Source organism: Flavobacterium taihuense, assembly GCF_019351435.1.
Taxonomy (GTDB): domain Bacteria; phylum Bacteroidota; class Bacteroidia; order Flavobacteriales; family Flavobacteriaceae; genus Flavobacterium; species Flavobacterium taihuense.
Genome location: NZ_JAHWYN010000006.1, coordinates 173,015 through 276,268, shown reverse-complemented (window position 1 = coordinate 276,268; position 103,254 = coordinate 173,015). Strand labels below are relative to the sequence as shown.

General features: G+C 32.6%; 113 protein-coding genes and 2 pseudogenes (1 of these 115 running past the window's edge). 40 read left to right on the top strand and 75 right to left on the bottom strand.

The features are described from left to right. Positions 1-87 precede the first annotated feature (87 nt). Genes KZH69_RS09345 through KZH69_RS09330 form a run of 4 tightly spaced genes read right to left on the bottom strand, consistent with a single transcriptional unit; the run spans position 88 to position 2,406 of the window. Positions 88-498 carry a PRTRC system protein E gene (locus KZH69_RS09345; protein WP_219317164.1) on the bottom strand — a complete coding sequence of 137 codons (411 nt, stop codon included), beginning with the start codon at positions 496-498 and terminating at the stop codon, positions 88-90. Beyond that, positions 485-859 (bottom strand): hypothetical protein, encoded by a 375-nt coding sequence (locus tag KZH69_RS09340; protein ID WP_219317163.1) that lies wholly within the window; start codon positions 857-859, stop codon positions 485-487. Before KZH69_RS09340 ends, KZH69_RS09345 begins: the two co-directional genes overlap by 14 nt. 52 nt (positions 860-911) lie before the next feature. Further along, positions 912-1,985: a DUF932 domain-containing protein gene (locus KZH69_RS09335; protein ID WP_219317162.1), complete on the bottom strand. Its 1,074-nt coding sequence runs from the start codon at positions 1,983-1,985 to the stop codon at positions 912-914. Positions 1,986-2,028: 43 nt separating this feature from the next. Beyond that, entirely contained in the window at positions 2,029-2,406 is a 378-nt protein-coding gene (locus KZH69_RS09330) for a single-stranded DNA-binding protein (protein WP_219317161.1), read from the bottom strand. A gap of 570 nt (positions 2,407-2,976) precedes the next feature. Between KZH69_RS09330 and KZH69_RS09325 the strand changes: the two genes are divergently transcribed. Then, a complete protein-coding gene (locus tag KZH69_RS09325; RefSeq protein WP_219317160.1) occupies positions 2,977-4,479 on the top strand; it encodes a family 43 glycosylhydrolase in 1,503 nt (500 codons plus the stop codon). A gap of 82 nt (positions 4,480-4,561) precedes the next feature. Here the strand turns inward: KZH69_RS09325 and KZH69_RS09320 are convergent, their stop codons facing one another. After that, the gene (locus tag KZH69_RS09320; protein WP_219317159.1) at positions 4,562-5,458 is read right to left on the bottom strand and encodes a helix-turn-helix domain-containing protein; all 897 of its coding nucleotides are present in this window, start codon (positions 5,456-5,458) and stop codon (positions 4,562-4,564) included. Between the two features lie 172 nt (positions 5,459-5,630). Here KZH69_RS09320 and KZH69_RS09315 point away from each other — a divergent pair, with 172 nt between their 5' ends. The 11 genes from KZH69_RS09315 to KZH69_RS09265 all read left to right on the top strand — a co-directional run bounded on the left by KZH69_RS09315 (position 5,631) and on the right by KZH69_RS09265 (position 15,488). Further along, positions 5,631-6,482: an aldo/keto reductase gene (locus KZH69_RS09315; RefSeq protein ID WP_219317158.1), complete on the top strand. Its 852-nt coding sequence runs from the start codon at positions 5,631-5,633 to the stop codon at positions 6,480-6,482. Between the two features lie 34 nt (positions 6,483-6,516). Then, on the top strand, positions 6,517-7,665 hold the full coding sequence (locus KZH69_RS09310) for an aldo/keto reductase (RefSeq protein ID WP_219317157.1): 1,149 nt from the start codon (positions 6,517-6,519) through the stop codon (positions 7,663-7,665). A 63-nt stretch (positions 7,666-7,728) separates the two neighbouring features. Further along, positions 7,729-8,193, top strand: coding sequence for a nuclear transport factor 2 family protein (locus KZH69_RS09305; protein WP_219317156.1), 465 nt, complete (start codon positions 7,729-7,731; stop codon positions 8,191-8,193). Positions 8,194-8,216: 23 nt separating this feature from the next. Beyond that, the gene (locus tag KZH69_RS09300) at positions 8,217-8,669 is read left to right on the top strand and encodes a nuclear transport factor 2 family protein (protein ID WP_219317155.1); all 453 of its coding nucleotides are present in this window, start codon (positions 8,217-8,219) and stop codon (positions 8,667-8,669) included. 115 nt (positions 8,670-8,784) lie between these two features. Beyond that, complete coding sequence (locus KZH69_RS09295; protein ID WP_219317154.1) at positions 8,785-9,768, top strand: aldo/keto reductase; 984 nt, start codon at positions 8,785-8,787, stop codon at positions 9,766-9,768. A 59-nt stretch (positions 9,769-9,827) separates the two neighbouring features. Next, entirely contained in the window at positions 9,828-11,414 is a 1,587-nt protein-coding gene (locus KZH69_RS09290; protein WP_219317153.1) for a carboxylesterase/lipase family protein, read from the top strand. 29 nt (positions 11,415-11,443) lie between these two features. Then, a complete protein-coding gene (locus KZH69_RS09285) occupies positions 11,444-12,523 on the top strand; it encodes an alpha/beta hydrolase (protein WP_219317152.1) in 1,080 nt (359 codons plus the stop codon). Between the two features lie 13 nt (positions 12,524-12,536). Then, a complete protein-coding gene (locus KZH69_RS09280; protein ID WP_219317151.1) occupies positions 12,537-13,166 on the top strand; it encodes a flavodoxin in 630 nt (209 codons plus the stop codon). A 34-nt stretch (positions 13,167-13,200) separates the two neighbouring features. Further along, the gene (locus KZH69_RS09275; RefSeq protein WP_255557758.1) at positions 13,201-13,899 is read left to right on the top strand and encodes a carboxymuconolactone decarboxylase family protein; all 699 of its coding nucleotides are present in this window, start codon (positions 13,201-13,203) and stop codon (positions 13,897-13,899) included. 17 nt (positions 13,900-13,916) lie between these two features. Continuing rightward, complete coding sequence (locus KZH69_RS09270; RefSeq protein ID WP_219317149.1) at positions 13,917-14,969, top strand: alpha/beta hydrolase; 1,053 nt, start codon at positions 13,917-13,919, stop codon at positions 14,967-14,969. 9 nt (positions 14,970-14,978) lie between these two features. After that, positions 14,979-15,488 carry a cupin domain-containing protein gene (locus KZH69_RS09265; RefSeq protein WP_219317148.1) on the top strand — a complete coding sequence of 170 codons (510 nt, stop codon included), beginning with the start codon at positions 14,979-14,981 and terminating at the stop codon, positions 15,486-15,488. Between the two features lie 594 nt (positions 15,489-16,082). On the opposite strand, the gene KZH69_RS09260 is transcribed toward KZH69_RS09265, so the two are convergent. The 5 genes from KZH69_RS09260 to KZH69_RS09240 all read right to left on the bottom strand — a co-directional run bounded on the left by KZH69_RS09260 (position 16,083) and on the right by KZH69_RS09240 (position 21,689). Beyond that, on the bottom strand, positions 16,083-17,225 hold the full coding sequence (locus tag KZH69_RS09260) for a tyrosine-type recombinase/integrase (protein WP_219317147.1): 1,143 nt from the start codon (positions 17,223-17,225) through the stop codon (positions 16,083-16,085). A 2-nt stretch (positions 17,226-17,227) separates the two neighbouring features. Beyond that, positions 17,228-17,785: a helix-turn-helix domain-containing protein gene (locus tag KZH69_RS09255; protein ID WP_219317146.1), complete on the bottom strand. Its 558-nt coding sequence runs from the start codon at positions 17,783-17,785 to the stop codon at positions 17,228-17,230. Between the two features lie 309 nt (positions 17,786-18,094). After that, positions 18,095-20,779, bottom strand: coding sequence for a DUF4365 domain-containing protein (locus tag KZH69_RS09250; RefSeq protein WP_219317145.1), 2,685 nt, complete (start codon positions 20,777-20,779; stop codon positions 18,095-18,097). A gap of 297 nt (positions 20,780-21,076) precedes the next feature. Then, positions 21,077-21,376 (bottom strand): hypothetical protein, encoded by a 300-nt coding sequence (locus KZH69_RS09245; protein WP_219317144.1) that lies wholly within the window; start codon positions 21,374-21,376, stop codon positions 21,077-21,079. 4 nt (positions 21,377-21,380) lie between these two features. Further along, positions 21,381-21,689 carry a hypothetical protein gene (locus KZH69_RS09240; protein WP_219317143.1) on the bottom strand — a complete coding sequence of 103 codons (309 nt, stop codon included), beginning with the start codon at positions 21,687-21,689 and terminating at the stop codon, positions 21,381-21,383. A 125-nt stretch (positions 21,690-21,814) separates the two neighbouring features. Between KZH69_RS09240 and KZH69_RS09235 the strand changes: the two genes are divergently transcribed. Next, on the top strand, positions 21,815-22,063 hold the full coding sequence (locus KZH69_RS09235; protein WP_255557756.1) for a helix-turn-helix domain-containing protein: 249 nt from the start codon (positions 21,815-21,817) through the stop codon (positions 22,061-22,063). Positions 22,064-22,124: 61 nt separating this feature from the next. Here the strand turns inward: KZH69_RS09235 and KZH69_RS09230 are convergent, their stop codons facing one another. From KZH69_RS09230 to KZH69_RS09220, 3 genes are all read right to left on the bottom strand, one after another. Further along, the gene (locus tag KZH69_RS09230; protein WP_219317142.1) at positions 22,125-22,400 is read right to left on the bottom strand and encodes a helix-turn-helix domain-containing protein; all 276 of its coding nucleotides are present in this window, start codon (positions 22,398-22,400) and stop codon (positions 22,125-22,127) included. A 120-nt stretch (positions 22,401-22,520) separates the two neighbouring features. Next, entirely contained in the window at positions 22,521-23,660 is a 1,140-nt protein-coding gene (locus KZH69_RS09225; protein WP_219317141.1) for a tyrosine-type recombinase/integrase, read from the bottom strand. A gap of 334 nt (positions 23,661-23,994) precedes the next feature. Beyond that, a complete protein-coding gene (locus tag KZH69_RS09220; RefSeq protein ID WP_219317140.1) occupies positions 23,995-24,648 on the bottom strand; it encodes a helix-turn-helix domain-containing protein in 654 nt (217 codons plus the stop codon). A gap of 519 nt (positions 24,649-25,167) precedes the next feature. Between KZH69_RS09220 and KZH69_RS09215 the strand changes: the two genes are divergently transcribed. Beyond that, positions 25,168-25,650, top strand: a complete 483-nt coding sequence (locus KZH69_RS09215) for a hypothetical protein (RefSeq protein WP_219317139.1) — start codon at positions 25,168-25,170, stop codon at positions 25,648-25,650. On the opposite strand, the gene KZH69_RS09210 is transcribed toward KZH69_RS09215, so the two are convergent. Further along, positions 25,647-25,979: a helix-turn-helix domain-containing protein gene (locus KZH69_RS09210; RefSeq protein WP_219317138.1), complete on the bottom strand. Its 333-nt coding sequence runs from the start codon at positions 25,977-25,979 to the stop codon at positions 25,647-25,649. The genes KZH69_RS09215 and KZH69_RS09210 overlap by 4 nt on opposite strands. A 533-nt stretch (positions 25,980-26,512) precedes the next feature. Further along, positions 26,513-26,836 carry a helix-turn-helix domain-containing protein gene (locus KZH69_RS09205; RefSeq protein ID WP_219317137.1) on the bottom strand — a complete coding sequence of 108 codons (324 nt, stop codon included), beginning with the start codon at positions 26,834-26,836 and terminating at the stop codon, positions 26,513-26,515. 262 nt (positions 26,837-27,098) lie between these two features. Between KZH69_RS09205 and KZH69_RS09200 the strand changes: the two genes are divergently transcribed. The 11 genes from KZH69_RS09200 to KZH69_RS09150 all read left to right on the top strand — a co-directional run bounded on the left by KZH69_RS09200 (position 27,099) and on the right by KZH69_RS09150 (position 35,205). Further along, positions 27,099-27,776, top strand: coding sequence for a Crp/Fnr family transcriptional regulator (locus tag KZH69_RS09200; protein WP_219317136.1), 678 nt, complete (start codon positions 27,099-27,101; stop codon positions 27,774-27,776). Between the two features lie 87 nt (positions 27,777-27,863). Beyond that, positions 27,864-28,280 (top strand): DM13 domain-containing protein, encoded by a 417-nt coding sequence (locus KZH69_RS09195; RefSeq protein WP_219317135.1) that lies wholly within the window; start codon positions 27,864-27,866, stop codon positions 28,278-28,280. Position 28,281: 1 nt separating this feature from the next. Next, complete coding sequence (locus KZH69_RS09190; RefSeq protein WP_219317134.1) at positions 28,282-29,181, top strand: hypothetical protein; 900 nt, start codon at positions 28,282-28,284, stop codon at positions 29,179-29,181. 415 nt (positions 29,182-29,596) lie between these two features. Then, entirely contained in the window at positions 29,597-30,442 is an 846-nt protein-coding gene (locus KZH69_RS09185; protein WP_219317133.1) for a class I SAM-dependent methyltransferase, read from the top strand. A 433-nt stretch (positions 30,443-30,875) separates the two neighbouring features. After that, complete coding sequence (locus KZH69_RS09180) at positions 30,876-31,355, top strand: YHS domain-containing (seleno)protein (protein WP_219317132.1); 480 nt, start codon at positions 30,876-30,878, stop codon at positions 31,353-31,355. 60 nt (positions 31,356-31,415) lie between these two features. After that, the gene (locus KZH69_RS09175; protein WP_219317131.1) at positions 31,416-31,877 is read left to right on the top strand and encodes a YHS domain-containing (seleno)protein; all 462 of its coding nucleotides are present in this window, start codon (positions 31,416-31,418) and stop codon (positions 31,875-31,877) included. Between the two features lie 6 nt (positions 31,878-31,883). Continuing rightward, positions 31,884-32,273 carry a DoxX family protein gene (locus tag KZH69_RS09170; protein WP_219317130.1) on the top strand — a complete coding sequence of 130 codons (390 nt, stop codon included), beginning with the start codon at positions 31,884-31,886 and terminating at the stop codon, positions 32,271-32,273. A gap of 65 nt (positions 32,274-32,338) precedes the next feature. Further along, positions 32,339-32,827, top strand: a complete 489-nt coding sequence (locus KZH69_RS09165) for a DinB family protein (RefSeq protein WP_219317129.1) — start codon at positions 32,339-32,341, stop codon at positions 32,825-32,827. Beyond that, positions 32,815-33,525, top strand: coding sequence for an NRDE family protein (locus KZH69_RS09160; RefSeq protein ID WP_219317128.1), 711 nt, complete (start codon positions 32,815-32,817; stop codon positions 33,523-33,525). Before KZH69_RS09165 ends, KZH69_RS09160 begins: the two co-directional genes overlap by 13 nt. Before the next feature lie 10 nt (positions 33,526-33,535). Further along, on the top strand, positions 33,536-34,570 hold the full coding sequence (locus KZH69_RS09155) for an ATP-grasp domain-containing protein (RefSeq protein WP_219317127.1): 1,035 nt from the start codon (positions 33,536-33,538) through the stop codon (positions 34,568-34,570). Further along, complete coding sequence (locus tag KZH69_RS09150) at positions 34,570-35,205, top strand: hypothetical protein (protein ID WP_219317126.1); 636 nt, start codon at positions 34,570-34,572, stop codon at positions 35,203-35,205. The genes KZH69_RS09155 and KZH69_RS09150 overlap by 1 nt, the downstream gene beginning before the upstream one ends. Before the next feature lie 265 nt (positions 35,206-35,470). Here KZH69_RS09150 and KZH69_RS09145 read toward each other — a convergent pair whose 3' ends face one another. From KZH69_RS09145 to KZH69_RS09085, 13 genes are all read right to left on the bottom strand, one after another. Further along, entirely contained in the window at positions 35,471-35,722 is a 252-nt protein-coding gene (locus KZH69_RS09145; protein ID WP_219317125.1) for a hypothetical protein, read from the bottom strand. 290 nt (positions 35,723-36,012) lie between these two features. Further along, entirely contained in the window at positions 36,013-36,441 is a 429-nt protein-coding gene (locus KZH69_RS09140) for a MarR family winged helix-turn-helix transcriptional regulator (RefSeq protein WP_219317124.1), read from the bottom strand. Between the two features lie 90 nt (positions 36,442-36,531). Then, entirely contained in the window at positions 36,532-37,167 is a 636-nt protein-coding gene (locus KZH69_RS09135) for an FMN-dependent NADH-azoreductase (protein ID WP_219317123.1), read from the bottom strand. A gap of 19 nt (positions 37,168-37,186) precedes the next feature. Continuing rightward, on the bottom strand, positions 37,187-37,654 hold the full coding sequence (locus KZH69_RS09130; RefSeq protein ID WP_219317122.1) for a DUF1440 domain-containing protein: 468 nt from the start codon (positions 37,652-37,654) through the stop codon (positions 37,187-37,189). A 96-nt stretch (positions 37,655-37,750) separates the two neighbouring features. Further along, the gene (locus KZH69_RS09125) at positions 37,751-38,347 is read right to left on the bottom strand and encodes a porin family protein (RefSeq protein WP_219317121.1); all 597 of its coding nucleotides are present in this window, start codon (positions 38,345-38,347) and stop codon (positions 37,751-37,753) included. Positions 38,348-38,371: 24 nt separating this feature from the next. After that, positions 38,372-38,824 carry a DMT family transporter gene (locus KZH69_RS09120; protein ID WP_219317120.1) on the bottom strand — a complete coding sequence of 151 codons (453 nt, stop codon included), beginning with the start codon at positions 38,822-38,824 and terminating at the stop codon, positions 38,372-38,374. A gap of 5 nt (positions 38,825-38,829) precedes the next feature. Then, positions 38,830-39,801: an alpha/beta fold hydrolase gene (locus tag KZH69_RS09115; protein WP_219317119.1), complete on the bottom strand. Its 972-nt coding sequence runs from the start codon at positions 39,799-39,801 to the stop codon at positions 38,830-38,832. 8 nt (positions 39,802-39,809) lie between these two features. Further along, complete coding sequence (locus KZH69_RS09110; RefSeq protein WP_219317118.1) at positions 39,810-40,679, bottom strand: alpha/beta fold hydrolase; 870 nt, start codon at positions 40,677-40,679, stop codon at positions 39,810-39,812. Between the two features lie 81 nt (positions 40,680-40,760). Then, positions 40,761-41,729, bottom strand: a complete 969-nt coding sequence (locus tag KZH69_RS09105; protein WP_219317117.1) for an alpha/beta fold hydrolase — start codon at positions 41,727-41,729, stop codon at positions 40,761-40,763. A 160-nt stretch (positions 41,730-41,889) separates the two neighbouring features. Next, positions 41,890-42,690 carry a haloacid dehalogenase type II gene (locus KZH69_RS09100; RefSeq protein WP_219317116.1) on the bottom strand — a complete coding sequence of 267 codons (801 nt, stop codon included), beginning with the start codon at positions 42,688-42,690 and terminating at the stop codon, positions 41,890-41,892. A gap of 20 nt (positions 42,691-42,710) precedes the next feature. Then, positions 42,711-43,292 carry a TetR/AcrR family transcriptional regulator gene (locus tag KZH69_RS09095; protein ID WP_219317115.1) on the bottom strand — a complete coding sequence of 194 codons (582 nt, stop codon included), beginning with the start codon at positions 43,290-43,292 and terminating at the stop codon, positions 42,711-42,713. A 126-nt stretch (positions 43,293-43,418) separates the two neighbouring features. Further along, entirely contained in the window at positions 43,419-44,000 is a 582-nt protein-coding gene (locus KZH69_RS09090) for a TetR/AcrR family transcriptional regulator (RefSeq protein WP_219317114.1), read from the bottom strand. Positions 44,001-44,078: 78 nt separating this feature from the next. Next, positions 44,079-44,996, bottom strand: coding sequence for a quinone oxidoreductase family protein (locus KZH69_RS09085; RefSeq protein WP_439649436.1), 918 nt, complete (start codon positions 44,994-44,996; stop codon positions 44,079-44,081). A gap of 323 nt (positions 44,997-45,319) precedes the next feature. Here KZH69_RS09085 and KZH69_RS09080 point away from each other — a divergent pair, with 323 nt between their 5' ends. The 3 genes from KZH69_RS09080 to KZH69_RS09070 all read left to right on the top strand — a co-directional run bounded on the left by KZH69_RS09080 (position 45,320) and on the right by KZH69_RS09070 (position 48,115). Further along, positions 45,320-45,763, top strand: a complete 444-nt coding sequence (locus KZH69_RS09080) for a YHS domain-containing (seleno)protein (protein ID WP_219317112.1) — start codon at positions 45,320-45,322, stop codon at positions 45,761-45,763. 216 nt (positions 45,764-45,979) lie between these two features. Continuing rightward, the gene (locus KZH69_RS09075) at positions 45,980-46,924 is read left to right on the top strand and encodes a ketopantoate reductase family protein (RefSeq protein ID WP_219317111.1); all 945 of its coding nucleotides are present in this window, start codon (positions 45,980-45,982) and stop codon (positions 46,922-46,924) included. A gap of 33 nt (positions 46,925-46,957) precedes the next feature. Then, positions 46,958-48,115 (top strand): MFS transporter, encoded by a 1,158-nt coding sequence (locus KZH69_RS09070; RefSeq protein ID WP_219317110.1) that lies wholly within the window; start codon positions 46,958-46,960, stop codon positions 48,113-48,115. 568 nt (positions 48,116-48,683) lie between these two features. Here KZH69_RS09070 and KZH69_RS09065 read toward each other — a convergent pair. The 12 genes and pseudogenes from KZH69_RS09065 to KZH69_RS09015 all read right to left on the bottom strand — a co-directional run bounded on the left by KZH69_RS09065 (position 48,684) and on the right by KZH69_RS09015 (position 58,098). Beyond that, positions 48,684-49,355, bottom strand: a complete 672-nt coding sequence (locus KZH69_RS09065; protein WP_219317109.1) for a peroxiredoxin-like family protein — start codon at positions 49,353-49,355, stop codon at positions 48,684-48,686. Between the two features lie 105 nt (positions 49,356-49,460). After that, positions 49,461-50,042: a Crp/Fnr family transcriptional regulator gene (locus tag KZH69_RS09060; RefSeq protein ID WP_219317108.1), complete on the bottom strand. Its 582-nt coding sequence runs from the start codon at positions 50,040-50,042 to the stop codon at positions 49,461-49,463. Between the two features lie 24 nt (positions 50,043-50,066). After that, positions 50,067-50,951 (bottom strand): helix-turn-helix domain-containing protein, encoded by an 885-nt coding sequence (locus KZH69_RS09055; protein ID WP_219317107.1) that lies wholly within the window; start codon positions 50,949-50,951, stop codon positions 50,067-50,069. Between the two features lie 88 nt (positions 50,952-51,039). Continuing rightward, entirely contained in the window at positions 51,040-52,296 is a 1,257-nt protein-coding gene (gene fabF, locus KZH69_RS09050) for a beta-ketoacyl-ACP synthase II (RefSeq protein ID WP_219317106.1), read from the bottom strand. A 419-nt stretch (positions 52,297-52,715) separates the two neighbouring features. Next, positions 52,716-52,958, bottom strand: coding sequence for a hypothetical protein (locus tag KZH69_RS09045; protein WP_219317105.1), 243 nt, complete (start codon positions 52,956-52,958; stop codon positions 52,716-52,718). A gap of 131 nt (positions 52,959-53,089) precedes the next feature. Then, entirely contained in the window at positions 53,090-54,073 is a 984-nt protein-coding gene (locus KZH69_RS09040) for a type I glyceraldehyde-3-phosphate dehydrogenase (RefSeq protein WP_219317104.1), read from the bottom strand. Positions 54,074-54,169: 96 nt separating this feature from the next. Further along, positions 54,170-54,796, bottom strand: a complete 627-nt coding sequence (locus KZH69_RS09035) for a pyridoxamine 5'-phosphate oxidase family protein (RefSeq protein WP_219317103.1) — start codon at positions 54,794-54,796, stop codon at positions 54,170-54,172. A 75-nt stretch (positions 54,797-54,871) separates the two neighbouring features. After that, the gene (locus KZH69_RS20495) at positions 54,872-55,204 is read right to left on the bottom strand and encodes a PhzF family phenazine biosynthesis protein (protein ID WP_255557773.1); all 333 of its coding nucleotides are present in this window, start codon (positions 55,202-55,204) and stop codon (positions 54,872-54,874) included. Between the two features lie 59 nt (positions 55,205-55,263). Then, positions 55,264-55,677 (bottom strand): PhzF family phenazine biosynthesis protein, encoded by a 414-nt coding sequence (locus tag KZH69_RS20490; protein WP_255557738.1) that lies wholly within the window; start codon positions 55,675-55,677, stop codon positions 55,264-55,266. 34 nt (positions 55,678-55,711) lie between these two features. Continuing rightward, on the bottom strand, positions 55,712-56,125 hold the full coding sequence (locus tag KZH69_RS09025; RefSeq protein WP_219317102.1) for a nuclear transport factor 2 family protein: 414 nt from the start codon (positions 56,123-56,125) through the stop codon (positions 55,712-55,714). 53 nt (positions 56,126-56,178) lie between these two features. Beyond that, positions 56,179-56,802 (bottom strand): thioredoxin family protein, encoded by a 624-nt coding sequence (locus KZH69_RS09020; protein ID WP_219317101.1) that lies wholly within the window; start codon positions 56,800-56,802, stop codon positions 56,179-56,181. Between the two features lie 406 nt (positions 56,803-57,208). Beyond that, a pseudogene (locus tag KZH69_RS09015) lies at positions 57,209-58,098 on the bottom strand (IS982 family transposase). A gap of 200 nt (positions 58,099-58,298) precedes the next feature. On the opposite strand from KZH69_RS09015, the gene KZH69_RS09010 reads away from it, so the two are divergent. The 3 genes from KZH69_RS09010 (at position 58,299) to KZH69_RS09000 (ending at position 60,056) form a co-directional block, all read left to right on the top strand. Next, positions 58,299-58,883: a Crp/Fnr family transcriptional regulator gene (locus KZH69_RS09010; protein WP_219317100.1), complete on the top strand. Its 585-nt coding sequence runs from the start codon at positions 58,299-58,301 to the stop codon at positions 58,881-58,883. 103 nt (positions 58,884-58,986) lie between these two features. Beyond that, a complete protein-coding gene (locus tag KZH69_RS09005; protein WP_219317099.1) occupies positions 58,987-59,535 on the top strand; it encodes a carboxymuconolactone decarboxylase family protein in 549 nt (182 codons plus the stop codon). Positions 59,536-59,621: 86 nt separating this feature from the next. Next, positions 59,622-60,056 carry a DUF417 family protein gene (locus KZH69_RS09000; RefSeq protein WP_219317098.1) on the top strand — a complete coding sequence of 145 codons (435 nt, stop codon included), beginning with the start codon at positions 59,622-59,624 and terminating at the stop codon, positions 60,054-60,056. Positions 60,057-60,068: 12 nt separating this feature from the next. Here the strand turns inward: KZH69_RS09000 and KZH69_RS08995 are convergent, their stop codons facing one another. Next, entirely contained in the window at positions 60,069-60,254 is a 186-nt protein-coding gene (locus tag KZH69_RS08995; RefSeq protein WP_219317097.1) for an Arm DNA-binding domain-containing protein, read from the bottom strand. 806 nt (positions 60,255-61,060) lie between these two features. Here KZH69_RS08995 and KZH69_RS08990 point away from each other — a divergent pair. The 7 genes from KZH69_RS08990 to KZH69_RS08960 all read left to right on the top strand — a co-directional run bounded on the left by KZH69_RS08990 (position 61,061) and on the right by KZH69_RS08960 (position 65,299). Then, a complete protein-coding gene (locus KZH69_RS08990) occupies positions 61,061-61,642 on the top strand; it encodes a Crp/Fnr family transcriptional regulator (protein WP_219317096.1) in 582 nt (193 codons plus the stop codon). Positions 61,643-61,717: 75 nt separating this feature from the next. Continuing rightward, entirely contained in the window at positions 61,718-62,275 is a 558-nt protein-coding gene (locus KZH69_RS08985) for a flavodoxin family protein (protein WP_219317095.1), read from the top strand. A gap of 8 nt (positions 62,276-62,283) precedes the next feature. Continuing rightward, positions 62,284-62,724 (top strand): DoxX family protein, encoded by a 441-nt coding sequence (locus KZH69_RS08980; RefSeq protein WP_219317094.1) that lies wholly within the window; start codon positions 62,284-62,286, stop codon positions 62,722-62,724. A gap of 517 nt (positions 62,725-63,241) precedes the next feature. Beyond that, a complete protein-coding gene (locus tag KZH69_RS08975; protein WP_219317093.1) occupies positions 63,242-64,093 on the top strand; it encodes an alpha/beta fold hydrolase in 852 nt (283 codons plus the stop codon). Between the two features lie 5 nt (positions 64,094-64,098). Further along, a complete protein-coding gene (locus tag KZH69_RS08970; protein WP_219317092.1) occupies positions 64,099-64,245 on the top strand; it encodes a glycine zipper domain-containing protein in 147 nt (48 codons plus the stop codon). Between the two features lie 3 nt (positions 64,246-64,248). Continuing rightward, positions 64,249-64,719 carry an RNA polymerase sigma factor gene (locus KZH69_RS08965; RefSeq protein ID WP_219317174.1) on the top strand — a complete coding sequence of 157 codons (471 nt, stop codon included), beginning with the start codon at positions 64,249-64,251 and terminating at the stop codon, positions 64,717-64,719. A 79-nt stretch (positions 64,720-64,798) separates the two neighbouring features. Then, positions 64,799-65,299 (top strand): hypothetical protein, encoded by a 501-nt coding sequence (locus KZH69_RS08960; protein WP_255557725.1) that lies wholly within the window; start codon positions 64,799-64,801, stop codon positions 65,297-65,299. A 255-nt stretch (positions 65,300-65,554) separates the two neighbouring features. Here the strand turns inward: KZH69_RS08960 and KZH69_RS08955 are convergent, their stop codons facing one another. The 25 genes and pseudogenes from KZH69_RS08955 to KZH69_RS08840 all read right to left on the bottom strand — a co-directional run bounded on the left by KZH69_RS08955 (position 65,555) and on the right by KZH69_RS08840 (position 83,979). Beyond that, positions 65,555-66,088, bottom strand: a complete 534-nt coding sequence (locus KZH69_RS08955; RefSeq protein ID WP_219317090.1) for a carboxymuconolactone decarboxylase family protein — start codon at positions 66,086-66,088, stop codon at positions 65,555-65,557. A gap of 335 nt (positions 66,089-66,423) precedes the next feature. Beyond that, the gene (locus KZH69_RS08950) at positions 66,424-66,960 is read right to left on the bottom strand and encodes an NADPH-dependent FMN reductase (RefSeq protein WP_219317089.1); all 537 of its coding nucleotides are present in this window, start codon (positions 66,958-66,960) and stop codon (positions 66,424-66,426) included. A gap of 251 nt (positions 66,961-67,211) precedes the next feature. Further along, complete coding sequence (locus KZH69_RS08945; RefSeq protein WP_219317088.1) at positions 67,212-67,706, bottom strand: DUF1440 domain-containing protein; 495 nt, start codon at positions 67,704-67,706, stop codon at positions 67,212-67,214. A 291-nt stretch (positions 67,707-67,997) separates the two neighbouring features. Continuing rightward, the gene (locus tag KZH69_RS08940; protein WP_255557724.1) at positions 67,998-68,942 is read right to left on the bottom strand and encodes an alpha/beta fold hydrolase; all 945 of its coding nucleotides are present in this window, start codon (positions 68,940-68,942) and stop codon (positions 67,998-68,000) included. A 156-nt stretch (positions 68,943-69,098) separates the two neighbouring features. Continuing rightward, entirely contained in the window at positions 69,099-69,314 is a 216-nt protein-coding gene (locus tag KZH69_RS20485) for a hypothetical protein (protein ID WP_255557723.1), read from the bottom strand. Between the two features lie 33 nt (positions 69,315-69,347). Continuing rightward, positions 69,348-69,617 (bottom strand): NADPH-dependent FMN reductase, encoded by a 270-nt coding sequence (locus tag KZH69_RS20480; RefSeq protein WP_369410652.1) that lies wholly within the window; start codon positions 69,615-69,617, stop codon positions 69,348-69,350. 90 nt (positions 69,618-69,707) lie between these two features. After that, on the bottom strand, positions 69,708-70,109 hold the full coding sequence (locus tag KZH69_RS08930) for a zinc-binding dehydrogenase (protein WP_369410651.1): 402 nt from the start codon (positions 70,107-70,109) through the stop codon (positions 69,708-69,710). A gap of 321 nt (positions 70,110-70,430) precedes the next feature. Continuing rightward, positions 70,431-70,937, bottom strand: a complete 507-nt coding sequence (locus KZH69_RS08925; RefSeq protein ID WP_219317087.1) for a Cif family virulence factor — start codon at positions 70,935-70,937, stop codon at positions 70,431-70,433. 42 nt (positions 70,938-70,979) lie between these two features. Beyond that, the gene (locus tag KZH69_RS08920; protein WP_219317086.1) at positions 70,980-71,579 is read right to left on the bottom strand and encodes a peroxiredoxin-like family protein; all 600 of its coding nucleotides are present in this window, start codon (positions 71,577-71,579) and stop codon (positions 70,980-70,982) included. A gap of 616 nt (positions 71,580-72,195) precedes the next feature. After that, on the bottom strand, positions 72,196-73,080 hold the full coding sequence (locus tag KZH69_RS08915) for an alpha/beta hydrolase (protein ID WP_219317085.1): 885 nt from the start codon (positions 73,078-73,080) through the stop codon (positions 72,196-72,198). A gap of 67 nt (positions 73,081-73,147) precedes the next feature. Continuing rightward, positions 73,148-73,471 (bottom strand): EthD family reductase, encoded by a 324-nt coding sequence (locus KZH69_RS08910; RefSeq protein ID WP_219317084.1) that lies wholly within the window; start codon positions 73,469-73,471, stop codon positions 73,148-73,150. A gap of 166 nt (positions 73,472-73,637) precedes the next feature. Beyond that, complete coding sequence (locus KZH69_RS08905; RefSeq protein ID WP_219317083.1) at positions 73,638-74,351, bottom strand: thioredoxin domain-containing protein; 714 nt, start codon at positions 74,349-74,351, stop codon at positions 73,638-73,640. A gap of 12 nt (positions 74,352-74,363) precedes the next feature. Beyond that, a complete protein-coding gene (locus tag KZH69_RS08900) occupies positions 74,364-75,062 on the bottom strand; it encodes a phosphopantothenoylcysteine decarboxylase domain-containing protein (protein WP_219317082.1) in 699 nt (232 codons plus the stop codon). A 4-nt stretch (positions 75,063-75,066) separates the two neighbouring features. Beyond that, positions 75,067-75,684 carry a peptide-methionine (S)-S-oxide reductase MsrA gene (gene msrA, locus KZH69_RS08895; protein ID WP_219317081.1) on the bottom strand — a complete coding sequence of 206 codons (618 nt, stop codon included), beginning with the start codon at positions 75,682-75,684 and terminating at the stop codon, positions 75,067-75,069. 4 nt (positions 75,685-75,688) lie between these two features. Continuing rightward, positions 75,689-76,465, bottom strand: a complete 777-nt coding sequence (locus KZH69_RS08890; RefSeq protein ID WP_219317080.1) for a DUF1223 domain-containing protein — start codon at positions 76,463-76,465, stop codon at positions 75,689-75,691. A 4-nt stretch (positions 76,466-76,469) separates the two neighbouring features. Further along, positions 76,470-76,952: a peptide-methionine (R)-S-oxide reductase MsrB gene (gene msrB / locus KZH69_RS08885; RefSeq protein WP_255557770.1), complete on the bottom strand. Its 483-nt coding sequence runs from the start codon at positions 76,950-76,952 to the stop codon at positions 76,470-76,472. A 403-nt stretch (positions 76,953-77,355) separates the two neighbouring features. Next, entirely contained in the window at positions 77,356-78,036 is a 681-nt protein-coding gene (locus tag KZH69_RS08880) for an aspartate/glutamate racemase family protein (RefSeq protein WP_219317079.1), read from the bottom strand. Between the two features lie 118 nt (positions 78,037-78,154). Continuing rightward, complete coding sequence (locus KZH69_RS08875) at positions 78,155-78,757, bottom strand: hypothetical protein (protein WP_219317078.1); 603 nt, start codon at positions 78,755-78,757, stop codon at positions 78,155-78,157. Positions 78,758-78,934: 177 nt separating this feature from the next. Further along, positions 78,935-79,651, bottom strand: a complete 717-nt coding sequence (locus KZH69_RS08870; RefSeq protein ID WP_219317077.1) for a phosphopantothenoylcysteine decarboxylase domain-containing protein — start codon at positions 79,649-79,651, stop codon at positions 78,935-78,937. A 21-nt stretch (positions 79,652-79,672) separates the two neighbouring features. Then, a pseudogene (locus KZH69_RS08865) lies at positions 79,673-80,311 on the bottom strand (DUF1223 domain-containing protein); the annotation flags it as partial. 307 nt (positions 80,312-80,618) lie between these two features. Next, entirely contained in the window at positions 80,619-81,164 is a 546-nt protein-coding gene (locus KZH69_RS08860; protein WP_219317076.1) for a YceI family protein, read from the bottom strand. An 8-nt stretch (positions 81,165-81,172) separates the two neighbouring features. Continuing rightward, on the bottom strand, positions 81,173-81,523 hold the full coding sequence (locus tag KZH69_RS08855) for a hypothetical protein (protein ID WP_219317075.1): 351 nt from the start codon (positions 81,521-81,523) through the stop codon (positions 81,173-81,175). Between the two features lie 11 nt (positions 81,524-81,534). Further along, positions 81,535-82,404 (bottom strand): DUF5777 family beta-barrel protein, encoded by an 870-nt coding sequence (locus tag KZH69_RS08850; RefSeq protein ID WP_255557716.1) that lies wholly within the window; start codon positions 82,402-82,404, stop codon positions 81,535-81,537. Next, entirely contained in the window at positions 82,401-82,805 is a 405-nt protein-coding gene (locus tag KZH69_RS08845) for an OB-fold protein (protein WP_219317074.1), read from the bottom strand. The genes KZH69_RS08850 and KZH69_RS08845 overlap by 4 nt, the downstream gene beginning before the upstream one ends. A 238-nt stretch (positions 82,806-83,043) precedes the next feature. Continuing rightward, a complete protein-coding gene (locus KZH69_RS08840) occupies positions 83,044-83,979 on the bottom strand; it encodes a hypothetical protein (RefSeq protein ID WP_219317073.1) in 936 nt (311 codons plus the stop codon). Between the two features lie 259 nt (positions 83,980-84,238). On the opposite strand from KZH69_RS08840, the gene KZH69_RS08835 reads away from it, so the two are divergent. Beyond that, positions 84,239-84,559 (top strand): IS6 family transposase, encoded by a 321-nt coding sequence (locus tag KZH69_RS08835; RefSeq protein ID WP_219317072.1) that lies wholly within the window; start codon positions 84,239-84,241, stop codon positions 84,557-84,559. A gap of 144 nt (positions 84,560-84,703) precedes the next feature. Here the strand turns inward: KZH69_RS08835 and KZH69_RS08830 are convergent, their stop codons facing one another. The 7 genes from KZH69_RS08830 to KZH69_RS08800 all read right to left on the bottom strand — a co-directional run bounded on the left by KZH69_RS08830 (position 84,704) and on the right by KZH69_RS08800 (position 97,732). Then, positions 84,704-85,270 carry a helix-turn-helix domain-containing protein gene (locus KZH69_RS08830; RefSeq protein ID WP_219317071.1) on the bottom strand — a complete coding sequence of 189 codons (567 nt, stop codon included), beginning with the start codon at positions 85,268-85,270 and terminating at the stop codon, positions 84,704-84,706. Positions 85,271-86,002: 732 nt separating this feature from the next. Further along, positions 86,003-86,176 (bottom strand): hypothetical protein, encoded by a 174-nt coding sequence (locus tag KZH69_RS08825; RefSeq protein ID WP_219317070.1) that lies wholly within the window; start codon positions 86,174-86,176, stop codon positions 86,003-86,005. Positions 86,177-86,398: 222 nt separating this feature from the next. Next, positions 86,399-87,721, bottom strand: a complete 1,323-nt coding sequence (locus KZH69_RS08820; protein ID WP_219317069.1) for a hypothetical protein — start codon at positions 87,719-87,721, stop codon at positions 86,399-86,401. Positions 87,722-87,739: 18 nt separating this feature from the next. Then, entirely contained in the window at positions 87,740-93,073 is a 5,334-nt protein-coding gene (locus KZH69_RS08815) for a hypothetical protein (protein WP_219317068.1), read from the bottom strand. A gap of 136 nt (positions 93,074-93,209) precedes the next feature. Further along, complete coding sequence (locus KZH69_RS08810) at positions 93,210-93,911, bottom strand: hypothetical protein (protein ID WP_219317067.1); 702 nt, start codon at positions 93,909-93,911, stop codon at positions 93,210-93,212. A 60-nt stretch (positions 93,912-93,971) separates the two neighbouring features. After that, entirely contained in the window at positions 93,972-95,672 is a 1,701-nt protein-coding gene (locus KZH69_RS08805) for a UvrD-helicase domain-containing protein (RefSeq protein ID WP_219317066.1), read from the bottom strand. Continuing rightward, positions 95,660-97,732, bottom strand: a complete 2,073-nt coding sequence (locus KZH69_RS08800) for an ATP-dependent nuclease (protein ID WP_219317065.1) — start codon at positions 97,730-97,732, stop codon at positions 95,660-95,662. Before KZH69_RS08800 ends, KZH69_RS08805 begins: the two co-directional genes overlap by 13 nt. Positions 97,733-98,223: 491 nt before the next feature. Between KZH69_RS08800 and KZH69_RS08795 the strand changes: the two genes are divergently transcribed. Further along, on the top strand, positions 98,224-99,891 hold the full coding sequence (locus tag KZH69_RS08795) for a hypothetical protein (protein ID WP_219317064.1): 1,668 nt from the start codon (positions 98,224-98,226) through the stop codon (positions 99,889-99,891). Positions 99,892-100,116: 225 nt separating this feature from the next. On the opposite strand, the gene KZH69_RS08790 is transcribed toward KZH69_RS08795, so the two are convergent. Further along, positions 100,117-101,070: a hypothetical protein gene (locus KZH69_RS08790; protein WP_219317063.1), complete on the bottom strand. Its 954-nt coding sequence runs from the start codon at positions 101,068-101,070 to the stop codon at positions 100,117-100,119. Beyond that, a protein-coding gene (locus KZH69_RS08785; RefSeq protein WP_219317062.1) for a hypothetical protein crosses the window boundary here: on the bottom strand, positions 101,060-103,254 show its 3' portion. Its footprint extends 1,114 nt past the window's final position; 2,195 of the gene's 3,309 nt are visible here — the last part of the coding sequence; its start codon lies beyond the right edge, outside the window; its stop codon occupies positions 101,060-101,062. Before KZH69_RS08785 ends, KZH69_RS08790 begins: the two co-directional genes overlap by 11 nt.

The following is a 103,254-nucleotide window of genomic DNA, read 5'->3' as shown; positions in this document are numbered from 1 at the left end:
GTTTTTAATAATCAATTTACCCCGAAATTAGGTGGTCAATTTGAACTGGAAAGTGGTGGTCAGTTTGCTCCGGAACTGGTGGTCAATTTACACTGGAAAGTGGTGGTCAATTTGACCGGTTTTTCCAGCCATACCATCATTAAACTTCTTATCTTTGGATTCCTGTTCTTTCTTCTCTTTTTCGGTTTTTTCTTTCTCCATTGCCGATTGCTTTTTAGCTTCTTCCAATTGTTTCATAAAGGCTTCCATATTTACCATTAAACCTGAAGCCGTTTGCAAAGGAGTTGTTATCTGCTGAAAAAATCCCTCGTCCAATTCTTCTGCCGTTCCCCTAAGATTAAGTGGTGGTATCAGCTGTTTTGCGCTATCTCCGCATTGTTCGTTTTTGAGTATAACCGACACAATAAGGTTGTTTTCTGCTCCCTTTGCTATGGTTAGGTGTAAATCTCCTTGTATGTCCATTTGTGCTATCTGATTGAAAAAATTAGTCGTTTCCATAATTTAGTTTGATTTTATAGTCTAACATTTGTTTAATTGTAGCTTCGTCATGTCCAATGGCACGTAAGCGTTCTTCATATTTTTCCATTCTCTCCCTGTAATCCTGCTCGGCTTCTTTTCCACGCAGTATCAATAGGTGTGTGTTCCAGCCTGTCATAGCTTCCCTAATTATAATATCAAGTTTAAATACGTATAATCTTTTTTCAGAGTGTTCCTCCTCAGACAGCTCAATCTCTGCATATTGGTTTAAAACGTTCCAATAATTCAACGACCAATCTTGTTTGTCTCTGCGTTCTGCTTCTACAAATTGGTTAAAAAGGTAGTCTGCAAATTCGTTTTTGTCCTTATTTTCCTTTGTCATGATTGCGATTTTTAAATAGGCGACCACCTGTGCAGGCAGTCGCCTGTAATTATTAATTGAGATTTAAGATTTCCGCACCGTCTATTGAAAAGGCAGTACATAATTCAAATGCTTTCTGTGATTTGAGTTGAGCCGTTCCACCCATTACAATACTTTGCAACTTGGCTTCATCATCCTTGTAACTGCGTACATTTTGGTAGTAGCCTGTCACAGCATTATACGCCCCAAACAATGTGCCTTTGGTTGTATCCATTTGTTGGGTATCGCTTGTCATAGCGTATGCAAAGGCATCTTGCACCACATTTTTAAACACGGTGGAAACTTCATCTTCCGCACCCTTTTTGAGCAAATCCAATGTTTCCTTGTTAGGGCAAAGTGCTAATTGGATTAGCTTTTTTACTTCTCTGTCTGTAACTCTTACCTTAGTCCATTCATTAAATATTCCCTCTAACTGTGTGCTTAAGGTATCCGCCAAGCCCATAAGTTTGTGGGCATTTTCCAAATGCTGTTTTGCTCCCGAAGTATGTTTGATGCGTACCACGTTGCTCATATTACGAAGCGAGGCGTTAAGGGTATTTTGGCAAACAATGCGGATAGGGGTGAAGGCTGCTGTTATGCTTCCACTGCCATCGTGCGAAGTGGTTAGGAAAATGTACTTTTCCGTAACATCATCGCCATTGCCTACTCGGATATAATCGGGCAGTTTGGCTGTGATAAATATGCGTTCGCCCTGTCCTAATGCTCCTGCGGTTTCGTAGAGAATACCCTCGTCACCTCCTACAATAGCATCAAAGAAATTGAACGCCTCACGGTTTTGGACGATGTGGTAATCTTTGCCTACCACACCCAATACGGCATTGTTATCGGTGCGGATATTGGCAAAGTAGTTGGGAACGTGCAGTTCGTTACTGCCTATTTCTATACCGTTTGCCGTTTCAATAATGCCCGAACCTTTTGTATATATCGGTGTTTTGATGACTTCATAGTCTAAGCCTGCGTGTTTTATGGCTTCTTCACTTGTTGGGTATTGCTCTACAATCTGCCCTAAACCGTGCCACGCTTTTTGGTTTACGCTAAAGAATGAATAGTTTCCTGTTTTCTCGTTGAAATTGATATTATGTGCCATGATAAAATGATTTAAAAGCTTAAAAAATTGTTGATGCTAGTTGTTAAAATGGGAGGTCGTTCTCTGGCTTGTCAGTGTTTGTTCCTGTGGCAGTCTGTACCATTTCCGATTTTTTACCGCCACCATGCGTTTTGATTAGCGAGGTGTTGAAGTTCAGACCTGCGTGTGTTTCTCCGTTATTCCCTGTCCACGCTCTTGCACTTACTCTGCCTGTGAGTTCTACAAGAGTGCCTTTAGTGAGTATTGTCGCTACTTTTGCGCTAATCCAGTAGGCGCAGTCAAAGTAGGTTGTCTGCTCTATACGCTCGCCCGCTTTATTTCGGTAGCTGTCGTTGGCTGCGACTGAAAAGTTTACTACCTGTTTGCTGTTAGACAATGTGCGTACCTCCGCATCTTTTGTCACTCTTCCGATAATGTTCATGATTTCTCTTTTTTTAGTGAATTAATTTTTTTTAAATTTTATTTATTTGGCAATGAGAGGAGGTGCTGTTTTGTTTCATCATTACCATTTCTACTATTTTATTTTTCATTGCTGACATTTTTTTTATTCGTCTAAAGAGCCGGAGTATGCTATGTTTTGTTTCATGAGCATAAAAAGGTTAGTGTTTAGCAATGGCAAGGCTTTGACAAAAAATACAACCCGGATGGGTGGAGATTTTTTGGCAAATCCGCAGGGCCCGGCCTTGCTATTGCGTTAAGAACACGGAATTACCTTTGCTCCTGAAATAAGACAAAAGCATACAGGTTCTTTGAATACAAAAAGGAGGGGGAAGCAGCGAAGAGATTAGAAAATAGTGCTAATAGATCAGAAAATTTCATCAATTATGACAAGATCTATAAATCGATGTTTAAGATTTTTTCTTAAACTGCTGCTGATGGAGTTATTGATTGATAATATTAGATGTAGTTACAGTATGAATTCTTATGGTTTAAAAGACTATAAGTTACCTGCAAATTGTATATTTGTGTTTCTATCTATATACTTTAACCAATGAAAAAAAAGTTATTATTTTTGATGATCATATTGTTTTGTGCAATTAAAATCTCAGCACAAAACCAGCCGCAATCAACCAATAAGTCAACATATCAAAATCCTATCTTCGGAGGGGATTACCCAGATCCTAGTTTACTGAGAGAAGGCAAGGATTATTACATAGTACATTCATCTTTTGATTACTATCCAGGACTTACAATATGGCATTCACAGGATTTAATCAATTGGACACCTGTTGTTAGTGCACTGCAAAAATATGTTGGGGATGTATGGGCGCCTGATCTGGTAAAATACAATAGCAAATATTACATTTATTTCCCAGCCAATAAAACCAACTTTGTAGTTACTGCTGATAATATTGCAGGCCCTTGGAGCGATCCCATAGACCTTAAAATTGGCAATATTGACCCTGGTCATGTTACAGATGACAAAGGTGACCGCTTTTTGTATTTCAGCAATGGTGATTATATTGGTTTATCCAAAAATGGTCTGGCAACAACCGGAGCAGTAAAACATGCTTATGATGGCTGGGCAATTCCAAGAGAATGGTCTATTGAATGTTTTTGTATGGAAGGCCCAAAACTCTTTAAAAGAGGCGACTATTATTACCTAACTGTCGCCGAGGGCGGCACCGCAGGACCTTCAACAAGTCATTTGGTTATTTCAGCACGTTCTAAAACCCCATTCGGTCCATGGGAAAATTCTCCGTACAATCCGGTAGTGAGGACTCAAAGCAGCGATGAGCGCTGGTGGTCGAAAGGACACAGTACCGTATTTGAAGATTATAACGGCAAATGGTGGATGGTGCTACATGCCTATGAAAAAGGGTTTTATAATTTAGGGCGCCAAACTCTTTTACAGCCAGTGGAGTGGACTAAAGATGGATGGTATAAAGTACCTGATACTATCCAGACTGATAAGCCCATTACAAAACCTAAAGGAACCGAAGTGGCTCGTTTTTCGCAAAGCGATGACTTTTCCGGTAGTACTCTTAAGCCACAATGGAAATTTTTTCAAGGGGTAGAAAATTCTCGTTTTAAATTAGCTAATAACAGTCTTACAATTAATGGTAAAGGAAACGGAGTAGGTGACAGCTCACCTTTAGTTTTTGTACCCTCAGGTCATTCCTATACTGCTGACGTAGAGATGGAAATTGAAGGTAATGCAGTAGGTGGACTGGTACTCTTCTATAACGGAAGCTACTACTCGGGAATTTTGGCTGATCAGGAAAACATATTGTCAAATCTTAGGGGATGGCAATTTGAAACAGAAAAAAAAGTGCATAAAAGACATGTGTACCTTCTACTTAAAAATATAAACAATAATGTGGATATGTTCTACAGTCTTGATGGCAAGCAGTGGCTTAAAACAGAGAATTCAGCTGAAGTTTCTTCTTATAACCATAATGCGCTGAGTGGCTTTTTAGGCCTTAGAATTGCTCTTTGTTCAATTGGCAAGGGAAGTGTAACTTTTAAAAATTTTAATTATACCCCTTTATAATTGTTTAATACTACTATAGCAGCAGAAGGCAGTTTTTAATTTGAAACTGCCTTCTTTTTGTAAAATAGTATAAGTGCTTTAATCAATTCAAGCTCCTATACTCATTAGGTGTATTACCAACATGCTGTTTAAAGAAACGAGTAAAGTGCTGCGGATATTTAAATCCCAGTTCATAAGCGACTTCATTAATTGTTTTGGAGGAGTCAAATATTTTATTTTTCGCCACGTCAATGATTTTATTTTGGATGTACTCCTGAGCGGATTTTCCGGTTTCTTTCTTAATCAGGTCGCCAAAATAGTTGGCAGATAGATTAAGCTCTGCTGCGTAATAAGCAACAGAAGGCAATCCCAAAATATTAGGTTTATCAGAAGAAAAGTAACCATTTAACAATTCTTCGAATTTTTCAAGAATTCCTTTGTTGGTAGTATCTCTGGTGATAAATTGACGGTCATAGAATCTTTCACAATAATTCAAAAACAGCTCAATATTGGAAGCAATAAGTTTTTTGCTGTGCTTATCAATAGATTGTTTTAATTCAGCTTCGATTTTTGCGAAGCAGTCAAAGACAAGCTGTTTTTCTTTTTCGGATAAATGAAGAGCTTCACTGGTGTTATAGCTGAAAAAATTGTAATCATTAATACTTTTTGCAAGCGATGTGCCACGAATTAAATCTGGATGAAAAACCAATGCATGCCCTATGGGCTGATAATAATCTACTTTGTTTTCTACATCAATTGTCTGGCCTGGCGAAATAAACACTAAGGTTCCTTCCTGATAATCGTAATAATTACGGCCATATTTTAGGTCTCCACAGTTCACTTGTTTCAAAACTATGCAAAAAAGCCCAAAGTTCATTTTGGAACCAGTTCTTGGATTTGCTTTAGAAAAATCAATCACACTTACTAAAGGATGTAATGTCTCATGATTGTTAAAAACGTTGTAGTCGTTAATGGTCTCAAAGTTAAATACTTGTTCCATGTCTTTTGTTGTTTATTACACAAATTTAGGTATTTAAGATTAGTTTAAATAGCTGTTTGTTTATAATCAGTAATCTTGGTAGGAGATTCAGTAATCCGTATACCATTGCCCTCGTATTTAGTTCTGAAATTTGCTGTAAAAGAATAATTTAAAACTTTAAAGTGATTGTAATATGTTCAATATTAAATTAAATAATGGTGTTGAAATGCCAATTTTAGGTTTCGGCGTTTTTCAAATACCAGATGCAGCGGAATGTGAGCAAGCTGTACTGGATGCTATTGAAAGTGGGTATCGTTTAATAGATACAGCTGCATCATACCAAAATGAAACTGCTGTTGGAAATGCAATAAAAAAATGTGGCATTGCCCGGGAAGAGTTATTTATCACAACCAAGCTCTGGGTACAGGATGCGGGATATGAGCAAACAAAGGCTGCTTTTCAAAAATCTTTAGACAAGTTGCAGCTGGATTATCTGGATTTGTATCTGATTCATCAACCGTATGGCGATGTATTTGGTTCATGGAAGGCCATGCAAGAATTACATGAACAAGGAAAGATCAGAGCCATTGGTGTAGCCAATTTTCATCCCGATAGATTAATAGATCTTATTGTAAATAGTGGTTTCACACCTGCGATTAACCAGATCGAAACGCATCCGTTTCATCAACAGCTCGCATCTCAAAATTTTTTAGAACAGAACCATGTGCAAATTCAATCCTGGGGCCCTTTTGCTGAAGGGAAAAATAACATTTTTGACAATAATTTATTGATGGGTATTGCCAATAAACATGATAAAAGTGTTGCACAAATTATTCTTCGTTGGTTGATTCAAAGAAATATTGTTGCTATTCCAAAATCAGTTCGTAAAGAAAGAATGCTTGAGAATCTCAATGTTTTTGATTTTATGCTTTCGGCACAGGATATGAAGAAAATTCAGACTCTGGACAAAAAAGCAAGTTTGTTTTTTGACCACCGGGATCCAAATATGGCAAAATGGTTGAGTGAAAGAAAACTGGACTTATAATTATTAAAACTTTTATCTAATTAAAAATAGAATTATGAATCGTCGAAAACTATTAAAAACTGCAGGACTTGCAATTGCAGGAGGTGCATTAGTACCTTTATCTTCTTTTGCTTTATCCTCAAACTCGGAAATTAAACCTTTTCATAATGACAACTTATTACAGCCCGTTCCTGGCAAGCGCAAACTTGGTACCTCGCTTGAAGTTTCCAGTATAGGGCTGGGTGTTCAGAACATGAGCCGAACTTACCAGACTACAGTTCCCTTTCGCCCGGAAATGCTCAATATCATTCGGACGGCATTTGATAAAGGAGTTACACTATTTGATGCTGCCGAGGCTTACGGTCCTTTTGAAGTGGAAAAAATTCTTGGAGAAGGTGTAGCCCCTTTTCGAAATAAAATAGTAATCGAAACAAAGTTTGGCTGGAATATTGAACAGGAAACAGGCAAGCGATTACCTGGATTAAACAGTCGTCCGGAGCACATCAAATTGGTAGTGGAAGGAATGCTTAAAAGACTTCGAACCGACAGAATTGATTTATTGTATCAACATCGAGTAGATCCTAATGTTCCTATTGAAGATGTAGTTGGGGCTATTCAGGATTTGATAAAGGAAGGTAAAGTATTGCATTACGGATTATCTGAGCCGGGATCTCAAACCGTAAGAAGGGCACATAAAATTTATCCCATTGCGGCCATTCAAAATGAATATTCAATGTTATGGCGTGGGCCAGAAAAAGAAATCATACCACTTTGCCAAGAATTAGGTATAGGATTCGTTCCTTGGAGTCCGTTGGGAGTTGGTTTTTTAACAGGAGCAATTGATGCAGGCACACGTTTCGCTCAAGGTGATATTCGAGCGAATGAGTCTCGTTTCTCGGCAGAGAATCTGCCACACAATTTGGCACTCGTAGATTTATTAAAAAACTGGGGAGCACAAAAACAAGCCACTCCAGCCCAAATTTCGCTGGCTTGGCTACTGGCACAAAAGCCTTGGATTGTACCAATTCCAGGAACGACGCAGATGGCACATATGATCGAAAATATTGGAGCTGAAAATGTAAAATTTACTGCCTCTGAATTAATGGAATTCAATAAACAGTTGGATGCTATTCCAATTTTGGGAGAGCGGTTACCTTCATTTGTCCAAGCTTTTTCTGACGTGGAAGCCCCATTCAAAAAATAACACGGAAATTAAAAATCGTAATTACAATTTAACTTTAAATTAAATCAGATGAAAAAATTAATTATGGTTCTCATAGCTGCAGTAAGTTTCCAGTATTCTTTTGGAGAAGAAAATACAACAAGTACTGTTACTAAGAGTTATTCAGTAGCTGAACAAGAAGTTATTCAACTCTCTAAAGAAAAATGGCAATGGATGGCCGATAAAAATGTCGACAAACTTGCAGCACTCTTTGATGACAAATCAAAATTTGTTCATATGAGTGGTACCTGGAAAAAGGATGAAGAACTTGACATTATTAAAACGGGTAAAATTTGGTATAAGAATACCAAAGTTCATGATGTAGCAATAGAAATTTTCGAAAATACAGCAATCGTCTGGAACCGAATTACACTTGAGGCCAATGTACGGGGGAACGATGTCTCCACTGAATTTACTGTAACAGAAGTCTATCAAAAACAAGGGAAAAACTGGAAACTTTTAGCCTTAACATTCAGCAGTGTACGAGATAACCATCAGATTCAAAAATAATAAACTATCTAAAAAATAATAATATGAAAAAGTTACTATTTGGATTACTTATACTCACTGTATTTGTAAGCAAGTCCTTTGCACAGAATGCTACTGAAGAACAAGAAGTTATTCAGCTCTCTAAAGACAAATGGCAATGGATGGCTGATAAAAATGTCAATAAACTTACACCTTTGTTTGATGATAAATCTGTTTTTGTCCACATGGGAGGAAGTTGGGGAAAAACCCAAGAAATCAATGTCATTAAAAGTGGAGGAATTCATTATAAGAAAGCAGATATTCATGAAGTGTCAGTAAATATAATTGGGAATACGGCTATACTTCTAAACAGAATTACATTACTGGCTGTCGTTGGAGGTAATGAAGTTATCAATCCATTTATTGTGACTGAAGTATATATAAAAGAGAAAAATAAATGGATCTTAGGATCATTATCATTTACCAAAGTACTTACTCCTAATGACGCACCACATTAAATGTTTATCCGAATGAAAATTAGGTAATAAACAAATCTAACAGGAGAAATTTACAGTACTACTGGATTCACGTTCGGTGAAAGAAGTAATTCTAAATGTTTAAAAAATTAAGAAAATGGAAAAGAGAATTTTAGGAAATAACGGACTTGAAGTATCCGCATTAGGATTAGGCTGTATGGGGTTAAGCTTTGGATATGGCAAGCCGACTGAAAAGAAAGAAGCCATTGCGCTAATCAGGGAGGCATTTGAAAAAGGCATCACTTTTTTTGATACAGCAGAATGCTACGGTCCCTTTACAAACGAAGAAATAGTAGGAGAGGCATTGGAACCATTTCGCAGAGAAGCAGTCATTGCCACCAAATTTGGCTTTCAGGACGGGGATTCTACCAAAGGTTTAGACAGTAGCCCGGCTAGGATAAAAGCAGTGGTTGAAGCTTCGCTAAAAAGATTGAAAACAGACTGTATCGATTTGCTTTATCAGCATAGGGTTGACCCAAATGTGCCTATCGAAGAAGTTGCCGGAACAGTTAAGGAACTGATCCAAGCGGGAAAGGTAAAGCATTTTGGCCTTTCGGAAGCTGGTGTAGAAACCATTCGCAGAGCCCATAAAGTTCAGCCAGTAGCAGCATTGCAAAGCGAATATTCATTATTCTATAGGGAACCGGAAAATGAAATCATTCCAACTTTAGAAGAGCTGGGTATAGGTTTTGTGCCTTTTAGTCCGCTTGGTAAAGGTTTTTTGACAGGAGCCATAAATGAAGAAACAAAATTTGAAGCTTCGGATTTTCGAAATATTGTACCAAGATTTTCAGAAGAAAATAGAAAAGCCAATCAGACATTAGTAGATTTAGTAAAATCAATTGCAGTCGAAAAAATTGCCACGCCATCTCAAATTGCTTTAGCATGGTTGCTGGCCCAAAAACCTTGGATTGTACCAATTCCTGGTACAACTAAATTATATCGCTTAGAGGAAAACATTGGAGGAGTAGAAATTTATTTAAGTAAAGAAGAATTGGACAATATCGACTCAGCACTTAAAAATATAGAAATTATTGGTGCTCGTTACCCTCAGCAATTACAGGATAGAGTAGGCAGATGAGCAGATTATCAGTAAGGGCTAAAAGTTAATCTTGTCATTCCATAATTAAATTATAAAATATGAAAAAACTATTTGCTAGCATTATTTTGCTCTGTATGACTTTATACTTAAATGCACAACAAAAGACTATCGATCCTACAGAGGTCCATACAGCCTCAGGAACCGTTCGCGGAATAATTGAAAATGGTGTTTCTGTTTTCAAGGGTATCCCATATGCAGCGCCACCTGTTGGTGTAAATCGCTGGCGTCCACCGCAGCCCGTAATACCATGGAAAGAAGTACGAGATGCTAGTAAATTTTGTGCAGACTGCCCACAGGCTGGCTGGCCCAGAGGTTCTGGTATGTCTAAAAGTTCCTCTGAAGATTGCTTGTTTCTGAATATATGGAAGCCAGCCACAGCAACAAAAAAATCAAAATTACCTGTTATGGTATGGATTCATGGCGGGGCATTTGTGTTTGGGAGCGGTGCAGGTCTTTCAGGAACTGCATTTGCAAAACAAGAGGTAATACTTGTTTCCATCAATTATCGTTTGGGTCGTTTAGGTTTTTTTGCATTTCCTGCTTTAAGCAAAGAGAATCCAAATGAATTTAAAGGAAGCTATGCCTATATGGATCAGATTGCTGCATTAGAATGGATTCAGAAAAATATTGCTGCTTTTGGTGGAGACCCAAAGAACGTAACTATCTTCGGAGAGTCCGCAGGTGGGGTATCGGTACATTCGTTAATGACTATTCCCTCAGCCAAGGGATTATTTCAAAAGGCAATTATTGAATCTGGAGGAGGCCGAGATGGAGTACTTACAGCTCGACCGATTGACAAAGAAAATGCTGACCCATATTATCCTGTTTCAGCTGAAAGTATCGGAATTAATTTTGCCAAAAGATATGGTATTGAAGGTACGGATGCTGAAGTACTAAATAAATTGCGATCACTAAGTGCTTCTGAAATTGTTGACGATGGACAAGAAACTGTTAATGGGATACCAACTTATTCGGGACCTATTCTTGATGGGCGATTAGTCACCGAAACAGCTGAGAGTTCCTATAAAGCTGGGAGGCAACATAAAGTTCCGTTAATTATTGGTTCGAATAGTGCAGAAGTACCGGGAGGCTTTGTGAATGCTGGCTCGAAGGAAGAGTTGCTTTTGATTTTTGACAATCATAAAGATGCATTTTCCAAGGCCTATGATACTGATGGTAAAGGCGATTTCGGCATGATGCTCACACTTGTCAACACAGATAAAGTTTGGGCAGAACCGGCTCGCTTTACAGCAAGAACTCTTTCAGATAAAGGAACACCTGCTTATTTGTATTTATTCTCATACGTGCCTTTATCCATGAAAGAAAGGATGAAATATGGAGCTTCTCACGGATCTGAGATTCCCTATGTATTTGATAATCTAATCGAAGGCAATGGCTATACAATTTCTCCAAAAGATAAAGAAGTAGCAAAAATAATGAATGCCTATTGGGTCAACTTTGCCAAAACTGGAAATCCAAATATGAAAGGTTTGCCGCAATGGACTATTTACGACACAAAAAAGAATGAGGTTTTCGAGTTTGGGCAAGATGGATCGGCAGGCATTATTGATGACAATAGGAAAGCACGACTCGATGTTATGGAACAGGCGGATGAGAAAAAATAGTATTTTTATATAGAAATAAAGAAAGTAAGATGAAAAACAAAATTTATAGTTATCGGAATAGTGTTTGTCTATTATTAATGCTGGCCTGCGTCTCCATTATAGCACAGGAAAAACAAAAACCATTAATTATAGAACAACAGGGAAGCTTTGCTGTTGGAGGTACGATAATTGAGAATCCGGGTACTTTTGATCCGTACAATCCAACACCAGCCGGACAGACATTGCGAGGGGATCATGCCTATGTTTTTTATCAAATTCCAGTTACCGCGAGAAAATTTCCTTTGGTCATGTGGCACGGAATCGGTCAGTTTTCCAAAACATGGGAAACAACTCCGGACGGACGTGAAGGATATCAAAATATATTTTTGAGAAGAGGTTTCGGTGTGTATGTAATAGATCAGCCAAGAAGAGGTGATGCTGGGCGTAGTACTGTAACAGCAACAATAACTGCTACTCCGGATGAGCAGCAATGGTTTGGGACTTTTAGAATTGGTATTTATCCCAATTATTTTGAAGGTGTTCAATTCGCTAAAGATCCAGCGACACTCAATCAATATTTCAGATCAATGACGCCCAGTATTGGACCAATCGAAATACCTATTATGACGAGTGCAGTATCCGCATTATTTACTAAAATAGGCCCCGCTATTCTTGTTACACATTCTCATTCTGGTGGGATGGGCTGGCTGACGGCTATTCTAAATCAAAACGTAAAGGCCATAGTCTCTTATGAACCCGGAAGCGGATTCCTTTTCCCCGAAGGTGAAGTCCCTGCTCCAAAACCTAGTGCAGGTGGTACGCTTGAAGCATCTGGAATTTCAATGGCAGATTTTATGAAACTTACCAAAATTCCAATCATTATCTATTATGGTGACAACATCCCTTCTGATCCTATTAAAAATCCAGGACAGGATGGCTGGAGGGTTCGTCTTGAAATGGCAAAATTGTGGAGAGATAAGGTAAATAAGTATGGTGGGGATGTTACTGTAATTCATCTTCCTGAAATTGGAATTAAAGGAAATACCCATTTTCCCTTTTCAGATTTGAATAATATTCAAATTGCCGATCTTATGTCTAAATGGTTGAAAGAAAAAGGGCTGGATAAGTAATTTTAGATATAAAATGAAGAAGTTAACGACATTTTGGTTTATCACAACTTTACTTGTTTGTATGTTTTCAAGCTGTAGTAAAGCGCAAGAGACAATTCCAAATAATGATGAATCCCTAACGGATAAAAATGTATTGATTGTTTACTTGTCACGAACTAAAAATACCAAAGTTGTAGCAGAGATTATTCATAAAAAGGTTGGGGGTACATTAGTGGAGCTTGAATTGGAAAAACCATATCCTCGAGACTACAAAATGATAGTGAGTCAGGTTGCAAAAGAAAACGAAACGGGATATCTGCCTCCGCTTAAAACAAAAATTGCCAATATTAAAAAGTACGATGTTGTATTTGTGGGGTTTCCAACCTGGGGAATGCAATTGCCACCACCTATGAAAAGTTTTTTGAAGCAATACAATTTAGAAGGAAAAACAATTGTCCCATTTAATACCAATGCGGGTTATGGAATTGGAAGCAGTTTTCAAACTGTAAAAGAGCTTTGTCCTAAAAGCACAGTTGTGGAGGGATTTTCTACCAAAGGTGGGATAGAAAGAGATGGAATTTTATTTGTAATGGAAGGCGAAAAGGAAAAACAGGTTGATGTAGAAATTCAAAATTGGTTGAAAAAATTAAGTTTAATTAAATAAGAAACTCGGAATGAGGGCACTCTCAAAATTAATAATGTTAGTAGTCATAATCGCAAATGTTTCGACTGTGAATGCACAGACGGAAGCTGTTGAAAACCTGAATAAAAAACAACAAGCTATCATAAGAATTGCTGCAGTTACAGCCAAAGGAGCTTTAACCAAACTTAAAACGGAACTCAATAGCGGACTGGATGCCGGATTGACAATAAACCAGATCAAGGAAAGTTTGGTGCATTTATATGCTTATTGTGGTTTTCCACGCAGTATTCGGGGGCTGCAGACTTTTATGGTTGTGTTGGAGGAACGCAAAGCCAAAGGGATTAATGATGTTGTAGGAACCGAAGCATCAATAATAAAAGAGGAAAACAGTAAATATGAGCGCGGAAAAGTAATTTTGACAGAACTTACAGGAGTATCACAAGAGGGGCCAAAATCGGGCTATCTAGCATTTGCGCCCGAGATGGATGTTTTTCTGAAAGAGCATCTTTTTGCTGATGTTTTTGAGCGTGATGTTTTGACCTATTCCGAAAGGGAACTTATTACAATATCGGTTCTCAGCAGTATTGGCGGTGTGGAGCCTATGCTGAATTCTCATCTAAAAATATGCCTGAATGTTGGGTTGAGTCCAAATCAGCTGCAGGAGTTTATAGGAGTTATAAAATCATCAGTCGGAAATAAAGAAGCAATTGCTGCCCAGGAAGTTTTGAACGAAGTACTCAAAAGCAAAAAGTAAAATTTAAAATAATAAGGATGAAAAAAATAGCATTCATTGTAACAACAATACTAATTATAAACATGGCAAATGCACAATCTATCCAAAAGAGATATGAGCAAAATCCTTTTACTCTGGTATATGACGGAGCCATAACCAAAAATGAGAAAGGAAAAGTAAATATTCATCCTGTAAAGTATAAACTCAATGGAATTGAAATCGCTGCCAATGTCTATACACCGGCAAATTATGATGTTTCAAAAAAATATCCTACTATAGTGGTAGCACACCCTAACGGTGGTATTAAGGAACAAACAGCCGGATTGTATTCGCAACGTTTGGCTGAGGCGGGCTATATCACTATTACTGCCGATGCAGCCTATCAAGGGGCAAGTGGTGGAGAGCCTCGACATACTGATAAACCTGCAAACCGCATAGAAGACATCCGTGGTATGGCCGATTTTATTACTCAGTACGCAGGAGTAGATGCAAATCGTTTAGGTGTTTTAGGTATTTGTGGCGGAGGTGGTTATACTTTAAAAGCAGTGCAGAGTGATAAGCGCTTTAAAGCCGTTGCAACACTGAGTATGTTTAATTCAGGTGAGGTAAGGCGTAATGGCTTTCAGAATTTCCAATTAGCAACTGTCCAGGAACGTTTAAAGAAAGCGTCAGATGCCCGTGCTCAAGAGACCAATGGTGGAAAAATGATTTATGCAGGAGTAGCGACTATAACAGATGAAGAAATCGCTAAGACTAAAACTGATCTTTATCGCGAAGGATATGAGTACTATTATAGAACTCATGCACACCCAAATTCCACTTTTTTATATACAATGAGCAGCCTAATGGACTTAATGACTTGGGATGCTGCTACAAATATGGATTTAATCAATCAACCCCTTTTAATGATAGCCGGAAGCAAAGCGGATACAAAATATATGACAGATGAAGCATTTCCTAAAGCAGTCAACGCCAAAAGTAAGGAACTTTTTATTATTGAAGGAGCTACTCATATACAGACCTATTGGAAACCTGAATATGTATCACAAGCTGTTAATAAATTGGTGAGTTTTTATCAATCCAATCTTTAATAAAAAAACATGAAGAAAATAATTTTTGAAAAAGGAATACTATTTGCTTTTATTACCTGTATAACTATTGGGTTAATATCATGTAATAATGGTAAAGTACAGCTTTCGGATACTGAAAAAGTAGATGCAATTCTGATTTTTCCAAAAGGAGATAAAGTTACTAACGCTAATTTTTCAGGTAATGTATGGTTGAATAATTTGGTTCAGGCAGATAGTATTAATCAAAATGCAGTTGGAAACGTAACCTTTGAGGCAGGGGCAAGAACCAAATGGCACAGTCATCCTTCAGGACAAATTATACTGGTACTTGAGGGCATCGGGTATTATCAGGAAAAAGGGAATCAAAAAATTGTTGTTAGAAAGGGAGATGTTGTAAAATGTCCAGCTAACATTCCCCATTGGCATGGTGCCAGCAACGATTCAAATTTTATTCAGATAGCCATAACAGGAAGAGAAAAAGGAGAAACAATTTGGTTTGATCTTGTAACGGATCAGGAATATAATAGTAAATCAAAATAGTAAAAATTCAGATAGACATTGCTTCATCTGGAATGGTAGAGTTGACCTTACCCAGCCTGCTACCCAAGTTATTCATCTCCAGTCCAATTGATTGCTCTGTAGTATTTGTATACGACTCAGTCGGGTGGATTGACAGGTGTTCCAGCATCTGTTTTATTGCATAAATACTCATATAACCATAATGAGTAACTTCGATACCAAGTATGTTTGGCTCTATGTGTGTTCAATTCGCAAGTAAAACATATAGCACTGAAAGACGGAGATGTCCTGAACAGTTTGGAGTCTTATGATTGGTAATACAGATCTTTTCGAGCGTGTGCAATTCACGAGCGGTGAGTGGTCTTTTGACGGTATTTGTTATTTTACACGTTGAGCTCTGAAATGAATCGGTTACGATGTAGCTTTAACATCTCTAGAGGTTTGACTTATGAGAAACCTATTTTAGACGAAAAAACGCAAGTCTAAAAAGATTCCTCAGTCATTACGTGAATAATAATGCATCAAAATAACATCTCCCTTTGACTTTAAAGCGACTGAAATAAACGCCTTAAAGTCAAAGCCAAGAATTATTTTTTTACCAGTATTAAAAATTTATTATTTAAATGAAATTTTATTTGTTGTTTCTCTTTTTTTCTCGTCGATGATTTTCGTATATATCTGAGTGGTCTTTATATTTTTGTGCCCCAGCATTTTTGATACCGTAAAAATGTCGGTACCAGCTGCCATCTGCAGTGTTGCATAAGTATGTCGAAAACAGTGAAAAGTAATATGCTTCTCAATAGCTGCATCTTTAATCCAAATGGGTATCAAACGGTCAAAATCCCATTTTTTTAAATTTAAAAAAATTTTCCCATGCTCCATTCTTTGTTCCCCTAAGAATTCAAGCGCTTCCTCAGAAATTGGAAGGGTCAAGGGCCTGTCAGTTTTCTGCTGCTTAAATCTTATATAATAACCTTCATCCGCACTGTATTGCACTTCTTCCCATGTAAGTTTTGATATGTCTGAATAACGCATGCCTGTTAGCAGAGAAAAAAAGCTTATACGCTTTACAATCTCCTTTTTACAAGGTGTCCTAAACAACTTTGAAGCTTCTTCCATAGTTAGAAAATTCCTTTGAGATTCTCGTTCCTTGATACTTTCCACAGCGGCATTAACATCAGTTTGTAGTAATCCTTTTTTATATGCCTTTTTGAGAGTGGCTTTGATCTTATTGAAATAGGATAAGGCAGTGTTTTGAGCCAACAGCTTTTTATTTTTTCGTAAACTTTTTGCCTTCAAGAGATAATCCCTAAAATCTTCAATAACAGTAACATCAATTTCCCGCATTATTATATCCTCATTCTTGAGAAACATTTCAAAGTGCGTAATGGCAGACTTCCATATTTCACTGTTAATACCAATTTTACTTTCTGCTGTTAGTTTTAGATACTCAAGAAATGACATTTTACCGATCTCAATCAAACGAAGCTGCTCCTGTTCAAATGGGGTGTAAATTTGCTGCTTATTCAATTCATTAAGCCTGTTTGCACAGATAATTTCAGCTTTACAAAAATTCTCTAAATTCATTTCTTTATCAATATTACTTTTTGGTTTTGAAACCAGATATAAACCTAAATATTCTCTTCGTGAAAATTCTTTAGTTTTAGGATTATAAACTGCAGGGAAAAAATCAAGATATAGTGTAATCTTTCCACTTGGAAGCGTTCTTTTTCTAAGGGTAACATTTATATTTTTCATCTTCACACGGCATTAAAAATTATATCAATATCCTGTTTAGCGACATAGGTAAATTTTCCAATCGCATATTTAACAAGTCCACGGCGCTGAATCAAAAAGTAAAGTGCACCAGAAGAAATATTGAACTTCTGTTGAATCTCGGTTATGGTATAGCAATTCTCAAAGCCTGGAAATTGCTGTTTTGGTTTTAAAAGCAAATCCTCTACAGGTATTGCAAAAAAGGAATCAAGATCACATCTTCGGATAACTGTTCGTTTACCAAACTTTCCAATGTCCAGATGTCCTCTGCTAACAAGTCTGTAAATTGTGCTTCTGCTTATTCCAAAAAGAAGACCTGCCTGTTTAATGCTGAGGAAATCTTTTACCCTTACCGCTTCAAGGATTGGATTTTTGGCAATCTCAGTCTGTTTATTGCTCTGATCGATTTTGGACTGCCTTGTCCTGGCTTTGTAGGCCCTGCTGCTGCATTTTAGCGAGCAGTACTGGGTCTTTGTTGTTTTTGCGATGAATTCGTTTTGACAGAATTCGCAAATTCGCTTAATCTTGATGTTTGTACTCATAGAATGTGGCTTTATGTGTCCCATTGTGTCTATGTGTGTCTCATTGTGTCATCATTTGGCCAAAAAAAAATCCATATGCGGAAAATTATTTTCGTGGTACAATAATGGTACAAAAAGGAACAAACTATCTGCAAATAAAATTATATAAACAGAAAAAAGAATCCCAGTTAAAATGCCGTTTTATGACATTTTAACTGGGATTCTTTGTTTTATTTTGTGATGTTTTGTGAAACTTATTTTCCGATGCAGAAATTGACTTCTGTTTGTTTTAGTGGGTTTGTAGAGTTATAGTATCCTAATTAGGATTTTTTATGTATAAATTTCAAAAAAAAGTTTGGAAACTCCCTCTATGTAATCACTTTTTAATGACTTCATTATTTCAGATTTTAATTTTTCAGATTTTTTAAATCTTTCAAAATAATGGATTGTTCTATATTCTAAAATCCAATGCGAATTAAATTTGGAGTAATCAAAGTTATCAATATCTAATAACCAACAGTAGTAATCAAAGTATTTTTTATGTGATTTATTAGATAACTTCTTTAATTCTTCCGTTATTTCTAAATTGTATTTGTAAATCAAATTAATAACTGACCCTAATTCTAAATTTTCATAGGAGAGAAAATAATGTCTGCTGTCATTGTCAATATTTGAGTAATTCGGAACCGATGAAACATACTTTTTAAACAAATCTTCATCGTAACCAATAAAACCATAAATTGATAGAAAATTATATAGTTCTCTGTCAAATTTTTCATTTAAATTATTGATTATTTTTTGAATGAATCTATCTGTAAAATCTTTATCTAAAAAAGTAAAAGAATAAAATAACTTCTTAAGGTATTTGTCCTCTAAGTTAATGTCAATTTCATCTAAATCATTTATTTTCAAAAGACGTTTTATAAATTCTTCGATTTCAGTTTTCGTTGATTTTTCAGCATAGATATTAATAGCTCTACCAAAATTATATTTTTGGTTTTCATCATTGAAAAACAAATCTAAAATTTGTTTTATACGTTCTTTACTAATCTCATCTTCATTGTTTTCAACGAATTTTATTAACTGATTATAAGGAATCTTATTTTTGCTCTGTAATACTTCACAAAGTTCAATCACATTTAAAAGTATTTTATCTTTATCAGAATAATCTACATTTAACAAAGATGTAATTAGTAGTATTTGGTTAAGTATAGTGTCAACTTTTAATGGTTTGTTCCAACTACTTAAATCATCTAAATATTCATTGGATTGTATTAGGTTTTCGACTAATTCATTGATTCGACTAATGATGTTTAATGTTTCGTCAATTTTAATTTTATTAATGCTATATTTCTTCAAAAGATGTTTTGTTGAATCTTCATCAACATTAAAAATCCACATTTCAATAACACTCCAACTAAATTTTTCGTGTTTTTCTGTATGTATATTTTTTAAAGTATAGAGAGCAAAAACACTTTCTAAAACCTTTTTTGATAATAATTTAAATTCCGCATAATGGTTGAATATAATAAAGTTATGCTCCAAATAATTTGTAAATCTTAAAAAAGAATATTTTAAGTCTTCATATTTGTTGTGAGAGTATGAAATTCCGTATTTATCGTTAAAACTAATCTTTTGAATTTCATCATAACAATTTTCAATTTCATCTCTTACAATTTCATAAAATCGTTTTTCTTTTATATCTCTAAAAACTTCTAAAAAATATGGAGCTTTACTGTTAATAAACGGTTCATCAATATCAAATTTAATAGGATTTAATTGTTCTAATATTTGATTTTCGTCGTCACCGTAATACGAAGACTTAATCAGTCTTTTAAGCTTTGTAAGATTGTATGTTGAAATAGTATAAGTTATTGGGTTATTTGTCTTTGTCGAATCGTTATAAATTTCCAAAAAGAGCTCAACGGATTTCTTATAATCTCCTAAAAGATAATGCGTATAACCTCTTCTTAATCTTTCGTAAACAGTATTGTTTTCTAAATCTTTCCCTAATAGGATGTTTGTTTTTTTAAAGTCTAACCTTTCTAAATTACATCTTTCACAATCGCACTTTTTATATTCAAATAATTTGTGAACACAAATTCTCATTTTTGGTTGCTTACCTCTCCAAACAATGTGATGAATCATATTAACTTGTAAAAAATCAATTATGTCTTTAAGTTTTTCCTTTTGATTATCAATTAGAACTTCGTTCGATTTTAACTTTAATTCATCGTTTTCTAATATGATTGATTCTATAAAGTCAAAAAAATCTTCACTTTCTGTGTTTAGGGTAGATCTATTAATAAAAGTATTGTTTTCTTTTCCTTTAAACGGGGGTAATTGACTTATTACATCGGTAGGTAAGACGGCAATACCCTCAAATAATTTTATAACATAATGTATTTTATCAATTATATGTTTTCCTCTTATATCTACTTCAATCTTTGAATAATCTGCTTCTAAATTTCCACTTATGTATTTTTTCTTTCTTAACTGTATATATTTTGAATAATGTATTTTATCGATAAAATCTTTTAATGTGTTTTCATTCAAAACATTTTCAGTAGGAATGTATATCTGAATAGATTTTACATTATTACTCTTTTGATTTAAAATTCTTTCTTTTAAACTGTAATCATTTTGTATATCATACCAATAAATATTATTAGAATTCAAATCACAAATTGTAAAAATCATTGCCTCATCAAATTCATAATAATAATTAGAAACATTTCTTAAACTAATCTGATATGAAATCTTTGCGAAATTTTCATCATTATTATTTTTTATAATTACCAAATCATCATAAGTTCCTTTATTTTGATTTCTAAAGAAAAAATTATGTTCTTCATTTTCAGATGTTACATCAAAATAAAAATCAGTTCCATTATCTTCTCCAGCAGAAGCAGAATGTTCTTTTAAATTCATATTATTCTGAAAAAAAAGTTCTCTTAAATTACCTTTAAGTAAATCATCTGCTTCTTTTCTAATATAATTATTATCTTTTTTCATTATTGATTGTAAGTAAGTAAATCTAACAAAAAAAGTCCTCTTTTAAAAGAGGACTTTTCGTAATGAGTTATAACTTGTTAACAATATATTGTTTAGTTCTAACAAACAAAATGAATTTTTGTAACAATACCATCAATGGAGAAGAACATACTTATTTCATCGTTCTTTTTTGAGATGTGTATTCCTTTATTTTTTATAAGATAATTGTTCTCATCAATGCTTATACTTATACATTTAATATTACTTTATTTAAACACATTAATTGACACATATTACTTTTTTCGTATTTCAAAAAGATCATTTTATTTTATGAAGAATAATCAAATCACTCATTTTTAAATCACCGTTTCCTTGAGCATAGAGAATTTTTGTTGTTCCATCTTTTTCAAGATATTCAATACGGTCAGAAAACTGTTCACAACGTAGCTTTGATGTTCCTGTTATAGAATTATTTATTAAAATTTCACCTCCATTAATTTCCCAAGTTATGTCTATAAAAGAGATACCTCCCTCATAATGTCCATCGTGATAATGATTTTCAGATTCGCAGGATATTGTTAAAATTAATATCATCAATAGTAAAAAAAAGGGCTTCATAATTTTATAGTTTTAAATTATTATCTCCTGAAACTCTGATATATCGTGCTTTACCCAACATTGGTATATTTACTACTAAATCTCCATCAATTCCCATTAATACTATTTTATTTTTTCCAGCTTCAATTCTGTCATCATACTGTTTACAATCTATAATTTCTCCATTAAACTCCATCTTATCCCCATTAATTATTATATCTACTTTCGAATTAAGGTTTCCTCCAAATGGGTCAATATTCAGTGAGTAAGAGCCGTCGTATTTATGGTTAGTTGATAGATTACAAGAAGTAACCATTAACATTGTCGAATACAATAGAATTATATATTTAATTTTCATAGAATTAGTTTTTTTACAAATATCAACATTTTTCCAAACACTTACACCTGTGTAAGTGAAATATTTTTAGGCATTAACTCACTTTGTCCAAATGCAAGTTTATGGACAATTCAATAATAGAACCAATAGAACAATATGTAATTGATGTTGTTAGGAGAATGAGGATAGAGAAGAAAATTTCTCAAAAAGAGCTATCTTATGCTTTAAATTTATCAATTGGTTTTATAGGAAATGTGGAAAGTTCAAAGTTTAGAGCAAAGTATAATCTTTCGCACATCAACAAATTAGCAGAAATATTGGAATGTTCTCCAAAGGATTTTCTTCCTCAAACTCCTTTGGAGGATGAATAAATTACCTCTTTAATTTAATAATGAATACCTACCTAAAAGCACCATCCATCAAAAAGTTTAATTAGTTCCTACTTTTAAATAGATAATTGGAAGCTTTTTGTGCGATATTTTCTTGGGTAAGGCGTTTGTTATTCAATAGAAAACCATCTAAATCTTCAATTTTAAAATAGATACATTTTCCGTTTGGTTTATATGAAGTTAATACCTTATCTCTCGATAATCTTCTGATATAATGAATACTTTTTCCTAAATAAATTGATGCTTCCAATGTATTTGCAAAACCTCTTGTTTTTATAAGTTCTACGACTTCTTTTGTTGACATACTATTAACTACCATAATTAATGATTTTAAATGTTTAACCTTTTCGATTTCGATTTTTCGATTAAATATTATCAATCAATAATTACAGTAGTAAGTATGTGATAACTGGAACGATTCTTCTATTAAAAAATATACCTATAAATATAAATCAGGCATTTTAGCAACTGCATCTATTTTCTTTTTATCTATCACTTTTGCGTAGATTTCTGTGGTTTTCAAATGTCTATGTCCTAATAATTTACTAACGGTATAAATATCGGTGTCCATTGTTAATTGTAGTGTGGCAAAACTATGTCGAGCGCAGTGAAACGTAATGTGTTTATCAATTCCAGCATTAGAGATCCATTTATGTAATATTTTGTTGTGGTAGGCACTGTATATCAGGTTTTCAAAGATAAAATAAGTGTCTTTTTTTCTTTCTCCTAAAATCTTAACTGCCTGCTCACTTATTGGTAGATTCTCAACCCCTTTTGTTTTTTGTTGGATAAACTTTAATAGATATCCGTTTTGTTCATCAAAGGAGATATTTTTCCACTTTAACTCTTTTATATCTGAAAAACGTAAACCTGTTAAACAACTAAAAATAAAGGCGTTTTTCATTATTGGATAATCACATTCAGTTTTTACTAATTTTTGAATTTCTTCCAATACTAAATACTGTCTGTTAGTTTCTTTTTCCTTGATGCTTTTTACTCTGTCTGTCGGATTTTCAACAATCATTTTAGTTTGGTAGGCTTCCTTTAAGGAGGTTCTTACTTTGTTAAAATAGGATAATGCCGTGTTTTGGGATAATTTACCTTTGCGTGAAGATATTTTATTTGTCAATAGAAATAATTTAAAGTTTTCCAAAAAGAAGTCGTCTACTTTGGATATTTGAATATCCTTACCCTTACAAAAGGTATTTAGATGTTTGTAAGTACTTAACCATGCACCCCAAGTTCCATTTATTTCACATTTTGTATCAACCATTTGTTTGAAATATACCAAGAATCCTACTTTTCCACTAACACTACTCACAAATCCATGTTTTCTACTTTGTAATTCCAATATTTTTTGAGCTCTTATCGTTTCTGCTAGAAATTGAGTTTCCTTATTGTGATCTTTCTCTAAATTGTTTTTTGGTTTGTCATATAGATAAAGTCTTAAAAATTCATAAGTCCTTTTTTTATTTTCTTCATCATGATACATCAAAAACAAACTATTCATTTTTGGTTTTCCTTTTTCGGCATTCTTTTTCGATTGTTGTCCTTTACGTACAGATAAATAAATTTTCATTGTTTTCTCTTTTTTGGTTACTAATTATGGTGTAAAGTCCCCCCTAATTAGTATCACAAACAACAGTAAACCCCATAAAATAACCTACTTTATAAATATCATAAACTATAAGTTATTTACTCAAAACCGAATGTAACTTATTTTTCAAAGGTTAAAAGTTATGAGAATTCAACCTAATTTTTTAATGTTTTTTTGCTGTGGTTGATTTTTGTTTCAAACTCGACTTTAAGAATTAACTACAACATTGTTTTTAAGGAAGTACAACAATTTTAATCTGTTTTCCGATACTTTATACCAAAAAGTGATTTTAACGATGTACAATAAAGAAAACCTTTTAATCTATAGGTTTTCTATCAAATTTCTTTGTTACAACACTTCTTTTCTTAAATTTATAACCCGAAAACAGTTCGTTTTTTATCAAAAACTGATTATCGTACAATAATGTGGTATAATTACTAATACTACTTTCACTAATTCTTAATCGACCACTGACGTATTTTCTACTTCCAAAGTAGACTTTTTCTCCTTTACTCAACGAGTTATACTCTCCCCATAATAGTTTTGCTCCACTTGGTAACTTACTGTGGAATACTTCAAAAAATAACAAGATACTTCTTTCTTTCGAAGAATTTACCGATTGTTGTACTTCTTCACTCAATACATATCCTTTAGGTTGTTTTTCTATAAACGTAAGCTGTTGTAAACTCTTTAGTGTTGTAGAGATTGTGTTTTCACTCAAACATAAATATTCGGCGATACGTTTATTACTCATTGTGGTAATATGTCCAATGTTGTTTAAACTGTAGATAAATCCCAATACTATTTTTTCGTTGGTTGTAATCTTTAGCTCTAAAATCTCCGATGGTATTAGTATGTTAAAGTGTTTTCCTCTTTGTGTTGTTTCCCAATTTTCATTATCTATAATTGATTCAATGTTACCATTTTGTTGTAAAAATTCGGTAAATTTTTGTTTATTTCGTTTTTCCATTTTAAAGTATTTTTTACAATTTTAGACTGCTACACAAAAGTATAAAATCTAAAAAACTAAACTTCATTTATCTAAATTATTAAACTTTAAAATCGAAAATAATAAACTTCAATATACAGATTACTAAACTTCATTATCCCAAAAACGAAACGTATAATTAATAAGTTAATTAAATCTTCAATTAATAATGGGGAATTAATAAATCTACTATGTTCTTTTTTAAGAAAAAAGAACCAAAAAAAGTATTATTGAAACTTCGTTTCGAATTTTTGTGTTTTTCAATCAATTTAAAAAAAAATGTCTTCCTTTGAGTAATTTCAACTTAAGTAGTATTGTGTTTTCTTCTTTGAGAAAATAATCGATAATTATCTCAGAACATCGTTTTTTTTGTGTTGTACAAACTTTTTTCTTCCAAATGATAATTTATTCATCTATTGAATTAATAATTCGTGCAACATTCTGAAATTTACATATATTATATTTACTACTTTTGAATTGTAAATTGATTATACTGTTAAAATGATAAATGAAAATTGGATAGATTACAATTTTGCTGATTTTCCTTTTAAATCTGAATTGAAAGATGTTATTAAAGTTAGGAGATATTTGATAGAATTAGCCCGAAATAAAATAATAAACACAATTGATTATCAGCTTCTTATAGATAATTGTGGAATTCCCTGTGATTTAAGTCTCAACAAATATATTATCACAAATATTTTAGAGGATATTTTATTTTATGAATTTGTAAATGATAGAAATTTTTTAACTGCATTGGTAGTATCTGTAACATCAAAGATGCCTTCTTTTCCATATTTTTATGATTTAGTAAGAAAGTATACTGGAGACAAATACAAAGATTTAGATGATAAATTTATTTTCCTTAATGAAAAAGAAGAAACTATAAATTATTGGAAAAATGATTATAACTACAACAAATTCAAAGATTATAAGAGTTTCTTGAATTTAAAAAAGGAATACTATAAAAGTAAATTACCCTAAGTTATTCCCTCTAAATCAGACTTCAAAAACAGAAACCTATTTTTTAAACAAACGTACTTTAAATTATTCTCTTTGATTAATCTACGTAAGGTAACCTCTGAAATTTCAAAGAATACAACAGCTTCTTTGATTGATAAATAATGTTTTGGAAGTAAATCTTCTTTGGTTATAATTCGTTTAACTTTTGGGATTACTACATTGTTTTCCTTTTGTAATTTCCTCCAATTTCTCTTAAAACATATTATAGAGCAGTAGATTCCTTTACTACTTTTTGCAATAAATTCTTCCTTACAGACTACACAATTTCTTTTGATTTGCAAATGACTCATTATTACTTACCGTTTTTGTTACTACAAAAATCTCCTTTGTTTATCGACTAAAACACAATCAGAAAGTAACAACTCAATATTGAAGCGACTTTATGGACTATGGTAGTATAAAATTCCTAAAAAATCTCTGTTTTACAAAAGTAGTAGTACAATTAGTAACACGAATATGGTAAATAAGGGTAAACAAAGTTATCTATAAATACATAGAATCCCTTTGTTTATAAAGCTTGAAACGTAGTAATATGGTAGTTTGAAACTGTAGATTACTTCCCGATGCAGAAAATAACTTTCCTTACTCTAATGGAGCTTTAAACTTCAGTGGTACAATTATGGTACAATTTAAAGCAAACTATCGCAAAATAAAACAAAGTATCCTTATCAAGATAACATAACTCATGGGAGTTGTTTACACAAAAATAGTTATAAACTTTGAAGATTGATTATATTTGTGACATAATAAAAAAGCTAAGTGATGTATGATTAGAGTACTTAGATATGAAGGTTAAAAAGTAAAAAGGTCAAGAACCTAAATATTAGATTTTTGACCTTTTTTCAATATCATTTTTGATTTCTAAATAAGTCTTTATCCGACCTGACTTAATCCATTGCATTAACTCATGCCTGTAGAAATAAATACGTTTACCTTGTTTATTAACTGGAATTTCTCTCCTACTTACTTTACTATATATAGTTGATACCGATAGGTTTAAAAGTTTAGAGGCTTCTTCAATATTTAGAATATCTTCCTTATCTTCTTTTGTATTAGAGATTCTTAAAATAAGTTTTTCCAAATGCTCCAATTTATCATGAATCTTATTCATCATTAAAGGTATTTGGTCAAAAGTAAATGGCTTCATACGATCAGTTATTTAAATTTCATGTAAAAGTATTTATTACCAACATTGGAGATAAAAGATGTCCTTTAAAGAGGGAGTTTGGCTTGCATTGATGTTTTTTAAGAGCTTGAAATTATGATTTATTTTTTTTGGTCATATAAAAGCGCTTTCTGAAATAGTAATTTTTGATCAGCACGCAAATATTAAACTATTTTAAAAAATTTAGTCAATTCATATTTTTAAGTTGATTACTAGTAGGTATATTATTTTATATATTTGCAAAATGTATGAAGAACTAAAATACTGGTATCTCCGAGATCACAAATTATTTTGGACATTGAGTATGTCTCAAATTAAACAATTATGCGTAATAGTAGGTTTTAAAAAAGCCCACAAAGGTGATGTTATTTATTTTACCGATTCCGATTTGCCGAGAATTTTCTTGCTTAAACAAGGGAATATTAAAATAGTTTCAGTAGATGAAGATGGAAACGAAACCATTAAAGAAATCCTTCAAAAAGGCGATTTATTTGGAGAATTGGCATTAGAAAGAGACCCTGATGTGAATGAATATGCGAAAGCATTAACTAACGAGGTTTCTATTTGCAGTTTTCTTATGTCTGATTTTGAAGATTTATTAGTCAAAAATCCAAGTTTAGCTTTGTCTTACACCAAGTTTGTCGGTTTAAAAATGAAGCGTTTTAAGAATAGTTATTCCAATCTGGTGTCGAAAGATGCCAAAACCCGATTAATTACTTTTTTGAAAGATTGGGCTGAAAAAGAAGGAATTCAAGAAGGAAATAAATATACCATAGATAATTATCTTACTCAAACAGATATTGCTCAAATTATCTGTACTTCCAGACAAACAGCTACTTTACTTTTGAATGAATTGGAAGAAAAAAACCTTATTTTTTATTCCAGAAAGAAAATAATTATTGATGATGTTAAGAAGTTATAAAAACAATTTTATTTCAATTGTAAACTAACTGACATTTTCATTTTTCATAGCATGCTAATTTTGTTTTTATAAAAAAATAAAATTGCTATGAATAAACTTTTAATACTACCCTTTTTATTCCTGTTGTGTTCATGTGAAGAACAAGGCGTCCTCACTAAAGACGGTTATAATGTTACTACAGTAGCGCAAAATGCCTCTTTAAAATATCACGGTGCATTTGTTTCAACTTCTGGGGTTTCAGTCACGGGTGAAGCGAAAATTTATTTGGAAAATAACCAATATAAAGTGCAACTCGAAGATTTTAGTATTTCTAAAGGGCCCGATTTGAAAGTGTTTTTATCGAAAACTGCTGCTCCAACAGATTTTGTTTCTTTAGGGAATTTAACTTCAGCTACAGTCTATATAATTCCAAAGGGAATTGATATAGCGATGTACTCTCACGTACTTATACATTGCCAACAGTACAATCACTTATTTGCTATTTCAAAATTAATTCAAAATTAATATGAGAAAGCTGTTATATATAATGTTGGTAGTTTTCGGGACAACAAATGCTAATGCACAAGGGTGCAGTGATGCAGGAATTTGCTCGATCGGTCATGCTTTCGACACGTCAAAAAAAACGTTAAAAAACAATATTGAGGTCGCTGCTATTTTTGGAAAAGGCGAGGCTGATGTTGCGTATTTTTCTCCTTTTGTTTCGTATACAAGAAAAATTACGGAAAAATTATCACTAAGTTCAAAAATTGTTTTTTCTTCTGCTAGTGGAAGTTTTGGAACCAGCGCCAGTTTTGGAGATGCATTTTTAATTGGAAATTACACTTTCAAAGAGAAGAAAAATAAACAGTGGAGTACTCTTTTTGGGTGGAAATTTCCATTTACCAGTTCGAATAAAAAAATAAATGGTTATTCACTTCCGTTAGATTATCAAGCTAGTTTAGGAACTTTTGATTTGTTTTTAGGGACTAATTTAAAATACAGAAAATGGAATTTTAATACTGCTGTTCAAATTCCGGTTTTTAATAACAATAAGAATTCGTATTTCAAGGAATTTTCTGGTACTGATGATTTTCCTTCAACTAATTTGTTTCAACGGAAATCAGATGCATTAGTTAGTGCCTCATATTCTATTGTTACTAAAAATGAGAAGTTTACTTTCAAACCTAATGTAATATTCATTTATCATCTGGGAGAAGATAGTTACGAAACAATCATAGGAAAACGTGAAAATATAATTGGCTCGGATGGATTGACAATAAATGGAAATCTAATTACCGCTTACAATATTAATAAAAAGAATACTTTAGAATTGGCAATGGCGACACCATTTGTAGTAAGAACCGTCCGCCCCGATGGATTAACCAGAAGTTTTGTAGCCAGTATAATTTATAAAATGGCATTTTAATTAATTCTGTTAGTTTAAAAATTTAAAAGCATGTAAAACTATTTTTAAACCTATTCTACTTTCTCTCAATATAGAATTTGTACTAAAAAATAAAAATTCACAAAACTATAAGAATAAATGGGTTTATAATTGTCTAGAAGTTTAATAGTTAAATCATAATTACATTTATTAAAAAGAACAAAGTGAACGAATTTATTTTTAAACTAATTACAGGAATAAATGGATTTTCTTCATTAATTTTTAAAAATGATATAACCTAAGTGAAAGCAATAGTAAAAGTTTAGTAGTAAAAATCAATTGAATAAGATAGTTTTAATTCAACACCAATGAATTTAGGCAAATCAGAATTTGAAGCTATCCATTTTTTAAACTAATTTTTGTATTTTTACTTTATAACTATTTTAAAACTAGTACTGTGGATTCAAATTTTGAATTGATTCGGGAGCAACAAAAAGTCTCTTGGAATGCTATTTCGGAGGGTTGGAAAAAGTGGGATACTATGACTATGGACTTTTTGAAACCTATTGGGGATGAAATTATTCGTGTAATCCATCCTAAAAATGATGATTTAGTCTTAGATATTGCATCGGGTACAGGTGAACCAGGACTAACGATTGCCACGATGGTCACTAACGGTAGAGTGGTTATTACAGATCTTGCCGACCATATGGTCGATATTGCTCGAGAAAACGCAATAAATAAAGGATTAAAAAATATTGAAACCATAACCTGTGATGCATGCGACCTTCCATTTGATGATAATACGTTTGATGTTATTAGCTGTCGTTTCGGTTTTATGTTCTTTCCAGATATGCTTCTCGCTGCTAAAGAAATGGTAAGGGTTCTTAAACCTGGGGGAAGAATTGCGACTTCAGTATGGAACACATCCGATAAGAACTTTTGGGTAACTGCAATTATGGGCGCTATCAACAAAAACATGCAAATGCCACCTGCTATTGCTGGCGCTCCAGGAATGTTCCGTTGTGCGGAAGATGGATTTATGAAAGATTTATTTGAAGAGGCTGGCTTTAAAAATATTTCCCAAACTGAAATTTATGGAAAATTAAATTGTGGAACTGCTGATATGTATTGGGCTTTTATGAATGAAGTGGCGGGGCCTGTAGCAGCAGCACTTTGCAAAGCCGATGATGCTTTGAAAGCAAAAATTAAAAGTGATGTATTAGACACTATAAAGCAAAAATACCCAGAAAAAGTAATTGCTGTAGATTCTAATGGATTAATTATCTACGCCGAAAAATAAAAAATTATTACCTAGAATGTAGATTCTATAGTATTTTAATAAGTAATCCGAAGTCAAAAACTTCGGATTTTTTTAAAGTACATTGGTAGTACCAAAATAAATTTCACGTCAAAAAAAATCAATTTACTCAATTGAAATAAAATCAGTTATTATAACTAAAGGCAAAAGTTTTATCACCATTTTTTTACCATCTGTCAACAGAAATACATGCTAGTATTTTAATTATTGAATACTCATTTTCTTTTATATACTTAGGCATAAAAAAATCTAAAATGACTCTCAAAAAAGTGGTCTACATTATACTACGGTATATGCTTAATTAATCAGTTTGGAAAATTGTCCATCATCTTACGGCTATTGTCCATTTTTTAACCTTGAAAACTATCGCAGCTTTGTAATGTGAACAACTACAAATAATTATAAATCGTTAATTATGAAAAATGCATTTTTTTTACTGGTTTTAGCCTTTATTTCAGCAACTGCAATAGCTCAAAATACTGTCAGAAGAGAAGCCAACTTCAATTTAGAAAATAAAGTGGCCATTCAAGGTTTTGATCCAGTAGCCTATTTTGAAAGTAATAAAGCTATATTAGGTACTAAGGATATTAGTGCGGAGCTAAATGGAGCAATTTATTATTTCTCCAATGAAGAAAATAAAATAGTATTTCTAAAAAATCCATCTTATTACCAACCACAGTTTGGAGGGTATTGTGCTTATGGAACGTCAGAAGGACATAAAGCGCCAATTATGCCTGAGGCATTTACAATTGTTGACAATAAATTATACTTGAATTATAATTTAAAAGTAAAAGAAATGTGGCTCAAAGAGCAAAAAGAACGCATTGTGAAAGCGAATGAAAACTGGGCTAAACTAACTGGTATAAATAATTTAAAAATTTTAAGCCATTTGTAATTCAGCTGACAAAACAAGATTTTAAACTACTTTACCTTTGAAAAATAAATGTTAACTATTATGAAAAAAATTATTTTATTACTTGCCATAGCTTTAGTAACTATGACTATAAGTGCACAGACAGCAGCTAAAAGAGCTGCAGAATTTAATCTAGAAAACAAAGTGGCCGTACATGGGTATGATCCTGTTGCTTACTTTACACAAAAAAAAGCGGTGAAAGGAAAATCAAGTATAACAGCAACTTATGAAGGAGTTATATATAACTTTTTTTCGCAAGCTAATAAAGACATCTTTTCAAAAAACCCGGCAAATTATGAACCTCAATATGGAGGTTGGTGTGCTTATGCTATGGGTAGTGCGGCCGATAAAGTGGAGATCGACCCTGATACATTCAAGATCCTTGATGGTAAATTGTATTTGTTTTACAACGCCTATTTCAATAATACATTAAAATCTTGGAACAAAGACGAAGCAAATTTGAAGAAAAAAGCGGATGTCAATTGGAAAAAAATTATAAACTAAATTAATATGAAAAGCGCTGTATTTACTTGGATTATCAAACTCACAGCGGTGATAATTCTACTTCAAACTTTGTATTTCAAATTTTCTGCAGCCGATGAAAGTGTTTCTATTTTTTCGGCTTTAGGAATAGAACCTTTTGGAAGAATTGGATCAGGAATAGTAGAGCTCATTGCTTCTGTTTTAATTTTAATTCCAAGAACTACTTTACTTGGCGCTCTAATAGGATTGGGAACTATGGCTGGTGCCATTCTTTCTCATATACTAGTGCTGGGAATTGTTGTGCAAAATGATGGTGGAGTACTTTTTATTTTGGCAGTCATTACATTTTTATGTTGTGCTGTATTGATTTTCCAAAATAAAAAAGGCATTCCCAATTTATTGCTATTTAAGCTCTGATACTTATTTTTAATTCAAAACTTTAATTCGATTTATTTTCTATCAAGTCTAAAACATTATATATTATGCTAACAATTTCTGTACATAAAACATTAACAGAACTATCGGATTTGTTATCCCAACTTTCAAATGATGATTATACTTATCCTTGTGAAGAGTTGAGTAGTTCTACTATAGGTGAGCATACACGTCACATTATTGAGCTTTTTCAATGTTTGCTTAATCAATACGGATCAGGGACTATCAATTATGATAACCGATTGCGGGATTATGGCATACAAACCAATACAAATAAAGCTCAAATGGCTATTGCTGCAATTATATACTCCATGCCTAAACCTAACAAAAATCTTGTTTTACAACAAGTTATTGATGAAATAGAAGTGACTATTGAAAGCAATTTTCATAGAGAATTGTTATACAATTTAGAACATTGTATCCACCATCAGGCTTTAATAAAAGTCGCTGTTTTGCAATTGAAACATTTGCAGATTGATGAAAATTTTGGTGTCGCCCGTTCCACAATAGAATATAGAAAGCAATGTGTACAGTAAGCTACGTGCAATCCAACGGTATTACAATCATTACTTCCAATCGTGATGAAAAAATATTGCGAGAGCCTGCTGTTGAACCTGTAAATTATCTTGTCAAAAACAGGAATATTATTTTTCCTAAGGACCAAAAAGCCGGTGGAACGTGGTATGCTGTTAATGAAGAGGGTACCGTTTTAGTTTTGCTAAATGGGGCCTCTGAAAAGCATAAGCCTAAATTGACTTATAAAAAAAGTCGTGGCTTAATCGTTTTGGATATCATAGCTTCCAATTCGCCAATTTTAGAATGGAATATAATTGATTTATCAGGAATTGAACCTTTTACTTTAGTTCTGTTTCAAGAAAAAAAATTGTATCAATTGCGTTGGAACGAAATTAGCAAAGAAACCATTTTATTAGATGCTACTCAAAACCACATCTGGTCTTCTTCTACTTTATATTCGGAACAGTTACGTCAGAAAAGAGCAAAATGGTTTTCGTCCTTTTTGGAAATAAATCCAGAAGTTACTTTCAAAAAGATATTCCATTTTCACAGATATACTGAAGAACAAAACCAAGAGCACGGTTTAGTTATCAATAGAAGTGATATCCTTAAAACTTTAAGCATTACGCAAACTGTAATTGAAAAAAATAAAGTCGAAATTTTATACAATGATTTGATTACTGAAATGGAATTTTCAAAAGTATTTGTAACACTTTAATTAGATAAAAATGAAATTAATAATCCATAAATTATTCCATTGGGAATATTGGCCTTTTCAAATTGTGTATGTGCCAATATACTTTCTGTGGGTTTATTTTGCTTTAAAAGCTAGAACTATTTTCTTTTTTAATGCTTGTAATCCGACGATGAAAAATGGCGGATTTTTTATGGACAGTAAAAAAGAAATATATGATTTAATACCGCAAAATTATTACCCAAAAACTGAATTTATAATTGAAAAATTGGATTTTGATGTTGTTTTAAAATTACTCAATAATTCTGAAATAAAAATTCCGTTTATTGCAAAGCCAGATATTGGATTGCGTGGATCAGCTGTAAAAAAAATCAATTCAATAGATGAATTATTTGCATATCACTGCAAAGCTAATTTTGATTACTTAGTGCAGAGTTTTATTCCCTATGAACATGAAGTTGGGATTTTTTATGTTCGTTTTCCAAATGAAAAAAAAGGTAAAATTACAGGAATTGTTTCTAAAGAATTCCTCATCGTAGAAGGCAATGGCTCATCCAATATTGAAGATTTAATTGTTCAAAACCCGCGCTATGCCTTGCAATTAGTAAACTTGAAAGCAGAATACGGAGAACGGTTGAAAGAAATTTTACCTACAGGAGAAAAACTAAATTTAGTGCCTTATGGGAATCATGCACGAGGAGCTAAATTTGTAGATTCCAGTTTTCTAATTTCAGAAAAGTTAACCAATGTTATTGATGAAATGTGTTTACAAATTCCTGAATTCTACTTTGGAAGAATGGATTTAATGTACAACAATTGGAAAGAATTAGAAGAGGGCAAAAACTTTTCAATAGTTGAATTGAATGGTGCTGCAAGTGAACCCACTCATATTTACGATCCAAAGCATTCTATCTTTTTTGCTTGGAAAGTATTGGCGCAACACATTACCTATATGTACAAAATTAGTGTCGTCAATTATAAAAGGGGATTTCAATATCTATCTCATAAAGAGGGAATGATTCAATACCGATTGCATTTGGAACAGAATAATAAAATTGTAAATTTTTGATGAAAATTCTCAAAAATATTCTAGTTGGATTTCTAGTCAGTTTCATAGGTTCAATTCCTTTGGGATATTTGAATATTGTTGGATTTGAAATTTACATTAAAACTGGGCTAAAGACAACAATATCTTTCCTTTTTGGAGTAATTGCTGTTGAATTTTGGGTTATTTATTTCAGCTTACTTTTTGCTAACCAACTGATTAAAAATAAAAAGCTTATTCGTTTCATCGAAGGGTTTTCGGTACTTTTTATGTTTATTCTGGCTTATATTTTTTATTCCAATTCAAAATCTGAAAATTTGAACTCAAGTATTTTTAGTGATTATACCAATTATCCTTTTTGGCTAGGAATAATTTTGAGTAGTTCTAATTTTATTCAAATTCCGTTTTGGACCAGCTGGAATCTGTATTTGTTAAACGGCAACTTTATCGAAATCTCGAAATCAAAAAAATACTTCTACGTTTTGGGAACAATTTTCGGAACATTTATCGGAATGGTAACCTTGATTCTATCTTTAAGTTATGTTACCGATCAAACTGATTTTTTGGCAAAATACCTTATGAAAGTGATTATTCCAGTGGTATTCGTGGCATTGGGAATATATCAGGGAATTAAATTTTACAGAAAATATTCTGTATGACATTCGTTGCGATATCTTAACCGTAATTTGTAGCTTTAGTTAATCATTTGAGATAATGACGGACAATAAATAACTACATATTTAAAACTGGTTGTAAGTGTTTTTTTTTTTTATCAAATTTAACAATACTAAAAAACATCACTGAATAATGGCATGATGTCTTTTTAGTATTATTATCCAATGAATCTAAGTAAATTAATTCTGTACAGGTTTATTAGACAAAGCTGTAGCGGAACATTCTTTCCTTATCTTGATTTGTTACGAATTAATCTTTTAAAAATAGCCCTGGATTTCTTAAATAAGCGCCAATCCAAACAATTGTCAGCAAAATAAAACCTGTTGGAGCTAAATGTTGTGATATTTCAATTGCGCCGGATCCTCCTAAATAGCCACAGAGTAAGAAAAAATCAATTTTCCAAGTTTTAGGAATCAAGTAGAGTAGTACGCAACTAATTTTCAATATGCGCAATAAAGATAGAGGGAAACTATCGCTGCAGTTTTTTTCTTGGGCAATCAATATCAAATGATTGGCAAGGTCTGCAAAAAAAATATAATTACGATTTTCATTAGCCTTAGATAAGTTGCTTCTAGTTCCATTTTCCCATACCCTAAATGTTACGATTTTACTTGATATGTTTTGTTATAGATGTATTAAGTTTTATTGTTATAATTTATAGTCAATCAAACGAATGTTGAAATAAATAATATAATAATGTATTGAAATCATCTTTTTTTCACAACCTTACAGTTGTAATATCTTTATCAAATTTATATAAAATAGCTTAGATTTTTAGAATTTTTGTTCGTTTAGTCACAATCTAAAATTTTTATAATCTTAATTAAAAGTCGCTTGAGTTGTTCTAACTCTTCCTTTTTTATTTTCCCAAAAAGACAGGTTTCAGGAGGAATTTCTTCTATTTTGTCTATTATTAATTTTCCTAAAGGAGTTAATCTAATTTCTACTTTCCTCCGATTTGATAAGGCTCTGTCTTTAATAATAAACTCTCTTGCAGATAGTTCGTCAAGAACGTTCGAAATGGCAATATCAGGATTTGTAAGATTGTCCTTGATGAATTTGGTTCCAATAATTTGACCATTTTGATCCAGTAGGCGCATCGTTTCAAATTGTAGAATGGTAAGTTGATATGGTTCTAGTATTTTGCTCACGGCGCGTCTGTACTTCACATCTGCTCTAATTAGCAATGAACTAACCATTTTTTGTTTTAAATCAATCATTTCCAACTAATTCCTTTTTTTATTGATAAAAAAGAAAGATGCAGGAATGGGATATCCTACATCTTTCAAGCCAACAATTAACAACTATCTTTATATTTGTGCAAAATGATTTTTAACAATTTCGGCCGCTTGTTTGTTAGCTTCTTCTTTGTCTTTTGACTGATTTTGCGATAAAACATTACTTAATAATTTTACAGAATGTATTTCTGAAACGCCGACAAATTCTAACCACCAATCCATATATGAAGCTTGAAAATCTAAACCAAAAGGTTTTGGAAGTGCTGGACTATATACACCCGATGTTAGAATGACACAGGCTTTTTTGTCTTTAAGTAATGGGAAATATCCTTCCGCTCCGAAACCAAAAGTTAATCCTGGTTGTGTAATTGTATCAATATAATGTTTCAAAACCCAAGGAATTCCTCCATTCCACATTGGTACAGTGATTAAATACTCGTCGGCAGCTGTAAAACGATTGGTAACTTCTACTACTTGATCCCAAGCGGTTTTGATTTCGCCTTCTAATGTTCCTGTGCCAAAAAATGTCATTTTTGCGGTAGCTTTATTTCCATCAAATGAAGGAATTTTGTGTGTCCAAAGATTCAACGTATCAATTTGAGCATCTGGATTTGTTTCTTTGTATTGTTTTAAGAATGCAGCGGCGATTTTTTCAGAGTCTGAACTTTCTCCACGTGGAGAACTAATAATATGCAATAATTTTTTCATTTTAGATACTTTTTAAAATTTATATTTTAGAATTGTAATGTTTGCTCGTAATAAGTGCTATTGGCAAACCAACCAAAGTCATATGCCAAAGTATACCAACTATTGCCAAACCAGTGTCAAAAGAACCTTTTGGAATGTTTGAATTTGGTAAAACCAATAAGTTCATTACCAACCAAATTCCTAAGCCAAAGAGCAACCCTACAATAACTTTGTGATCTCTTAAAACACTAAATTTTGGGTAGGCAAAAAAATAAATTGCTGCCACAACAAAAGCTATAAAATAATGATAACCCATTCCTGCGATTATCATTGCAATACTTCCATTAATTGCTGTTGGTCCGTGAACGCCACTTGCAATATATTGTAATACTTGGAAAGGATTGAACCCGAACCAAATGTAATAGACTATAACACCTGCTATTGCGTCTAAAGTACCAGCTATTATACCGGATTTTAGAATTGTACTTACTGAAGTTTTTTCAGACATACTATTTTATTTTGATTGTTAAACAATAACACCGTAATCAACTTTATTTAACAAGTGAAAAACAGGTGTGTTAAAATACTTTTAAGTTTTACTTTTTTATAAATTTTTGGAAATTCCAATTTTAAGTACTTTCCCAAAAGTAAAATCCAACTCTTTTTTTGATGTAATATCAGTTTGTTGGTTTTTAAAAGTGTTGTAGCGTAAGCCTCCAAAAAAGAAGTCTAACCCAAAACCCTTTTTTAGATCGATATATATACCGGGTTCTAAGGCTATATAAAAGCCATTAAACTGAGAAGAAGTGTAAGTAATAACTTTTTGGGACAGTTTTTCAGTTTGTAATCCTGAAGTTATTTTTGCAAATCCGTAAAAAATACCAGTCAGTTGTTTTGAATATGCCAAAAATCCTCCGATGTTAAATACATTCGTTTTGATTTCGTTATTAATTTCAGTACTTGTCGATTGACTTCTGCTGTTTCCAATTGTAGTTTCTATTCCGGCGGTCCAATAGGTTGAAAATTGGTAGCCTACTTTTGGTGTAAGCTCAAAAGAGTTAAATTTTTGATTTATTCCATTTGACGTGTTTTCTGTGGAACGTAAACTTACAAAACCACCAATTAATACGGTTCCTTTTTGAGCATTAACGGCGCAAAAATTAATCAAAACCAATATCATTAGTATTTTTTTAATTTTCATTTACAATTTTTTAAATATTGATTTCTAGAATTTTTTTATTAGAAAAACACCGCCAATTAGAAAACATACTCCCAAAATTCTTTGCCAATTTATAGTGTGCTTAATGACATTAAAAATACCAAAGTGTTCAATTATTAGTGAAGAAACGAGTTGAGATGCTACAAAAAAAATGATAAGGTTACCAATTCCAATTTTTGATGGAGCAACAGTAAACGTTACAATATTCATCACTACAATCAAGCCACCAACCCAATACCATAATTTAGTTTCTGTTATTTGGTTTGCAGTTGGTAATGGCGCATTGCTGACCAGTATCACAAATGTGATACCAGCCAACGCTACCAAGAATACACCAAATGTTGCTGTAAAAGGGCTACCTAAAACTTTTCCTAAATTGCCATTAGCAATACCCATAAGCGGTAGGCAAAGACCTACCATAATAGGTAACAATGAATAAATGATGTTGTTCATTTTCATTGTGATTATTTATGTTTTGAAAGAAAAGCATCAATTAATTTTGCAGCCTCGGAGTGGTGTTCTTCTAATAAAAAGTGACCACCATTAATAAGATGGACTTCAGCAGTAGAAACATCTTTTTTGTAGGCCTCAGCACCGGGAGCAGTAAATAATAAGTCGTTTTTACCCCAAAGCACTAAAGTTGCAGGCTGGTATTTTTTTAGGTAAGCCTGCCAATCTGCATATTTTGGAAGATTTGAACCATAATTTCGGAATAGTGCTAATTGTATTTGGTCATTTCCTTTGCGATCTAAATAAGCTTGGTCGATAGTATAACTGTCAGGGCTTACTTTAGAAGTATCTTCGGCGCCATTCAGATATTGCCATTTGGTGGTATCTAAAATAAGGAAACCTCTTGCTGTATTTTCCGTCTCTGCATTTGGATTCTGAATGTAGGCTACTAAAGGAGCTAAAGCATCTCCTAATCCCTCTTTGTACGCATTAGCATTTTGAATGATTAAAGATTGAATAAGTTCAGGTCTTTTTACTGCAATTCTAAAACCAATAGGACCACCATAATCTTGCATATATAGACTAAATTTTTTCAGCCCCATTTTCTCAATAAAATGTTCAACAGTAATTGATAAATTATCAAAAGTATATTCATACTCTTTATTACTTGGTGCACTACTTTGCCCAAAACCTGGATAATCGGGCGCAATTACGTGATATTTTGATGATAGGTCATTTATCAAATCTCTATACATATGAGAAGATGAAGGAAATCCATGAAGCAATAAAATAGTTGGTTTATTTTTGTCTCCAGCTTCACGATAAAAGATGTCTAAACCATCAACTTTAATTGTTTTGAAAGTTGTACTTGTAACAGACGTCAAATTGATTTTTGTGTTTTTTGCAACTTGTGCCGATGAAACAAATGAGATAGCTAATAAAATAGCCATTAATGTATTTTTAATTTCAGTGTTATAATTTTTCATTTTACTAATTATTTAATGTTCTTGTTTAAAAAAGTTTTTACATTTTCTGCTATTTCAATACCGAATTCTTCTAAGGCTGAATGACCAGTATTGTACAAATAGAGTTCGGTATTATTTAAATCTTTTTGAAATGCTCTAGCTGCACTTTCAGGAAAAAATGGATCGTTTTTCCCCCAAACTAATAGTGTTGCTGGTTGGTGTGTTTTAAAATAACTATGCCAGTTATCGTATTGCCCAATGTTAGTTGGATAATTTTCTAAAATATCCAAATGAATGTCTATCAAACCAGGTCTTGACAAAAAGTGTAAGTCCGAAAAGTACGTATCTGGATTAATAAGTTCTGGATTTTCGGCCCCTGCAAAATAGAATATTTTAATACCATCTAAAGAGAATAACGATCGAATAGGTTGTTCGGTTATATCGTTGCGATTATTTAAAAAAGGCATTAAATTATCAAAACCTCTACCGATGCCTTCAACATAAGCATTAGCATTTTGTACAATCAAAGTTTCAATAAATTCAGGTCTTCTAGCAGCAATTCTAAAACCAATAGGTCCACCATAATCAAAAGCATATAAACTAAATTTTTTAAGTCCAATTTGATCTATAAATTTTTCAATAATTTTTGAAATATTTTCAAAAGTATATTCAAATTTATCCTTTGATGGTACTTCACTATTTCCAAATCCTGGATAATCTGGGGCTATGAGATGGAAGTCGTTTTTTAGTTCTTCAATCAATGGTCTAAAAATAATTGAGGATGATGGAAATCCTCCTAATAAAAGAATTGTAGGATTACTTTTATTGCCAGTTTCACGGTAAGCTATGTTTACACCGTCTACATTTTCATTTTTGTAATTTACTTTTTCTGTTTTCATTTTTTTTTAATTTAAGTGTTATATTTAATTATTTTAATTCTATACTGATTAGTCAAAAAATAAATAAAAAAAATTAATTATTTATTTATTTATTCTTTTAGAAAGAAATCCATCAATTAACGAAGCAACTTCTCTGTGATGTTCTTCAAGCAAAAAGTGACCGCCATTAAGTAAATGGACTTCTACATTTTTCAAATCTTTTTTATAAGCATCTGCACCTGGGCTAATAAAAATTTGGTCATTTTTACCCCAAACTACTAATACTTGTGGCTGATATTTTCTGAAATAGGAATGCCATTTGTCATATAGTGCAACGTTACTGCCATAACTTCTAAATAATGCCAGCTGTATATCATCATTTCCTTTGCGATCTAAGTAGTACTGGTCACTTACATAACTATCTGGACTAATTTTAGATAGGTCTTCAACACCATCAGTATATTGCCATTTTGTAGTAGTTAAAATACCTCTAGCACCTTTTTCAGTTTCTAGATTTTGATTTTCAAAATATGAAACTAGAGGTTGTACGGCTTTTCCTAAGCCTTCGTTGTAGGCATTTGCATTTTGAATGATTAAAGATTGAATTGCTTCAGGTCTTCTATTTGCAATTCTAAATCCAACCGGACCACCATAATCTTGCATATATAGGCTATATTTTTTCAATCCCATTTTGTCAATAAAATGCTCGACTGTTATTGATAAATTATCAAATGTATATTTGTATTCTTTAATAGACGGGCTACTACTTTGCCCGAATCCAGGGTAATCAGGTGCGATAACATGGTATTTTGAAGAAAGATCAATTATTAGATCTCTATACATATGTGATGATGATGGAAATCCGTGAAGTAATACAATTGCTGGTTTGTTTTTGTCCCCAGTTTCACGGTAAAAAATATCTAAACCATCAACTTTAATTGTTTTGTAAGTAACTGAATATGATTCTTTTTTTGCAATGCTGTGATTGCTTAAAGAATTAGTTTTTTTATTTTGGCCCATACCAATAGAGCTTGTAAATACTAAGGCGACTAATAAAACTGTTTTTTTCATTTTGTTTGTATTTAATTATTTTAAGGTTTATTATTTTTAAATTATTTGGATAAAGAAAGCTTTTATTATTTACTGATTAGTCAAAAATTATTTGCAAATTATTTAACTTTTTGTAATTGTATTTTAAACTGAATGGTCAAAAACAACTCAAAAAAAAAAACTAAAGTTTTAAAAAAGAGATTAAATCATTAAAATTACTACCAACCCCGTCGGGTACAACATCTAATTCTTCCATAGGAACTCCTAATCTATTAACCCAAAATGTTTTATAATTAAACATTTTTGCTCCTGAGGCATCCCAAGCACCAAATGCAGCAAAAAGGATATCACTTTTTTCAAGTTTAAAAGCATCAATACCCATTTGATAGGCTAGTGGACTAGGCTTAAATGCATTTACTTGATCAGTAGAAAGTAGAAAATCAAAATAATCAGAAATTTCATTTTTTTTTAAATTAGCCATCATCATCTCGTTTGTAAAATTGGATAAAAAGGCCAAACGAATTCCGTTTATCTTTAAAATTTTAAGTCCATCTAAAACTTCAGGCCAAATCTTAAGATTTAAAAAACAATCCATCAATTGTTGCCTTTTGTTGTTTGAAAGAGCAAGACCAGTTTTTTTTAAAGTATAGTTTAAAGCATCTTCAGTCACTTCCCAAAAGTTTTTGTATTTATTTGATGATGTACGCAACCAAGTGTATTCAAATTGCTTACTTCTCCAAATTGAAATAAATTCTGCTCCTTTTTCAGGAAAAATTTCATAAACTAAATCTTGAACTGGCTTTGGATTAAATATAACAAAACCATCAAAAGCAATAGCTTTAATCTTACTTATCTTATTTTTTGAATACATATTTATTGGGTTTATCATTACGTATCCCAATGTGAGCATTGAGTTTGAAATAAAACTTCTCCTGTTTAGAAGAGACTCTTTAGAATTATGAGTACTATTTATAAATTTCATTTGAAAATTAATTTTTTAAATTAGTAAAGGATAGACAATTGTAATTTAATTATCGACTCAAGAACCTCTTTGTTAGGATACATTCTTCGAGTAATATTTATACCATTCCAAAGATTGAGAAGATATCTTGCCAAAATCCTACTATCTTCATTAGTCAATAATTGACCATCTTCCTTAGCCTTACTGATGTATTTAAAGAAAACATTTTCTAAAACAACTAAGTTTTTAGTAGCTTTAGATTTTAATTCGTCATCTAAATTACTGAGTTCAGACAAACTGTTGCCCATAAAGCATCCTTTATTATGAGTATCGTAATCGGCTGAGGATAATTCTATGAAAAAATTTTTAATGCCAATAATCGGGTTATCATAAGTTTTGATTTTTTGCTCAATCATTTTTATAGAATTTATTCCAAATAGATCAAGAGATTTAGCAAATAACTCCTTTTTACTACCAAAACAGTGGTATAAACTACCTCTGTTTATTTCCATTTCAGATAATAAATTTTCTGTAGATGTAGCTTCGTAACCATTTGACCAAAAGATATTTATTGCTTTGTTTATAACTTCTTCTTCATTGAATATTTTAGGTCTACCAGCCATTTTTTATGTTTTTTATTTTGCAAATATATCAATACTATACTAATCAGTCAAAAATTAAATTGTAAAAAAATGTTAAAATCCAATCCTAACATTTTTTGGATTAGATTAGACTTTAAAATATATGGTTTAATCTAGTGAAGCAATAACAGTATTTATAGTATTTTCATAGGAGGTTTTCGTCCTAATATATTTTGAATCAACATACATTCCATTGATGGTATTGCAAAAAAAGCAACTAATTTGTTTAGCATTTTTAGTAGCAGGAACCTGCTTTTTTTCAATAGCTTTATTAATTGCATTTTCAAAAATATCTTCCAATTTAGTCCGATGATCTGAAACTATTTTAGCTATTTTTTTATTATGTGGAGCTAATTCAATGGTGCTATTTACAATAAAACAACCATTATTTAATTTTTTTGAAAGAGCTTCTTTATATATTTGAGAAAGTATTTTTTTGAATGTCATTTTTACATTTTGACTTATCTCAAATTCATTATTTATATCCACAATAATTTTACTGCTATATCTTAGTAAAGTTAAAGTGAATAATTCCATTTTATCTCCAAAAGCACCGTACATACTAGATTTACTAATATTGAGGTCATCAATTATTTCTTGAGTAGAGACACCATTGAAACCTTTATTCCAAAAAAGGAGCATAGCTTTGTCTAATGCATCATCTGTATTGAATTCTCTATTTCTTGCCATTTTATATAGTTTACCGCAGTATTTTGTTGCTGCGGTAAATTTACTAAATTATGGAACATTCAGTCCTTTATTTTGTGTTTATTCCATGCTAAAAAATACTTTGCCAATAGTATTTCGTGAAGCTAGTGCATTAAAGGCTTCTTTTGCTTCGGATAATTTAAAAGCCCGATTTGCTATTATTTTTAAATTATCTTGATGGATGAGTTCTAAAAACTCTGGAAGACTTTCCACAATTTTTTCAATTGGTAAAGCAGGATATGCAAAACCTACTAGTGTTTGATTTTGCCATATTAACTGACGGACTTGTTCTGTAGTTATGGTGTCATTATAGTTTTTAGAACCAAAAAGTATAATTTTTCCATTTGGCGCAATGAGCTTAAAACTTTCCTCGCCAATAGTACCCAGCAGCATTTGTAAAACTACATCCACACCTTTTCCTTCTGTAGCTTCTTTTACTTTTTCTATCCAATTAGTTGATTCATAATTGATTACTACATCAGCACCTAATGATTTTACTATTTCTAATTTTTCATTAGAACTGGCTAATGCAATCACCTTTTTCACTCCAAAATGCTTTGCAAGTTGTACTAGGTATAGACCAACACCTCCAGCTGCTGCCTGTATTAAAATACTTTCTGGAGCTGATGGAGCCACAAGGTATTTTAATATTGTGTAGGCTGTCATTCCTTGAATAGGAATGGTTGTAGCTTGTCCAAAGTTAAGGGAATTTGGAATTGGTATTAAGGTTGCTGCTTTCGCAGTACTATATTCTGCAAAACCACCACTTACAGAGAAACCAGTTACTTCATTTCCAATGGAAAGGTGTTTTACATTTTTACCTAACTCGACAACTATGCCAGATACTTCAAAACCCATTACAAATGGTATTTCTTTACCAAAAGTAAGGTACTTGCCCTCGATTTGTTCTACTTCGGCGTAATTAATTCCAGCTGCTTTTACTTTTATTAAGACTTCGTCAGCTTCTGGTTTAGGTATAGGTAGTTCAATTAAGTCTAAACTATCAACACCCTTAAATCCTGTTAATTGGATTGCTTTCTTACTAATTTTTTATTTAGTTACACATTAATTAAGGACTGATTAGTCCAAAAAATAATTTAAAAAAAAGCTTATTAAAAAGCCTTTTTTTATTTAGATTTACAATAATTAATTCTGAACCAATCAGTCCGCAAATATATGATTTATTTTAATTACGGACTAAATGGTTCGTAATTTATTTAAAAAATTAGTTTTGTAATCTAGCTGACAATTGAATTTTTTAAAAGCCTGTAAATTTGCTCATAATTTAAAATTTAAAAAAAATGAAAAAAGTAATTTTTCTACTCACATTTGTGTTTTGGACAGTATTGACACAAGGGCAAAGTTCTGAAGTTTACAGCACAAAAAAAGGTGCGGTTAATGGTTATGATGTTATGGCTTATTTTACTGAGAGCAAACCATTAATTGGTACTACACAATTTTCTACTATTTGGAAAGATGCTACTTGGTATTTTGTTTCAAAGGAAAATCTAACGGCTTTTATAACTGATCCTGAGAAGTATGCGCCGCAGTTTGGGGGCTATTGTGCATATGGGACGTCACAGGGTCATAAAGTACCAACAGATCCGGAGGCTTGGACAATTGTAGATGGAAAACTTTATCTTAATTATAATAAAGATGTCAAAATGAAATGGAATAAGAATCAAAAGGAACTGATTGATCAAGCCAATGCAATATGGCCTAAAATAAAAGATGCTCTGGAATAGATTCCTTCGTTAAATAAATCCACTGTTTCTTTTAAATGATTTATTTTTTGAACGTTTATTTATTTGATTTAATTTCCAGATTTAATGATGATTTATGTTTTATTTCTTGTTTTAGTTAGTAACAGATTGTTGAGTACTTTTAAATACTCGATGATTCAGTGGTTTTATCACTTGGCAGACAACTAAATAGGATAATATTCAAAAATACTTATTGTTATGAAAACAAAAATACGTATTGGTATATTGGGGATAGGAGCTGTTGGAGGTTATTTTGGTGGGAGATTAGCGCAAAAGTATGCTACTTCTGGTAGTGTTGAAATTGTATTTATAACCAGAGCATCATCAGAATGTATTATTAAAAATTATGGTCTTACGTTACTTACTTCTGATTCCGAGGATTTTGTATATCATAATCTTGTGACCAGTGATTTGAATAAAGTTGGTGTTCTAGATTATTTAATATGTGCTGTAAAGAGTTATGATCTTGAAGAAAGCTTGTTGTCACTAAAAGGCAGCATTTCCGATAATACGGTTATACTATCGTTACAAAATGGAGTAGATACTAAGGAACGAATTCAAAAAATTTATCCGACTATTGAAGTTTTAGAGGGGTGTGCCTATATTGTTGCCAAACTTGTTGCACCTGCTACGGTACAGGTTATGGGTAAGATGCATAGTTTGTATTTTGGTTCGGCTACTGTTTCAGCTAAAAGACAAAATGAACTTGCAGATATACTCAATGCTGATGGGATAGACTGTTATCTTTCGCCTAATATTGAACAATTGCTTTGGGAGAAATTTGTTTTTGTTTCTTCTTTAGCTACATTAACGAGTTTCCTAAATTTATCGATCGGCCCTATTTTAGAAGATGAAAATCATAGAACGAAATTGAGACAATTGGTTACAGAGGCTGCTAATATCGCTAATAGAAATACAGTTTTATTACCCGATATCATTGAAATTACAATGAAAAAATTTACCACATTACATTATGATGCTACTTCCTCTATGCACAATGACTTTTTAAAAGGAAGAAAGACAGAGTCTCAAACCTTGACTAATTTTATTGTTATTTCTGGGCTTCGACTAGGTGTGCCAACTCCTGAATATGATAGTATAATGGCGACTTATTTGCAGTGGAAGATGGATTATGTTTTATAATGTTAAATGTTGGTAAACCCTTACCTCTGAATTATGAATAAGATTTTACCGGTTATTGTTTTTTCACAATTTGTTTGTGTTTCTATTTGGTTTGCCACCAATGCTGTAATGGCTGATATAATCAGAAGCTTTCACCTTAATTCCAATTCTTTAACTCATCTTACCAGTGCTGTACAGCTTGGTTTTGTTAGTGGGACTATTACTTTCTCCCTTTTTAATATAGCTGATCGCTATTCGCCTTCCCTAGTTTTTTTAATGAGTGCCTTAGTGGCCAGTTTTTTTAATCTCTGTATTTTGTTTAACGGATTTGGTTTTCCAGGTTTACTCTTGTTTCGTTTTGGTACAGGCTTTTTTCTAGCAGGCATTTACCCAGTAGGAATGAAAATTGCGGCTGACTATTTTGATAAAGGACTTGGTAAATCTATGGGGTTGATAGTTGGAGCTTTAGTTCTTGGCACCGCTTTTCCTCATTTTCTAAAAAGTGTTACATTCAAATTTGATTGGGAGTTTGTCATTTTTATTACATCAGGATTAGCCATTTTGGGTGGTTTTTTAGTTTATTTTTTTGTTCCTGTTGGTCCATACCGAAAACCGTTTCAAAAATTGGTTGGATTCTCGTTATTTAGTGGGTTTAAAGACAAGGCGTTTCGTGTTGCAGCTTTTGGTTATTTTGGTCATATGTGGGAATTGTATACCTTTTGGGCATTTGTACCGATTATGGTAGCATCATACAACGAGTTTTACAGTAAAGCAGAATTAAATGTTTCCTTTTTGTCCTTTTTAATTATTGCCAGTGGTGGAGTTGGCTGTGTTTTTAGTGGTTTGCTTTCGCGTTATTTTGGTGTAAAAAAGATGGCTATGGTTTCATTGTTGCTTTCTTGTTTGTGTTGTTTGTTTTCTCCGTTCTTTTTGCTTCACTGTTCCCCCGTAATTTTTATTTTATTTATGTTATTTTGGGGATTTTTTGTCATTGCTGATTCTCCTTTATTTTCTACTTTAATTGCTCAATTAGCTCCAAGTGAAACAAAGGCCACTTCTTTGACTTTTGTGACTGGTTTGGGTTTTGCCATTACTATTTTAAGTATACAGTTTCTTAGCGTATTAACGACAATTATTGATAATCATTTTGTGTATATTGTTCTAGGAATAGGGCCTGTATTAGGTCTCTTGGCGATGATAAATAAAAAATAAAATCTACTGACAAATTAATTTATTTGAGTTTCTAAATTATCTTTTATGGTTCTGTCGCATTTGTTAACCAGAAAACTAATTATTGCTAAATTAATGAAATTATTCCACCAATGAGCAGAACGATTTAAAGATAGTTATCCTCAGATTAATCACCTGTTCATTTTTTAACATGTGTACAACTTCAATTTCTCTTCACGTCTTTTTCACTGATTTAAATTCTTTAAACCCTAGTCCATTTAAAATTCTCCACTTTATAAAATGATGATCTTATTCTACAATAGTATTCAGGTATTAACTTTTTGTCGAATTACTATTTTATAAAAGGAACGTTTATTGTAAACTTTGATAGCGGCTGTGTTTGAGCCACTCTTATCTATATTTATTAATCTGGGTATACAATTATTGCTATTTGGTCAATTATCCTCTCGTGAAAGCTTGCGGGATTTGATAACTGTATATATCAATTTACGACATACCAATTTTACATTTTAGTGTATTTCAAAAAAACATTAAAAAAAACAAACCGATATGCCGCAAAAAGGAACTTTTTAATTTACATTTTCAAAAATTATTTGGTTGCTGCTAATACATCCAAAATATCTTGAGGTTCCACTCTCAAACTATAGTCACCGCCTTCTGATTTTGCAAAAACAATTGTACCGTTTGCATCAATAATAAAAACTGCCGGTACAGGAATATCTCTCGATTTATCATCATAAAAATCATAAAAATCTATGCCTAGTTTTTTTGCTTCATCCACTGCTTCCAGAGCATTTTTGATAATCGTGGTGTACTGTTTTGCTACTCCATTTTTATCGTCACTTAGTACTTCAAATTCTAAAGCGTGTTTTTCCTTCATATCTAAAGAGCTGTCTGGCTTTTGCGGGGAAATAGCAATTAAATTGGCGCCAAGAGCTTTAATTTCTGGTAGAATCCTCTGGTATGAGTTTAAAACCAGATTGCAATAAGGACACCAATTTCCTCTGTAAAAAGTGATGACTACCGGACCTTTTTCGAGATGTTTTTGGAGAGATACTGCATTGCCTAAGGCATTTGGTAGTTCGAATAAAGGTGCTTTATCGCCCACGGATACTTTTAATGGGTTTGTGATTTCCATTGCCAATAAGTTGGCATCTGTACTAAACACATTCAAAGATTCTTTTGGAATCATAGTAGCCAGATTTTCCTGAAGCGCTATTTTTTCTTGATGGTAACTTGGGATTTGTTTTGTTTTGTTCATTGTACTTTATATTTAAAATATTGTCACTATTGACAGTACAAAGATGGGGCAGGGATTCTTGAGAAAAAACAAACTAGTTTAGTAAATTTTGATAAACTAGATTAACTATTTGGTTTTTTTGTTTCTAATTTTACTTAGAAAAACGGTGCTAAAACCAAGATAAGAAGCCAAAGCATATTGAGGAACACGCTTTACAATGCATGGGTATTTTTGAATGAATTCGTCATAGCGTTCTTCGGCCGTTTTACTCAAATTGGATAACATTCGTTTTTGAAGAAAAGCAAATGAGCGTTGTGCAAGGATTCTGAAAAAACGTTCGAATTTAGGAATTTTTTCCAATAATAGCTGCTCAGAATTATAATCAATTTGGATTAAAATGGAATCTTCTAGTGCCTCAACAAACAAGGTGGCAGGTTCCTGATTCATATAACTATTAAGGTCACTTATCCACCAATCTTCAATTGCAAAAGCTATAGTGTGCGTTTGCGCTTTATTATCAACCAAATAGGCACGCATAGCACCTTTTAGTACATAGCTTCTATATTTGCAAGTAAAGTCGGGTTGAACAATACATTGCTTTTTTTTTACTTTTGTAATTCTCAATAGGGAAATAAAATATTCCTCATCTTCAGTAGTAAGTTGGATATAATTGGCTATGTATTTTTTAATTTCTTTAAACTGATCCATTTATTAAATATGAAGTTATATTTATCAAGCCATTCCTCTCGCAAAACCAACGGTGTCTCGATATATTTGTGGTGATACTTCAGCATTATTTTTAAAAAAACGGCTGAAATAATGTTCATCATCATAACCCAATTCAAAAGCAATTTCTTTTACCGCTTTATTTGTTAGATACAATTCTCTTTTTGCTTCGATTATAATGCGTTCTGAGATTAGATCGGTTAAAGTTTTATTGAAATGATTTTTTGTGATTTTTGCCAAGGCTTTAGGCGTAATATTTAATAATTCTGCATAATCACTGGCAGAATGTTTGGTCTTGAAATGTAACTCAATATAATTTTTTAAATTTTGAAGGATATATGGCTCTTTAGCATCTGTTGATACTTGGAATTCTTCATCGGGTTGTTGTTTGTTTTTAAGCCTGGTTGCTGTAATCAAAAATATTTTGAGATAGGAAACCAACAATTCATATTGAGCCAGTTCTGGTTTTTGCATTTCTGTTCTAATTTGCCCCACTACCATTTCAAGAATTTTCTTTGATACTTCATCTACGGTCACAAAAGGAGGTTTGAAGATATTATTGAATAAGATTCCATTGGTGGCTATCTCTGCTTGATGCTTGTAAATACAAAAAAATTCAGGATGAAAGTGTATAGCAACTCCTTCTATATTTTCTTCTGAAGCCAGCATAAATGGCTGATAGGGCGAAAACGCAAATAAATCACCTGCTTCGAACTGGTTTTCTGAAAAATCAGCGGTAACTAATCCGCTGCCTTTTTGAATCCAAATCAGAGAAAAATAATTTAGTCGCTGAATTTCGCTAAACTGGCAATTGCTGTCAAAAGTTGATAATTTGAAAGCCAAATTTCCATTCTGTGGATTGACTAAAGTAAAAGATGAATCGTCAAACATAGCTTTGTTTTTTGCAAATTTAATTAAAGCGAGATTATAAAAATTGAATATTCTTGATTATCTGTTGGTTGTAAAATCATCGACATCATTACACTATAAATTTTTTAAAAATTGTAGTGGCTATGTGACCTCCAAATCCAAAAGTGTTGCTCATAGCAAAATTAATTTCCTTGATTTGTGCTTTGCCTAATGTTAAACTAAATTTACCGGCAAATTCAGGTTCAACTTCAGCCGTATTAATTGTCGGGGGCACAATACTATCCTGGATTGCTTTTATGCACAAGATGGCTTCGACTGCTCCGGCAGCACCTAATAAATGACCAGTCATTGATTTAGTAGCGCTTATATTTAAGTCTTTTCTTTCTCCAAAAACTCTAAACATTGCTTTTAACTCACTTTCATCTCCCATATGAGTGGAAGTTGCATGAGCATTGATATAGTCAATTTCTGAAGGCGTAATTTCGGCATCTTCGAGTGCATCTAACATTCCCAAATAGGCGCCTTCCCCCTCGGGATGGGTACCCGTTAAATGAAAAGCATCAGCTGCCATTCCAGTACCTACGACCTCTGCCAAAATAGTAGCACCACGACTAAGAGCAGATTCTAAGCTTTCTAAAACTAAAGCACCAGCACCTTCCCCCATTACGAAACCATCTCTATTAATATCAAATGGCCTAGAGGCATTTTGAAAATTTTCATTTTTGGTTGATAGTGCTTTGGAAGCATTAAAGCCTCCTATAGAAGATTCGTTTATAGGCGCTTCTGAACCACCTGTAATAATAATGTCAGCTTTTCCTAGACGGATGTAGTTACAGGCATCTATAATAGCGTTATTGGATGAAGCGCAGGCCGAAATAGTAGAAAAATTCAAGCCCCTCAAACCGTATCGAATGGATATAATACCCGAAGGAATATCGGCAATTATTTTCGGAATGAAATAAGGATTAAAGCGAGGCAATTTTCCTCCATTTACGAAGTCTTCGATTTGGTCTTGAAAAGTTTGAATACCACCATTTCCAGAACCCCAAATTACCCCTATTTTATTTTTGTTTAGTAAGTCAAAATTTAGACTTGCGTTTTTTATTGCTTCGTCAGCTGCTGCTACAGCATATTGGGTAAACAGGTCGTATTTACGAGCTTCGTTTTTTTCAAAATAGTCGGCCGCAATAAATCCTTTTACTTCTGCCGCAAATTTTGTTTTAAAATTTGTTGCATCGAATTTAGTAATGAAATCTACACCACTTATTCCATTGACACTGTTTTTCCAAAATTCATCTACAGAATTTCCGAGAGGTGTTATAGCACCCATTCCGGTTACTACAACTCGTTTAAGATCTTTTATCATATTATTTTTTTTTGCATTAAACGACTTACCATTAAGCTTACTATTCTTATTACGTTTATTATGGTTTTAAGTGTTTATTTTATGTTCTAAATTGTTCAGATATTATTGCTGCCGTTGCAAGTTGATCCGAGTTTCTACTTCTGAAAACCTTGATGCTATAATGAAAGTGAATTAGGTATAATTTATAATCCTTTTGTATATTCTATTTCAGTTTCTATTGTAAAGACTATATAAGTCGATAGTGGTAAGGTTATTAATTTCCCTTCTAATTGATGTATTATTTGCCCCCTATGATATGAAGAATGATTAACAAGATGAATGATTAAATCCTCAATACTAATTGATGCCCTCTTCCCCATAAAAGCGAAACTTATCTTTTTATCAAAATCATTATCATTAAGAGTATTTATAAAAACACTCTAATCAGTATAAAGAGTTACATTAAGTAATTTCAATTCGTCTATTGTATGCGAATCCCACAATTTGATAGTTACTTCTTCATTTTTTATACGTTTCAACCAGATCGAAAATGCATTAAGGTTATGGGAAATAATCTGATGCGTACTTTCTATAGGAAATGAGGCTTTGATATAAGCATCAATGATCCTATCATTGGAGCAGGACTCGTATTGTAATTGTTTTAAGTAACTATCTTTTTTCATTTTAAAATAATTTAATCAACGCTTGTCGTTTTATTCATAACTTCTTCAACTTATTGATGGGTCAGTTTCTTTTACAACAAACCCAATACTTCTGTTGTTATTTCAGATATTTTGGCAAGCACTTTTTTGAACTACAGCTCTTGAATCTGTCTAATCATTTGATTAGTAAATCCCCATTCATTGTCGTACCAAGTCATTACTTTAACCAAATCACCATCGACAACTCTGGTCATTTCTAGGTCAACGGTTGCGGCAAAAGGGCTTTTAATAATATCGGTTGATACCAATGGTTCGTCCGTTACTGTAACAACTTTGTTGTATCTGGGAGTGAAGGCTTCTTCCACTAGTATAGCGTTAATTTCTGCAACACTAGTAGGTCTTTCAGTAACAAAAGTAATATCAGAAATAGATCCTACAGCCACAGGAACCCTAACAGCCACTCCGTCAAATTTGCCTAGATATTGAGGCAAAGCTTTAGTTGTAGCAATAGCGGCACCGGTTGCGGCAGGAGCTAAATTGTTACCAGCTGTCCTACCCATTCTTGGTTCTTTTTTAGAAGGAGCATCTACTAAAGTTTGGGAAGCGGTGTAGGCATGAGTTGTATTTAAAATGGCTTTTTTAATTCCAATTCTTCTTCCTAAAATTTCAATAATTGGACTGATATTGTTAGTGGTGCAACTTGCACAAGAGAAAACACTGACTTTACCATCTTCCGTATTTACTCCGTGAACAACCGTAGGGGTATCTTTGGTAGGTCCAGAAATAACAACAAATTTTGCACCGGCAGTCAAATGTTTTTCAGCATCCACTTTATTAGTGAAAAAACCTGTGCTTTCAATAACAACATCGACAGCTAATTCCTTCCAAGGCAACTCTAAAGGATCTTTCATTGACGTAAAACGAATTCGTTTCTCACCAATTACAATATATTCTCCATCAAAGAAGACTTTTTTATCAAACTTGCCATAAATACTGTCATATTTAAATAAATAAACAGCATTTTCTATGCTCATTAAATCATTGATACCCACAACTTCTAAACCAGGAGTTTCTAAAATAACTTTTAGAGAAGATCTACCAATTCTACCAAAACCATTAATTGCAATTTTTTTCATTTTTGTTTTCATTTAAAATATATTTTTAAAATCTTGAGTTTTTTAACTCCAAACTTTGTATTTACTTTTTTTTAAGGAGCACTTTTACAGTACAATTTATAATCCTGCTTCTTTCAATTTAGCAGTAAGTTTTCTATTCTCTTCTTCTAATTTTTCTGTGTATTCCAGCTGAGGTTGCAAGGCAATTTGAATTTCGTCAGCCGTAAAACGTGGTGTAATGTGCTGGGGACAATTCCAATCAAAAGCTTCAATATGAAAAACCATCATTCGTTCGGCACGAAATTTATAGTCGTCTAAATCAAGTGTAGCTAACAATTCGGAATTGTCTTTTAGTTCTACAATCTCGGTTTTGGCAAAGATTTTTAGCCTTGCTTTTGCCGGATAATCCATCAAAAATAAAGCTACATTATTATTAGTTTCCATATTACCAACTGTGATGTATTGCTTATTTCCAGAGAAATCTATAAAGCCAATGCGGTTTTTATCCAATACTTTCAGAAACCCTTTTGGACCACCACGATGCTGGATGTAAGGGAAGTTATTCTCACCAATTGAGGCCATATAAAAACTGTCTCGATTTTCTATAAAACCAATTTCATTGTGTGACAATCCATCGACCACGTTGAATTTTTCAATTCGTTCGTAGCTGTTGCGACTTCCGTATTTTTCCTGCAAGGCCTTGACGGCATCCGTAAAAGCAATTGCTGCAAAATTTTTAGCCATACTATTTTCCAGTTTAAATTTTTACTACCCTATTAGAATTGTCCCACGTCTTAGTTTGTCTCCCAAATTTAACTCTTAGAAAACTTCTGAATTTCCTTCAAAAACTATAACTGCATTGCTTTTGATTAAAAGTTTTGTTTCACTAATTAATTCAACTTCCATAAAACCTGTTCTTTCAGAAGATTGAAAAGAATTCATTTTTTTCTTATTCAACTTTGTACCCCAATATTTTGTCAAAAAAGTGTGTGTGCCTCCAGTAACTGGATCCTCATTTGAGCCACTCCATGGCCAAAAGTATCTTGTCTCAAAATCAAAATTATCTTTATCCGACAGAGCTGTAACAGAAACTCCATTGATTCCAGTATGTGAATGAATCAAAGTAGTATAGTCTGGGGTCAAAGCAGCCAGTTTTTTTGCGCTTTCAATTTCAATTACTAAAATCTTATATTCTGTATTATAAACACAGTTTAGAATCTCCGAAATCCCAAAGCTGTTAGTAAAGCTTGTGGCACAACAGCAGGTTCAACCCCATAAACTGGAAATTCCATTATAATTTGATCCTCTGATTTTTTAATTAATAAATCCAGATTTTGATGGGTAATAAAATGAATTTCATCCAAGTCGTAATTCTCGAAAACAACTTTGGATGAAGCCAATGTGGCATGACCGCAAAGATCCATTTCCATTTTTGGAGAAAAATACCTAATGACGAATGTATTGTCTTTTTCCATTTTTATTAGAAATGCCGTTTCAGACAGGTTCAGTTCTTTGGCAATTAAAAACATTTTTTCGTCACTAATGGGTTCATCTAAAATGCAAACTCCCGCCGGATTTCCTTTAAAAGCAACATTTGTAAATGCGTCAACTATAAATGTTTTCATAAGATTAATTTAAGATTTTGAGTAATTCAATTTATTAAAATAATTTTCGGTCTTTCTCCTCAATTGGCAAATCATTGATACTGGCAAAACGTCTTTGCATTAAACCATTTTCGTCAAACTCCCAGTTTTCGTTACCATAAGCACGGAACCATTGCCCATCGGCATTGTGGTATTCGTATTCAAAGCGAACTGCCATACGGTTGTTGCGGAAACCCCACAACTCTTTTTTGAGTTTATAGTCGAGTTCTCTTTCCCATTTTCCTTTTAGGAATTCTATTACTGCTTCGCGGCCGTTGATAAAATCAGTTCGGTTGCGCCATTCAGTGTCGATGGTGTATGCCATCGCAATACGTTCTGGATCTTTGCTGTTCCAGGCATCTTCGGCCAATTGTACTTTTTGCAAGGCAGTTTCCATTGTAAATGGCGGAAGGGGAAGTTTTTGTTCCATTTTATTTTTTATTAGTTTAAAGAATCGATTAATTATTAAATAAGAATTGAAATTTAAGACAAACAATGGGGGCAAAATAAATTTGCTTTAACAATGAGTTTCGAGACTTCTTTTTCCATAGCCTTCTGTTTGTTTCGGGCGTGCCATAAATGCAAATCGCTCGCATAAGTGGCAGCTGTTTCGGGATTGGCTTTTAATTTATTCACTAATTCCTGTACTTCATTAGGTCTTGGCCCCCAAATACCCGTGATTGTAAAATGCTCGTTGAGTTGTATTAATTTAGGAATGGCTCTTCCATTCTTAGTCAGGTGTGCATCCATCAAGTCTAAGTTTTGATCCCTATAGACTAGTTTTAATTCTATTTTCCCTTGGCTTAATTCGGCTATTTTGTTTAAGACCGGCAGGGTTTGCGAGGCATCACCACACCAGTGTTCCGTCAAGACCAACCAATAGGTTTTATGATTCAAGTTCCGCACTAATTCCTGTAGTTCTTTTGAAGGAGTATAGGTTTTGTCTAGCCTGCGCATTCTGCTTTGATTGAGTGCGATGTATTCCTGTATCTGAATATCAGCATTCGCAATTAAATCCCTTGCCATTTGTTCCTTGTAGAAGTCATAAAGAATTCCTTCACTGAAAAAGCGTTCGTAATCAAATTTAGTTAATAGATTGTTAGCCATAATCATAGTGTATGTTGTTAGTATCTATGTGACAAAGGTGCGACAAACTTACAGTTGCATAAATGGAGCATTTACGCAAAAGGATGGACAATTTTCCCAACGGTTACAGATTTTTTTTTTTTGCATTATTAGTAACGATTTTTTATTGCCTTTGTATGGCACATAATTTTCTCGAGTGCTACTGAAGGTTTCGCTCAACATCAATTAGTTGTAGTGCCTTCATTTGTTATTTCTGGAAACGGAAGTGATTTATTAAAAAGAAATCACGTACTTTAGTACACTAATTGCTTAAAGGCACTGTCACTATCTGTGGAAATTTGTGCACTAACTTCGAAGTAAACCTGACTAAATGAAATTACTTGAAATATTATCGAATAATTTAATTAAAACAACCCGTTGGGTGTAATTAATTTGTTTGATTTTTAATATTGTTTTTAGGTCTATCAAAGACGAATTTATTGATATATTGAACCAATGTTAATGCTGTTATTTTTGCTAAAATTCTTGTTTTAAAACCTTCAAAAGTTTTAGCATAATTGTTTCTAATTCTGAACTGGTCGCATAGTTGTGAAAATAATGTTTCAATTCCTTTTCTTGATTTCCTTAAGATATTAGGTTGTGGCTTATAATCTTTTTGATTAGTTCTTTTTGGTGTTTCTAATTTGATATTTACAGTTTGAAACAAATCTAATTGAATGCTTTGAGATAGGTAATCTATGTAGTCAAGTAACACACAATCAGACATTTGATGTTTTATATTTTTCAAAAAATGAACGTCGTGAACTTCTGCTTTTGTAATATCCAATGAATGGAAAATTCCTTTTATAGAACAAACTCCGTGCAATTTATATCCGTAAAACCAGTTGTTTTGAGAAGCACAAAACCCTTTTGAGGGAGTAGTTTCAAACTCATTTTTACAAATTTTAATTCTTCTATGACGTGCAAATTTGCAAATCTCCAAAGGCATACTATCCACGATGAAATAATCTTCAAATTCTAAAAACCGAGATGCTAATTTTGTTCTTACTTCTTCTAAAAATAAAAACAATTTTCGCATTGCTAATTAAAATTGAACTGACTTCGCTCAATTAAATTAGGTATTTGTTGCTTATTAATCTCTTTAAATAAAAAATTTTCACTGTCAATAGACTTAAATTCAGCTGTTAGACCTAGTGCAACTACTTCTAAATCAGATATTTTTTGTTTTCTACCAACATCCGATTTATATTCTAGTTTACTATTCAATGAACTTATAACTTCTAAAACTCTAAAATAATTTTTTACTATATTTGATATAGATATTGGTTTGTTTTTCGACTTCAAGATACTGAATTTCAGTATATTGACTAATATTTGATCAATTTATTTTACTGCGAATGATTACACCCAACGGGTTATTTTAATATATTTGTTTGAATCAAAACGGAAGTTTTTTCACAGACTGACGTTATGCGTCACCCTATGAGCGACACTACAAACAATCAACACTTGACTAAATGACAAACAAAATAATAGCATATATTGACAAGTTTGTAAAACTGACACAAGAAGAAAAGGAGCTTTTTAGTTCTTGCTTCAAAGAAAAAAAAATTAAAAAACGACAATTCGTAGTTCAACCAAACTTTATAGCCAAGCACAGACACTATGTTTTGCAAGGAGCATTTAGGGCTTACGTTGTGGCTGATGAAAGGCAAGAACACACAATTACTTTTGCCATTGATGACTGGTGGATTACAGATTACAACAGTTATATTTTTCAACAACCTGCGACAATGTTTGTGGTTGCTTTAGAAGACAGCATAATTTTACAACTTGACTATGAAAAGGAGCAAGAACTAAAACTGCAAAATCACAAATTTGAAACTTTTTTTAGGATAATGGCGGAACGTGGACTTGCTTCTCAACAGAGAAGAATAATATCAAATCTTACGCAAACAGCCGAAGAACGTTACGAAAATTTCGTTTCAAAATATCCTCTAATTATTCAAAGAGTTCCTCAATATGCTTTAGCTTCTTATTTAGGAATGACCACTGAGTTCTTGTCCAGAATAAGAAACAAAAGGGTTTTAAAGAAAAGTTGAACTAGATCAAGCGAATTTTCTAAACTACATCATTTTTAAACGTTGAGTATTGTCACACCTTTGTAAGGTCAATAAAGACAAACAATATTTAAAAAATAATAAAATGGCATCATCAGAAAAAAGAACTTTTACAGTTCCAACAAGAGCAGAAGTATCTGCAAACAATCAAGGTATGTTTGACAACCTCCAAAAAGGTTTGGGCTTTGTTCCGAATTTGTATGCTTACTTCGCCAAAAACGATACTGCATTAGGCGACTATTTAACGTTTCAAAATCGAAAAAGCACATTAAAAGCAAAAGAAAGAGAAGTAATTAACTTGGTAACAAGTCAAATTAATGGTTGTAGTTATTGCCAATCGGCTCACACAGTATTGGGAAAAATGAATGGTTTTACAGACGAACAAATTTTAGAAATTCGTAAAGGAACAGCAAGTTTCGACAGCAAGTTAGACGCTTTAGCGAAATTCACAGCATCAGCAGTTGAAAATCGTGGACGTGCAACCGAAGAAAGCAAAGAAGCATTTTTTGGAGCAGGTTACAGCGAAGCCAATATGATAGATGTAATAATAGTTGTTGGCGATAAAATTATTAGCAATTATTTACACAACTTGACAGAGTTTGAAATTGACTTTCCTGTTGCAGAAAAATTATAATTGGTTGAAGCGTAAAAATAAAACGTATTTTTCTCTAAGCAATCACCCCAATTTTTTCAATTACAATTCTTTTAAAAATAAATAAAATGAGTAAAATAAATAAGTTAGGCTATAAAATAGCCGTTTCAGGTGTCGTCGTTGTATTACTTTGGATTGGTTTTTTTAAATTCACACCATCGGAAGCTGTAGGCATAAAACCTTACGTTGAAAACCACTTTTTGATGTCGTGGATGTACAAAGTGTTGAGCGTTCAAATCGTTTCAAATATCATTGGGCTTTTCGAAATCATTGTAGGTATTGGTTTAATTTGGAGTTTATTTAAACCCCAAGTTGGAAAAATATTTGGCTGGGCAGCAGTCGTTATTTTTGGCACAACTCTAAGTTTTTTATTGACAACGCCAGGTATTAATAAAATAATTGATGGTGTACCCACTACAGACTTTTTTGTTTTGAAAGATATTATGGCATTGGGTATTTCGTTAATGGTGGTTTATAATGAAACGGGTTTGGTTGAAAAGTAGTCTTTTATCTCCTTAGTATAAACGCTCTGTTTTTACCTTTTGGAGTTTATTATCCCACTTAATAGGTTGGATGTTTCTTTTGGATGAGCTTTCTTTTGGAACACCATCAATCGTAAATCTAAGATAAATTGGAGCTGTGCCGTTGGCTTTGATTTTACTTTTTTTGATAAAAAAAAGTAGGTTGAATGATTTGTTCATTTTGTGGTGACTTTAAAGTGGGTTAAAATTAAGTATCTTATACACACCAAACAAGATGTTCAAAATGTGAACCCCTTATTATACAGGTGTTTCAGAGGGATTTAGGGACCTATTTTGAATATTTTGAAATAGGTCACTAAATAGGTCACTGAAAGATTACCAATTAATGTACTTTTTTACCATTGCCACCAATAAAAAAAAACGCTGTAAAACATATGTTTTACAGTGTTTTAGCCCTTTTTTCTTTCCAGCTCGCAGAGAAAATGGAATCAGTATTTCCGGTTCTGAAAGAATTTTGTTCTGAAGTGTCCGCTACTTTAAATTCCTTAGTATTGGTCATATTAAAACTTATATTGCATCCAAATGGTGCTAAAATGTGCAACGTTCTTGCGTGATGATTAACGAATTTCTTGATCACATAATTCCAAAACACAAAAAAAATCACAACATGAAATTGCAAGGCTTTTTTGAATTAAGTAATAATAAAATATTCTTTGAACTCTGCTTTAAGTTTTAGTCTAAAGAGGGAGCCAAAGGAAAATCTACTAGAATTTGAGTTAGATTATGCAATAAGTTCATCGCTGTTTTGTCGCTAATTTAAAGAATTAATTCAACCAAGTTTTTCGTTAGTATATTTTTTCGAAATGTTAGTATAAAATTTTAACTAGCGATTTGATCAATAAACTTAATTTACGCAATGGTTTGTATTTATGAGAATTTGGTAAGCCGAAAAATTAGTCTAATTTAGTACCAAATCGCTTGTGGCTAGGAAAAAAATTATGCCCTAACGGAGGACAGTAAAATCTATGAACACAGACTTAATTATTCAAAATATTAGCCGACATATTCATCTCGACAAAACCGAGACAGACTTTTTTATTTCACTACTGCAAGCAAAGAAACTTAAACGGAAAGAGTTTTTATTAAAGCAAGGCGAACTCTGCAAGACCGAAAATTTTATTATAAAGGGTTGTCTTCGAACTTATACAATTGACGATAATGGTTTTGAACATATTGTAATGTTTGGAATTGAAGATTGGTGGGTAGGGGACCTTTATAGTTTTCTTACACAAAGCCCAGCAACTTATTTTATTGATGCATTGGAAGATTCAGAAATTCTACAAATTACAAAAGCCAATCTTGACAAACTATATGAGAGAGTTCCTAAGTTTGAACGCTTTTTTAGGCTGATACTTCAAAACGCTTTTATTGCACAGCAACAACGCATTAATCAAAATCTTTCTTATTCAGCTGAACAGCGTTATTTAGACTTCATTGGCGAACATCCCAATTTAGAACAACGACTTTCCCAAAAACAAGTTTCGGCATATTTAGGAATTACACCTGTTTTTTTAAGTATGCTGCGCAAAAAATTATCCCAAAAGTGATTTATTAAACTACTTTAATTTTTATCTTTTTATATCTCTTTTACTTTGCGCTATCATTTAGCAAAATAACAGAAAATGAAAATTGTAATTATTTATCATAGTGGATATGGGCATACTAAAATTGTTGCCGAGCATATTCAAAAAGGGGCTTCAAGAGAATTGGAACAAGTATTTCTTTTATCAACTCTTGAAGCACAGGACAACTTTGATTTGTTGCATCAGGCAGACACATTAGTTTTCGGTAGCCCAACTTATATGGGAACAATCTCTGCCGACTTTAAAAAATTTATGGAAGCAACAGGTAAATTTTGGTACATCCAAAAATGGAAAGACAAATTTGCAGCTGGTTTTACAAACTCATCAACCTTAAATGGCGACAAGTTGAACACACTGCAACAACTTTCACTTTTTGCTTCTCAACATAGTATGCTTTGGATTTCAACAGGTATCTTACCAAAGTTTGAAAATGACAAACAATTGGAAGAACCCAATGGACTGGGAAGCTACTTGGGCCTTATGACGCTTTCAGACAATTCAACTGCAGAAGTGAACTTACCAAAAGGTTTAGAAACAGCCGAACTTTTCGGGCAACGTATTGCGCAACTTACAAAACAATTTAAAGAATCAAAATAATTAAGAAAATGAAAAATATAATATTCAACACCAAAAACGATTTGACAGGTTTAATTACTCGTCTAACACTTGGTCTAATTCTCTTTCCACACGGAGCGCAAAAGATGCTTGGAATGTTTGGTGGTTATGGCTTTACTGGGACTATGGGCTTTTTTACAGACACAATGCATTTGCCTTGGATAATTGGCTTCTTAGTGATTATCATAGAATTTATGGGAGCTTTGTCTTTAATAGCAGGTTTTGCAAGTCGCATCTGGTCGGCTCTAATAATCGTACTTTTTTTAGGAATTATTTTTACATCGCACCTTGACAATGGTTTTTTTATGAATTGGTTCGGGAATCAAAAAGGAGAAGGTTATGAGTATCACTTGTTAATAATAGGTTTATCACTTGCCACACTTATCAATGGAAGTGGAAAATATTCGGTTGACGGAAAACTTCTTAAATAACGAAGGATAAAAGGACAACCAATAACTGTGCTTTCGTGTAAAGAGGGCTAAATTGCTTAATTGAACGTTGATGCTTTTAAATGCCCCAGTTAGGCGAAGTCTCTCGATTTAATAACCGTTACTAAATAAAATTCCAACTTTATCAACTCAGATTTCTGAATTGTTTTTGTTGAAAAAACAGAGTAGCTATAAAGTCGGTTGACCTCACAAGACCTAGCTTATAGTTGTGTAAATGGGCTACAAACGCAATAATATGAATGATTTTTCCTTTAGTAATAGGTTGTTTAATTAATATTTTATTATTTGGGTTTATTAGTTTTATGTAAGTAAAATCACTTAGTTTGGTGGCCATTAAGGTTTTATTTTTGACAAAAGTACAGGAGTAGTTAATGCGAATAAAAATAACGTTTATATACTTTAAAACGCTGTATTTCATCATTTTAAAAATATTTTAAAAGCTTTTGTAACATTTTAGATATCCTCGTATCTAAAAGACAAACACAAAAAAATAATCAAAATGAAAAAAATCAAATTTTTAATCTTACCATTTGTATTTACATTTATAAGTTCAATGGTTTTTGCACAAAACAATTCCTATTCCTATCTCTTTGATGTTAAAATTAGCGGAAAAGGAAAACAATCCATCATTTTTATTCCTGGTTTTGCAAGTTCTGGAGAAGTCTGGAACGAAACAAAATTAAATTACGAAAAAGATTTTACTTGTTGCACATTAACAATGGCTGGTTTTGCAGGCATAAAACCACAACCAAATGCCACATTTAAAAATTGGGAAACCAGTATTGTTAATTACATTAAAGAAAACAAAATTGAAAAACCAATTCTAGTCGGTCATAGTATGGGTGGTGGTTTAGCATTAGCTATTGCTTCAGATTATCCAGATCTTATTAAAAAAATTGTAGTAGTTGATGCACTACCTTGTTTACAAGCACTTTCAAATCCAGCTTTTAAATCTAGTGAAAATCCAGATTGTTCTCAGCTAGTACATCAAATGACTGCACTAACAGATGAGCAATTTTATCAAATACAAACAAGTTCTATATCCAGACTTGTTGCTGAAAATTCAAAACAAGAATTAGTAATTAGTTGGAGTGTAAATTCTGATAGAAAAACATTTGCTGAAATGTATTGCGATTTTACAAATACCGATTTAAGACAAAAAATTGAAAATATAAAATGCCCATCTTTAATTTTATTGGAAGACTCTTTTAAAACTATAAAACCAGCTATAGAAGATCAATACAAAAAACTTAAAAATGCCAATTTACAGTATTCAACCAAAGGGTTACATTTTATAATGTATGATGATAAAGAATGGTATTTGAACCAATTAAACAACTTTTTAAATTAATTACAATGAAAAAATTAAATTATTTTATACCAACTAAACAAGGAATCATTATTGGTGCCGCAGTTGGAATAGCAACAAAAAATATTGCAGTGGGGATTTTTCTAATTTTAATTTTTAGCTTAGCATCTAAAATAAAATTAATCAAACGATAAATGCTGGTGTTTGAAGAAATATATAAAAGCTATTGGCAAAAAATATTTCGCTTGTGCATGGGTTATGTCAATGATCATAACCTTGCACAAGACCTTACACAGGAAACCTTTATAAGTGTTTGGGAACAACTTCCTAAATTTAGAAATGAATCCAGTATTGGAACTTGGATTTATAGAATTGCTTCCAATAACTGCTTGAGACAAATTGAAAAACAAAATCGTTTTCCAAAAGCTCAATTGCCTTTAAATTTAATGGAAGAAAAGCAGCATAATATTGAACCTAGAATTCAATTTTTATACAAATGCATTGCAGAACTACCAGAAATTGACCGTATAATTATATCACTGGAACTTGAGGATATAAAACAAGCAGAAATAGCCCGTATCGTTGGACTATCAGAAGCTAATATACGAGTAAAAATTTACAGAATAAAAGAAAAATTAACACAAAAATTTACCAGTAATGAGCGATAATATAAATTTCAAAGACTTGTGGGCTAAGCAAACAACAATTGTACCCAATCCTGAAAATTTAATAGTTGAGATTAAAAAAATGAAACAATCTAATTTGAGAAAGTTAGTATTAACTAACCTTTTGCTAATTGCAACTTCAATATTTATAATTTTAATTTGGATATATTATCAACCGCAATTACTCACAACAAAAATTGGGATTATCCTAACCATTATAGCAATGGTAATTTTTCTATTTGCATATAATAAAAGTTATTCACTTTTTAAAAGCCATATGAACTCACAGAGCAATAGTGATTATTTAAAAGACTTGTTAGCAATTAAAGCCAAACAAAATTTTATGGAAAAAACCATGTTAAATTTGTATTTCATTTTGCTTTCATTAGGAATTGGGTTGTATATGTATGAATATACTTCTCGAATGAAACCATTTTGGGGAATAGTTACTTATGGAATTACTTTTATTTGGATTTTGATAAATTGGTTCTATTTGAGGCCAAAACAAATAAAAAAGCAAAAAACAAAATTAGACGCCATAATCAGCAAATTTGAAACAGTAAACGATCAACTTAATGCATAAAAAAGTGAATTCCCAAGCTCAGCGAAGCGTCCGACTTCGTACCCATTACTAATTGCAATGCTAACTTTATTAACTCCTATTTCTGAATTGTTTTAGTTGAAAAATAGAGTAGCTACGAATTCGGGACACTTCGAGCGAGGAATCAACATCTCATAAGCAAGGCAAGAAAATTCAAAAGTCCCCACAATATCACTGTTGCGGGGCTTATCTGAATTAAGTATGAATAAAAGATATTCTTGTACCGTGTTTTTGGTATTAGTCTAAAGCGGGAGCTAAAGGAAAATCTACAGGAATTTGCGTTAGGTTATGCAAAAAGTTCATTGCTGTTTTGTCGCTTACCTGAAGAATTAAATCTACCAAGTTTTCATTAGTATATCCATTTTCAAAAAATGCATCTACTGTTTCTGAACTAGCTCTCCCTTTGTTTTCAGCAACCTCGGCAGCTAATTGCACTAAGGCATTTAATTTGGCATCAGCACTTTTTCCTTTTCTGATGTCTAACAATTGATCTTCTGAAAAACCATTCATTTTTCCTAAAACCAAGTGAGCACTTTGACAATACACACAGCCGTTTACTTGGCTCACGATTAAATTTACGGCTTCTTTTTCTTTGTTAGATAAAGATGTTTTTGCACCTTGAAACGCTAAATAACGGGATAAACCATTCTCTGAATGCGCGATAGTGGCATATAAATTTGGGACGAAACCTAATGCTTTTTGTAGGTTTTCAAAAATTGCTTGATTTGCTGGAGCCACTTCTTCTTTTGTTGGAACTGAAAATGTTTTCATTTTATTTTATTTTTAAAATTCTGTTTGTCATTATTGACTTTACAAAGTTGCGACTGTCCTAAAGCTTTTAAAATGGATTATAAACGCTAGTTAATGGACAATTTTCCCTGACCTATTTATATTTTTTTCTGTTTTAAAAAAAAACTGCTACCCTGATGGTTGTAATTATTTATCAACTAAGGGATTATAAAAAAACACCTCCAGCCCCAAATAAATGGAGTTAGAAGTGTTTTAAGTCATAATTTGTTATTTATTGCGATTTTTTTAAAATAAAAAATATAGCTCAAGCTTACTTTTTTGCAAATTGTAGCCAACTGCTTAAAGCTATCAAAAAGTTATTCCCTAAGTAAGTTGTCGAAGGCCGCAATGAATTTCCGGATTTGTTCTAAAGTTAGCCTATCTTCAATAGCTCCTTCGCTACTCACTTTTCCTCTTACTCCTTGAATTAAGAGTGAAGTGTCTTCATTAAAATTGGCTTCGATGGTTTTCATTATTAACTGTAATTCTTCGTGTCCTTTTTCGCCCGAAGCCGAAGCTGTAATTAAACCCACTTTCTTTTTTGAAAAAATAGTTGTAGAGACACACCATTCTAAAGCATTTTTTAAACTTCCAGGTATACTAAAAACATATTCGGGCGTACAAATGATAATGCCATCCGCTTTTTGAATTTCGTTTCTGAAGTTGGTTACTTGTTGTGGAGGATTTTCAGTATCTAGGTCAGGATTGAAATGCGGGATTTCTGCCAGACTTTCGAATATTTTTAATTCGAAAAGATCCTTTGACAATTCGGCAATTTGTTTTAGTATTTTCAAATTACTGGAATTGCTTCTGGTACTTCCTGAAATGGCAAATATTTTTTTAATTGATTTCATCGATGGCTATTTGTTGTTTTTTGATGGAATAAATATAGCCATTCTAAATCATGATTAGTGATTTACAATGGCTATTTTGTGTATTGCTAATTATTTTTTAATTTAAAAATAATTTTTAAGTTTATAAAATTATTTAAGATATCGGACTAGATTTCACAGTATTTAAAACATAATTAGATTAACACAATTAAAAAGAAGATTAAAATTTAACTAACGTATCTACGAACAAATGCTTTTTAAATTAGTAATGATTACTTCTTATGATAATATTCGCTGGTTATTACAGCAATAGGTAATCCTACTAATAACATATGCCAAATAATTCCAGCGCCCGAAAGAACGATATCGAAAGGCGATTCAGGAACATTTGTGAAGGGAATAATTACTAAATTCATTACTAACCAAACCCCTAACCCATAAACTAGTCCTGAAGTAACCTTGTATTGTCTAAGTAAACTAATTTTAGGGTATGCATAAAAGTAAATAATTGCTACGGCATAGGCTACAATAAAGTGAAAAAACAGTCCTACCAAAAGAACAACTATTCCACCTTCGTAAGCTGCTTCGCCGTATATTCCGCTCGCAATATATTCTACTACCTGAAAGGGATTAAAACCCAACCAAAGAAAATAAAATATTATTCCGGCTGTTGCGTCTAATAAACCAGACACTAAACCAGACCAAAGAATTGTTTTAAAAGCACTACTTTGCTTTTCATTTTGAAAAAAGGGACTCATTGAAATCATAATAATTTGTTTTTTATGTTAGTTAGTACTATTTAAATTTTGATTGTGATTCGATTCTTTTATTAAAAAAGATTCAATTATAATACTATTCGACAGTAAGCCTGTTTGCTTATTTGAACGGCCTGGAATCTTATTTTTTTTTGGCTCCGGATTAATGTTTTCAAATTCAACTGAGAAAATTATAATCTTAAATTTTGCAAAGAACCTTTTGGAATTGAATTATTCCGCTAATATTGCATTAAAGCCAGAAATTAATTTCTGGCTTTTAAATTATTTACTGCACATCTAGTATTATTTTTTAGCTTTTTGAGTTGCAACTTTAGTAACATAAAAATGATGCATTTCTTTAGAGATAACTTCAAGATGGTCTTCTACCGCAAAGTGACCCGCTTCAAGACGGTGCATTTCTGCGTTTGGTAAATCTTTTAAGAAAGCTTCTCCTCCAGCTGGTGTAAAGAATACGTCTGTTTGTCCCCAAAAGATCAAGGTTTTAGGCTGGTTTTTACGAAGAAATTCTTGCCATACAGGATACAATTCAACGTTTTTACGATAATCATAAAACAAATCAAGATTTACTCGAACCGCATTTGGTCGTTGCATGAAAGCATAATCTGATTCCCAGTTGTCGGGGCTAATTAATTCAGGGTTTTTGGCTCCAAAAAGATAGATTCCTTTAATGGCGTCATGAGTTAGAAAGCCAGCTAATGGTTTTTCGGTTTCAGCAGATCGGTTTTTCCAAAGTGCACCACGGAAGCCGTCCCAGGCAGGAGTAAATCCTACTTCGTAAGCATTGCTATTTTGTATAATTAACCAATCTAAGGCTTTAGGATTACGACCAACGATTCGAAATCCAACTGGCCCACCATAATCTTGAACAAATAAACCGTAATGATCAAAACCTTTTAATTTTAAGAAGTGTTCCACTATTTCAGAAATACCATCAAAAGTATAATTGTATGTTGCCGGATCTGGTATATCGCTTAATCCAAAACCTGGGTAGTCCGGAGCAATAACGTAAAATTTATCTGAAAGCGATTGAATTAAATTTCTGTACTGATGAGAACCAGCTGGAAAGCCATGCAAAAGGACTAATTTTGGATTTTGAGGATTACCTGCTTCTCTATAAGCGATATTCAATCCATCTACTTTGATACTTTTGTAGGACACTTGTGCTACGGCAGCTACTGACATAAAAAATAAAACAGCTACTGCAAATGTTTTGTGATACAATTTCATAATTTTTGATTTAAAGTTGTTTGTCTTTATTGACATCACAAAGGTGCGACAGTCCTAGACCTAATAAAATGGATTTTAAACGCTAGTTAATGGACGATTTTTCCAAAGTTTTTTTTCCCTTTTTCACATCAAAAAAAATAAAAAGGTATTGGAAACCTATACCCAAATTTGTTTGTCAAATTCGGTAATAAATTTTTGGATTTGTTTTAAAGTCAGATTATCCACAATAGTGCCTTCGGCATTCACTTTTCCTCTTACTCCTTTAATTAAAAGTGATGTATCTTCATTAAAGTTGGCTTCGATAGTTTTCATTATTAACTGTAATTCTTCGTGTCCTTTTTCGCCCGAAGCCGAAGCTGTAATTAATCCCACTTTCTTTTTTGAAAAAATAGTGGTAGAAACGCACTATTCCAAAGCATTTTTTAAACTTCCCGGCAAACTAAATACATATTCGGGCGTGCAAATGATAATACCATTTGCTTCTTGAATTTTGTTTCTGAAATTTGTTACTTGTTGGGGAGGATTTTCATTATTTAAGTCAGGATTGAAATGTGGAATTTCTGCCAGACCTTCGAATATATTTACTTCGAAAAGATCTTTTGACAATTCGGCAATTTGTTTTAGTATTTTCAAATTACTGGAATTGCTTCTGGTACTTCCTGAAATGGCAAATATTTTTTTTGTTGATTTTATCTTTAGTTATTTGTAGCTTTTTGATGGAATAAATAATAGCCATTCTGAATCAGGATTACTGATCTAAAATGGCTATTTTGTGTATTGCAAGTGTATGTTTATATTGAATGGTTTCACCACTTTGGCTTTTGTCCTTTTAGATTCCAATTGAATATGAGCAGCATCTATTTCTTCAAAAGGAAAAATAAAGCACATAAAAGGATTTAATTTTTTCAAACTCATTAAGTTGGCAATTTTTTTCCTATTCTGACCATCGGAAGTTACCACAATACGATATTCTTTTAGACCCAATGCGTTCGTTTCATTTTCTTGCGTTAGGGGATAGGGTAGCGTAATTATTTGGGCTCCTTTTTTTAGTATTTTCAAGGAATTGTCATATATTATAATTCCTAGGGTATCTAAAACAATATCTACATTGGTAACTACCTTTACGAATTTTTGGGGTTCATAATCTGAAAATTGATCGGCACCAATTTCAAGTATAAACTCTTTAATTTTTTTGAGCCTGTAGCAATTACGCGAGCATTTTTACTTTTTGCTATTTGAATGGGATAATGGCCGGCACTTCCGGCAGCCGCCTGAATTAAAACACGATCACCTGATTTAATTTTTGCATTGGTAATTAAAGTTTGGAAGGAGTAAAGGGCTGCCAAAGTTACTCCAGTAGCACCTTCATAAGAGACTGTTTTGGGTTTAATGCCAATTTATCTGCCGGGATTGCTACATTTTCAACATAGGCTTTTCACTGTCTCTGCAAATAAGCCTGTTTACTTTTTTGAACAGTAGCAATATTTTTTATTTTTTTATTGGTTCAGGATTAATGCTTTCAAATTCAACTGAGAAAATTATACTCATTATTTTCCAATGTCCATCAATTTTTACCAGCCCCCAACTTTCTTTACCCCAATTAATTTTTTTCTTGTCCTTCCAATAACTATAATCAAAGGTTGCAGAAGCAATACTACCATCTTCGTCAATGTTTAGATTATAAAATTTTTCTTCATAAGCTCCCGTATCAAAAATACTTCTAAAAAATTTTTGGTAAGTACTTGTAAAATTTCCTTTTTTGGTACTGTCTTTGCTTAATCTGTTTTGTTGTGTTTTCTCTTTGAAAACCCCAACCCAAACGGTCGGTTCATTATGAAAAAGTGAATAAAATTTTACGCTGTCTTTTTTTATCAAACAGTCCATAAAAGTTGTCAGTATTTGTTTAATTTCTTTTTTATTAGAGGTTTCCTTTTCTTGACTAAAAGCAGCGTGAGATATGGAAAAAATGGTCAATAGTAATATTAGCCGTTTCATTATTTTAAATTTGTTAATTGTTTCAATTGGTAGTATACTTTTTTATTTCAAAGATTTTGCTGCGGCAATTAATAGTTCAGTCGAAATACGATGTTTGTAATCTGGGGTAATATGTTCAAACTCAATTTCACCATTACTATTTACAATAAATACAGTTGGAACAGGCAAAAAAGAGGTGTTAATTCCATCTGAACCATCAGAAATATAGGGTTTATATCCGTCTGGGGCTTGAAACGCAATTCCTACTGCTTTTGATAATTCGCCTTTACTATCGGATAATAAAAGGTAATTTAACTTGTCTTTTTCGTCTGTGACTTTCAAATTTTTTGGAGCATCGGGACTTACAGCGATAATTTGGTATCCTAGTGTTAGTAATTCTTTTTCAGCATCTCCCAGTGCTGACAATTGTATGTTGCAGTAAGGACACCAACCACCACGATAAAAAACTAATATAGTTCGTTTCTTATCAATCAAGTCCGATAAATTCACATCAACATTGTCAACAGATTTTAACTTTAGGTTTGGTATTTTTTCTCCTACCAATAAAGGAGAAATTTCAGTAGGTAATTTTGGCAAGTCGTTTTGAGCAACTGCTGCAATTGAGATAAAGAAGATAACTAGTAATAAAACGTGTTTTTTCATAATTGATAATTTTTATTTTACGAAGGTATAGTGGTTTAAAATGTTGTATTGTCGGCTACTTTCCATTTGAACAAAGAAAATTGATTATGATGCAATTTTGCCAGAAATTATTCGATGGTTTTTAAATTATAATCTACAGTACTGAATATTTTTTTTTTAGTTGCCACTTTAGAAGCATAAAAAAAATGTATTTCTTTTGAAATAACTTCAAGATGGTCGTCTATAACAAAGTGAGCAACTTCAAGATGCTGTATTTAAGACTTTTGTAAATATTTTAGGAAGAAGCCACTTTTTGAGCGGACCCGTTACAATAAAAATTAGATATCTGATACAGGTGATATGTTTGTTGAAGGTGATGTATGTAAAATAGCCTTTAGACAACTTTTATCTGGAAGCAAAGTTTAATCAATTTAAAAATAAGTAGTCACAAAATTATTATTATTGGACTTTTATGTACCTATTGGAATGTGGATTTAAGTATTATTTTCTGGAAAATTTAATTTACGGTTAAATACCTATGCAAAAAAAACTGTTGGGATAACATTTTTTACAATAATACAAAATCTCTTATAATGAAGTAGGAGTTTGGGTAGTTTGGCTTAATTCCAAGATAAAACTATTTTCTACTTTGAATATAATTTTCATTTAAAGCCCATTCATAAAATCGTTCTATCCATTTGTCTTTTGGTTGGCCACTTTTTGTCATACCAAAACCGTGATATCCTCTAGCAAACATGTGTAATTCGGCGTCTATTCCTAATTGATGCCATAATTTATATAGTTCAATTGAATCATCTGCTAAACCAAATCCATCATCCGAAGCGCATACCAGAAAAATAGGTGGAGCATCCTTCGCAGGTTTTTGCATTGGGAAAAAGTACGATGCAGCAGTATAAACAGGAACTAAGAAATCAATTTTGCTTTCTTCTGTTCTATTTAAAGCTACTGACAAAGCCACGGTACCACCAGCAGAAAAGCCCATAAATCCTATTTTATTCTTGTTTATTCCAAAGTCATCGGAATGTTTTCGGACATACGCTACAGCACTTGTTCCGTCTTTGATGGAATAGGGTATTATTTTATTGGCTTCTTCAAGGTATTTTGAGTGATTGCTTTCCGCTATTTTACTGCTTTCCGCTGCGCCATCTTCGGCAGTTGGTACTAATCGATATTTTAAAACAAAAACAGTAACTCCTTTTTTTACGAGCCATTCTGCAACGGCAGTCCCTTCGTTCTTTATGCTTAGTCCGTAAAATCCTCCTCCTGGAGCAATAATTACGGCTGTTCCATTATTATTACTTAATGTCGGTCTATATACCAGTAAAGAAGGTGCGGAAACGTTCGTTACCACTTGAGCTTTCCATATCGGAGAATAGTATTCTTTCTCTTTATTTTCCCACTTTATATTATTGGGTTTTTCAAATGGTAATTGTATCGTTTCTTGTGCGCGAATCAGACTGCTATTCAAAAGAAGTAGGCAGAAAATAATTTTTATTTTCATTTTTGGTAGTTGATGTATTTATTCTATTTTTTTTAAATTATTTAACTCTTGACAGTTTGCCTATTTCTTATTGGGATATAAGGATATCATTGAATTGTATGATTGGCATAATGTCCGTAAAATTCTTCATATCTCCTTGGAGCTCGATTGCATGAGGAGTAAAGGCCGCAATGAAGCTTTGAACCGTGTCAAAACTAAAATGACACATTGCTATATATGGAACTTCAGTTCCTATTTGGGCAGTACCAACACCTCTTTCTACAGAAACTCCTTTAAAACCAGGATGAATGCTCAGAAGTTGGATGGATCTTGGCATATGAATTTCAGTATAATATTGAAAATTAAAAGTTGAGTTTATATTGTTCGGATATAGTATGCTTATTGTATTCATTTTTTTAAAATTTATTAATTTGCTAATGATTTTTTATAGTATAAAAGTCACCTAAAATATTTGTTTTTATTTAGTTATATTGAGAAAATTAAACAAGTTTACTACGATTGAAAAGCAAAATAAATCTTGACAATGTTTTTTAAAAATAGTTCAAAACTTTACAATTCTAATTCAATTGTTTCACAACAGCCTCCTTAGGTATATAACCAAGGTTTGACCAAGTAAGAATATTATTTTTATACAATTTTAATACTGGTAAAGCATTAATATTTAATTCATTACAAAGTTTTTGATTGTCATCCGCATTTATTCTAATGATTTTAACCTTGTCCTTCATATCAGTGGCTATTTCATCTAAATAAGGACTCATTAATTTGCATGGACCACACCAATCCGCATAAAAATCAAACAGTACAATTTTGTTAGAACTGGCCAATTCATCATACTGCTTTTTAGTTAACCCTTTTGGAGCAGCTTTTATATCGATAACTTGTGGCAAATTTGCCGCTCTCCATTTTAATATTCCACCATCCAAATCAAATACCTTTTTGAAACCTTCTTTTCTTAAATCTTCTGATGCATCGGCACTTCTAGAACCACTTAAACAATATAAAAAGTAGTCTTTTGATTTGTCGAGTTTAGCAATTTGAGTTTCAAAGTTCTTACTATTCCAATCGAAGTTTACTGCGTGGGCTAGGTGCCCTTTTGAAAATTCTTCAGGAGTCCGAACATCTATTATGACGGGTTTTGAAATTGAATTTATTTTTTTAGAAAATTCGACTGCTGAGAGTAGTCGTTTTTCACCTTTATTCTCGCCTTTTGTTGCATTGGCTACAAAAAGTGATATAGACATTACTGTGATTAAAACTATTTTTTTCATAATTAATTGATTTTAAATTGTTGTATTTATTTTAACTTTTCCTATTCTTTGCTTAGTTTTTACATTTATTTTAATTAAAGAAATTATATCTATTGCCACTTCTTTCTTGCTCTTCAAAGGAAAATGATGTAATGATAAATCAGTATGCACAATCGCAATTTTATTGGTATCATAGCCAAAACCTTTATTTAAATTTGGGGAATTCATCACCACTAAATCAAAATTTTTCTTTTTTAGTTTGCCAATTGAATTTTCGAGTACATTATTAGTTTCCAAGGCAAAACCTACCGAGATTTGGTTTGCAGTCTTTAATTTTCCAAACTCTAAAGCAATATCCACATTTTTTTGAAGTTCAAGCGTAACATTATTTTCAATTTTCTTTATTTTTATACCAGAAGTTATTTTTGGTTTATAGTCGGCAACTGCTGCACAAAAAATGGCTATATCGATGCTGTTAAAATGTTTTTGGCATTCTAAAAGCATTTCGTTACCAGTTACAACCTTTATTGTTTTATGGTTAGGCAAAGTTGATTTAATTGAAACGGGTCCACTAACAAGGATAACATCAGCTCCCATTTTATGCAAAGCTTCGGCTATTTCGTATCCCATTTTTCCACTACTTTCATTGGAGATAAACCGAACAGGATCAATATATTCTCTTGTTGGCCCAGCAGTAATCAATATTTTTTTATTTTTTAAAGAAGTTTCCATTGCTTTATTTTTTTAATCTTGATTTGAATATTTTTTCAAACTTTTCAATTTTTGGTTGAATTACCAATCTACAATAGCTTTGATTCTTATTGTTTTCGTAATAGTTTTGATGGTAGGCTTCGGCTTTGTAAAATTGTGTTAGAGGCTCTACTGCGGTAACAATAGGGCTATCATAAACTTTTGCTTTATTCAATGTTGCGATGATGCTTTGTGCTGCCAATTTTTGTTCCGTATTTTTAAAAAATATTACAGAACGGTATTGCGTTCCTATGTCATCACCTTGCTTGTTTAGAGTAGTTGGATCGTGAACTGTAAAAAACACTTTAAATATTTCATCTAAACTGGTTACGTTTTTGTCATAAGATATTTGTACTACTTCAGCATGTCCAGTATTTCCCGTACTAACTTCTTCATAGGATGGGTTAGATGTTTGTCCACCTGCAAAACCAGAAACAACTGATTTTACGCCAATTAAGTTTTCATAAACTGCTTCAACACACCAATAACAACCACCTCCAATAGTAATGTTATCAAGGTTTGTGGTGGTTGATTTTTTAAGTTCTTTATTTTGTGCTATTAAACTAAAACCAGTTAGTAAGCAAATTGCAATTATTTTTTTCATGATTTTATTTTATTTCGTTTTTTGTTGCTGCTATTATATTTCCTGTTTTTGTATTCTGTAAGTAAGCGACTAGCATAAAGTCCGTCGCCTGCCAAACTGACTTGAATTGAAAATTAGTATTGAAATTTGATTTTGTTGAATTAGTGATGCTCTTGAAATCATAAACAATATTATAGTTGGTCTGGTTTAGGCCATTATTTTCGCCTCTTTTGATGCTAGTAAATTCCTTTTTCTTAACTAATGCTATGTTGACCACTGTATTCGGGTTTGTATCAGCGTAATATTCAATATTTAATAAATTGTTAGAAATGGAAGCCTTTTTAATAGTAATATTGAACTCTTTTTTTATTGATAATTCCTTGTTTACTATATTATTAATTTCATTTTCTTTGCTTCCAACAAGTTCATATTTACCATTAATTATTAATTGTGGCGTGTAATTTCCTTGAGCATTCAATTGATTTGCATAGTTGTGTTGTCTGTTAGTAAATTGGGCCTTGCTAAAAGGATCTATCCACCCGATGTAATTCCAGTAATCCACATGAAAAGCCAAAGGAATAATGTTTGGATTGTTTTGTAAAACATATTTTGCTAAAACAGCATCCGCTGGAGGACAACTGCTACAACCTTGTGAGGTAAAAAGCTCCAAAACTGCAAATCCTTCTTGATGCGATTTTGCTTCTTTTTTTTCTATTACTTTTAGTAGGGTAAAACTAGACGCCAAATGACAGATTAGTACTATTCCAGTATAGAATGCTGTTTTAATAAATTGGTGTTTCATACATTTATTTTTTATGATCAGGAATAAAGTCTAAAGCTATTGAATTCATACAGTATCTTTTACCAGTAGGCTCAGGACCATCATTAAATAGATGTCCTAGATGTCCATCACAGCGGCCGCAAAGTGCTTCTAATCTTTCCTCACGTAAGGAATTGTCTTTTTTGTAAACTACACTTCCTGAACCGGCTTGTTCAAAGAAACTCGGCCAACCACAGGTGCTTGAAAATTTAGCTCCAGAACGAAAAAGTTTGAATCCGCAAGCTGCACAATGGTAGGTTCCTTTTTCGTCGGTGTCCCAATATTTTCCTGTAAAAGGGCGTTCCGTATTTGCATGTCTTGAAACTGCATAAACATCGTCAGGCAATACTCTTTTCCACTCCGAATCAGTAAGTTTTAACTTTTTGGTACTAGTGTTAGAATAATAAGGGTTATTGGCCTTACTTATCGTGTCCTTATTTCTCTGATAGGCAACCGGGGTTATTTCCATTTTTTTAAACTCTGTAAATGAAGTTAAAAAAAAAGCGAAAAACATAATCAGAACGCTTAATGGTAAAATAAACTTTTTCATATTTTTTAATTTTTATAGGACAAATTTATCGAGATATTAAAAATAGATTTGTCAGTTGATTTACAGATGCGTTAATTTTTAATTTTAATTAACGTTTACTTGTTTTTATTAGAATTCAATCAAGATTTACTTTATTAGAGTCTAATGGATCAACCTATTATATAACACTTCAATTAAATTTTTCTTACTTCATTTTGGTAAAGGTGCAACAGTTATTAAGGTAATAAAATGGATAAAAAACGTAAGTTGATGGACAATTTTTCCAAAGCCTATTTTGGTTGGTGCTGAGGTTAAATAGTAAGATTGTTTAGATTGCTGTATTTTAGGAAAGTATAAATTCTACTATAGCTTCGGAATGTATTTTGGTTGTATCAAAAATTGGTGTAATAAAATCTTTTTGATTAATTAACAATGGAATTTCGGAACAACCCAATATGATTCCTTCGGCACCACTGTCAACCAATTCATTCACGATTCGTATATAATTTTCTTTGGTATTTGAATTGGCTATTCCTCTACCCAATTCCTCCTTAACGGTATACTGTATATAATCTCTTGTTTCTTGTTTTTCGGGTATTAGTACTTCGAGCCCATTTTCTTCAAGTTTTTTTCTATAAAATTCCATTTCCATAGTAAACTTCGTTCCTAGTAACCCCACTTTTTTTAATCCTTGCTTTTTTACCGCTTTGGCGGTTTCGGTACTAATATGAATTATTGGTAATTTAATTTCTTCTTGAAGTTTGTCAGCAAATAAATGAGCTGTGTTTGCACATAAAGCTATGGCATCAACATTACTGCTTTTTAATTTTCCACAAGCATTAAGTAAAAGTTCAAAACAATTCTCCCAACTTTTGACTTGAATATCTTCAAAGTTGAGTGAATAGATGATGCATTCCGCAAAATTAAGTCCACCTAATTTTAAATTTATTCCCTCGTTTATAAATTTATAGTAGTCCATTGTTGATACCCAACTTATTCCACCCACTAGTCCAATTTTTTTCATTTTAAAGTTTTGATAGCTTATTGTGTTTTTATTATAGGTATACTTATGATGACAAAAAATTTAATCGTCTCTTTACTTAGATTCAAAATAATTTGATTGTTTTTTTAACGTTCAAAAACTATTCTACTGAAAGATTTATTCCGTTACCATATAAAGCATTAGAGTTCATTATTTTGATTATAGTTTCTGGATTTAAATACCGTTCTTTTTTTGATGGATATCGTAAATTATCTGCTCCACGCCAATAATCAATTTTTAAATTTACTCTTACCGATTTGCTCCATTCAAGTAATTGATAACCCAATCCATGATTTATGCAACGTAAATCAGTTTTATATTCGAATATATCAACTTCTTTTTTTGAAAAGATCTCTATCCATATAAGGGTGCTCATTTTTCCAAATCCTTTTTCCATATAATCAGATACGTGTGAAAGTTCATGACCTAAAACGCCAATTTGAGCATTTAAATTTAAGTTCTTAAACAATATTGGTTCTAACTTTGAATTGGTTTCTTCACTTATTGTTATAGTATATTTTCTGTTTTTTGCAGATTGAAATAAGCCAATAAAGGAAGGCCTTGCTGAAAGTGGCGTATTCGCCTTTTTTAATACAAACGCAATTGTTGCATTTTTAAGTTCCGGAAAATAGGAGAGTGCTATTAGAATTTGTGTTTCGTAAGCTTTTGGTATATTTTTGTTTTTGCCAAATTCTAATTTCAATTTTGGTAAATTAATTAACGATATAGTATTTGTGTCAAATTTTTTTATACTATTTTGAGCATCCATTGAAACAGTAAGAAAAAATATTAGGGTGAGAAATAGTTTTAAGTTACTGTTTTTTCTCATCGTATTTGAAATGAAATTGTTGGCTATTTTTTTTATGAGAATTATTTTTTTTTAGAATTGAAGAGGAAAGGAAACAGAACTATTAGCTAAATTGTGATTTTCCGGTAAAGCCTCCTGATAGGTTTTTTCTATAAAATTAATAATATCCAATGCCACTTCTTTTTTTTCTTTAATAGGAAAAACATGTACGGATAAGTCGGCATCGATAATTGTTATTTTATTGGTATTGTACCCGAAACCTTCATTTTTATTTGGAGAATTCAATACTACCAGATCAAAATTTTTCTTTTCGAGTTTGTTAATTGCATTTTCATGAATATTATTGGTTTCTAGAGCAAAGCCGATAGATTTTTGTTTTATTTTTTTTACTATTCCAAACTCAAAAGCTATATCTATATTTTTTTGAAGTTCTAAAATAGTTTCGCTTTCAATTTTCTTTATTTTAATATTAGAAGTTACTTTTGGCGCATAATCCGCTACAGCTGCGCAAAAGACGGCAATATCGATAGAGTCAAAATATTTTTTGCATTCTAAATACATCTCTTTTCCTGTTAGTACATTTTTGATTCTATCTTTTGGAAATGTTGAAGTAATAAAAACTGGGCCGCTAACCAAAATAACATCTGCACCCATTTGGTGCAAAGCTTCGGCTATTGCATATCCCATTTTTCCGCTACTCTCGTTTGATATAAATCGAACAGGATCAATATATTCTCTTGTAGGTCCGGCCGTAATAAGAACTTTTTTATTTTTTAGTGACGTATCCATTTTAAGGCAGGTTTATAGTTTTTAATTTATTTCACTTTTAGTTACTGCAACTATAGCTCTTGTTTTTAAATTTTGGATGTAAGCAACTACCATAAAATCTGAGGCTAACCAATCCTCTTTGAATTGGAATGCAATTTTTGTTTTCGATTTCGGGTCATTTTTTATTGTCTTAAAATCATAAACAATATTATAATTTATGGATTTTAAGCCATTATTTTCTCCTCGTTTAATATTTGTAACTTCTTTTTTCTTAACCAATGCAAAATTTAAAGCTACGTTTTTATCGCTATCATCATTATCGAATAAAACATTCAATTGATGCTCTTTTATAGACGATTGCTCTATGATTAGAGTGAATTGTTTCTTTATAGCTAATTCCTGGCTTACTAAATCCCGAATTGCATTTTCGTTACTCCCAACAAGATCACGCTTCCCATTTATAACCAATTGTGGGGTATAGTTACCTTGAGTGTTTAAAAAAGTAGTATACTGTCTTTGTCGTTCACTAAATTCGGGTTTGATAAATGGATCTTTCCATCCCAAATTGTTCCAATAATCGACATGAAAAGCCAGCGGAATAATCGTAGGATTATTTTGCAAAGCATATTTACCAATAATTGCATCAGCAGGTGGACAGCTGCTGCAACCTTTTGAAGTAAAAAATTCGAGAACAGCAAAGCCTGCATGTTATTGTTTTAGTATCTCTTTTTTTAGTACTTCTTTTTGAGAAAAATTAGAAAGAAAGGTTGCGGCAATAAGAATATTGGCGCAACCTATTTTTTTTTTTGACTATTATTTTTCATCTTTTTTAATTTAGCTAAGAAGATTTGTTGCAGGTTGTCTTGATTTGCAAATGTTTTTGTGAAAACTCATTTTTGTAAAATAATTGCTTACGTTGTATTTATTACTATATTTTTTTTCAGTCCAATTTTTTCAGCATTACCTTTTTTGAATTTGCTACAAAGTCTTATTTTTTGTCTAAAATAAAATTATATGTAATTTTCACATCTTCTGCTACTTTGCTTTTTACAATATTAGGAATTTTTATTTCATAGTCAACCGGTCTTATTGAAAAATTGCTAGTTATGGTTATTTTGCCTGAATATTTTGCGATATACGCTTTAACTTTAATTTTTCTAGTAATGCCATGTATAGTTAATTCTCCTTCTATATCGTAAGCCATTTTTGTTGAAGCTATTTTTGCGGCATCAAAATTTATTATTTTTCCTTTGAATGTGGATTTTGGAAACAAAGTTGATTCGATATAGTTTTCATTGAAATGTTCTTCCATTAATGGCACTTTAAATTTGAATGCTTTAACCAATACTAAAGCGACAAAGTCACCCGTTGATTCTTCAAGAATACATGATGCTGTAGTATTTTTTGCGGCAACCTCTTCAAATGCGGGCATTGAGGCTTCAAACTTTATTTCTCCTGCTCTTGTAATAAATTTTTGAGACATTGCAACATGTGCTGTTAATAGGCATATTGCTAAAACTAAATTTTTTTTCATTCTATTTTTTATTGATTTATATAGCCATTGGCTGACCATAATTTTATTATATCTATTTTTGTTTGTGGCATTCTGCCTCTCAATGGCATTCCTAGACCAGAAGGAGCTTCTATTTGATTTATAAGGCCAAAGTTTAAAATTGCATCTTTGACTTCATCATTACTTTCTAAATAGGGGCGCTGTCCTCCTGCAGTGCTATGACAACTAATACAATTTTCTGTAATTATAGGTTTGACATGAGCAATGTAAGTAGGATTGATAATTTCGTTTGTTTGAGATATTTCTTCATAAGTATTAGACTCGCAAGAGATAATTGTTAGCGCACAAATACTAGCTGTAATTAATTTTTTATACTTCATACTCTAATTTTTTAAAAAACTCTATACATATTAAATCCAAAATAGATTCCACCACCATTCCATTTTCCAGTAGTATTTGTAAATACTGCTACATCATTTAAGGACTGACTGTTTGAAAAAACCAATTGAAAGACATGGCCACCTGTTTCTATATCCAGTCCTAATGTAAGTGGGTTGTGGTAGATTGTATTCTCAGGTGCATTTATTCTCGCTGCATATTCTAAATTAAAACTTAGTCTTTTTGTTAATTTATATCTGCCACCTGCACCTATTAAAAATTGATTTTCTTTCTCCGTTCCTGGAATAAGGTCGTATAAATTTTTATGAACATATATTGGTGTTATTTCTAAAGAAAAGGAATTGGAAAATTTTCTAGAAATGGGTAATTGAGTAGAATAATTATACCGATCACTTGCTTTTAATTGAGGATAATCATCTTCACTTAATTCTGTATTAATGTCCCAAGTATTGTAGCCAACGATTGTTACGGGAAATCCATTGGTCTCTTGATTGGCAAATTTATATTTTGCTGTTAATTCATAAATTTTGTGGTAGGTTTGTCTTGACGCTCCTAAAGATAGCCAGTTAGTTACACCATAAATTGCGCCAATTTTTGTATAAGCGTTATCTAGTCCAAAGAAATTATCTAATCCTTTTGTCAAATCACCAAAGCGGTGTGCTATCAAAATATAAGTTTCTCCTTTTGAAGCTAACTTGGTAGACTGCATATTTCCAATTTGCAACGCCTTAAATGTAGCTGTTTCTATCGTTTTCTCTTTTAACTTAACGGTATCTAATTGACCTAGCAGATCTTCCTGCGCGGATGCAAGTGCATACACAAAAAGTACTAAAGAAAAAGTCATGATGCTTTTTAATTTCATTTTATTTCTTTTTTAATTATTAAACACTGATCCAGTTTTAATTCTTCCAATAAATCATCATAGCCAACGATTCTTCCTTTTATGGTTACAACTATATTTTTTTTAAGTGAGGGATCAGAATTCTGTAAATTGCATATTATTGTATTGTTTAAAATTATTTCTTTGTCGTTTATGGTTGTTATTTGTCCAGAAATTGCAACTGCTTTTTCAAGATATTTTTTGTTTGATAATTGAACGTCTGATGTAAATTCGGAAGTAATTCTTTTTGCTGTTATAAAATAGTCCACGGTTTCTGTTGCTATGTCTCTTTCTCCTCCATAGATTAAATAATTATATCCAAAAAAGGAGGCTATAACGATAAACAATAGTGTTACAGCACCTCGTTGTATAGTTTTTTTCATGTTTTTTATTTTAAATAAAATAATAAATAGATCTCTTTAATACTAAAATTAAAAATTGATAAGACTAGATTTGTTTAGATTTATAAATTGAATTTAGAATTGTATTATTTTGTCCTGAAACTTTAATTTATTGTAAATAAGATAGTTATTTAAAATGTTGTTACTTTTTTAATGAATAGGGTTAAAAATTTTTATTAATAACCCTATTTCATTCAACTACTAATCAACCATCAAAAAATTATTTTACTACTGGACAGTTTACGTTGGCACCTGCTGGAGAGAAAGGGAAACTTGTTGCAGTTGCTAGATTTGTCACTGATCCAAAATTTGCATTGCTGATAACTTGAACACTCCATAATGGTGAGTAAGTTGCCACATCTGTAGGGATAGTAGCAATTACGTTGTGTGTTTGTAAGGTTCCTGTTTCTGACTTAAATCCTGAAGCAGGTCCCGAAGCGGGGTTATTAGCTGCCGGATCAATATTAAATGTTACGTAAATTGGCGATGTAGGAACCAATCCTGACGCAGTTGCGGTTAACGGAGCTTCATCAAAATTGAAGTAAGCTACTGCTTTACCGTTGTACCATCCAATTGTTAGTACACTTGCTGTTCCAGCGACGTTGCTTCTGGCTGCAGTTGAGCCAAATGGTACCACAGGACAATTTACAATACTAGTTGTGGAAGTGATTGGGTAATTTGAGGCCAAGACTTCGGCTACACTTGTGATTGAGTTAGGAACGTAGCTTTCAGTAACGATAACTTTTTTTACTAACCAAAAATCATTGTAACCTGTATCACCTGGAATAACACCGATAATGTTATTTTGTCCCGTTATCGGGGTAACTCCATCTGCTTTAAAGAAAACATAAATTGGAGCTGGTATAACGGATTGAACATCAAAATTATAATACTTTACTGAAGCACCGGTTTTGTCTAATCCTGTTGTAATAAAAGGTTGTGTATCAAAATTTACGGGTGCATTTGCTGCCGGCAGACCATTGGATGCAGTTCTTACTTGTAAGTGTCCCGTGGTTGAACTAAAACGATCGACACTTACTTTTTCGGCAGTGGTAATGTCTTTTGAAATTGGTTTTGGTGTTTCATTATTATCACTACTGCATGATGCAGTAACGATACCTAAAACAAGAGCCGCTAAATAAAACTTTTTTTTCATAATTTAAATGTTTTTTAATTTGTTACGCAAATGTATTTAGTTCACTATTTTTAGATTGTCATCTATCGGACAACTACTTTTTTTTTAACCTATTATTAACTTTGTTAAGAATTTATCATTACTATTTTATTTATGAGTTAGTTCGAAAATTTGATCAATAAAAAAAATATTTTATGATATAGTAGTGTAATATTTTGGTTTTAGGTTCTGTTGCATCTGGAATACCTTTTTATCTTTGGTTTTTTAAAACTAGCAAAAAATGAATACTAAAGGTCATTGTTATCCAAAACACATAATTATTCAGGCAGTATATTTTAAATTAAGATTTACACTTAGTTACCGTGACGTTGAAGAAATCATTAAAATTAGGGGTGTGATTGTGGATCATGCCGCAATCCAACGCTGGGTTTATAAGTTTACACCTTTTATTGAGTCAGCGACGAAGAAGAGAAAGAGTAGAGTGGGGACAAGCTGGAGATTGGATGAAACCTATATGAAAGTAAAAGGTATTTGGTGTTATTTCTATAGGGCAGTAGATAAACTAGGCAATACGGTTGATTTCCTGTTGACCAAGAGATGACAAAGGATGAGCGCTCAGTCATTTTTAATTAAAGCAATTGCCAATAATTGTAAACCAGCTATAATAAATATTGATAAAAGCGGCTCAAATAGGAGTGCTGTTAAAGTTTATAATAAACGTTCGTTTTCTAAAATAGTAATAGTATTACTTTATATAAGCTTCAATATCTTTTTTAGCAACATAAGTAAACTTTCCCAGTGAAAATTTACTTATGTTATTTCGTTTTATAAGATTGTATAAAGCGCCATTTGAAATATTAAATTTCTTTTGTATTGCAGTGATAGTGTAACAGTCTTTAATTTCAGCCTGTTTTGTTTGTTCTTTTGGTCGTAAAACTACTTCAAAGCCAATTTGTGGCTTTTCAAATAAAGCATTAATATCACACCGTCTAATTAAGGTTTTCCTTTCTGAAAAGTTATATGCATTTATTCTTTTGGTATTGATCAAACGATAGACAGTCTTAACTGAAAAACCTAAAAGTAGTGCAAGTTGTTTGACATTTAAAAATTCTTTGTTTTTAAGATCAATAAGTGGCTGATTTATTATTTTGATTGTTTCAAGGTTGGAGCTTTCAATTTTCTGATTTTTTAACCTTCGTTTATAATCTTTGCTTGCACATTTTAATGAGCAATATTTTGTTGTGGTTTTCTTTGCAAGGAACTCAAAACCACAAAAACCACATATTCTATATACCGAAATATTCGAGCTCATTTTCAATTTTATTAGTTGGAATTATAGGGTTGTAAAGTAATTAATTAAGAGCGTCATGAAGTTAATTATAAGAACACCTAATCAATACATTTTGATTTGGAGAGAAATTATTGCAAGTGTATTTTCCCTGGCTAAATTTTTAATTGCTCTATAAATATAAGGATTTCAATTCCAATATTGATGTTTCTTATTTCATTTAAGTAGTTCAAAAATTTGCTAATTTCTGTAAAAGAAAGTAACAAACCAGTGTTTACAGTAGCTCACAGATTGTATATGAAGGAGTGGTACAATTTTAAACAAAACAAATGCAAATAAAAATGTTAATTTGCCTGTAATTTTGGTTGTTTTTAATAATATTAATTGGATTTAAGAGTATTTAAGCGTCGTTATTTGCTCCTAAAAGACACATAATAGAGATTTTTTCTTTTATGGTACAATTACGGTACAAAAAGTAGATTTTAAAGTGAAATATGTAGGATTTTTAGGTTTTAATTTAACATAAAATTAAGTAAATATGTTAAAATTATGTTAATTATTTGCCGATGCAGAAAATAACTTTCCTTACTTTAATAGAGTTTTAAACTGCAGTGGTACAATTATGGTACAATTTAAAGCAAACTATCGCAAAACAAAACAAAGTATCCTTATCAAGATAACATAACTCATGGGAGTTGTTTACACAAAAATAGTTATAAACTTTGAATATTGATTATATCACTGACATAAAAAAAGCTAAGTGATAGCTATAGAAAGATTTAAAAGTTTTGATGCTTCTTCAACATTTAGAAGTTCATCTTTATTTTCTTCTGTAATAGAGATTCTTAATTTAAGCTTTTCCAAGTGCTCTAATTTATTATGAAGTTTGTTTATTATAATAGGTATTTGATCATAGGTAAATGGTTTCATAACATCCATATATTAAATCTCAGTTAAAGATATACTTTAGAAATACTGTTTAATCTTAGATGTCGTAAATTGGAATGCTTTGTTTTTTAATTTCTTAATTTTAGTGATTGCAGGACCGTAAAAAGATGTTAGGCTAATTATTTATAAAAGGATTAATAGATTACGGAGATGTAGCTTTCGCCAACAACTATGAGAGACCAAAAGAAATTACAGAAATTATATTTAAGTTTCCCAATGTGTTCCTTTTGAATATTCTCCTTCTGGGGTTTCAATGAGTAAATTATCTTCAAGTATTGATTCATTTTGAAAATAAATTGTTGTTTGTGCCCAATCAAAACCTTGTGGTTTGGAGAGAAATTGCATTGAATTGAAAAATACACCTTCAACATCTTTATTGTCAAAGTGAAATTTATCAAGAAGTAATTTTATTTTTGATTCCCTTTCCCGCTCCACAATAATGCCACTAAGTGTTTCATATCCAATTTGAATAATACTTTTGCCAATAGCAGGTATTTGTTTAGTAGCCTTACTAAGAATTTTTTGAAAATCTTTCGCTTTTCGGTCTATTGAATCGTCAGCAATACATTCCCACTTGACAACATACACCTGTCTTAATTTTTTAGCCGTTATATTTAAAACAGCTAAAGGATTATCCGGTTGATATTTAAATCCTTCTGCAAGTTCTGCCTTATGTCCATAGTTACCATGAATATCATAATCAGATGTCAGTAGTTCATAAAATTCCGCTGATCCTTCTCGTAAATCTTTAATGGCAAGGCTTTCGTTAATATTTTCCAAATTGATTTCCGTAACGATAAAATCAATAAATTGGTTGGATATAGTTTTTTTTAACCCCTTAGATTTTATATATTCGGCGTAGCAATATGTTAAAATAAATTCAGGAGTAGATTCTACGGGAGTCTTAAATAAAATTTTAGCAAAAACAGGTTTGCGATGAAGCTCCATTATTTCGAGAAGATGTTTTGACCTTTTCATCCATTCTACACGTTCCTTCTCACCATACTCTGTCGTTTTTGCCAAGCGTTTACATTCAACCCAATATAATCGGTTACCTTTAGCAATTTTTAAATCGGGAGTTTTAATGCTACTACTTTCTTTGACAAATTCAACTTCCCAGCCATTTCTGCTATACAGCAATGCAACAGCTAATTCGTATAGTGTATCATCAGGCTGATTTTGTTTTTCATTCAGCATAATTTTAATTTTGGAATCAATCCCAATCATTTTCTTTAAATCATTGAGGTTATTCCCGATGGTGGCAAAAAAAATATTTATACGGTTCAATTGTGCAGGGTCTCCACAACCTGGCCGCTCATAAACTGATTCGACTAAATACATATACCAAGAAATCCAGTCACTATAAACAGCAATCCTTTTGTGGTCTCCATGACTAGGAGTATCATTATTAAAATAGTCAACAATATTTTGCCTACGTCTTATCCATTCATTCCTACCCATTACCTCAATAAACCAATCTAAAGCAATTTTTGATTTACCTAACCAGTATACCGAAAGGTCTTCCATATTTAAATTCTTTATCCTTTAAAATATTACACTTTCCTGCAACTCAATCCCAATCAAATTCTGTCTTGCAACAAGAAAAGTTACGATTTCTTTAAAACCGTTTAATAATTCTGCATCATTTTTAATTTGTTCCCTGCAATGCTCCCAAAGGTAGCTTGCCGTTCCTGCCAAGAAATCCTCATGTTTAAAACCTACCCTGACATAACCCTCACGTGTTCCCATTTTATCACCAATTTTGATGAAGTTTAAATGTTTCGTGACAATTGAAATACCTTCTTTCAGGATTGTTTTACCAGGCTTGGTTTTAAGTATATAAAGGATTTTATAAACGACATCTTGGTCATAAGAACGCTTTTGCCCCCATTTGATGGTTTCCGGTGCGAGTCTTTCGAAAAAAGCCACGCTGTCTCCGTCCTTCCACCAAGGCAATACTGAGCCTGAAACGCCAACCAATGATTCCCATATTTCCTTTCCTCGGTAATGCCGTTTCGTATCCCAGGTCGTACATTTATCCGCAAAAGCAATCATATTAGATAATAGGTTGAAGAACCTGTCTGCGGTTACTTTTTTTTCAGTACCATTTAGGAAATAATACAGTAAGAACCGGTCAATCCATTCATTGGCGAGATATCCGTAAGCAAATATCGGTTGCCAAAAACTTTTAGTAGTGAATACATCATCTGATTCGATATCCAATACAACTCTCGCTATCTTTTCCATTGACCATATATCAAAAGCGTGTGGATAGTTATCATGCTGTCTGGGTTTCTCATTGATTTCACCCAATTCAAATGTTATTTGTTCCAACACCTGTTTCCAGAATATAAGCAAATGCTTTCGGTCTGTGGCAATGAGCCCGTCTAAGGAAGGTATTGATACAAAGGCATGCTGTAACATTTTTTTATCCAATCCGGAATCATTCCCAACGGTATCGTTATCATTATACCTCCAATGCTGTCTTGTTTTAGGAATGGAAAGTCGCAGTTTCGACCACGTTAATAGTTCACTTGGGGTTTTATTATTGATAAAGTCTTTTAATATCCTATTATTATATTTATCAAGATCGAATCCCTTCGTTTCTTGTTTTATAAATTGAGCAAGTCCGGTAAATTTCAAGAAGCGTAGCATCAAGGTTTCTTCTTCTTCTTCTTCTTGATTAAACTGTAGATATCTGGGGCTGTTTAAGGAATAATTCCTATCGAACCCAATGCTAAATAGTATAAGGAAATTTTGGACTTGTACAAAATTTGCGTCAGACCAGTTTAAATTTTTAGAAATCACTGCGAATAAAACATTCGCGGTATCGTATGGTGATTTTAAAATAAGTTGGCCTGTTAGTCTTCTTAACTGCTTGTCGTTAGGTTTCTCTGACCATAGTATTCCCAAGGTGCGAGCTGTAAATGCTGTCCATGAATCACCAATGTCCGCCTGCGCCCTGCCATAAGAGTCGGTTTGATAACCGTCCAATGCTTGTTCAATGTAGGCAACCGTCCAGCCTGTAATTTCCGGATGTTTCGAAATCCAGCTTTCTTTATTGTAAAGTAAAACAGCGCATCCACCCAATACGGATTTGTGTTTTCCGCTAAAGGACTCGTACGGGTCTTCGTCGTTAGTTACAGCAATTTCCTGAATTGACTTCCACAGTGCCTCGCTTTGTGCCAAGTCATATTGTATGCCTTTTTCGATATCCTGTAGGCACCTAAAAGGAAATAAATGGAGGTCATGGTCCACCTGCATTTCCGCGCGAGCATGCTCAAATTCGGCGGTAATTGCTTTAGGTTCTTTGTATTCAAAGTAGGTCTGTTTGCCATCATTTTTAGATTCGTAATTTTCTATATTGAAAAAGGTAATGAGCCGCGTCAGGTAAGGGAAAGTTTCACCCTGTGCTTCAATTTCACTTAGAATGGTTGTCCACTTCGTAACTATAGGCACAAAGTATTCCTGAATCTCAGGATTGTTCATGTATAAGATTAGTGCAGTGCTGTTGATTGATCTTCGGCGGTGAGGCAAATCATGCCATTTTTTTGCTAGTTTTAAAGTGGTTTTGTCAAAAAAATTAGAACCCATCATTTGGTGTCCTTCAATACCGAAAGCACCGTAATCCAGATCCTTTTCCCATAAATAGAATTCCAGCACTTGTAACAATGGTTTTAATACTGTCAAATACAAACTAGGGTTATATCTGCCTACAGAATTAATCACGCCGAGGTAAGCTGTCGAATTGCCCTCTTTTAAAACAATGTCAACAAAACCACAAACAGGACCATCATTATCACTGGCATCAATCAGGAACTTTTCCAAGGCCTGTAATGCACTGACAATAGCATGTGAGCACTGACCGTGATCGCGATACCAAAAATACATCCTCGAATCACCAATATATTCATGCTTGTCATCTGGGAATTCAATCGCTAGCTTTGGTATTGCTTTTTGTTTGTGCGTATAATCGTTTGTCCATTGCTTGCAGGCAAAGTTTATCAGGCTAATGACAAACCGTAATCCAACCAACGGCTGATTTTTCAGGAAAAACAAAAATGGCCCCCTATTGTAAAATGGAGGGAACCATTGTGTTGGCTCATTGATATCGAGATGGTAATGGCTCGAATCAAATCCGTATGAAATTTCCCTTGGTGGTTCAATAAACAATGCCAGCAAAATTTCTTTCGCCTTTTCGGGACACGCCAAAATTAAAGGATTAATTGCATCGCTGTTAATGCAAATTTTTTCAAAAGCATCATCAGGGTTTTCATAAGGCCCGTCAGACCATTGAACTTTATCTCGTATTTTCATCATGGAAAAGAGTGACCGCGGCCGTTCATCCGAAATGAAATCACTGTCGATTTCTTCAGCTTTTGGTTTATGTTCAACCCTGATTCGCTTACACAGTTTCAATGCCAATTCAATGACTCCGTCAGGATATTCGTTGATTCCCGCTAGAAAAGCTTTGTAAATAACTTCATCTACATCATCACGAACGTAAGTTCCTTCATGTTTATAGACAAACATGACGTTGGCATTTTCAAGTGCAATCGCAGCCATTTTTTTGCGGTATGGGAAACCAACCGCGGTATTGTTGAGCCACATTTCACAAATTAAGGCTACCCGTTTCCTTGAAAGCTCAATGACCTCTCTCTTGTGGTCAAAAAGGAATTGGATAAGCTGTGGCCAATATAGATAATTGGGTATCCTGTGATAGGAAGCTGCTTCTGCGATTGTAATACCCGGTATATCTTTAATGATTTTCATTATCCCCTGATTCGGTAGCGTGGCCTTTAGCAAAAATTGCTCCAAAAATCTTTTGAATAAGGCGCCTTCTTCTTCTTTCAGGAAATCGAACAGCGTAATTAAATGCACGCCCGTTGAAGCAGAGAATAAAATAGATTCGAGCAATAAATCTTGTATAATTTTTTCCTTTGGTTCATGGGTAGCAAGGCTTTTGAAAAATGCAATCCATGATGCACCTTTATCGTTCTTATCAAGTAGGTACATTCCATATAGACGAATGGCTTTGCGCCAAAGAGAGGATCCCAATTCTTTAGATAGGAGGTATGCATTAAGGTTTTTGCTATTAGATCGGATCAGCTTATACCTGGCCCAATCTCCAAACAAATCGTGCGTCAGGTAAAGTTTGTCGTCAACAACATACATGATTTTCCGTTGCATTAGCGCATCGAGATATGCCAGTTCGGCAACAGTGAAATCCACAACAGGAATGCTAACCGAAAAACGCTCCGCTTGCTTTTCCGCATAATCTTGCAACAGCCTTGCATTGGCAGCGCCAATACTGTCAATTTCTTCTTTCCATATCCAGTCAATCAAAGTAGTTTCGCCTAAAAGGTCGTTATCTGATATTTGCAAACCGGCCGATAACTTAAAGGCCATGAGATCAAGGTATTTTAGGTTATTAAGAACGCTTCTCAAATGTTCATGCTTAAATAAATCTGATAGCCCGGGGAAATGTTTCCTGAGTTCAGTCAGATGTTTATACACATCTAGATCGACTTTAAAGTCTACTGCATTTAAAGGAATATTTATCCGGTACAAACGTTCAATCACATCACTATAATCGTCGGTTTGGCAGGTAAAGATAAGCTTCCAACCAGATTCTGGCTCAATGGCAATATCAAGGATTTCATATAATACGCTTAATTGTTCTTCCTTGAAAAACCTGTCAATTCCATCAATAATCAAATAAGAAACTGGCTTTTGCACATTTTTTAAAATATCAGAAATGCTGTTTTCAAGGCCAAAATATTGTTTAAGATTTCCATGCCCCACACTTTGAGAATCAATCCATAGAAAATTTGAATCATCATCAGTTTCAGCTTCAATGAATTTTTTGGCCAGTACTGATTTACCGTAACCTGATTTGCCTAGAACAAATACCACATTATTCTTGGTTAATTGGGTTTTTAGGGATTTAACTTGATCGTCCATCGGCAAACTGATCTTACCGCCGATTTTATCTGGTATGGAATTGACTCTGGCCATGCTGGCTTCCCAAATTCTTTTCCAGTCGGTGGCATGATTCCGGTAGCCAATCAAATCATATTGGTATCTGAATCTATTTACCAGTCCACTATAATCTAGAAAACCGCTTGTAGGAGCCAGTTCTGAGCGGATGGCGCACATTGATTCGTATAGTCTGACTTCATTTTGCTCATTAGGATTTTTGAGGCAAGTTTTTCCCAAAGAAATAATAGTGGAAACGTCTTTTGAAGTATCATTCTGGAAGTCGAATTCGAGCAATAGTAATCTGCTTAAAACGTTTACAATATCGTATTGTTTGATATTATTTTTGGTTGCCAAAGCTGAAGGGCAACGGAACGAATTAAATAAATCCTGCTTAGATTTTGAAAATCCTTTTCCATCTTTTGAAATTCTATCACAAAATATCGCTGTATCCATAGTTCTTGAAGACGTAATCAAATCGTTTAGGTTGTTAGCAACACCTTTTGGAAGTGGTGCACTTACAATACATAAATAGTCTTTTAGAGGATTAAATACATTTGAATCTGTACCTAAATATTGGTTCCAAATGTCATTCAGTAGATCCTCTGTAGGACCTTTAGTGTTTACCTGTATATTACTTTTGCTTGAAATGCCAACACTAATGTCACCATCAATATTTTCAAGTGTAAGTAGTAGGTCATCAAACAGCCAGCCCTCAGGCCTTACCTGAAACCCAATTCTTTTAATTTTCCCCATTTCAGGAGTGAATGGAAATTCATCTGCTAGAAAATGTGTAATAAACCATGCTGCTGCTTTACCTTCAAATACAAATCCGCCGCCGCCTGTTTGCTTCGCTGTAGCAACTTCACGTATTGTACTATCATTATTTTTCTTTCCCATGTTTTTCATAATTGTGATCGCATTATTAATGCATAAATAAAACCACCTGATTATCAAAGGCAATTCGTCATGGACGTGGATTCGTTACAGAAGCAAACAGGCCAACCAATTTACAAATACCGATGATAAGAAGAAATTAAAGATTTATATCGTTATATAATTCGATAATATTAGTAAATCTGTTTTGTAAACGTTGTCTATCTTTATATGCTTTTACTATTTCACTCAGTCCTGGTCCCCAAGCACTAAAATCGTATCTGGTGCCGCATTCCTCTCTTATATTTGAGGGACACAGACAACTCCATAAAAAATCATTGATTTCCTGCCAGCCAACAAATTTATTAATATTGGAAACATTGGTAATGCTTTCGGGACTAAATAGAATAGGTCTGATTGAAATCAGACCAAATTCTGTTTTTATTATAAGTGAACTAAACGATGTTTTATTTGAGTTTTCCACAGGCTTGATTAATATAAGTAACTTTTGGGCAATCTCAGGTATTTGTTCCTCTTTGAAAAGCCCTATCCATTTAATTGCTTTACTCAATGGGATCAGGCTTTCATTTCTTAATGACTTATTAAATTTTAATGAAATGCCATGACTTTTTACCTCACCAATGATTACATCAATTGTTTCCGGAATTTCCATATACTCAGAAGAATTATGTTCTGTATCACTTTGGGTATGATAAGGAAATCTAACGGCAATAATATCAATTTCTCCTGAGATTTTCTTTTCTGAAGAATGTATAATTAAACCAGTAGTAATATATCCATTTAGCCTAAGATATAATTTTACAATGTTTTCTTGAATAGTCGATCGCTCCTTACTTGTCATTAATTTGTTTATTCGAATTAATTTAAATTATTTATTAATTTTTATTGTCCTAAATTGATTCTAAAGGGTTTCAATTTCAAAATGTGGTTCTAATGTGGTTCTATTTGTGGCATCTAAACTGGGGACAGAAATAAAAAGTTTGTTCTTTGCCCTGCTTACTGCAACATAATTTATTCTATGTTCTTCATTGTTCTGTGTGTCTGGGTTGAGTAAGAAAGACAAATCCTTTTCTTCTGGCAGAATTAATAAAACATTAGCAAATTCATCGCCTTTGGCTTTATGTATTGTTTTGTCACGACTTAAATCTTCAGGTATTTTTACACATAATGCCATCTGCTGATAAGTATGATCTTCATAAAAGCTTTTCGCGCTGCCCTTTCTTAAATCTGAGATTTCAGGTTTTATGTTTTGCTTGACGAATGTAAAGAAGGCGTATAAGGAGATGTCTTTATAGGTTTCATAATTAGAAAGCAGCAATACAATAAAATCCAAGCTCTTCCTTCTGCCAATCGTAGGATCAGTTTTTGTTTTAAACTCCTTCTGCATTTCCTTTATTGCATCTTTGAATTTACCTTCTCTGGCATATTCGACTGCTTTTATACAAATCGCGACAATTGTACTTCTATATTTATTACCGCTTCCTGGTTTATCGTTATCAGCCAGTTTTTCGAAAAGTTTTGCATCATGAAAGCCTCTTATTTGTTTTTTCATCAAATTTGCAGTTATATTATCTCTTGAGAGAGAGTATACAGGTTCAGCGGCACATAAATGTCTGATTTTTTGCGAAGCATCAGCAAGATTACCTACGATAATAAGTGGTTTTGAATCAGATTCGTTCCTGTATTTTTCCTGAATTATATCTTTTCTAACTATATTAAGAACTTCAATGATTTCATTTGTACTTCTTCTATTTTCTTTCATTATGTAATCAATCATGCCTGGAAGGTTGAAAAGCATGAACTGAGTAGGATCAGCACCTTGAAATTTATATATGGACTGTGCCTGATCGCCAATAATTCCAATTTTACTTTCTTTAAGCCCAATATTTCTAAAAATTTCGACTTGGATAGGGCTACTGTCTTGAAATTCATCTATATAAATATAAGGGAATTTTGACCTGAGTATCTCTAGTACGAAGGGAAATTTTTTAATTATCTGAAAACTGAAAAAAAGCACATCGTCGTGGTGCAAAACACCTTTTCCCCATGCCATTTTTTTATAATCGAGATAAGATGATTTTTTGATTGAATAGCTGCCAACTTTATGCGGATAATCTGTAGTGGCAACTAAATCCCCACTGGTATCAAACTTCCATTTGATAGCATGAAATGCTTTTAATATTAAATGATCCTCCCTGATTCGTTGCTGTGAAGTTCTGGTTTTCCAGTCATTGATAAACCCAAAGTTAGAAAGAATAGTATCGTCGTGACCATCAACCTCTGAAAGGTTTAATCCATACTCTCCTGCAATAAAAGGTGCATAGGGTTTTATAATGTGATTATATAAAAAACTGTGAATTGTTGCAATTTCTGCCCGTTCTGCTGATGTCCCTAATCTGGAAAGAATAGTTTCGACAGCTGTATTTGTATATGTTATACAGGCTATTTTTCTGGTTTTTTCCAAGCGAGCTGAATGATGTAAAACATTTTTTATATGTTCGCATAGCCAATGTGTTTTTCCCGCTCCTGGTCCCGCTGAAACCCTAAAGTGCTGTTCGATATTGTTCAGCCTAGTTTCTGATGTTATTTCTATTTTTGACATATCCAGGCGATTGTTTCTTTTATATAATCGGGAACTATAAAATTCTTATATTCAGGTTTACCTAGCAAGTCCAGATTTTCCAATAATGCATAAGATAATTCTAATGCATTTTCACCTTTCCCGACAGAGTTTAAATAACGTGATGCTATAATTGCTCTCATTTTTATGTCGTCATCCCATGTGGTAGTATCAGCGATGTTGATACTTGATATAATTCTGTCATTTTCTGTACTAGAGCGTAAAGCAACTAGTAAATCAGTTGGCTTTTTTCCCTCAGAATATAGTTGCATTAGTTTTAAGATTTCATCTTGATTACTTATCGAAGGGGTTAATAATAATTCTGATGTTGGATTGGTAAGTAACAAGTCATATTCTAGAGTTTTTCCCTTCGTTTCATCCTGTGTGAAGAAGCTAATGTTAGGATGTGTTCCCGCTGGATATTTTAATGCAGAAGAATTGAACTTATATTCATATGTTGATGGATCCAGATTGTATTCATAAGGATAACATTTTTTAAACTTGCCATTAAGTATAATTTTGCTTTCTGGATCTCTATCTGTGATACAGGCAATTTTCTTATGGATTGTATTTGGTTTTGTACTGTCAAACAAGTGCAGGAAGTGATCAAAGAAACGTCCGCCAACATTAATGACTACAGTATGATTATCTTCTAACGATTCCTTCTCATATTGCGCAAAAACTGACATTAATAATTGTTCCGCAAGACCTTCAACCAATATCACATTTTTTGCAAACAGCATATCAGATTTTGTGGCATCTAAAAAGCGCTGTACATATTTTTTACTTTTATCATCTGGGAAAACTTTCCCAGGGTACCCAACTGAAGTGATTCCATTTTCTGAATGCAGGCATATTATTTCGTCCAATGAGACTGCAGAGGTTATATTGGTAGAGTGTGAAGTAACAAAAATCTGCCTTACTTTCCTTTCTTTTCTGTTTTGCTTTAGAAATTTTAAAAACTTGTATTGCATTGCCGGATGTAAATGTGCTTCTGGTTCTTCAATTGCTAAAGTTGCGTAAACCTTTGCATTACTTCCCATATAGGAACCATTTGAGTTGACTTGCATTTTTGCAAGTAAGAGTGACATATAGATCAAATTATTGTATCCTAAACCATTGTGAGTGGCTGGAATTTTAATTCCGCTCTTGTACTCTACGATTAGTTTTAGTACTGAAAACATCTCAACATCGCTTATACTTCCTTCAAAGTTTGGTTTAGCCTCATTAAAGGATGCTCCTGTTACATTAGCATATGATAGTATTTGTTCTTTACCTTGTTCCATGCGTTTCTGCAGCATTTCGATTAACTCATCCGCTTTGTCAGAAAAATCAATTTTGCGTGCTTTTATTTCTGCAATTTTTGCACTTTTTGGTTTAGTAGCTTCTGGCTCATTTTTTATTTCATAGTCCATGAAAAAATCAAATACATCACGCAGAAGTGTATTCCTGCCTGTAAGCATATCTCTTTCAACATCCCTAATCGCATCTAAGAATTGAAAATCAAATTTTTGAAGAGAGTCGCTGTCAGCTACTGCTTGATTTGAAATTTCACCGCCCCAGATTTTGTGGGTAAAAAGACGTATAAAATCATGTTTAATGATTTTCCAGGCTTTTTCCACAGCTTTTATTTCATCAGTTTCTGTTATAGCATTTATAGCGCTAAGATAATGGGGGATTTCTTTTTCAGGAAGGAAAAATTCGTAGGTAAGGAGGGCTTCATAGGAGGAATCAAGTTTGGTTAACCAGTTACCGATAGTAACAAGGTCATCAGGTTCAACATTAGGGCCTTTATTGATCTTGATTGCAATACTAATCTTTGGAGGAGCTTTTTTAAGATCATCTATTGATATCAATTTATTAAAATCGTCTGTTTCCAGCCTTTTAGAAGTTTTGTGATCAATTATTAAAGAAAGTGCTTTTAGCAGATTTGTTTTCCCAGCATTGTTGTGACCTATAATCACATTTACTCCTTCATTAAACTGAATTTCACATTCTTTGAAGTTTCTAAAGTTTTTTATTTCGATTTGTGATATATACATTTTTAATAATTCTGGGTTAGTTAATTGTTGTGTCCTTTTGAACTTGTGATACAAACAAATATAGTTGTTTTGTCAGGCTCTTTTTTACGAAAATCCGTATTTTTAAATAATATTTTGAATCCGCAGATGGCTAGAAAATACTAACTCGATGAATTTTGAGGATCTATTTAAGCACCTAGTGGCTTTTTTACTTGACGAAAAATAATTGAACTAAATCATTAGAAATATAACTCCAGCGTTTTATTAATTCTTTTATACTTATATTAATAAAAACTACTATTATATATTTTTTATGCATAGAAATATTATTAATTTAACGTACTTTCGGACAACTTAAATTTTAATAAGCAACAAAATTAGTAATATATTAAAGGTTTTAAAAAACCAAAGTACTGTAAATCAGAAATTTATGTTTTTAATATTCAGCTTGATAAAAAAAAGCGAGCCTTGAACTCTATTTAAAAATAAAATTTATAAGGGCAGTGTGACAGATGGAAAATAAAAAATTAACAGCGCAAGACAACTATAATACATTTCTTAGTGTCCTTCTTCACGAACATTTATTTCTTTCAGCGAAAGATGTTCACGAGAAATTAATAGCTAAATTTTCAGTTACGCCTGATAATGCTAGAAAAATTGTTGGTAGGGCCGTAACCAAAAGCATTATTACATCTTCTAAACCATCTACGTTTGGTAACGGTCAATTCATTTATTATTGCAATACATATTTATTAGATATTGAAGCTGTTAAAAAAATAGTAGAAAAGTCTAGACCACCTATATACAGGTTAATTGTATTGCTCCAAATAAATGATGGTATCGTTTCATATTACGAAGCTTTAAAAATAACTGCGGCACCTAATGAAGATAATTCGACAAAAATTAGTTCATTGGATGATATTATAAAGGTGTTGAGTAGATTAGATTTTGTTTATGAAAAAAGAGATAAAAACAATAATCGGTTTATAATACAAAAAGAATTTAGCCAGGTGCTTGATAAGCCTGAGGAAAATTTAAAAATAAGCATTCATCATCAAAAAATGATAATTGATTGTAGCTTGATGCCTGATATCATGAATTGGCTTGTAAATTCAAATATAATTGATAATGCATCTTTTATTTATCGGAATAAATCTAACCCAGGAATGGGTACAATACATAATAATTTATTTTGGGACGCTTATGCATATTCTAAAAGTACTGGGATAAATGAAATATTAGGAGCAAAAGCGGATTCCAAAGAAAAACAAACTTTAGTGGTTTTGGATGTTGTACTAGCAACGGAATATTCTCATATTCATCTTAATGCATTTTTAGCCAGAATTCAAATAAATATTAATTCTGTAAAAAGTGAAAAAAGAAAAACTTTACCTGTAATTATTTATCGTGAATGCAGTAAAGAAGTATTCTTTACCATGAGAAAAAATGGAATAATATCTTTTAATATAAGTGCGATTTTCGGATCTAAAATTTATGAAATAATAAGAAAATCCAGTCAGCTGCCTCTTCTTTTAAAAAATGATCAAAATTTAGATCAATCAGTAGAATCCATTTTAGAGACGATAAAAAGTTCAGGGCAGGAGGGGGCCTTAAAAGATCTTAGAGGTACATTATTTGAGTACTTAATGTTTGGCTACCTAAGTTCTTTATACCCTCGTGCGGGATTTGAACAGAATGTAATTTTAAAAATGGGTCAGCGTAAACATGAGTTTGATTATGTAATTACTTCAACTCATCCTGCGGAATTAGTTTTTGTTGAGCTAAAAGGACTACGTGACGGAACATTTGTTTCATTAGGTGACATTGATACTAAAGCTACTTTAAAATGGTTTTTTAATAAATCTATGGGGCTTGCAAAAGAATATTATAAGGATAAAAATTCCAAAAATCTTAAGATTAAAGCCATTTTTATCACGTCGGCAGGTTTTTGGAAAAATACTAAAGAGTTTATAGAAGAGATGGAAAATAGTACATTTAGATCTGCCAAATCAAAAACTATAATCGGTCGTAAGGAATTATTAGAAAATTTGGAAAAAGATGGTTTTAGTAACGAAGTAAAAATGATCGAGAAATATTATTCAAATCTGGAAGGTGAAACAGAAAGCGAATCTAATTTTTATGATGATGCTATGGAAGAGCCGGATGATTTGCCTTTTTGATTTACTAAAAATGTTGTATAAGAGACGATTACTTTACTAGAGTTTAAACTTCAGTGGTAGAATTATGGTACAATTTAAAGCAAACTATCGCAAAACAAAATATCCTTATCAAGACAACATACACTCATGGAAGTTGTTTAATGCAAAATTATAAAGTTATATGTAAGAGTAATGTTAAGAAATAAAAAGAATGATAAAAGTACTAGAATGGATGTGACATCTAATCTATTGTTTTATTAATAATACTACCTTTAGTATTTGAATGAGATCAAAAGATTCTTCTTCAATCCACTGTTCATTCTTAATAAGATCCTGTATAAGCTGTAATTCCTTTTTGTTGAAATTTCCAATCTGTAACCCAGATAATATCTTGTTTAAATTCCAGTGGCTGTCGTGATACTCTATGTAGGTGCTTATTTTTTTATGTGGCTCATTGGGGTAGAGCAGGACTATATCCTTATTTCTTAGCTTTAATTTCTTTTTTATTCTCTCGTAAATTTCTAATCCTGCCAAATCCCAATCGCAGCAATAATAGAATGGTTTAGCCAATTCAATTTCATCGATGTCGTCAAGGATTTTTATATTGTTGCCACCCACATACCATAACTTTACGTTGGTACTTTTGGCAATCCAAGTCTGTTTTAAAAACGACTTGTTTTCACAAAGTACAACAGCATCAGGATTCTGCCTGTCTACGACAATTCTCCATTGGTTTTCCTTTTTATCTAGGGGAAATTGGGTTATGTCTAAAATTTTGAAAACAGCATTTCTGAGCCCAGTTTTGTTTTTTAAGTATTTCGAAATATCAAAAAACTCGTTGGAAAAATCCTCAATATTGGTCGGTTTACTTTTTAGTTCCTCTTTATTTTCTTCGATAAGCATTAAGGTTTTTACCTCTTCCAGCGTAAAGTTTTTTTTGGCATTGGCTTCAATACCATTATTTTCTAAAAAGCTTTTTGCCTCGTCATACTGCAATTTAAATTCTTTCTCATAGAATTCTTCAAAACCTTCAGTTGAAATAATAACTTTTATGTTATCCCTTTTTAAATCAAGAATACCTTTATCATTTATTAGATAATTGATATACGGATGTCCCTGAATAGCAGCCTTAGTTTTTTTAAGATGATAAATGTCGTCTAATGCTTTGAGCTCTTTCCATGTAATTTTTTTATTTATCATCCGGCATTGAATTTATGTAGTCATTAATATCTTCAATAATATTTTCGGAAAATATGCCAAGGGGAGGGACGTAACTTTCCATATCAGCTAGGTTATTTTCGTTCATGATATAGATAAACTGATCGCCGGCTTTAATGTCTCCGGCGGTTTCGATTGCCATTGTGATAATCTGATAATTTTCTTTTTTCGCGAGCTCATGCAGCATGTCGTAATTGCTTCCTAATCCTTCGGCTTCATCAATTGACATAATTTTTAATCCTTTTTTATTTTTCTCTTCTATCAACGAAAGCCTGGCCAGACATAATAAAGCATTTGCTGTATAGGTCTGTCCATTGCTTCCTGAGTTTGCTTCCCCATTTTCGAGCTTCAATTCAAATTCGAGGTCGAAATAAGATTTTGGGTTCATGAGGTCCTGAGGTTCAACTTTTGGACTGCCCCCAATTTTCTGAAAAGCTTTTATCATCATTTTATCAATATCAATTTCTTCTCTCAATTCAGTGAACAGACCGGTGTTATTCATTTGATTTGCAAGCTGTTTCCGAAAGGTTCCCAGCCAGCTTTCGGGATAATGTATTGATTTACCCGCTGTAAGTGATGCACGATTTCCTCCAGTAATAACTTTGTTCTTTTTTTTCAGGTATTCGTCTATATCGTTGACTTTTGTCAGATGGGCCGAATACGTTTTGTATACTTCATTGAAAATACTGCTCAAAATCTCAATTTTTCTTGAACCGATTTCTTGAATGTCAAGGGCAAGCTTATGCAGTCTTTCCGCAATATTAGAAGCAATCATATCTTCATCTACAGCAGAACTCTTAAAAACGGTAGGTAACATCAAACTAGCGAGCTTTCCCATGGAAATTGATTCATCAATTTGATAGCTCATTTTTTCTATAATTGACTTCAGTTTCTCGTTATAGGATATTTTAGCTATTTCGGCTTTATTTTTAAGGGAATTATTTCCGCCCTCATCAGGATTTAAATGCTCATCGAGAGTTGTATCAAGTTTAATTTTTGACCGGAATATTTCATTATTTAGTTCTTCAGTACTTTTTAGTTCAAGCTTGGCAGAAGCTATGAAATTGCTTTTTTCTTCAGTTTTTTTCGCAAGGCGCATTATCTCAAGATCCAGTTTGTGTCTTAGCTCCAATAGAGCTACTGGATCACCAGTTTTGGTTTTATCACCATATTTGTTTTCTAAATCTGCCAGTTTAATTTCTGATTTGAGCAGCTGGGTATATAATTGTTTTTGTTTCTCTAATAGTAATTCTTTTTCGGTTTCAATTACCGTTTCTAAGACTTCAATTGCTATGTTTTTTTTGCCAGTAAATAGTGTTGATTCCAATTTTTCAATTGCTCTTTTCTGCTCTTCATAAGAGGCTTCCTGTTTTAGAATATCTTCATACTGCCCATGAAGAGAATTGTAATGGCTGTAAATATTGGTTTTATCTGAATATAAAGTAATGAACTGTTCAAATCTATTCTCAGTAATATCAATACTTTCGTCTATGCAGAAATTTACTAAGCTGTCTTTCTTTTTATAAAGTATAATGTGATCTTGAAGATTACTGAACTTAAACAGCAGATCTTTGTATTTTATCTTTTGATCCTTTTCCTGAACAACAGTTTTCAGTTCAGATTCAATGCCTCCTTTGAGTTCAGATAATGGGCCGGTGATAGAATCAGGGTTATCAGTGTTCAAAACCTGACTCTTTGAATATTCTATATATTCATATACTCCATCGAGATTGAGCCAAAATCCGAGATCTGTTTCATCTTTAATATCAAGATTCTCAAAGAGCTCACCTGGAAAAGGCAGATACCTGCTTTCTAATTTTGGCATCTTCCTGTCGAGCTTTTGAAAATAAATCAATATGCTTTCAATCGAATGGGATATAGGAAATTGCAGGTTCTCCACAGCCCATTTTAAAAGCGATTCAGGATTGGCAATATCTGAGAATTTGGATAAGGATTCCAAATTTGAGATTTTACCTTCGAGAGTGATTATATCTATTTGAAATTTCTGTTCTTCTTCTTCAAAATTAAGAAACCATGCCGAATCCTCAAAGGTATCCAGCAGGCCATTGCTTTTAAGGTAATATGTGAATTTTAAAACATTTGATTTGTTCTCATCGTTTTGTTTTTGATTCTTATACCATTTTTTGACTTCGTCAATTTCATTAC

Excerpts from the sequence above, each read along its gene's own strand:
- fabF (WP_219317106.1), bottom strand. The coding sequence starts at position 52,296 with ATGATAAAAGATCTTAAACGAGTTGTAGTAACCGGAATGGGTGCTATA.
- KZH69_RS08905 (WP_219317083.1), bottom strand. The coding sequence starts at position 74,351 with ATGAAAAAAATAGTTTTAATCACAGTAATGTCTATATCACTTTTTGTA.
- KZH69_RS20490 (WP_255557738.1), bottom strand. The coding sequence starts at position 55,677 with ATGAAAACATTTATAGTTGACGCATTTACAAATGTTGCTTTTAAAGGA.
- KZH69_RS09225 (WP_219317141.1), bottom strand. The coding sequence starts at position 23,660 with ATGAAAATTTATTTATCTGTACGTAAAGGACAACAATCGAAAAAGAAT.
- KZH69_RS09070 (WP_219317110.1), top strand. The coding sequence starts at position 46,958 with ATGAATAAGATTTTACCGGTTATTGTTTTTTCACAATTTGTTTGTGTT.
- KZH69_RS09335 (WP_219317162.1), bottom strand. The coding sequence starts at position 1,985 with ATGGCACATAATATCAATTTCAACGAGAAAACAGGAAACTATTCATTC.
- KZH69_RS09065 (WP_219317109.1), bottom strand. The coding sequence starts at position 49,355 with ATGAACAAAACAAAACAAATCCCAAGTTACCATCAAGAAAAAATAGCG.
- KZH69_RS09290 (WP_219317153.1), top strand. The coding sequence starts at position 9,828 with ATGAAAAAACTATTTGCTAGCATTATTTTGCTCTGTATGACTTTATAC.
- KZH69_RS09310 (WP_219317157.1), top strand. The coding sequence starts at position 6,517 with ATGAATCGTCGAAAACTATTAAAAACTGCAGGACTTGCAATTGCAGGA.
- KZH69_RS09060 (WP_219317108.1), bottom strand. The coding sequence starts at position 50,042 with ATGGATCAGTTTAAAGAAATTAAAAAATACATAGCCAATTATATCCAA.
- KZH69_RS09025 (WP_219317102.1), bottom strand. The coding sequence starts at position 56,125 with ATGGAACAAAAACTTCCCCTTCCGCCATTTACAATGGAAACTGCCTTG.
- KZH69_RS09215 (WP_219317139.1), top strand. The coding sequence starts at position 25,168 with ATGATAAATGAAAATTGGATAGATTACAATTTTGCTGATTTTCCTTTT.
- KZH69_RS08800 (WP_219317065.1), bottom strand. The coding sequence starts at position 97,732 with ATGTATATATCACAAATCGAAATAAAAAACTTTAGAAACTTCAAAGAA.
- KZH69_RS09230 (WP_219317142.1), bottom strand. The coding sequence starts at position 22,400 with ATGGTAGTTAATAGTATGTCAACAAAAGAAGTCGTAGAACTTATAAAA.
- KZH69_RS08840 (WP_219317073.1), bottom strand. The coding sequence starts at position 83,979 with ATGAAAAAAAAGTTTTATTTAGCGGCTCTTGTTTTAGGTATCGTTACT.
- KZH69_RS08845 (WP_219317074.1), bottom strand. The coding sequence starts at position 82,805 with ATGAAAAAAACTATACAACGAGGTGCTGTAACACTATTGTTTATCGTT.
- KZH69_RS09320 (WP_219317159.1), bottom strand. The coding sequence starts at position 5,458 with ATGGAACAAGTATTTAACTTTGAGACCATTAACGACTACAACGTTTTT.
- KZH69_RS09100 (WP_219317116.1), bottom strand. The coding sequence starts at position 42,690 with ATGAAATTTATAAATAGTACTCATAATTCTAAAGAGTCTCTTCTAAAC.
- KZH69_RS08920 (WP_219317086.1), bottom strand. The coding sequence starts at position 71,579 with ATGAAAAAACACGTTTTATTACTAGTTATCTTCTTTATCTCAATTGCA.
- KZH69_RS08830 (WP_219317071.1), bottom strand. The coding sequence starts at position 85,270 with ATGAGCTCGAATATTTCGGTATATAGAATATGTGGTTTTTGTGGTTTT.
- KZH69_RS09165 (WP_219317129.1), top strand. The coding sequence starts at position 32,339 with ATGCTAACAATTTCTGTACATAAAACATTAACAGAACTATCGGATTTG.
- KZH69_RS09040 (WP_219317104.1), bottom strand. The coding sequence starts at position 54,073 with ATGAAAAAAATTGCAATTAATGGTTTTGGTAGAATTGGTAGATCTTCT.
- KZH69_RS09305 (WP_219317156.1), top strand. The coding sequence starts at position 7,729 with ATGGTTCTCATAGCTGCAGTAAGTTTCCAGTATTCTTTTGGAGAAGAA.
- KZH69_RS08890 (WP_219317080.1), bottom strand. The coding sequence starts at position 76,465 with ATGAAACACCAATTTATTAAAACAGCATTCTATACTGGAATAGTACTA.
- KZH69_RS09010 (WP_219317100.1), top strand. The coding sequence starts at position 58,299 with ATGACAAACAAAATAATAGCATATATTGACAAGTTTGTAAAACTGACA.
- KZH69_RS08990 (WP_219317096.1), top strand. The coding sequence starts at position 61,061 with ATGAACACAGACTTAATTATTCAAAATATTAGCCGACATATTCATCTC.
- KZH69_RS09265 (WP_219317148.1), top strand. The coding sequence starts at position 14,979 with ATGAAGAAAATAATTTTTGAAAAAGGAATACTATTTGCTTTTATTACC.
- KZH69_RS08995 (WP_219317097.1), bottom strand. The coding sequence starts at position 60,254 with ATGAACAAATCATTCAACCTACTTTTTTTTATCAAAAAAAGTAAAATC.
- KZH69_RS08955 (WP_219317090.1), bottom strand. The coding sequence starts at position 66,088 with ATGAAAACATTTTCAGTTCCAACAAAAGAAGAAGTGGCTCCAGCAAAT.
- KZH69_RS09220 (WP_219317140.1), bottom strand. The coding sequence starts at position 24,648 with ATGGAAAAACGAAATAAACAAAAATTTACCGAATTTTTACAACAAAAT.
- KZH69_RS09325 (WP_219317160.1), top strand. The coding sequence starts at position 2,977 with ATGAAAAAAAAGTTATTATTTTTGATGATCATATTGTTTTGTGCAATT.
- KZH69_RS09250 (WP_219317145.1), bottom strand. The coding sequence starts at position 20,779 with ATGAAAAAAGATAATAATTATATTAGAAAAGAAGCAGATGATTTACTT.
- KZH69_RS09160 (WP_219317128.1), top strand. The coding sequence starts at position 32,815 with ATGTGTACAGTAAGCTACGTGCAATCCAACGGTATTACAATCATTACT.
- KZH69_RS08940 (WP_255557724.1), bottom strand. The coding sequence starts at position 68,942 with ATGAAATTGTATCACAAAACATTTGCAGTAGCTGTTTTATTTTTTATG.
- KZH69_RS09005 (WP_219317099.1), top strand. The coding sequence starts at position 58,987 with ATGGCATCATCAGAAAAAAGAACTTTTACAGTTCCAACAAGAGCAGAA.
- KZH69_RS09270 (WP_219317149.1), top strand. The coding sequence starts at position 13,917 with ATGAAAAAAATAGCATTCATTGTAACAACAATACTAATTATAAACATG.
- KZH69_RS09110 (WP_219317118.1), bottom strand. The coding sequence starts at position 40,679 with ATGAAAACAGAAAAAGTAAATTACAAAAATGAAAATGTAGACGGTGTA.
- KZH69_RS09285 (WP_219317152.1), top strand. The coding sequence starts at position 11,444 with ATGAAAAACAAAATTTATAGTTATCGGAATAGTGTTTGTCTATTATTA.
- msrA (WP_219317081.1), bottom strand. The coding sequence starts at position 75,684 with ATGAAAAAAATAATTGCAATTTGCTTACTAACTGGTTTTAGTTTAATA.
- KZH69_RS09140 (WP_219317124.1), bottom strand. The coding sequence starts at position 36,441 with ATGATTGATTTAAAACAAAAAATGGTTAGTTCATTGCTAATTAGAGCA.
- KZH69_RS09330 (WP_219317161.1), bottom strand. The coding sequence starts at position 2,406 with ATGAACATTATCGGAAGAGTGACAAAAGATGCGGAGGTACGCACATTG.
- KZH69_RS08790 (WP_219317063.1), bottom strand. The coding sequence starts at position 101,070 with ATGATAAATAAAAAAATTACATGGAAAGAGCTCAAAGCATTAGACGAC.
- KZH69_RS08820 (WP_219317069.1), bottom strand. The coding sequence starts at position 87,721 with ATGGAAGACCTTTCGGTATACTGGTTAGGTAAATCAAAAATTGCTTTA.
- KZH69_RS09340 (WP_219317163.1), bottom strand. The coding sequence starts at position 859 with ATGACAAAGGAAAATAAGGACAAAAACGAATTTGCAGACTACCTTTTT.
- KZH69_RS08825 (WP_219317070.1), bottom strand. The coding sequence starts at position 86,176 with ATGAAACCATTTACCTATGATCAAATACCTATTATAATAAACAAACTT.
- KZH69_RS08860 (WP_219317076.1), bottom strand. The coding sequence starts at position 81,164 with ATGAAAAAAAATTTAGTTTTAGCAATATGCCTATTAACAGCACATGTT.
- KZH69_RS09090 (WP_219317114.1), bottom strand. The coding sequence starts at position 44,000 with ATGGCAAGAAATAGAGAATTCAATACAGATGATGCATTAGACAAAGCT.
- KZH69_RS08900 (WP_219317082.1), bottom strand. The coding sequence starts at position 75,062 with ATGGAAACTTCTTTAAAAAATAAAAAAATATTGATTACTGCTGGGCCA.
- KZH69_RS09200 (WP_219317136.1), top strand. The coding sequence starts at position 27,099 with ATGTATGAAGAACTAAAATACTGGTATCTCCGAGATCACAAATTATTT.
- KZH69_RS08815 (WP_219317068.1), bottom strand. The coding sequence starts at position 93,073 with ATGGGAAAGAAAAATAATGATAGTACAATACGTGAAGTTGCTACAGCG.
- KZH69_RS09135 (WP_219317123.1), bottom strand. The coding sequence starts at position 37,167 with ATGAAAAAATTATTGCATATTATTAGTTCTCCACGTGGAGAAAGTTCA.
- KZH69_RS08810 (WP_219317067.1), bottom strand. The coding sequence starts at position 93,911 with ATGACAAGTAAGGAGCGATCGACTATTCAAGAAAACATTGTAAAATTA.
- KZH69_RS08880 (WP_219317079.1), bottom strand. The coding sequence starts at position 78,036 with ATGAAAAAAATTGGACTAGTGGGTGGAATAAGTTGGGTATCAACAATG.
- KZH69_RS09080 (WP_219317112.1), top strand. The coding sequence starts at position 45,320 with ATGAAAAAAGTAATTTTTCTACTCACATTTGTGTTTTGGACAGTATTG.
- KZH69_RS09035 (WP_219317103.1), bottom strand. The coding sequence starts at position 54,796 with ATGGCTAAAAATTTTGCAGCAATTGCTTTTACGGATGCCGTCAAGGCC.
- KZH69_RS09130 (WP_219317122.1), bottom strand. The coding sequence starts at position 37,654 with ATGTCTGAAAAAACTTCAGTAAGTACAATTCTAAAATCCGGTATAATA.
- KZH69_RS09150 (WP_219317126.1), top strand. The coding sequence starts at position 34,570 with ATGAAAATTCTCAAAAATATTCTAGTTGGATTTCTAGTCAGTTTCATA.
- KZH69_RS08925 (WP_219317087.1), bottom strand. The coding sequence starts at position 70,937 with ATGAAACGGCTAATATTACTATTGACCATTTTTTCCATATCTCACGCT.
- KZH69_RS09045 (WP_219317105.1), bottom strand. The coding sequence starts at position 52,958 with ATGAAAAAAGATAGTTACTTAAAACAATTACAATACGAGTCCTGCTCC.
- KZH69_RS08945 (WP_219317088.1), bottom strand. The coding sequence starts at position 67,706 with ATGATTTCAATGAGTCCCTTTTTTCAAAATGAAAAGCAAAGTAGTGCT.
- KZH69_RS08805 (WP_219317066.1), bottom strand. The coding sequence starts at position 95,672 with ATGTCAAAAATAGAAATAACATCAGAAACTAGGCTGAACAATATCGAA.
- KZH69_RS09175 (WP_219317131.1), top strand. The coding sequence starts at position 31,416 with ATGAAAAAAATTATTTTATTACTTGCCATAGCTTTAGTAACTATGACT.
- KZH69_RS09125 (WP_219317121.1), bottom strand. The coding sequence starts at position 38,347 with ATGAAAATTAAAAAAATACTAATGATATTGGTTTTGATTAATTTTTGC.
- KZH69_RS09170 (WP_219317130.1), top strand. The coding sequence starts at position 31,884 with ATGAAAAGCGCTGTATTTACTTGGATTATCAAACTCACAGCGGTGATA.
- KZH69_RS09260 (WP_219317147.1), bottom strand. The coding sequence starts at position 17,225 with ATGAAAAATATAAATGTTACCCTTAGAAAAAGAACGCTTCCAAGTGGA.
- msrB (WP_255557770.1), bottom strand. The coding sequence starts at position 76,952 with ATGGAAATAACCCCGGTTGCCTATCAGAGAAATAAGGACACGATAAGT.
- KZH69_RS09105 (WP_219317117.1), bottom strand. The coding sequence starts at position 41,729 with ATGAAAAAAACAGTTTTATTAGTCGCCTTAGTATTTACAAGCTCTATT.
- KZH69_RS08950 (WP_219317089.1), bottom strand. The coding sequence starts at position 66,960 with ATGAAATCAATTAAAAAAATATTTGCCATTTCAGGAAGTACCAGAAGC.
- KZH69_RS09295 (WP_219317154.1), top strand. The coding sequence starts at position 8,785 with ATGGAAAAGAGAATTTTAGGAAATAACGGACTTGAAGTATCCGCATTA.
- KZH69_RS09275 (WP_255557758.1), top strand. The coding sequence starts at position 13,201 with ATGTTAGTAGTCATAATCGCAAATGTTTCGACTGTGAATGCACAGACG.
- KZH69_RS09280 (WP_219317151.1), top strand. The coding sequence starts at position 12,537 with ATGAAGAAGTTAACGACATTTTGGTTTATCACAACTTTACTTGTTTGT.
- KZH69_RS09205 (WP_219317137.1), bottom strand. The coding sequence starts at position 26,836 with ATGAAGCCATTTACTTTTGACCAAATACCTTTAATGATGAATAAGATT.
- KZH69_RS09115 (WP_219317119.1), bottom strand. The coding sequence starts at position 39,801 with ATGAAAAATTATAACACTGAAATTAAAAATACATTAATGGCTATTTTA.
- KZH69_RS08975 (WP_219317093.1), top strand. The coding sequence starts at position 63,242 with ATGAAAAAAATCAAATTTTTAATCTTACCATTTGTATTTACATTTATA.
- KZH69_RS08970 (WP_219317092.1), top strand. The coding sequence starts at position 64,099 with ATGAAAAAATTAAATTATTTTATACCAACTAAACAAGGAATCATTATT.
- KZH69_RS09190 (WP_219317134.1), top strand. The coding sequence starts at position 28,282 with ATGAGAAAGCTGTTATATATAATGTTGGTAGTTTTCGGGACAACAAAT.
- KZH69_RS08870 (WP_219317077.1), bottom strand. The coding sequence starts at position 79,651 with ATGGATACGTCACTAAAAAATAAAAAAGTTCTTATTACGGCCGGACCT.
- KZH69_RS08960 (WP_255557725.1), top strand. The coding sequence starts at position 64,799 with ATGAAACAATCTAATTTGAGAAAGTTAGTATTAACTAACCTTTTGCTA.
- KZH69_RS08835 (WP_219317072.1), top strand. The coding sequence starts at position 84,239 with ATGAATACTAAAGGTCATTGTTATCCAAAACACATAATTATTCAGGCA.
- KZH69_RS09300 (WP_219317155.1), top strand. The coding sequence starts at position 8,217 with ATGAAAAAGTTACTATTTGGATTACTTATACTCACTGTATTTGTAAGC.
- KZH69_RS09120 (WP_219317120.1), bottom strand. The coding sequence starts at position 38,824 with ATGAAAATGAACAACATCATTTATTCATTGTTACCTATTATGGTAGGT.
- KZH69_RS09195 (WP_219317135.1), top strand. The coding sequence starts at position 27,864 with ATGAATAAACTTTTAATACTACCCTTTTTATTCCTGTTGTGTTCATGT.
- KZH69_RS09055 (WP_219317107.1), bottom strand. The coding sequence starts at position 50,951 with ATGTTTGACGATTCATCTTTTACTTTAGTCAATCCACAGAATGGAAAT.
- KZH69_RS09245 (WP_219317144.1), bottom strand. The coding sequence starts at position 21,376 with ATGAAGCCCTTTTTTTTACTATTGATGATATTAATTTTAACAATATCC.
- KZH69_RS08855 (WP_219317075.1), bottom strand. The coding sequence starts at position 81,523 with ATGAAGTATAAAAAATTAATTACAGCTAGTATTTGTGCGCTAACAATT.
- KZH69_RS08915 (WP_219317085.1), bottom strand. The coding sequence starts at position 73,080 with ATGAAAATAAAAATTATTTTCTGCCTACTTCTTTTGAATAGCAGTCTG.
- KZH69_RS09095 (WP_219317115.1), bottom strand. The coding sequence starts at position 43,292 with ATGGCTGGTAGACCTAAAATATTCAATGAAGAAGAAGTTATAAACAAA.
- KZH69_RS09155 (WP_219317127.1), top strand. The coding sequence starts at position 33,536 with ATGAAATTAATAATCCATAAATTATTCCATTGGGAATATTGGCCTTTT.
- KZH69_RS08985 (WP_219317095.1), top strand. The coding sequence starts at position 61,718 with ATGAAAATTGTAATTATTTATCATAGTGGATATGGGCATACTAAAATT.
- KZH69_RS09315 (WP_219317158.1), top strand. The coding sequence starts at position 5,631 with ATGTTCAATATTAAATTAAATAATGGTGTTGAAATGCCAATTTTAGGT.
- KZH69_RS09075 (WP_219317111.1), top strand. The coding sequence starts at position 45,980 with ATGAAAACAAAAATACGTATTGGTATATTGGGGATAGGAGCTGTTGGA.
- KZH69_RS09000 (WP_219317098.1), top strand. The coding sequence starts at position 59,622 with ATGAGTAAAATAAATAAGTTAGGCTATAAAATAGCCGTTTCAGGTGTC.
- KZH69_RS09255 (WP_219317146.1), bottom strand. The coding sequence starts at position 17,785 with ATGAGTACAAACATCAAGATTAAGCGAATTTGCGAATTCTGTCAAAAC.
- KZH69_RS08850 (WP_255557716.1), bottom strand. The coding sequence starts at position 82,404 with ATGAAATTAAAAAGCATCATGACTTTTTCTTTAGTACTTTTTGTGTAT.
- KZH69_RS08910 (WP_219317084.1), bottom strand. The coding sequence starts at position 73,471 with ATGAATACAATAAGCATACTATATCCGAACAATATAAACTCAACTTTT.
- KZH69_RS09235 (WP_255557756.1), top strand. The coding sequence starts at position 21,815 with ATGGACAATTCAATAATAGAACCAATAGAACAATATGTAATTGATGTT.
- KZH69_RS08980 (WP_219317094.1), top strand. The coding sequence starts at position 62,284 with ATGAAAAATATAATATTCAACACCAAAAACGATTTGACAGGTTTAATT.
- KZH69_RS08795 (WP_219317064.1), top strand. The coding sequence starts at position 98,224 with ATGGAAAATAAAAAATTAACAGCGCAAGACAACTATAATACATTTCTT.
- KZH69_RS09210 (WP_219317138.1), bottom strand. The coding sequence starts at position 25,979 with ATGAGTCATTTGCAAATCAAAAGAAATTGTGTAGTCTGTAAGGAAGAA.
- KZH69_RS09345 (WP_219317164.1), bottom strand. The coding sequence starts at position 498 with ATGGAAACGACTAATTTTTTCAATCAGATAGCACAAATGGACATACAA.
- KZH69_RS09020 (WP_219317101.1), bottom strand. The coding sequence starts at position 56,802 with ATGGCTAACAATCTATTAACTAAATTTGATTACGAACGCTTTTTCAGT.
- KZH69_RS09180 (WP_219317132.1), top strand. The coding sequence starts at position 30,876 with ATGAAAAATGCATTTTTTTTACTGGTTTTAGCCTTTATTTCAGCAACT.